Raw genomic sequence first — 113,194 nt, 5'->3', positions numbered from 1 at the left:
CCTGGTCGCGACCCGCCGCGCGATGGGCGCCAAGCCCGGCACCGGCGGCTCGGCCGGCGTGGCCTGGCTGGAGAAGCGCGCCCGCAAGAACGTCTTCCCGGAGCTGTGGACGGCGAGGTCCCATGTCTGAACTGTCTGAACCGTCTGAACTGGCCCTGGAGGCAGAGAAGCTGGACGCGGCCGACGAACTCGCCCCGCTCCGCGACCGCTTCGTCCTCGACGACGTGGTCTACCTGGACGGCAACTCCCTCGGCGCGCTTCCCGCCCACGTCCCCGACCGGGTGGCCGACGTGGTCCGCCGCCAGTGGGGCGAGCTGCGCATCCGCTCCTGGGAGGAGAGCGGCTGGTGGACCGCGCCCGAGCGGATCGGCGACCGGATCGCCCCGCTGGTCGGCGCGGCGGCCGGGCAGATCGTGGTCGGCGACTCCACGAGCGTCAACGTCCTCAAGGCGCTGGTGGCCGCCGTACGCATGGCGGGCGAGGACCGCACCGAGATCCTGGTGGACGCCACGACGTTCCCCACGGACGGCTACATCGCCGAGTCCGCGGCCCGCCTGACCGGCCGCACCCTGCGCGCCATGACCCCGGCCGAGGTGCCGGGGGCGCTGACCGGCCGTACGGCGGCGGTGCTGCTGAACCACGTCGACTACCGCACCGGCCGGTTGCACGACCTGCCCGGCCTGACCGCCGCGGTCCACGCCGCCGGCGCCCTCGCGGTCTGGGACCTGTGCCACAGCGCGGGCGCGCTGCCGGTGGGACTGGACGAGCACGGCGTCGACCTGGCGGTCGGCTGCACCTACAAGTACCTGAACGGCGGCCCGGGTTCACCGGCGTACCTGTACGTCCGCCGGGACCTGCAGCCCCGCTTCGACTCACCGCTGCCCGGCTGGAACTCGCACAGCGACCCGTTCGGCATGAGCCCGTCGTACGCCCCGGCGCCGGGCGCCCTGCGCGGCCGGGTCGGCACCCCGGACATCCTGTCCATGCTGGCCCTGGAGGCGGCCCTGGACGTCTGGGAGGGCGTGTCCGTCTCCGCCGTCCGCGCCAAGTCCCTCGCGCTGACGGACTTCTTCCTGCGCTGCGTACGGGCGTACACCGGGCCGGGGCGCGTGGAGTGCGTGACCCCGGAACGCCACGCGGAGCGCGGCAGCCAGGTCGCGCTGCGCTGCGAGGACGCGGGCGAGGTGATGAAGCGCCTGATCGCCAGGGGTGTCGTGGGTGACTTCCGGCATCCCGACGTCCTCCGCTTCGGCTTCACCCCGCTGTACGTCGGCTTCGCCGACACGGAGCGGGCGGCCCGTGTTCTGGGGGAGGAGCTGGCGTAGGGGGCGGGCCCGAGGGCCGGGTCCCGAGGATGGGACCTGAAGGCGCGGGGCCGTACGGAAACCGCGCCTTCAGGCCCCCGTACCGCGCCTTCAGGCCCCCGTACCGGGCCTTCAGCCCCCCGTACCGGGGCCTTCAGGACCCGTACCGCACCGTTTGTCCCTCACCGTGCGTGACATCCCCGTGTCCGCGCACGTCACCGGCCTGATACCGTCCCGCCCAACGGCGAACCGGTGACCAGACGCCCCACGGGTCCCCTCGCCGAACACGTTCCATCACTGAGAGGTTGGAGCATGCCGGACGACGCCGCAGCAGCCCGCGCCGCCGCCGAAGAGGAATCGGCCTTCTCGCACCCCCCGGTCGACCCCGACGTCAGCTCCGCTTACGGCAGCCACCCCGACCAGGTGATCGACTTCTACGCGCCCCGCACCGCCGCGGACTCCCCGGCGCCGCTGGTGGTGGTCCTGCACGGCGGCGCCTGGCGCGCCCGCTACGACCGCCGGCACATCACCCCGTTCGCGGACTTTCTGGCCCGCAGGGGCTTCGCGGTGGCCAACGTCGAGTACCGGCGCGGCGGCGAACCGCTGATCCCCGGGCAGAGCCCGGCGCCGGAAGCGGGGAGCGTCCCGCCGCCGGCCGGCCGCTGGCCCGACACCTTCGACGACGTGGCCGCCGCCCTGGACGCGCTGCCCGCCCTGGCCCGCGAGGCGCTCCCGCAGGCCGACGCGCGCCGCACGGTGCTGACGGGCCACTCGGCCGGCGGCCACCTCGCCCTGTGGGCCGCGGCCCGCCATCTCCTGCCCGCGGACGCCCCCTGGCGCACCGACCGGCCGGCCCCGCTGCGGGGTGTCGTCGCCCTCGCCCCGATCGCGGACTTCGAGGTGGCGGAGAAGCTGGAGGTGTGCGGCCACGCGAGCCTGCAACTCCTCGGCGGCCACGACACGTTCGCCGAGCGCCGCCCGTACGCCGACCCCGTCCTGCTCCTGCCGACGGGCATCGCGACGACGCTGGTCCAGGGGCGCAACGACCTGGAGGTGCCGCAGACGGTCGCCGAGTCCTATGTGGACGCGGCGGCGAAGGCCGGTGAGATGGTGGGCCTGACCCTCCTGGAGGACGTCGGCCACTTCCCCCTGATCGACCCGGCGGCGGACGCGTGCGCGGTGGTGGCGGAGGAGATCGCGCAACTGGCGTGGTAGCACGGCGACGCCGGCCGCTCGTACCCGTCCTGCCCGGCGGCAGGGCGCCCCGTAGTACCTGAGAGGGACCCGTGAGAACCCCTCTGCAAGGGGACGACCGCGGGCCGGCCGCCGCCTACCGTTTTCCACGTGACCGAGACGACGCACACGCAGACGACACCGCCGGGCGCGGTCGGCGGGCCGCGCAGCCCGGAGTTCCGGCTGGCCGCGGATGCCCTGCGGGGCCTCAAGGAGGACCTGTTCCAGGACGCCTTCGCCTACCGCCCCCTGCCCCGGGCGAGCGCCGAGGGCCCACTCGCCCGCCGGCTGTCCGGCGGGGGCTGGGCACCGCACGCGGTGGTGGCCGTCCTCGGCGTGATGGCGATGTTCCTGGCCGTGTCGAGCGCCTTCGACTCCGGGCCGGCCGTCCTGCTGTGCGGGCTGCTGGCACTGGCGCCGGTCCTGCTGACGCTGGCCCGGCCGGTGGGGGCGTTCTGGTGCTCGCTGGGCGCGAGCACGGCCGCCGCCGTGATCGGCCGGGGCGGCTGGAGCGACTGGCCCTGGCTGCCGGGCAGTTTTCTGGCGCATCTCGTGGTGCTCACCGTCGTCGCGCTGCGCACCCGCCCCCGCACCGCGGCCTCGATGTGGGTGATCACCGCGGTCTACGGCTTCCTCGCCGGAGGCCTCGTCGGCTGGCGCCGCTACGACACGGACGTGACCCCGATGCTGGTCCTGTCCGCCCTGCTCCTGCTGGCGGTCACGGTCCGGCACATCCGCCGCCAGGCCGAGCAGGAGGTGACCGCGCAGCAGACGGTGACCGCGCACGAACGCTCCCGGCGCACCCTGCTGGAGGAGCGCACGACGATCGCCCGCGAGCTGCACGACGTGGTCGCCCATCACATGTCGGTGGTCGCCATCCAGGCGGAGGCCGCACCCTACCGGGTGGAGAACCCGCCGGAGGAGCTTCAGAAGGCGTTCGCCACCATCCGGGAGAACGCGGTGGCGGCCCTGGCCGAGCTGCGCCGGGTCCTCGGCGTCGTCCGCGCCGAGGACTACGAGGCGCCGGACGCCCCCCAGCCGACCCTGGCCGACCTGGACGGCCTGCTCGCCAACGTGCGGGAGGCCGGCCTGACGGTGGAGAAGGCGGTGACGGGCGCGGTGCGCGAACTGCCGCAGGGCGTCGAGCTGTCGGCGTACCGGATCGTGCAGGAGGCCCTCAGCAACACCCTGCGCCATGCGCCGGGAGCGAGCGCCCGCGTGGAGATCGGCTACGTCCTCGGCGGCCTGGGCCTGCGCATCGTGAACACCGCGCCGCCGGCCCCGCGGCTCGTCAAGCCGTCGCCCGGCGCCGGACACGGCATCACGGGCATGCGGGAGCGGGTCTCCATGCTGGACGGCGAGATGACGGCTGGCCCGACGCCGGACGGCGGCTATGAGGTGGCGGTGTTCCTGCCGGTGCCGGCGGCCACGGTGAGCGAAGGGGACGCATGACCATCCGCGTACTGGTCGCGGACGACCAGATGATGGTCCGCGAGGGCTTCTCGGTCCTGCTGAACGCGATGCCGGACATCGAGGTCGTCGGCGAGGCCGTCAACGGAAGGCAGGCGGTCGAACGGGTCCGTGAACTCGGCCCGGACGTCGTGCTGATGGACATCCGCATGCCCGAGCTGAACGGCATCGAGGCCACCCGGGAGATCGTGGCGGCCGACGCGTCGGCGAAGGTGCTCGTCCTGACCACCTTCGACCTGGACGAGTACGTGTACCAGGCCCTGCGGGCGGGCGCCTCCGGCTTCCTCCTCAAGGACGCCTCGGCCCGCCAACTGGCCGACGGCGTAAGGGTGGTGGCCGCCGGCGAGGCCCTGCTCGCCCCCTCGGTCACCAAGCGCCTGATCACGGAGTTCTCCCGCCTCGCGGACCCCCCGCGCCCGATCCCGTCGACGGCCCGGGCGGCCTACGGCGACCTCACGGAACGCGAGACGGAGGTCCTGGTCCTGATCGCCCAGGGCCTGTCCAACGCGGAGATCGCCGAACGCCTGGTGGTCGCCGAGTCCACCATCAAGACCCACGTAAGCCGCATCCTGGTCAAACTGGGCCTGCGCGACCGCACGCAGGCGGCGGTCTTCGCGTACGAGGCGCGCCTGGTGACACCCGGCTGACGGCCCTGGAGGCGGCCTTCGTCGAGCCCTGAAAGGGTGCCCCTGGTCAGACCGCGCCCCGCGCGTTAGCGTCCCGGCATGGCTGGCAGCTCCGACCCGACCTTCGATCCGTGGGACCCCGCGTTCGTCGCCGACCCGTACCCGGCGTACGCCGGGCTGCGGGCGCGCGGCAGGGTGGTGTACTTCGCGCCCACGAACCAGTGGCTGGTGCCGCATCACGCGGACGTGTCGGCGCTGCTGAGGGACCGGCGCCTCGGCCGCACCTACCTGCACCGGTTCTCGCACGAGGAGTTCGGCCGGACCCCGCCCCCGCCGGAGCACGAGCCGTTCCACACGCTCAACGACCACGGGATGCTGGACCTGGAGCCGCCGGACCACACCCGGATCCGGCGGCTGGTGTCGAAGGCGTTCACGCCGCGCACGGTGGAGCGGCTGCGGCCGTACGTCCACGCCCTGGCGGACGAGCTGGTGGCGGCGCTCGTCCGCAAGGGCGGCGGCGATCTGCTGAGCGAGGTCGCCGAGCCGCTGCCGGTGGCGGTGATCGCCGAGATGCTCGGCGTCCCCGAGGCCGACCGCGCCCTGCTGCGGCCGTGGTCGGCGGCCATCTGCGGGATGTACGAGCTGAACCCGTCGCAGGAGACCGCCGCGAAGGCGGTGCGGGCGTCGGTGGAGTTCTCCGAGTACCTGCGGGAGCTGATCGCCGCGCGCCGCAGGGAACCGGGCGAGGACCTCGTCTCCGGTCTGATCGCGGCGCACGACGAGGGCGACCGGCTCACCGAGCAGGAGATGATCTCCACGGCGGTGCTGCTGCTCAACGCGGGCCACGAGGCGACCGTCAACGCGACGGTGAACGGCTGGTGGGCCCTGTTCCGCAACCCCGCCCAGCTGGCCGCCCTGCGCGCCGACCACTCCCTGGTGCCGTCGGCGGTCGAGGAGCTGATGCGCTACGACACCCCGCTGCAGCTCTTCGAACGCTGGGTGCTGGACGACATCGAGATCGACGGCACGACGGTCCCGAGGGGCTCGGAGATCGCCATGCTCTTCGGTTCCGCCAACCACGACCCGGCCGTCTTCACCGACCCCGACCGCCTGGACCTCACCCGCGGGGACAACCCGCACATCAGCTTCAGCGCGGGCATCCACTACTGCATCGGCGCGCCCCTGGCCCGTATCGAGCTCGCGGCCTCCATGTCAGCCCTCCTGCGGCAGGCCCCGACCCTGGCCCTGGCGGAGGAACCGCGGCGGAAGCCGAACTTCGTCATCAGGGGACTGGAGGGGCTGAGCGTGGAGGTACGCTGAGCACGAGCAACCAGCACCGCCGTACCCGCCGTACCCTCAGGCCGTCAGGTCCCTGCGGCGCAGGCCCGCGAGGCCCGCCGCCACGAGCAGCGCGGCCAGAGCCAGCAGCACCAGTACCGGCCGCCACTCCATCTCCCCGCCCGGCAGCTTCGGCAGCTGTCCGAAGGGGGAGAGGTCCAGCACCGCCCGGGGCAGGTTCAGCGCCGGGCCGATCCAGCCGAGGAGCAGGGCCGCGCCGGCCACGCCCCACGCCGCGACCGCTCCCCGGGGCAGGAGGCCGTACAGCAGGACGGCGACCGCGCCGATCACCCAGACGGCGGCGACCTGGAGCAGGCACGCGCCCAGGACGGGGCCGGTCCGCCGGCCGTAGCCGACGGCGAAGCCGAGGCCGGCCAGCAGCATCAGCAGGGCCGAGCCGCCGAACGCGACGAGCAGATGACCGAGGGCCCAGCGCAGCCGGCCCACCGCTCCGGCCAGCACCGGTTCGGCGCGCCCGGAGGTCTCCTCGCCGCTCAGCCGCAGCACGGACGAGACGACGTACAGGGCGGCGACCAGGCCGAGCAGGCCGATCATCGCGGCGAGGAAGGCGTCGGTCAGGCCCGACTGGCCGCCCATCCGCTGGAAGATCTCCCGCGCCCTGGCGTTGTCGCCGACGAGCCTGGCCGCGCCGTCCGTCAGCCCGCCGTAGACGACCCCGGCGAGGAAGAAGCCGAGCGACCAGCCGAGGACGCTGCCGCGCTGCAGCCGCCAGGCCAGCGCGCCGGCGCCGGCGAGCCGGCCCTCGGCGGGTCCCGGCCGGGCCGGCAGGAAGCTCATGCCGAGGTCCCGGCGGCCCGCCAACCGGTAGGCGAGCGAGGTCTGGAGGGCGGTCGCCGCCGCGAACAGCAGCAGCACCCACCAGCGTTCGGCCGCGAAGGGCCGCAGGTTCTCCAGCCAGCCCAGCGGGGACAGCCAGGTCAGTACCGACGAGCCGTCGTCCGTCGCGGAGTCGCCCGCCGCGCGCAGCACGAACGCCGCGCCGAGAACCGCCGCCGTCAGCCCCCGGGCCAAGCGCGCGCTCTCGGTCAGCTGGGCGGCGATCGCCGCCGTCGACGCGAAGAGCAGGCCGACGCCCGCCACCCCGAGCCCGAAGGCCAGGGCGCCCGCCGCGCCCTGCCCGGCGAGGCCCGCCGCGATCAGCGCGCCCAGGGCCGCGTTCGCGACGGCCGCCGCCAGCAGGGCCGCCGTCAGCGGGGCACGGCGGCCCACCATGCCGGAGGACACCAGCTCCTGCCGGCCGCTCTCCTCCTCGTCGCGGGTGTGCCGTACGACGACGAGCAGGCTCGTCACCGCGGCGAGCCCGCCCGCGTACACCCCGACCCGCCAGGCCGTCAGCGCGCCCAGCGAGTCGCCGAACACCGGGCCGACCATGGCGCGCAGGGAGGCGTTGGCCGCCATCTGGTGCACCAGGCCGGCGCGGGCGGCCGGGGTGCCGTACAGGCCGCTGAGCGTCTTCGGCATGGTCAGGACCATCAGCGCGGTCACCGCGACCCACACCGGGACCAGCACGCGGTCGCGGCGCAGGGCGAACCTCAGCAGGGTTGCCGTGCCGGTCAGTTGCGGGGTCATACGGCCGCCTCGTCCGCGTAGTGCCGCAGGAACAGCTCCTCCAGCGTCGGCGGCGTCGAGGTCAGCGAGCGCACGCCGGACGCCGTCAGCGAGCGCAGTACGGCGTCGAGCCGGTCGGTGTCCACCTGGAACCGGACCCGGTGCCCCCGCACGTCCAGGCCGTGCACGCCGGGCAGGCGGGCCAGTCCGTCGGGCGGGCCGGCGAGTTCGGCGCTGACGCTGGTCCGGGTGAGGTGCCGCAGGTCGGCCAGTGAGCCGCTCTCCACGGTCCGGCCCTTGCGGACGATGCTCACCCGGTCGCAGAGTTCCTCGACCTCGCTGAGGATGTGCGAGGAGAGCAGGACCGTGCGGCCGCGGTCGCGCTCCTCCCTGACGCAGCGCTGGAAGACCTCCTCCATCAGCGGGTCGAGGCCCGAGGTCGGCTCGTCGAGGATCAGCAGGTCCACGTCCGAGGCGAAGGCCGCGACCAGGGCGACCTTCTGCCGGTTGCCCTTGGAGTAGGTGCGGCCCTTCTTGGTGGGGTCCAGCTCGAAGCGGTCGATCAGCTCGGCGCGGCGCCGGCGGTCCAGGCCTCCGCGCAGACGGCCGTAGAGGTCGATGACCTCGCCGCCGGAGAGGTTGCGCCACAGGGTGACGTCCCCCGGCACGTAGGCGATCCTGCGGTGCACCTCCACCGCGTCCCGCCAGGGGTCGCGGCCCAGCACCTGTGCGGCGCCCGCGTCGGCGCGCAGCAGGCCGAGCAGGACGCGGATGGCGGTGGACTTGCCGGCGCCGTTGGGGCCGAGGAAGCCGTGCACCTCACCGGTCTCGACGTCCAGGTCGAGGCCGTCCAGCGCGTGCGTACGGCCGAAGGACTTATGGAGTCCGCTGACCGTGATTGCCTTCGTCATGCCGACGAACGTACGCTTCTTTCAGAAATTTGTGAAGTTACCGAAGGTCTCTAAGGTTGGGTACGGTGGGCCCCATGACGGATGCGGTGCGGCGGGACCCGGAGGCGGTCTCCCGGTTCGTGGAGCACTTCGCGGCCCAGCTCGTCGAGGCGGGGGTGCCGCGCATGCCGGCCCGCGTCCTCGCGGCGCTGCTCGCCTCCGACACCGGCGCCCTCACCTCCGCCCAGCTCGGCGAACAGCTGAAGATCAGCCCCGCGGCGGTCTCCGGCGCGGTGCGCTACCTCGCGCAGGTCCACCTGGTGTCAAGGGAACGCGAGCCGGGCTCGCGCAGGGAGCGGTACCGGGTGCACAGCGACCAGTGGTACGAGGCCCTCACCAGCCGCGACGCCGTCATCAAGCGCTGGGAGGAGGCCCTGCGCGAGGGTGTGTCCTCCCTCGGCCCCGACACACCGGCCGGCCGGCGGCTGGCCGAGACCCTGGACTTCTTCGAGTTCATCGAGCGGGACGTCGCCGCGATGATGGAACGCTGGCGCGCCTACCGGGAGAGCAGGTACCAGCGCCCCGAAGAGGCGCGGGGAACCGGGAGCGCATCATGACACCGATGACGGGGCGACCGACGACGAGTGGCAGCGATCCCGTCGGTGTCGAGTGGCTTCTCGACGCCCTCGACGAGGTGGACGCGCCCGGGTGTGAGGCCGAGGTCATCAGGGGGGACGTCGTCACCCTCGACACCACCGGCTTCGAGGCCCCCGGCTCACGCTGAGGGCAGCACCAGCCCCCACGCCCCCTCCGCCACCCGCCACGTCCGCCGCCGCACCGGCCCCGTCACCCCCGCGTCCGCCCGGTAGCGGAAGTCCGCGCCGGTCACCGTCACCGTGCGGCCGGACGCCAGTACCGGCGTCGCCTCCGCGCCCACCGACAGCGGCCGCACCTCCACCTCCGCGAGGCCGCGCGGGCCCGGCGCCACCGACACCGCCTCGACCGGCTGGCCCAGGTCCACCACCGTCTCGCCGTCGACCTCCACCCGGAGCCGGGAGGGGCCGGGAGAGGGTACGGCCGCGAGCCGGGGCGGGCGGGGGGCGAGGGTGCGGACCAGGGAGCGGTACCAGGGGCGGCAGGCGACGGCGACCGGCTGTGCCGCGGCCGCCCGCGCCACCGGCTCCGGCGGTATGCCCAGCCCGCTCAGCACGACCCCGTCGCTGTCGTCGACCAGCAGGTCCAGGCGCCGCGCCTCCCCGTCCAGCACGGCCCGCGCCGCCGCCACCGTCCCGCCCGGCACCCCGAGCGACTCGGCCAGACGGGTGTCGCCCACCGGGACCACCGACAGCGCGCATCCGGCCAGCTCCCGCGCCCGGTGCAGCAGGGTCACGGCCCGCACCAGCGCGCGGCCGTCGCCGACCACCACCGGTCGCCGGGAACCCCTCCGGCTCAGCGCCCGGGCGAATTCCTCCGGCCCGTCCGGCAGGCACACCTTGGTCGCCGCACCCGCGCTGAGCACGTCTTTCGCGATGCGTACGGACTCCCCGTCCGCCTGCCGTGCCGCCGGATCGATGATCACCAGCAGCTGCTCGGACGTCGCGAAAGTCGCCACCTCGGTCCTGCCTCGCTTCCTCGGGTAGCATCTTTGTGCAAGAGCCCCTTGCGCTATTGCGCCAGGGGCTTCGTCTATTCCGGGGCATCCGGTCCGACGGTTGGGCGACCACCGGCGACCAACGACGGTCGCTGTGGCACGCGGCGGTGAACCTTACGCCCACGCCCCCGACCTTGGACATGCCCCGCCCGGAAGGGGTGTACGCGCGTGCCCGCACTTGTGCTGCTCGGTGCTCAGTGGGGTGACGAAGGCAAGGGAAAGGCGACCGACCTGCTCGGTGGCTCGGTGGACTATGTAGTGCGGTACCAGGGCGGCAACAACGCCGGCCACACGGTCGTCGTCGGCGACCAGAAGTACGCCCTCCACCTGCTCCCTTCCGGAATCCTGTCCCCCGGTTGTACGCCGGTCATCGGCAACGGCGTCGTCGTCGACCCGTCGGTCCTGCTCTCCGAGCTGAGCGGTCTGAACGAGCGTGGCGTCGACACGTCCAAGCTCCTGATCAGTGGTAACGCGCACATCATCACGCCGTACAACGTGACCGTCGACAAGGTGACGGAACGCTTCCTCGGCAAGCGCAAGATCGGCACCACCGGCCGCGGCATCGGACCGACCTACGCCGACAAGATCAACCGCGTCGGCATCCGGGTCCAGGACCTGTACGACGAGTCGATCCTGCAGCAGAAGGTCGAGGCGGCCCTCGACGTCAAGAACCAGATCCTCACCAAGCTCTACAACCGGCGCGCCATCGCCGCCGACCAGGTGGTCGAGGAGCTGCTGGGCTACGCCGAGCAGATCAAGCCGTACGTCGCCGACACCGTCCTGGTCCTCAACCAGGCGCTGGAGCAGGACAAGGTCGTGCTCTTCGAGGGCGGCCAGGGCACGCTGCTGGACATCGACCACGGGACCTATCCCTTCGTGACGTCCAGCAACCCCACCGCGGGCGGCGCCTGCACCGGCGCGGGCGTGGGCCCCACGAAGATCAGCCGGGTCATCGGCATCCTCAAGGCCTACACGACCCGCGTCGGCGCCGGCCCCTTCCCGACCGAGCTGTTCGACGAGGACGGCGAGGCGCTGCGCCGGATCGGCGGCGAGCGGGGCGTGACGACGGGCCGGGACCGCCGCTGCGGCTGGTTCGACGCGGTCATCGCCCGCTACGCCACCCGCGTCAACGGCCTGACCGACTTCTTCCTCACCAAGCTGGACGTGCTGACCGGCTGGGAGCAGATCCCGGTCTGCGTGGCGTACGAGATCGACGGCAGGCGGGTCGAGGAACTGCCGTACTCGCAGACCGACTTCCACCACGCGAAGCCCGTGTACGAGATGCTGCCGGGCTGGTCGGAGGACATCAGCAAGGCGAAGTCCTTCTCGGACCTGCCGAAGAACGCCCAGGCGTACGTCAAGGCGCTGGAGGAGATGTCCGGCGCCCCGATCTCCGCGATCGGCGTGGGCCCGGGCCGGGACGAGACGATCGAGATCAACTCGTTCCTGTGAGCCCGTAAGGCGGAACACGGCGGCCGGCGCAGCGGAAGAGCGCCGGCCGCCGTCTCTTCCGACGGCCGCCTGCCACACGGCGACGGCGAGCCCGACGAGGAGCAGGACCGCGAGGCAGGTCGGCAACGGGGAGCCGGACGGGCGCGGGGCGGGTGAGCGGAGGGTTCAAGTCCGCTTGCGTTTCCCATTTGTTGACCTGCCCGTGACCCACTTCTGGTTTCGCGCGGATGTGGCGTACGGCAAGCATCTACGCGGGTAGTCCCGCCGCCACGCCCGTACGATCCTGCCTCTCGAGCTCCAGGAGCCCTGCATGCCCGCCCATCCCATGAACCGCCGCGAGTTCGTGAAGAAGTCGGCCGTCACCGGTGCGGCGGTGGCCGCCGCCGGGGCCGTCGGCACCGGCACCGCGCAGGCCGCCGAGGCCGGGCACCGGCCCGGAAAGGCGCCGCGCACCTGGTCGTTCTCCATCCTGGGCACCACCGACCTGCACAGCCACGTCTTCGACTGGGACTACTACAAGGACGCCGCCTACACCGACAAGGCGGGCAACTCCGTGGGCGTGGCACGGGTCGCCACCCTCATCAAGCAGCAGCGCGAGGCCAAGGGCGAGCACCGCGTCCTGCTGGTCGACGCCGGCGACATCATCCAGGGCACCTCGCTCGCCTACTACTTCGCGCGCGTGCAGCCCATCACCGCCGAGGACGGCCCCAAGCACCCGATGGCCGTGGCCATGAACCACATGCGCTACGACGCCGCCGCCCTCGGCAACCACGAGTTCAACTACGGCATCGACACGCTGCGCAAGTTCGAGAGCCAGTGCCGCTTCCCGCTGCTCGGCGCGAACGCGCTCGACGCCAGGACGCTGCGGCCCGCCTTCAAGCCGTACACCGTCAAGCACATCCGGGTGCCCGGCGCCCCGGACATCAAGGTCGGCATCCTCGGCCTCACCAACCCCGGCATCGCGCTGTGGGACAAGGACAACGTCAGCGGGAAGATGGTGTTCCCGGGGCTGGTGGAGCAGGCGAAGAAGTACGTGCCGCGGCTGCGCGCCCTCGGCTGCGACGTCGTCTTCCTCACCGACCACTCCGGCCTCGACGGCTCCTCCTCCTACGGTGACGAACTGCCGTACGTGGAGAACGCGTCCAACCTGGTGGCCGAGCAGGTGCCGGGCATCGACGCCATCCTGGTGGGCCACACGCACGTCGAGGTGCCGTCCTACACGGTGAAGAACGAGCAGACCGGCGAGGAGGTCCTGCTCTCCGAGCCGTACTGCTGGGGCTACCGACTCAGCGTCTTCGACTTCGAGCTCGAACTCCACCACGGCCAGTGGAAGGTGACGGGCAAGACCGCGCAGACCCTCAACCCCAACACGGTGGACGAGGACCCGGAGATCAAGAAGCTCCTGGAGGCCGACCACGAACTGGTGGTCAAGTACGTCAACACGGCGGTCGGCACCTGCACGCAGGACCTCTCGGCGGCGGAGTCCTGCTGGAAGGACGTGCCGATCATGGACTTCATCCACAAGGTCCAGATGGACACGGTGAAGGCGGGCCTGTCGGCGTCGGACGCCGCGCTCCCGCTGATCTCCGTCGCGGCGCCCTTCTCCCGCACGGCCGACATCCCCCAGGGCAACGTCACCATCAAGGACATCGCCGGCCTGTACATCTACGACAACACCCTGTACGGCAAGAAGCTGACGGGCGCCCAGCTCAGGGACTACCTGGAGTACGCGGCGAAGTACTACCACCAGGTCCCGGCCGGCACGAAGGTCGACACCGCGACCCTCACCAACGCCAACAACTTCTGGGACTACATGTACGACACGGCGGCCGGCGTCGACTACGAGATCGACATCGCGCAGCCGGAGGGCTCCAGGATCAAGAACCTGACCTGCAACGGAGCCCCGGTCGCCGACGACCAGGTCTTCGTCGTGGCGGTGAACAACTACCGCGCGAACGGCGGTTCGGGATACCCGCACATCGCCGCGGCGCCCATCGCCTACAGTTCCACCAACGAGATCCGCCAGCTGATGATCGACTACGTGACCGCGAAGAAGACCCTCGACCCGGCCGACTTCGCCGTCACCAACTGGAAGCTGACGCAGGCGGGCACGCCGGTCTTCTGAGAACGGCGTCCAGGACACAGGGGGAGTGCATGAGCACGGTGGACGACGGCAAGAAGGTGGTCCAGGGCTTCTTCGAGGCGGTCAGCGAGGGCCGGCTCGAGGACCTGCCGCAGTACCTGGCGGCGGACGTCGTGGACCACAACAAGATCATTCACGGTGAGGCGGACGAGCCCGGGGCCGCCTTCGACGGGCTCCGTCAGCAGGCGGAGGCCCTGGCGCCGCTCACCGTGCAGGTGGACGAGCTGATCGGCGAGGGCGACCGCGTGGTGGCCCGGGTGACCCAGCGGGGCGTGCACAGCGCGGCCCACCCGCGGATGCCCGAGCCGACCGGCCGGTCCTTCGAGATCGAGGCCGTCTGGATCTTCACCCTGCGCGACGGCAGGATCGCGGAGATCCGCGCGGTCAGCGACCGGCTGGGGCTGTTCGCCCAGCTCGGCTGGCCGCTGCCGACCGCCGGCTGACGCGCACGGCCGCGTACGCACACGAGGGCCGCCGGGGTTCGCCCCCGGCGGCCCTCGTCCGTGCCGGCACAGTCCGCCCGGTCAGCCGGCCGAGCGGGTGGCGCCGAAGCCGCTCTCGTGGGTCCAGACGTGGTGGCACGCGGGGCACTGCAGGTGCAGCAGGCTGCCGGTGTTGGACAGCAGGTAGCGCCACCGGCCCCGGTCGTCGCAGCCCGGGCAGTCCACCCCCCAGGCGCGCCGGCCCGGGTCGGCCTGCGGATCAAGCGGCAGCATCGCCGGGTCCCGGCGGCAGCACACCGGCCGCCACCAGCTCGTCGTAGATCCGCTGCTGCTCGGCGTCCAGGCCGGAGTACAGCAGCGCCCGCGCCTCCTCCTCGCCGCGCAGCGCCGCCGCCGGGTCCCAGCCGGGGCCGAGGGCGGCCATGACGTGGGTACGCCGGAGCATCTCGTGCGCGCTCAGATCGACGCCGAAATCGAAGGTCGGACCGTGGGGGGACATGCCACCGAACGTAGGCGGGACATTTCCCCCACGGCAAGAACAGGTGGGTGAAGTCACACACCTCGGCCGGCCCGGACCCTCGCCCTGTCCACCACTCCCGCACCGTGCCAGGATGTGGCCCCGTCTTCGAATGCAGGAAGGAACCGGCGTTGGCCCTCGTCATCGGGGTGCTCGCCCTGCTCGTGAGCAGCGCCTTCATAGCCGTGGCATGCGGCTGGCGCGGTATCGACGTGTGGGTGTGGGACTGGGCGCCCCTGGTGGTCAGGCAGCGGACCCGCTACGGGACGCCCTGGCGGAGCCTCACGAGCATGCGGGTCCAGTTCGGGATCATCGGCCTGATGTTGCTGGGGGCCGGACTGCACTTCCTGGCACGCTGACCCGCCCGCCCCTCAGCTGAACACGATCATCGAGCCCTGGGCCAGGGAGCGGGTCGCCGCCGCGTGCAGGCCCAGCCACACGTGCCGCTCGCGGGCGAAGGGGCTGGGGTCGTACGGCGCGGGGACCGCCGGTTCCTCCAGTTCCGTGGGGGCCGTCGGCGGGGCCGGGGCCGCCGGGGGGTTGGCCGGGTCGATGCCGATGGACGCGGCCACGTACTCCAGCTCCCGCAGCAGCGTCTGCGAGCTGCCCAAGGGGCCGCCGCCCGCCAGGAGTTCGTCGTTGGACAGCGGGTGCGGGAAGTCGACCGGCACATAGGCGCCCGCGTGGTCGTAGTGCCACACCAGATGGGACTGCTGGGCCGTGGACTCGAACATCTCCAGCAACTGCTCGTAGTCGCCGCCCAGTTCGTCCACCGGCGTCACCGGCAGCCCGCAGACCTGGAGCAGATACGCCCGGCGCAGGAAGTGCAGGGCGTCGTAGTCGAAACCCGCCACCGGCGCGACCTCGCCGGACAGGCCCGGCATGTACTGGTACACCGGCACCGGCGGCAGCCCGGCCTCCCCCAGGGCCTTGTTGTACTGCGTGAGTTCCTCGGCGAACGGGTTGTCGGGGGTGTGGCACAACACGTCCACGAGCGGTACCAGCCACAGGTCACAGGCCAAAGAGGGCTCCTCGCAACAGAAGGGTCCAGCACGGACGTGGTCAGGGAAGCGTACTGGTCATCTACCCGCCGGTCAGGTCTTCCAGCAGCGCCAGCGAATGGGCGTTGGACTCGGCGACGATCGCGCGGGCGGTGTCGGCGTCACGCCGGGCCAGCGCGTCGACCAGCCGGGTGTGCCCGGACCAGAGCAGGCCGCGCAGGTCGGGCAGGCGCAGCAGGTGCTGCACCGCGCACACCCAGGACTGCACGCGCAGCCGGTTGAGGAAGTCGCCGAGGTAGGGATTGCCGAAGAGCGCGCTCAGCTCGCGCCAGAAACGCAGGTCGTAGCCGATGAGTACGGTCAGGTCACCGGCCGCGGCGGCCCGCGCCGCCTCCTCGCCGCGGCGCCGCACGGTGGTCAGCGCGGCCGTCGTACGGGCGTCCTCGGGCGGGGTGCGGAAGGCGGGGTGGCCGCTGCCGAGGGCCTGGAACATGCCGTCGGTGACCAGGCTGCGGGCCTGGATCATGTACCGGTAGTCGGTGACGGAGTACTCCGGCACCCGGAAGCCGCGGTGCTGGTCCGCCTCCAGGATGCCCTGCGCGGACAGGTCGACCAGCGCCTCCCGCACGGGGGTGGCGGAGACGCCGTACTGGTCGGCGATCTCCTTGACCGTGAACGCCCGGCCCGGACGCAGCCGCCCCGCCAGCACCTCGTCACGGAGCGCGTCCGCGATCTGCTGCCGCAGCGTGCTGCGGGTCACGGCGCCGGTGCCGGGCATGGGGGGTCTCTCCTCACGCGTCGGATGACGTGCTCGTCGATACTCGCCGTCTACGCGAGTATCTGTGCTTACGAGCACGTCACCTTACGCGTTCGCATCACCCCGGCGGCAGCCGTCGTACGGTCACACCGTGTACTCGTCGGCCACGCTCAGCGCGGCGTCCAGAGCGGCGAGCCCCTCCTTCAGCTCGGCCTCCGTCACGTTGCACGGCGGGACCACGTGCGTGCGGTTCATGTTCACGAAGGGCCAGATGCCGTACTGCCGGGCGGCGGCCGTGAAGGCGGCCATCGGGGCGTTCGCCTCGCCGGTCGCGTTGTACGGCACCAGCGGCTCGCGGGTCTCGCGGCTGCGGACCAGCTCCAGCGCCCAGAACATGCCGGTGCCGCGCACCTCGCCGACGCTGGGGTGCCGCTCGGCCAGCTCGGCCAGGGCGGGCCTCAGGACGCTCTCGCCGAGCCGCCGGGCGTTCTCCACGATCCCCTCCTCCGCCATCACGTTGATCGTGGCGACGGCGGCCGCGCAGGCCAGCGGGTGCCCGGAGTAGGTCAGACCGCCGGGGTAGGGCCGCTTGCCGAAGGTCGCGGCGATCTCCTGGGAGATGGCCACACCGCCGAGCGGCACGTAACCGGAGTTCACGCCCTTGGCGAAGGTCATCAGGTCGGGCACCACACCGAAGAGGTCGGCGGCGAACCACTCGCCGGTGCGCCCGAAGCCGGCCATGACCTCGTCCAGGATGAAGACGATGCCGTACTTGTCGCAGAGCTCGCGGACGCCGGCCAGATAGCCGGGCGGCGGGACCATGATCCCGGCCGTGCCCGGGATGGTCTCCAGGATGATCGCCGCGATCGTCGCCGGCCCCTCGAAGGCGATCGTCGTCTCCAGGTGCTCCAGGGCGCGCGCGGTCTCCTGCTCCTCGTTCTCGGCGTAGAAGCGGGAGCGGTACAGGAACGGCGCCCAGAAGTGGACGACCCCGTTCGTGGCGCTGTCGCTGGCCCAGCGGCGCGGGTCACCGGTGATGTTGACGGCCTGCTGGGTGCCGCCGTGATACGAGCGGTACGCCGAGAGCACCTTCGGGCGGCCCGTGTGCAGCCGGGCCATGCGCACCGCGTGCTCCACGGCGTCCGCGCCGCCGTTGGTGAAGAAGATCTTGTCCAGGTCGCCCGGGGTCCGCTCGGCGATCAGCCGGGCCGCCTCCGAGCGCGCCTCGACCGCGAAGGCGGGCGCGAAGGTCGCCAGCTTCGCCGCCTGCTCCTGGATGGCGGCGACGACCTTCGGGTGCTGGTAGCCGATGTTCGTGTAGACGAGCCCGCTGGTGAAGTCCAGGTACCGCTTGCCGTCGTAGTCCCAGAAGTACGACCCCTCGGCGCCGGCGACGGCGAGCGGGTCGATGAGGTCCTGGGCGGACCAGGAGTGGAAGACGTGCGCGCGGTCCGCCGCCTTCACTGCGGCGCCGGCGTCGGGGTTGGGCTGAGGGGTCATGCGCCCGAGGGTAGATGTCCGCGATGCGGAAGAGATATCGGCGTCCTGTTCTGTGGACGGGGGGAAACCGCGACAGGTTGTCCAGGCCGGGCCCGGCTCGAGCGGGCCCTTCCGCCGCAACCGCGGACGGCGACTGGCGCGACTCTCCCGTGGGGCCGGATTATTCTCGGCTCCGTCGTCCACGCGGGCGCCGTACGGCGCGCGTGTGCCGCGTGCACGGGGTGCGTGGGAGTACCGGGGGGAAGGCGGGGCGGGCATGGAGAAGCTGGGGCCGGGGGATCCACAGGTCATCGGGGGCTACCGGCTGCTCGCGCGGCTGGGCGCGGGCGGCATGGGCCACGTGTATCTGGCCCGCTCGGACCGGGGCCGTACGGTCGCCGTGAAACTGGTCCGCGAGGAACTGGCCGCCCAGGAGGAGTTCCGGGCCCGGTTCCGGCAGGAGGTGCAGGCCGCGCGCCGGGTCGGCGGGTACTGGACCGCGCCCGTGCTGGACGCGGACACCGAGGCGGCGGTGCCGTGGGTGGCCACCGGGTACGTCGCCGGTCCCAGCCTGCAGCAGGTGGTCGGGCACGATCACGGCGCGCTGCCGGAGCGGTCGGTACGGATCCTCGCGGCCGGACTCGCGCACGCGCTGAAGGACATCCACGCGGCGGGGATCGTGCACCGGGATCTGAAGCCGTCGAACGTGCTCGTGACCATCGACGGGCCGCGCGTCATCGACTTCGGGATCGCGCGGGCGCTGGAGACGACCTCGCTGGGCGGGGAGGGGCTGACCCGGACGGGGTCGCTCGTCGGCTCGCCCGGGTTCATGGCGCCCGAGCAGGTGCGGGGGGACCGGATCACCCCGGCCTGCGACGTGTTCTGCCTGGGGTCCGTGCTGGCGTACGCGGCGACCGGGGCGCTGCCGTTCGGGGGCGCGAACAGCGGGGTGCACGCGCTGATGTTCCGGATCGCCCAGGAGGAGCCCGATCTGACGGGGGTGCCGGAGGGGATCGCCGACCTCGTACGGGACTGCCTGCGCAAGGAGCCGGGGCGCCGGCCCTCGCTGGACGCGATCCTCGAGCGGACCGGGGCGGAGGACACGGTGACCGGGGGGAGGTCCCGGGATCCGTGGCTGCCGGGGGCGCTGGTCGCGCAGCTCGGGCGGCATGCCGTGCAGCTGCTGGAGGTGGAGGACCCGGAGGGGGAGGGCGCGGGTGCGCCGTCGGGTGCGGGTGCGGTGCAGGGCACCCGGCCTTCGGCCGGGTCCGGGCTCCCGCCCGCACCGGCCGTGCAGGCGTCGCCGTCGGATGCTGGCGGCCCCGGTGAGGCGGACTCGCCGTCGGCGGCTGCGGGGGGATCGGGTGGTGCGGACACGCCGTCGCCCGGTGCCGCGAGTGCCGGGCCGGTGAGCGGCGGTGGAGGGTCGCCCGAGCATGCCCCGGCCGGCGGGGTGGAGCATCTGCCGACCGTGGTGTCGGGGCAGGCGCCGCCACCGGCCGCTCCCGGGTTCGGGGCGGCGCCGGGGGCGTACGGGTACGGGCGGCAGCATCCGCAGCCGTACGCGCAGCCCCCGGCCGGCCCCGCCTACGGGTATCCGCAGCCGTCGTACGGGCCGTACGCCGGCGGGCCGGGGACGACGCCGCCGTACGGGCCGCCGCCCCTCGGCGCCGGGCCGGAGCAGCCGGAGCGGCGCAGTGGGCGGTCCACCGCGCTGCTCGTCGTGGTCGCCCTGGTGGTGGCGCTGGGCGCGGGCGGCTCGGTGTACGCGCTGATGCGGAACGGCGGCGGGAGCGACGACAAGGGCGCCGGGAAGGTGCGCCCCGCGCCCACCGCCGGCTCCACGGCGGGCGACGGGACCTCCGCCGCGCCGACGCCGGCCGGCTCCGCCTCCGCTTCCCCCTCCGCTTCCGCCTCCTCCGGCGGCGCGGTCCCGGACGCCTACCTGGGCACCTGGGAGGCCGGCATCGACAACGCCAACGGGACCAACACCCGCCGGCTGACCATCCGGCAGGGCGAGGTGGGCGACAGCGTGCTGACGCTGGTCGCGGACGGACCCACGGACGGCGGCGGCTCGTACCACTGCGTCTTCGAGGCGAAGCTCGCCCAGCAGCCTGCCGCCGACGGGCCGCTGGAGATCGGCCCGTCCACCGTCACCAGCGGTGAGCCCGCGTCCTCCTGCACGCCGGGCGCGGCCACCGAGGTCACCCTGCTGCCGGACGGCCGGCTGAAGCGGGCCCAGGCGGGCGGCGGGGAGAGCCTGACGTACACCAGGCAGTGAGGCGCCCGGGGCCGGCCTACCGCGGCTCCGGTGGCCGCTGGCGGGGCATGTTCGGGCGGGTGCCGTTGGCCGGGGGGAGCGGGAAGCGGCCGGCCGGGCCGCCGATCTCCTGGCGCGGCACGTACGCCACCGCCGCCTGCAGCCCCAGCGGCGCGGAACCGGTGCGGAACTCGACCATCCAGTCGGTCGTCTCGGTGCGGACCAGTTCCGTGATGTCCTCGCTGAAGCGCCGCAGCACCCCGAGGCAGCGCTCCGCCGCCTCGCTCGCCGTGCCCTCCGCCGGGCCCAGCACCTCCCGGATGCTCTCCGAGGCCCAGTCGAACTGCAGCGCCTGCAGCCGCCGGTGCACCGCCTGTGCCGTCGCCACGTCCCGCATCCAGCCCGAGGTGAGCCCGAAATACCGGTCCACGCCCACGCACGCGACCGCGACGAGCAGGGCGAGGCAGCTCCAGGAAGCCACCCCGCGCGTCGCCCCGGTCAGGTCCAGCAGCGGCAGGGCCGCCGCGGAGACCGCGCCGGCCGCCGCGCCCGCCCGCAGCAGCTGGGCGCCGCGCCGCTTCCACACGCGGTCCCGCAGATACCAGGACGCCGTCTGGAGCGCCCCGCGCTCCACCCACCGGTACAGCTCGTCCAGCCGTTCGGCGGGCTCGCCCCAGTCGCCGAGCGGGAACGCCCGCCCGGTCAGATCGCCCGGCCGCAGCCCGGCCGCACCCTCGCCCCGCCCGTCCTGAGGCGGGCCCTCGGGCTGCATCTCCGGCTGACCCACCGGGCACTCCCTACTGATCACGACTGGACTGGTCACGACTGATCACGACTGGTCACGTTCGGTGACATTCCATGATGGCGTGCGGCGTCCTTCCTACCGCCCAACGGGTGGCGGAGAGGACGCTTTCCCTGCTTTTCCGCCCGGAAGGGGGCCTTGATCAGGTATAGGGCTGTCGTACTTGTCACCCGAAAGAGTGGCGGGGCGACGGCGGCGGGGACCACGTAGGCTCATGCTCAGCGGAGAAGACGTAGAGGAGCTGATCGTGTTTCCCGGTGGTGGCCAGCCCAACATGCAGGAGTTGCTCCAGCAGGCCCAGAAGATGCAGCAGGATCTGCAGCGGGCGCAGGAGGAACTGGCGAACACGGAGGTCGACGGACAGGCGGGCGGCGGCCTGGTGAAGGCCACCGTGACCGGCGCCGGCGAGCTGCGCGCGCTGAAGATCGACCCGAAGGCGGTCGATCCCGAGGACACCGAGACCCTCGCCGACCTCGTCGTGGCCGCCGTGCAGGCGGCCAACGAGAACGCCCAGACCCTCCAGCAGCAGAAGCTCGGCCCGCTGGCCCAGGGCCTCGGCGGCGGCACCGGCATCCCCGGTCTGCCGTTCTGAGGGCCGGGCCACTAGCGTACGTACCGAAAGGTCTCAAGGAAGGTCAGTCCGTTGTACGAAGGCGTGGTCCAGGACCTCATCGACGAGCTGGGGCGGCTGCCCGGCGTCGGTCCCAAGAGCGCGCAGCGGATCGCCTTCCACATCCTGCAGGCCGAGCCGGCGGACGTGAAGCGGCTCGCGCAGGCGCTCCTGGAGGTCAAGGCGAAGGTCCGCTTCTGCGCGACCTGCGGCAACGTGGCGCAGGAGGAGCTGTGCAACATCTGCCGCGACCCGCGCCGCGACCCCTCGGTTATCTGCGTGGTCGAGGAACCCAAGGACGTGGTCGCCATCGAGCGCACCCGTGAGTTCCGTGGCCGCTACCACGTGCTCGGCGGCGCGATCAGCCCGATCGAGGGCGTGGGTCCCGACGACCTGCGTATACGAGAACTTCTCGCACGGTTGGCCGACGGGACGGTCACGGAACTGATCCTGGCCACGGACCCGAATCTGGAGGGCGAGGCCACAGCGACGTACCTCGCCCGCATGATCAAGCCCATGGGCCTGAAGGTCACCCGCCTGGCCAGCGGCCTCCCGGTGGGTGGCGACCTGGAATACGCGGACGAGGTCACCCTCGGCCGCGCCTTCGAGGGGAGACGACTCCTAGATGTCTGACGCCACACTGCACGCGACCGGTCAGAACCCGGACGATTTCGCGGTCCAGATCGCGGACCAGATCGAAAGCTTCCTGGTGGCCGTCACGGAGGTGGCGAGGGGCGACGAGCCGGGCTCGACCGTCCCCTTCCTCCTCCTGGAGGTCTCCCAGCTGCTGCTGGCGGGCGGCCGCCTGGGCGCGCACGAGGACTTCGTCCCCGAGGAGCGCTACGAGCCCGACGCGGGCCCGGACGCCGATGTCGACGAACTCCGTGAGAACCTGGCCCGCCTGCTGGAGCCGGTCGACGTCTACTCCGAGGTCTTCGACCCGTACGAGCCCCGCAAGGCGCCCGTCCCGGCCCGCATCTCGGACGACCTCGTCGACGTCATCGCCGACCTGCGCCACGGCATGGCCCACTACCGAGCGGGCCGCACCACGGAGGCCCTGTGGTGGTGGCAGTTCTCCTACTTCTCCAACTGGGGCGCCACCGCCTCCGCCGTGCTGCGCGCCCTGCAGTCGGTCCTCATCCACGTCCGCCTCAACCAGCCCCTGCAGGAACTCGACGGCCTCGACACCGACCAGTCCGACATCGGCGACGAGACCCTGGAGATCGAGGCGGGCCGCGTCATGGCGGAGGAGATCGGCGAACCGCTGGGGATCCGCCCCGGGCAGTGACCGAGAGCAGCGCCGCCGCGTCGACGTACGGCGCGGTCGGCGTGGGCTCGCTGTACCAGCGCAGCGGCCAGGTGTCTCCGTCCAGTGCGGGGATGCCGACGTACGTGACGGTCCGGTCCGCCCGCCGCCCGAAGTACTGCACGCCGAGCGGCCAGTCGTAGCGGTGCACGACACCGGGCCGCAGCAGGAAGTACACCCACCGCGCCCCGCTCCCGCCCGCGCACACGACGGGCCCCGCGTCCCCGTCGTGCCGCTCGATCAGCCAGTCGGCGACGGCCTCCCCCCATCTCCCCTCGATCCGCACGGCGTCGAAGTGCACCCCGGCCACGCGCAGCCGGTGGCCCCGGACGGGGACCCAGGCGGGCCGGTGAATCGCGTTCGTCATGGTCACAGGCTGCTGCCGCGGCGGATACCCTCGGTAGTGACCCAGGTGATACACAGCGCGGTGTACCGGTCGGAGGTGCGGTCCGTGACCCAGTCGCCCCCCATGTGGCGCTTCAGCGGCAACCAGTTGAAGCGCTGGCGCACGAAGGCGAACGTCTCGCGCGAGCAGTTGGCCGCCGCCTCCAACTACTCCCCGGACACCATCAAGGCGATGGAGCAGGGGGTACGCATGCCGACGCCCCGAGTCCTGGACGTGGCGGACGAGTTGTGCCGGGCGGAGGGGTTGCTGAGCGCGGCGAAGGACTACTTGAGCAGGGAGAAGTTCCCGCCCAGGGCGCAGGAGTTCATGGAGCGGGAGAGGGAGGCGATCGGTCGTTGGTCGTATGACGCCACGTACATTCCGGGGCTGTTGCAGACGAAGGGGTACACGCGGACGCTCATCGAGAACCGCTATCCACCTTTGGACGAGGAGACGGTGGAGCAGCGGATCACCGGTCGTATGGAGCGGCAGGCGATCCTCACTGAGCGGAAGCCGCCCGTGGCTTTGAGCTTCGTCATTTACGAGGCCGCACTGCACAGCCCCCTGGTTGACGTCGGACAACTGCGCCGTCTGCTTGAGGTCTCCCTCCTGCGGAATGTCGCTTTGCAGGTACTCCCCTTCGCGCGAGCCATTCCGGCGGCACTACTGGGTCCCATGGTGTTGCTGGAGACGCGTGACCACGAGCGGTTCGCCTACGCTGAAGGTCAGTTGGGGAGTCAACTGTCGGCCGATCCAGACGTCGTGAGCCGTACGATCGAGCGGCTCAGCATGATCCGCGCAGAGGCCCTCAGCCCGGCAGAGTCGGCCCGTTTCATCGAACGGATGGTGGATCAGCCATGAGTGACCAGCTGAACTGGTTCAAGTCGAGCTACAGCGATGACGAGGGCGGCGATTGCGTCGAAGTCGCCCCCACCCCCACCACCATCCACATCCGCGACTCCAAGACGGCCCCCGCCGGTCCCGAACTCCACGTCCCCGCCCCCGCCTGGTCGGCGTTCATCGCCGCACTTCGGCCCGGGGCTTGAGCCTCGGGCCTCGAGCCCTTCCCTTGGGTTTTGGGCTTGGTTGAACCTCCCAACCAACCAAGTCTGTACGTGAGTTGGGTGGGTCTAGCCCGAAAGGGTGACGTTCCGTGATCAGGTTGCGCCGGAACGTAAAGCGCCTCTAGGTTCGCGGCAATAGATCGGCCCCGGTCGGTGCGCCAACACCGGCTCCGGGGCCTGGACCTACTCATCGAACGGAACCTTCGATGGTGGCTTGCGCCTACCCTAGCCCTGCCCTGCCGTCCCCGTCCCACCCCATGGCCAAAACGGGGTACGGAAAGCGCTCCGCCGGTGACGAAGACCCGCACGCGGACGCGGACTTCGCACACTTGCACCCCCGCGACCGCGAGATCGCCGTCTTCGTCGACCGCCTCCAAGAGGGCCACGCGATGGGCTACAAGGCGATCGCGGCCGTACACCCCCTCTACGGCCAGCAGGCGGTACGCACCTCGCTCGGCCGCATCACCCTCGCCGGCCACCTGCGCTGGATCAGGGAGCACATCACCGCCGAGGACAACTCGATGCGGTGGGTGACGCGTACGTACTGGTCGCGTACGCGCAGGTCGGAGGAGTGGTGGGCGGACTTCGTACGGGAGCGCGACGGCAGGGACGTGACCGAGGACTACATGCCGGGGCTGGCGCGTGCCGAGCAGGCCGAGGAGCCGGTTGCGGAGCCCGAACCCGAGCGCGAGCCCGAGCCGGAAGAGCAGCCCAGCGCCGCCTACCAGACCCTCGCCGGCCTCCGTTCCGCCGACGCCCGGATGCCCCTGACCGACCGGGACTGCCGCTCGCTCGAATCCCTTGCCGCCGAGTGGCTGTCCCGTGGTGCGACGCCTCACGACATCACCAAGGCGCTCACGGACGGGTTGCCGCCCGCCGTCACCAACCCGGGCGGACTCGCCCGCAACCGATTGGAGAGCAAGATGCCGCCGAAGAAGGCGAAGGTCCGCCAGAAGGCCGCCCGTCGTGCCCGGGTGACCCGCGTGCTCATGGCCTGCGGTCTGTGTGACGCGGACGAACGGACCACGCAGATCGTGAGCGGCCTGTGCAGGGAGTGCCGGGCCGAGATCGAGGCGGAGGGGCCGGTGGTCGCGTACGGGGCTGTCCCGGAGACGTTCCTCCCAGGCCCCCGCGCCGGCGGCACCCTGCCCGGCGCCGACGAGGTCATCGACGTCACCGAGCGGGTCGAGGCCTTGCGTCGCGCGGCGGGGCTGCGGTGAGCGTGCAGGACGTGCCGGTCAGGGCACCATGGAGTCGAGGAGGCGACGCCATGACCCCCAGGACCGAGCACCGGCCGCAGATGACCGCCGAGGAGTTCGAGGAGCTGGAACGCCATGCCCCGGAGACCGTGCGGCTGGAGTTCATCCACGGGAAGGTCGTGGTCAAGCCCATGCCGGACGGCAACCACAGCGAGATCTACATGTGGCTCCTGGAACGCTGCATGCAGCTGCGGCCGGACCTGCGGCTCCATCCGGAGCGGGGACTCAAGACCGAGGCGTACCGCAAGGGGCGCGCTCGCGCCGACGGCGTTCTCGTGCCGAGGGGCAGCCTCAAGGGCAAGGGCGAGTGGTCGGAAGCCACCGGCGTGCTGATGGCCGTGGAGATCACCTCCTGGGATTCCGACACGGCACGTCGAGACCGCGTCGAAAAGCCCGACGGCTACGCCGCCGCCGGCATCCCCGTCTACCTCCTCATCGATCGTGACGACTGCTCGGTCGTGGTCTTCAACCAGCCCGAGAACGGCCGCTACCGCCACGAGGAGAAGGTGCCCTTCGGTGCCACCGTCCAGCTCCCCGCCCCCGTGAACATCACCTTGGACACCGAGCCGCTCAAGGAGTTCAGCGACTGAGCCACATCCCCATCGTCAACAGAAGGTCCGGCCACCGGAGTTGGCGGGTCGTCCAGGCGCCTGCGGGCACCCCGTCGGCGGGGCCGGGGAGCAGGGTCGGCGTCGGTACGGCGACCAGGGCGAAGCCCATGCCGGTCAGCCATGGGACGCATCCGCCGAGCAGGACGATCGCCGCCGGCCACATCTCCGTCACACGTCCACCCCCAGTGGTTGAAAGGTGCACATCCTGGCTGTGACCCGGGGCACTTTCCGAGTGGTGCGCCGAGGGCTGGGCAGGTGCCGGATGCGGACGCCGGATGTCTCACCATGCGGGAGCAGGGTGGTGGAATTCGGGCGCTCGTTAGACTGAGCCGACACAAACGAACCGAGCGAGGAGCGCACGTGGGCCTTGTCGTGCAGAAGTACGGAGGCTCCTCCGTAGCCGATGCCGAGGGCATCAAGCGCGTCGCCAAGCGGATCGTGGAAGCGAAGAAGAACGGCAACCAGGTTGTCGTCGTCGTTTCCGCGATGGGCGACACGACGGACGAGCTGATCGATCTCGCCGAGCAGGTTTCTCCGATGCCTGCCGGGCGTGAGTTCGACATGCTGCTGACCGCCGGAGAGCGTATCTCCATGGCCCTGCTGGCGATGGCGATCAAAAACCTGGGTCACGAGGCCCAGTCCTTCACCGGCAGCCAGGCCGGCGTCATCACCGACTCGGTCCACAACAAAGCCCGGATCATCGACGTCACTCCGGGCCGGATCCGCGAGTCGCTCGACAAGGGGAACATCGCGATCGTCGCCGGTTTCCAGGGCGTCAGCCAGGACAAGAAGGACATCACCACGCTGGGCCGCGGTGGGTCCGACACGACGGCCGTGGCGCTCGCCGCCGCGCTCGACGCCGAGGTCTGCGAGATCTACACCGACGTCGACGGCGTGTTCACCGCCGACCCGCGCGTGGTGAAGAAGGCGAAGAAGATCGACTGGATCTCCTTCGAGGACATGCTGGAGCTGGCCAGCTCCGGGTCCAAGGTGCTGCTCCACCGCTGTGTGGAGTACGCCCGCCGCTACAACATCCCGATCCATGTCCGGTCCAGCTTCAGCGGGCTGCAGGGCACGTGGGTCAGCAGTGAGCCGATTGGGGACAAGAAGGTGGAGCAGGCCATCATCTCCGGTGTCGCGCACGACACCTCCGAGGCCAAGATCACGGTCGTCGGCGTGCCGGACAAGCCGGGTGAGGCCGCCGCGATCTTCCGGGCCATCGCCGATGCCGAGATCAACATCGACATGGTCGTGCAGAACGTGTCCGCCGCCTCCACCGGCCTGACGGACATCTCCTTCACGCTGCCGAAGACCGAGGGCCGCAAGGCCATCGACGCCCTGGAGCGCAACAAGCCGGGCATCGGCTTCGAATCGCTGCGCTATGACGACCAGATCGGCAAGATCTCCCTGGTCGGCGCGGGTATGAAGACCAACCCGGGCGTCACCGCCTCCTTCTTCGAGGCGCTGTCCGACGCGGGCGTGAACATCGAGCTGATCTCGACCTCCGAGATCCGCATCTCGGTCGTCACCCGCAAGGACGACGTCCCGGAGGCCGTCCGCGCCGTGCACACCGCCTTCGGGCTCGACTCCGACTCGGACGAGGCCGTGGTCTACGGAGGCACCGGCCGATGACCGCCGTCACGACGTACGGAGGCGTACGACGATGACCGGCAAGCCGACGCTCGCGGTCGTGGGGGCGACCGGAGCCGTCGGCGCGGTCATGCTCCAGATCCTGTCCCAGCGCGCGGACATCTGGGGCGAGATCCGCCTGCTCGCCTCCCCGCGCTCGGCCGGCCGCAAGCTGGCCGTGCGGGGGGAGGAGGTGGAGGTGGCGGCCCTGAGCGAGGAGGCCTTCGACGGGGTCGACATCGCCCTGTTCGACGTCCCCGACGAGGTCGCCGCGCACTGGGCGCCGGTCGCCGCCGCGCGCGGCGCGGTCGTCGTCGACAACTCCGCCGCCTTCCGGCTGGACCCCGAGGTGCCGCTGGTGGTGCCCGAGGTCAACCCGCACGCCGTACGGTCCCGGCCGCGCGGCATCGTGGCCAACCCCAACTGCACGACCCTGACGATGATCGTCGCCCTGGGCGCGCTGCACGCCGAGTTCGGGCTGCGCGAGCTGGTGGTGTCGTCGTACCAGGCGGTGAGCGGGGCCGGGCGGGCCGGCGTGGACACGCTGCGGGCCCAGCTGTCCCTGGTGGCCGGCACCGAGCTGGGCACCAAGCCCGGCGACGTACGGCGGGCCGTCGGGGACGACACCGGGCCGTTCCCGGAGCCGGTCGCGCTGAACGTCGTCCCGTGGGCCGGGTCCCTGCGGGAGGACGGCTGGTCGTCGGAGGAGATGAAGGTCCGCGACGAGTCCCGCAAGATCCTCGGGCTGCCCCACCTGCCGGTCGCCGTGACCTGCGTCCGGGTGCCCGTGATCACCACCCACTCCCTCACCGTCCACGCCCGCTTCCAGGGCGAGGTCACGGTCGACGGCGCCCGGGAGATCCTCGCGACCGCGCCCGGCGTGGTGCTGTGCGACGACCCGGCCGCCGGGGAGTTCCCCACCCCCGCGGACGTCGTCGGCACCGACCCGACCTGGGTGGGCCGTGTCCGCCGGTCCCTGGACGACCCCACCGCGCTGGAGTTCTTCGTCTGCGGCGACAACCTCCGCAAGGGCGCCGCCCTGAACACGGCCCAGATCGCGGAACTGATCGCAGCGGAGCGCGCCGACCACTGAGACCGGCGACCGGGATCGGTCGCCGAGACCGGTCTGCCGACGGCCCCTGCCAAGATCAGGAAAGAGCTTTATAGGATCTGTGTAAGAAGTGTGGCCGGGATTTCCCTCCCCGTCCCCGCAACCGTGCGGCGGACGGGGAGCGTCTTTGCGGTCACTCTTCGGGCGTGGGGACGCCATGCGGGCCGGGTGTGGGGACACCCGCCCGAATCAGACACAGCGGAAGAGCGGGGCGCATGACGGCACTTGAGGCACAGCCGGTTGTCGCACATGTGACGTCCGGCACGTACAACCCTCTCGGGGGTAAACGTGTCCAACAGGCGTGGCAGAGGTACTCGAACTCAGCGCGGCCCGCGGCGCGGCGGCCCTTCGGCCCCCCCGTGCGGCGCTCCGGCCCCGCACGCCCGGCGGCATGCCGGTGATCGCGCCCATGCCCGCAGCGCGGCCCGCCCGCATACCCAGTCAGCGTGACGGCTCCGACGAGACCACGGTGGCCACGGCGACCGAGGCCGCCGGTACGACCGTCGACCACCTCACCGAGACCTACCGGGCGCACTACCGCTCCCTGCTCGGCCTCGCCGCGCTGCTCCTCGACGACACCGCCTCCTGCGAGGACGTCGTCCAGGAGGCCTTCATCCGGGTGCACTCCGCCCGCAAGCGCGTCCGCGACCCCGAGAAGACCCTCGCCTACCTGCGGCAGACCGTCGTCAACCTCTCCCGGTCGGCGCTGCGCCGCCGCATCCTCGGCCTGAAGCTGCTCTCCAAGCCGATGCCGGACATGGCGAGCGCGGAGGAGGGCGCGTACGACCAGCTGGAGCGCCGCGACCTCATCAAGGCGATGAAGGGCCTGCAGCGCCGCCAGCGCGAGGTGCTCGTGCTGCGCTACTTCGCGGACATGACCGAGGCCCAGGTCGCCGAGACCCTCGGGATCTCGCTGGGCTCGGTGAAGGCGTACGGCTCGCGGGGCATCGCCGCCCTGCGGGTGGCCATGGGGACGCCGTCATGAGCGGTCGCGGCCCAGGGGGTGAGTCCGCTGGACGCCATTCCCATGAACGTCACGAGCCCTTCGCCTGGCACGAGCCGACGGACCGGGCCGAGCAAGAGCACACGCCATCGCACGCTGGGAACGGAACTGTGAACCACGGCCCCGACCACCAGGGCCCCGAAGAGCGCGACCAGGAACTCGGGGCGCTTCCAGACGACGAGCTGGCGCTGCGGCGACTGCTGCACGCCGCGGTCGACGACCTCCAGCCGCGCACCGGCACACTGGAGCATCTGCGCAGGGCCGTGCCCGCGCGGCGGGCCCGCAAGCGGCAGGCCGCCGTCGGCATGGCCGCCGCGGCCCTGTTCATCGGCACCGCGATCCCCGCCCTCGTCCACGTCTCCGGCTCCGGCGGCACCGACCCCAACACCGCCATGGCCGGCCAGTCCTCCCAGGCCCAGGGCGGCACCGGGCAGGGCAAGAGCAAGGGGGGCGGCACGGGCGGCAGGAAGGACGGCGGCAGCACCGACGTCAAGCCCGGTAAGGACTCCGGCAAGCCGGGCACGAAGGGCCGGAGCAGCGGCAGCGGCGGCGCCGCCGGTGGTGCCGACCCGTCCTCCACGCTCTCCTCCACCGGGGTCCCGGTGTGCACGACGGCCCAGCTGGGCTCCGCCACCGGCACCGCCGACGCCCCCGACTCCGCGGGCGTGGTCTACGGCACGTTCCGCGTCGTCAACATCTCCTCCACGGCCTGCACCGTCGCCGGCGAGGGCACCATCACCCCGACCGCGGTGGGCGCCGCCGACCCGGCCAAGATCAGCGTGGCCCGGCATGCGGCGGGGGACGCGGCGACCGGTCTGCCCGACCCCTCCATGGAGGTCGCCGGGCTGGTCCTGCAACCGGGCGCGGCCTACGAGGAGAAGTTCGCCTTCGTACCGTCCGAGACCTGCCCCACGAGCGGCGGCGGCACCGGCACCCCCGGCGGCTCCGACACCGGCGGCCCCACGCCCGACCCGAGCCCGAGCCAGGACGCGAGCGGCGCCGGCGGCTCCTCCGACGCCGGCGGCACGGCGGGCACCACGACCCAGCTGATGACCGCGGACGGCACGGCCGACGGCAGCGTCCAGATCACCCACACCGCGCAGGGCGGTTCCCCTTCGGCCACGGCGACGGTGGCGGGCGAGTGCGCGGGGACGGTGTACTACACCGGGGTGCTGGCGGGGGCGTAGCGGGGAGCACCCCCAAGGGGCGCGGCGTCCGCTGTCAGGAACTCACCGGCGCCGGCGTCTCCTCCGGCACCAGGCCCAGCGCGGCGTCCCGCGCCGCCTCCACCTCGCGCCGCACCAGCCGGAACCACATGAACACCACGAACCCGGCGAAGACGAACCACTCGCCGGTGTAGCCGAGGTTCTGGAACGCCTTCAGGTCCAGCCCGGTGCCCTCGGGCGCGGTCGCCGGCACGGCCTTCATCCCGGAGTCTGCCTTGTCGAGGGTCACCCACGCGTCGTACAGCCGGTACGGCACCAGGTTGACCAGCGACGCCGAGCTGATCGCCGCGGTCTGCCCGGCGGGCAGCCCCCCGGCCGCGCCGACCCCGTTGTCCCCGGGCGTCTCGGACGCCTGCAGCGCACCGGTGACGGTGACCTCACCGCCCGGCGGCGCGGGCGCCTTCGCCGGGTCGGCCTTGCCCGGCAGCCAGCCCCGCACCACCGGCAGGGCCTTTCCGGAGCCGGTGCGCAGCAGGGTGAGGACGTAGAAGCCGTTCCTGCCGTCGAGCTGCCGGTCCGGCACCAGCAGCTGCGTGCCGTAGTGCCCGCTCGCGGTGACCCGGCGCCCGGAGGTCGCCTTGTCGACGGGCAGCATCGAGTCCAGCGGGCGTGCCGTCTCGTGCCGGTCCGACGCGGCCTGCCGGGTGGCGGCGCGGCTGTCGTGCACCCGCCCCTCGAACCGGCTCAGCTGCCAGGACCCCATGAAGATGCAGAACGGGATGGCGAGCAGCACGAAGACGTTGATGCCCCACCAGCGGGGTGTCAGCAGAAACCGGTACACGCCTTCCACGGTACGGCTCGCGCGCGGACGCCCCGCCCGCGGGTCGGCCTCAGCCCTCGGCGGCCCTGCTCGCCCGCAGCGAGTAGATCAGCGGGATGCGCGGATGGTCCGCGGGGAAGCGGTGGTAGCCGTCGCGCACCTCGAAGTTCGCGAAACGCGGGAAGAGCGACACGTCGTGCTCGTGCAGGAACTCGATCCGCAGCCCGGTCGCGGCGAGCGCGGAGACGACGTCGCCGAGGGTGTGCTGCCACTGCACGCTGCGGTTGTGGACGGTCGCGGCGGTCAGGTCGGCGTAGGTGCCGGGCTCGTCCCACACCTGGGCGTCGCGGTCGAAGTAGTCGCGGACGACGCGCGTGCCGGTCTCGTCGTCCAGGGCCTCGGTGATCGGGTGGAACTCGGCGAGGTACAGGAACCCGCCGGGCGCGACGAGCGAGGCGGCGGTCTCGGCCCAGCGGCGGATGTCCGGCAGCCAGCACAGGGCGCCGAGCCCGGTGTAGACGATGTCGTACGACGGCTCGGGCACGGCCTCGGCCGCGTCGTACACGTCGCCGGTGACGAACGCGGCGCGCTCGGGGCCGTGGCCGAGGTCGGCGGCGAGGGACCGGGCGGCCTCGACGGCCGGCGCGGAGAAGTCCAGGCCGACGACACGGGCGGCGCCGCGGTGGAGCCAGGAGAGGGTGTCGGTGCCGATGTGGCACTGCAGGTGCAGCAGCGTCCTGCCGGTGACGTCGCCGACCTCCTCCTTCTCGAAGTCGCGCAGCACGTCGGGGCGGGCCCGGAACCCATCGAGGTCGTAGTACTCACCGGCGACGTGCACGGGCACCCGCTCGTCCCACATGGCCCGGTTGTCCTCACGCCAGCCGTCGGGAGCGGGCTGATGGACGTCGGAGGCGGTCTGATGATCGGCCTGGGAACTCATGGGCGGGAAGTTATCCACAGGCTGCGCACACCCGCCACCCAATTGTCGGTGCGGCCAGGCAATATGGGCGCATGACTGGGGCGATGAGTGAGAGCAACGGGCCGGGCGTGCGGGACACGGACGGCATGCCGGACTGGGAGAAGCGCTTCCGCGCGCCGCGGGTGTCGCTGCCCGACTGGGCGGAGGACGCACCGGACCGCTGCCTGTTCGTGTCGAACGCGACGGGCACGTACGAGCTGTACGCATGGGACCGCGCGACGGGCGCCCAGCGCCAGGCCACCGACCGGCCGACCGGCACGACGGACGGCGTGCTCTCCCCGGACGGCGCGTGGATCTGGTGGTTCGACGACAAGGACGGCGACGAGTTCGGCATCTGGCGCCGCCAGCCCTTCGGCGGCGGCGCGGACGAGCCGGCCGTCCCCGGTCTCGCCCCCTCCTACCCGGCCGGTCTCGCCCTGGCCCGCGACGGCCGCACGGCGGTCGTCGGCCGCTCCACGGACGAGGACGGTACGACGATCCACCTCGCCCGCGAGGGCGAGGACCCGGTGGAGATCTACCGGCACCGGGAGTCGGCGGGCGTCGGCGACCTCTCGCACGACGGCTCCCTGATCGCCATCGAGCACACCGAGCACGGCGACGCCATGCACGCGGCACTGCGCGTGCTGCGCCCCGACGGCACCCCGGTCGCCGAGCTGGACGACACCAAGGGCGGCACCGAGGAGCTGGGCCTGGAGGTGCTGGGCTTCGCGCCGGTCGACGGCGACACCCGGCTGCTCATCGGCCACCAGCGCCGGGGCCGCTGGGAGCCGCTGGTGTGGGACGTGGCGACGGGCGAGGAGACCGACCTCGCCCTGGACCTGCCGGGCGACGTCAGCGCCGAGTGGTATCCGGACGGCTCGGCCCTGCTCGTCGAGCACGGCTTCGAGGCCCGCAGCGAGCTGTTCCGCTACGACCTGGCGACCCGCGAGCTGACCCGTATCCCCACCCCGCCCGGCTCGGTCTCGGGCGCCACCGCACGCCCCGACGGCAGCGTGGAGTACCTGTGGTCGTCGGCCGCCGAGCCGCCCGCGGTCCGCTCGACGTCGGGCGGTGTGGTGCTGGACCCTCCCGGCATGGCCTGCCCGCCGTCGGTGCCGGTGGAGGACGCGTGGGTGGAGGGCCCCGGCGGCCGCATCCACGCCCTCGTCCAGAAGCCGGCGGGCGCGACCGGCCCCCTCCCCACGGTCTTCGACCTGCACGGCGGCCCGACCTGGCACGACAGCGACGCCTTCGCCGCGGGCCCGGCCGCCTGGGTCGACCAGGGCTACGCGGTGATCCGCATCAACTACCGCGGCTCCACCGGTTACGGCCGCGCCTGGACCGACGCCCTGAAGCACCGGGTCGGCCTGATCGAGCTGGAGGACGTCGCCGCGGTGCGCGACTGGGCGGTCTCCACCGGCCTCGCCGACCCCGGCCGCCTGGTCCTCACCGGCGCCTCCTGGGGCGGCTATCTCACCCTGCTCGGCCTGGGCACGCAGCCCGACGCGTGGACGGTGGGCATCGCGGTCGTGCCCGTCGCGGACTACGTCACCGCGTACCACGACGAGATGGAAGCCCTGAAGGCCATGGACCGCACCCTGCTGGGCGGCACCCCCGAGGAGGTCCCCGAGCGCTTCGAGGCCTCCTCCCCGCTCACCTACGTCGACCAGGTCAAGGCCCCGGTCTACATCTCGGCCGGCGTCAACGACCCCCGCTGCCCGATCCGCCAGATCGACAACTACGTCAAGCGCCTGGAGGCCAGAGGCGCCGTCCACGAGGTCTACCGCTACGACGCCGGCCACGGCTCCCTGGTGGTGGACGAACGCATCAAGCAGGTGAGGCTCGAACTGGACTTCGCCAGACGCCACCTGCCCGCCTAGCGCACTCGCGCCCCACCCACCCGCACCCGCCCCCCGGGGGACCCGCCCCGGCGGGGCGCCCTCCAGCCGGCCGGGTCGGGTGAGGTGGGCGGGCGAAGGTCAGTGGAGGTCCGCCAGCCCGCGGCGGGTCGCGGCGACCACCACCCGGTCCCCCTTCTCCAGCACGTGGTCCGGCGCCGTGTCGGTGCGGCCCTCCAGCGCCAGCACCCGCCAGGACCCGGCGCGGAACGCCTGCCGTACCGTGCGGCCCTCCAGCTGCGGATGACCGGCGACGTCGACGGCGGCGAACAGCAGCACCCGGCGCTCGACCGCGACCGCGCCGAGCACCTGCCGCCCCAGCATCGCCCCGGCGAACGCGGGCGCGGCCAGATGCGTGACGCTCCGGCTCCGGGTCAGCGCATGCGGGTAGGCGGCGCGCAGGGTGCGGTACACCGCGGTGGCGAAGTCGTCGTCGTACAGCCGCAGCACCACCCGCAGATCGGGCCGTACGTTCCGCGCGTACAGCACCGCCTCCAGGTTCGTGGTGTCCGCGCTGGTCACCGCGAGCAGCGCGTACGCGCGGTGGATCTTGGCGGACTCCAGGACCCCCTCCTGGGTGACGTCCCCGAGCACCACCGGCACCCGCAGCCGCCGCGCGGTCGCGAGCCCTCGTGCTTCGGGGTCGGACTCGACGCACACGACGGGGATGTTCAGCTCGCGCAGCCGGGTCAGCACCCGGGTGCCGATCTTCCCCAGCCCGAGCAGCACCACATGCCCGCCGAGCCCGCGCGGCGGTTTCCGCAGGGCGGAGGCGGTGCGGAAGGTGCCCAGCGCCTCCAGCACCGCCGCCAGCAGCACCGGAAGCAGCAGCAACCCGACCAGACCGGAGAGGAGTTGGAGAATCTGCCGGCCCAGCGGAGCCCCCAGCGCGGGGTCGTCGATCGCGAACAGGTCCAGCAGGGTCAGATAGAAGGCCCGCAGCGGATGGATGCCGGGTGTGACCACCCACAGCGCGACGGCGAGCGCCATCACACACGCCACCATGCCCGCCAGCGACCACCGCAGCCGCCGCGAGAACAGCGAGGCGAGCGGCGGCACCCCGCCCCGGCCGGGCGCCGCCGACTCGCCGCCGCCCGCCGAGGACACCTGCTCCAGCACCACGGCCGTCCGCCCGGCGGCCTGCCGTACCTCGTCGTCGTCCGGCAGCAGCCGCGGCTCCTGCTCCCCGCCGTGCCCGGGGTCCGCACCGGCGGGGGAGAGCAGGGCGAGGGTGCACAGCCCGGTGCCGGCCTGCCGTTCCACGGCCCGCAGCAGCAGTCCCTCGGTCTGCACGACCTTGCTGGTGCCGGCGACGGCGGTGGCGGCGAGCGCGGGCGCCGCGGTGTCGGCGTCGGACAGCACGGTGGTGGACGCGTCCGCACCGGCGTCGCCCTCGCCGTCGCCCGCCGCCAACGCGGCCGCCTGGTCGAGGAGTTCCTCGATGTGCTGGCCCAGCCGCCGGTTGTAGAGGCGCAGGACGAGCCGCAGGCGCGGGTTGAGGCGGCGGGCGGTCAGCGCGGCCCGGATGTTGGTCTCGTCGTCGTCGTAGACGAGGGCGAGCGCGGCGGCCCGCTCCACTCCGGCCTCGGCGAGCACGGCCTCGGTGATCTCGGCGGCGGTCAACACCGCCGCGGTGTCGCCGCCGTTGGGGCCCGTGGCCGTCGCCGTGCCCGCGGTGCCGGTGCCGCCTGGGCCGCGCCCGACCGCGGCGCTGACCATCCGGTCGAACAGCGCCGCCGACGCGGACCTGGCCCGGCCGACCACCGGAGGGCGGGCGGTGCGCTCGTTCGGCGGCACCACCAGGGTGACCTGTTCGCCGTGGACCCCGCGCAGTTCGGCGGCCAGCCGGTGCGCGAGCCCGTCGTCCCCGGCCACCACCATGTGCGGGGCGCTGGGCCCACTTTGATACGGAACGCTCGCCACGAGGGAAAAGACTGCCCCAAGGAGAGGAGTGGTTCCAGCGCCGGTGTGAACACTCGGGGGACGATGCGCGTACCCAGGGGGAGGGAGCGACCAGGACAGTCAGCCGGAGGGAACCACCCGTGGCCATCACCGAAGACGCCCCGCCCGGCGCCGACGTCGGCTCCCCGCCCGGCCCCGGGAGCCCGCGGATCACCTCCCCGCTGGTGCTGACGCTGGTCCTGCTGCTGGCGGTGCTCGCCCAGTCCCCGATCCGCGGGCTCCTGGCCACCCCGCTGATGCAGAGCTGGATGACGGTCTTCGTCGCGGTGACGCTCCAGGCGCTGCCCTTCCTCGTCCTCGGGGTGCTGCTGTCGGCGGCGATCGCGGTGTTCGTGCCGCCGGCGTTCTTCGCCCGCGCCCTGCCGCGCCGCCCCGCGCTGGCGGTGCCGGTGGCCGGGATCGCGGGCGCGGTGCTGCCGGGCTGCGAGTGCGCGTCGGTGCCGGTGGCGGGCGCCCTCGTCCGGCGCGGAGTCACCCCGGCCGCCGCCCTGGCCTTCCTGCTGTCCGCCCCGGCGATCAACCCGGTCGTGCTGACCGCCACCGCCGTCGCCTTCCCGCGCGACCCGGAGATGGTGCTGGGCCGGTTCGCCGCGAGCCTGCTGGTGTCGTGCGCGATGGGCTGGCTGTGGCAGCGGCTGGGCCGCACCGACTGGCTGCGCCCGCCGGCCCACGGCGCGCACGAGGGCGCGACGAAGGGGGAGGCGTTCTGGAGTTCGGTACGGCACGACACCGTGCACGCCGGCGGCTTCCTGGTGCTGGGCGCCATGGCCGCGGCCACGCTGAAGGCGGCGACCCCGTCGGACTGGCTGCGCACGGCGGCCGGGAACCCGGTCTTCTCCGTGCTCGCCCTCGCCGTCCTCGCCGTACTGCTGTCCATCTGCTCGGAGGCGGACGCGTTCGTCGCGGCGTCCCTCACCCAGTTCTCGCTGACGGCCAAGCTGGTGTTCCTGGTGGTGGGCCCGATGATCGACCTCAAGCTGTTCGCGATGCAGGCCGGTACCTTCGGCCGTGGCTTCGCCCTCCGCTTCGCCCCCGCGACCTTCGCGCTGGCCGTCGCGGGCGGGCTGGTGACCGGGGCGGTGCTGCTGTGAACCGCCAGTCCCAGTCCGCCGTCATGTTCCTGCTCGGCGCCGCCCTGCTGCACGCCGGCAGCACCGGCCTGTATCTGCGGTACGTCAAGCCGGGCCTGCGTCCGCTGCTGCTGGCCTCCGGCGCGGTCCTGATCGCGGCGGCGCTGGCCACGGCCTGGTACGAGCGCCGGCGCGCCAAGGCGGCACCCGGCCACCCGGAACCGCACGCGCATCCCGAACCCCGGGTGTCCTGGCTGCTGTTGCTCCCCCTGCTCGGCCTCATCCTCGTCGCGCCGCCCGCCCTAGGCTCCTACAGCGCCCTGCGCTCCGGCACCGCCCTGCAGAAGACGTACGTGTACGGCAAGCTGCCCGCCGCCGACCCGGCCCCGCTCTCCGTGATCGACTACGCCTCCCGCGCGGCGTACGGCCACGGCCGCACCCTGAAGGGCCGCACGGTCCGCGTCACCGGCTTCCTCGCCCTGGACCACACGGGCGCGCCGTACCTGGTCCGCATGGCCCTCAACTGCTGTGCCGCGGACGCCCAGCCGGTGAAGATCGCCCTGACCGGCGACCTGCCCCCGGTGCTCCGCCCGGACGCCTGGATGGAGGTGACCGGCGCCTACACCCCCCGCCTCGCCCACGACCCGGTCAACAACGGCCCCATCCCCTACCTGAAGGTCATCTCCGCCCGCCCGGTCCCGGTGCCGCACGACCCGTACGACGAGACCTGGAACACCTGACCCCGCACCACGGCGCCGCCGCCCCGCCCGGCGCACCCCACGGCAGGCACATCGCCCGCCGTCACTCCGGGCCGAGCAGCAGGGCCATCACGCCCACGAGGGTCGCGCTGCTGACGATCTCCCGCCGGGCGATCATGCCGCGCAGGCCGGCCAGTGGAATCCACTCCACGCGGTCCGACTCGTTGCGTTCCGTGGGCGCGCCGACGCGCCGCGCCCCGTCCACGCGGAACACGAAGTGCCGGGAGTCGGTGATCCCCGCCGCGGGCTCGGCGTAGACCAGCTCCCGCATCGTGCCCGGACGCCGGCCGGTCTCCTCCCGTAGTTCCCGCGCGGCGGCGGCCTCGGGCGTCTCCCCGTCCTCCACCAGGCCCATGGGCAGCTCCCAGGCCCAGGTGCCGGTGACGAAGCGGTGCCGCCACAGCATCAGCACCCGCTGCCGGTCGTCGACGGCCGCGGCGACCGCCACATCCCGCAGCCGTACGACGTGGTAGTCGGTCCGGGTGCCGTCCGGCTGCTCCACGTCGAGCGAGCGCACCCGCAGCCACGGGGTGTCGTACAGGGCGCGCTCGCCGTGAATCGTCCAGCGCATGCCGGGCCCGCTACCGGGCGGCTTCGTCGAGGTCGAAGCGCTCCAGGTCCCGCAGCCAGGCCTGGGCCGTGCCGTCCGACGGGGCGCGCCAGTCGCCGCGCGGGGAGAGGGAGCCGCCCGCCGAGACCTTCGGGCCGTTCGGCATCGCCGAGCGCTTGAACTGGGAGAAGGCGAAGAAGCGGCGGATGAAGACCTCCAGCCAGTGCCGGACGGCCGCGAGGTCGTACGTGCCCCGCTTGTCCTCGGGGAAGCCGGGCGGCCAGGCGCCCGCCTCCTTGTCGTGCCAGGCGTGCCAGGCCAGGAAGGCGATCTTCGAGGGACGGAAGCCGTAGCGCAGGACGTGGAAGAGGGTGAAGTCGTGCAGCGCGTACGGGCCGATCTTCGACTCGGTGGACTGCAGCTCCTCGCCGGGCACGAGCTCCGGGCTGATCTCGGTGTCGAGGATCGCGGCCAGGATCCTGCCGGTCTCCTCGTCGAACTGGCCGCTGTTGATCACCCAGCGGATGAGGTGCTGGATCAGGGTCTTCGGCACGCCGGCGTTGACGTTGTAGTGGCTCATCTGGTCGCCGACGCCATACGTCGACCAGCCGAGCGCCAGCTCGGACAGGTCGCCGGTGCCGAGCACGATGCCGCCGCGCTGGTTGGCGAGCCGGAACAGGTAGTCGGTGCGCAGACCCGCCTGGACGTTCTCGAAGGTGACGTCGTACACCGGTTCCCCGGACGCGAAGGGGTGGCCGATCTCCTTCAGCATCAGCCGCGCGGTCGGCGTGATGTCCAGCTCGGCGGCGGTGACGCCGAGGGCCCGCATCAGCCGGTGCGCGTTGTCCTTGGTGTGGTCGCTGGTGGCGAAGCCGGGCAGGGTGAAGGCCAGGATGTCGCTGCGCGGGCGGCCGGCGCGGTCCATCGCGCGGGCGGCGACGATCAGCGCGTGCGTGGAGTCCAGGCCGCCGGAGACGCCGATGACGACCTTCGGGCCGCCGATCGAGGCCAGCCGCTGCTGCAGCCCCGCGACCTGGATGTTGTACGCCTCGTAGCAGTCCAGGGCGAGGCGGTCGGCGTCCGCGGGGACGAACGGGAAGCGCTCCAGGCGGCGGCGCAGGCCCAGGTCGGCGGTGGCCGGCGGGGCGAGTTCGAAGGACACCGTGCGGAAGTCGCCGGTGCGCGCGGCGTGGGTGCGGCCGTTCTCGCCGAACGTGCCCATCCGCTGCCGCTCCTGCCGCAGCAGGTCCAGGTCCACGTCGGCCACCGCGTACTGCTCGCCCAGCGGGAACCGCTCGGTCTCGGCCAGCAGCACCCCGTTCTCGTAGATCAGGGTCTGGCCGTCCCAGGACAGGTCGGTGGTCGACTCGCCGAGCCCGGCCGCCGCGTAGACGTACGCCGCGAGACAGCGCGAGGACGCCGAGCGGCACAGCAGCTTGCGGTCCTCGGCGCGCCCGACCGTGATGGGGCTGCCGGAGAGGTTGACGAGCACGGTCGCGCCGGCGAGGGCCGCCTCCGCGCTCGGCGGCACCGGCACCCACATGTCCTCGCAGATCTCCGCGTGCAGCACCAGGCCGGGCACGTCGGCCGCCGCGAAGAGCAGGTCCACGCCGAACGGCACCTCCGCGCCGCCCAGCCGGATCGTTCCGCCGCGCTCGGCGTCACCGCCCGCGATCTGCCGCCGCTCGTAGAACTCCCGGTAGTTCGGCGGGTACGACTTCGGTACGACGCCCAGGATCCGGCCGCGGTGCACGAGCACCGCGCAGTTGAAGATCCGGCCGCGGTGGCGCAGCGGCGCGCCGACCACCAGCACCGGCAGCAGTTCCGCCGACTCCGTCACGATCGTGGCGAGCGCCTGCTCGACGTCGTCGAGCAGGGCGTCCTGCAGCAGCAGGTCGTCGATCGCGTACCCGGACAGGCACAGCTCCGGGAACACGGCGACGGCGACGCCCTCGTCGGCGCAGCGGCGGGCATGGCGCAGGACCGCCTCGGCGTTGGCACGCGGGTCGGCGATGACGGTGTGGCCCGTACACGCGGCGACGCGCGCGAAGCCGTGCTGGTAGATCGACCAGAAGCTCAACGGGACCTCTTTCCGAAGCGACTCTCCTACAGGAGGAAGCCTAAGGGGAGCCCCGCGCGCACCGCCCACCTGCGGGTTCGTCCCGCCGACCCCACTCCGGCTCCACCCACGGGTGCAGGGCAGCGGAGGTTTCTCCATCGACCCCCGGGTGCTGGTGATCGCCCGCCCGCGCGGCGCAGTCTGGAGCCATGGGTTCCTCCCTTCATTCGGCGCTCATCGTCCTCACCGTCGCCTGCGTCTGGGTCTTCGTCGTGGCCTGGATCGCCGGCGCCGTCTACTTCGGCGTGAAGAGCCACGCCGGCCCGCACGGCTGGATACGCGGACTGCGCCGCACGCTGCCGCACCGGCTGACGCTGCTCGCGGGCGCGGTGCTCTTCTCCGTCCTGGTCCGGCACACCGGCGGCTTCTGGCGTCACCTGCGGTACTGGCAGCCGGAGCTGGCGCTGCTCGGCGGCCTGCTCGCCGTCGCCTCCACCGCCCTGCTGCTGTGGGCGCGCTGGGTGCTGGGCACCATGTGGTCCAGCGTCCCGACGGTCCGGGAACACCACGAGCTGCGCACGGACGGCCCGTACCGGCTGGTCCGCCACCCCATCTACACCGGGCTGCTCGGCCTGGTCGTCGGCGGCATGCTCGCCGACGGCTTCGGCGTCTGGATCGCGATCCTGGCGGTGGCCGTCCCCTGGCTGCTGAGACGGGTCCGGGTCGAGGACACCCTGATGGCCGGGCAGTTCGGAGCCGCCTACGACGCCTACCGCGCGCACGTCCCGGCCCTGATCCCCCGGATACGCCCGCCCCGCCGGCAGCCCCCTCCCGCACCGGCCGCCCGCGCCGGATCCGGAGCGCCCGAGGAGAGGTGACGCTCGCCGGACACGGCACGCCGGCGGAGCGGTGCGCCCTGCCCGCGACCACGGCCAGGGCGCACCACCGGATCAGCCGACGTGCAGGGTGAGGGCCGCGGTGTGCAGCCTGCCCCCGGTCTGGAACTGGAGGAACAGCCGCCAGTCACCGGACCGCGCGAACTCGGCGTGGAAGGAGAGCGTCGGTCCGCCGTGGCCGCCGTCGGCCTCCGTCTCCGGGTGGAGATGGGCGAAGGCGAGGTCGCCCTGGTGGAAGGCGGTCAGATGGGCGTAGGTGTCGAGGTACGGCTGGAGGTCGGTGACCGGCTTGCCGTCCTTGGTGACGGTGGCGGTCAGCTGGTGCGCCATGCCCGCCATCGGTTCGCCCTTCACCGTCACGGTGTAGCCGTCGACGGTGGCGGTGCCGGACGCCTTCGGCAGCGGCGAGGCCGTCGCCGTACCCGGCACCCGCACGGTGCGGCTGAGCACGAAGCTCTTGCCCTTGCCGGCGCCGCTGTCCGGGACGAAGGAGGCGTACAGCCGCCAGGTGCCCGGCCGCAGCGCCGCCAGCGGCGCGGTCCAGGTGCCGTCACCGGCCATGGTGGGGTGCAGGTGCTGGAACCCGGTGAGGTCGGAGCGGATGGCGTAGAAGTGCATCCGCTGCGTCTGGTCGACGGCGAAGCCGGTGACGGGCCGGCCGTCCGGGCCGGCGATGGTGAATCGGTAGTCGGCCGCCTTCCCGGCGGGGAGGCTGACGCTCTTGGCGGTCATCCGGTAACCGCTGCTCTCGGCGGACAGACCGTTGCCGGGTGCCGCCGGTTCCATGCCGGGCATCGAAGCCATCGAGTCGCCCGACGCCGAGGGGGACGGCGTGGCGCTGTGCTCCATGCCGGCCATACCGGAGCCGTGCCCTGCTCCGGAGCCGGAGCCGGAGCCGGAGCCGGAGTCGGAGCCGGAGCCGCAGGCGGCGAGGCTCAGGGTGAGGGCGGCGGTGACAGCGGCTGCCGCGAGGGCGTGACGGGTCTTCCGAAGTCGCTGGGACATGTGTGTGTCTTTCCAGGTGGGCGCCGAGGGACGGCGCGGTTGAACGGACGAGAGCCGTACGGGACCGCGGCACTGGGCCGGCCGGATCCCGGAGGTCTCGTCACGTCCGCGCGACGCACACCTGAAGCAACAGCTCACGCCCGCTCTCCGGCGGACCACGCCGCCGGGCACCGTCCGCCCCCGACCGCCCCCACGGCACCACCAGGACGACCGGCACCACGAGAACACCGGCCACGGCCGGCGGCACCGGCATCTCAGGCCGGCTGGTGGTCGCCTGACACAGCGCACCCCGCACACCCTCGCCCACCTGGACGGGAACCTTGACGGCCACGGGGGCGGCCGCTGGTCGCATCCGGTGCGGGAGGGAGGCAGGGGTGTCGGCTGCCGTCCTTGTGCCATGTGCGGGGGGCGCGGCCGTACCGGAGCGGGGGGCCGGGTCCGCGGCCATCCCGGAGTGACCGGCCGGGCGTTCGGCGGTCGCGGGTTGGCCGATCATGCCGGAGTGGTCGACCATGCCGGAGTGGTCGGCCGGGTGTTCGGCCGGTGCGGCGGGGGCCGGGTGCGGGACCGCGGGACCGGCGTCCGGCATGCCGCCGTGGCAGCCGCTCGCCGCCGCGGCCGGACCGCCGTGCATGAGGAACAGCCCGAGCAGCAGCGCGACGAGCACGGCCGGGTGCACCACTCGGTGGCGGACCCCGCGCGTGCCGGCGACGGGCTGTGTGGCAGTCACGGGTTCACCATACGAGGAGTCCGGCGCGCGGTGCCGGGTGGGAGGGCCGACCGGGGGAGGGGGCGAGTGCTATCCGGCCACCGCGCGCAGGGTGAACGCGGCGGCGTGGATCTGGCCCCTGTGCTTGCGCGGTGACCGGTGACCGATCGCCGCGCAAGGCCGAGGCCCCCCGACCGTGTCCGGTCCGGGGGCCTCGGGGCGCCGGTACCCGATGGCCTTGACGGGTGCCGGGTACGGCGCGGTGGGGACGGGGTGCGGCGTTACGGGGTCGGGGTCTTCCAGATGCCGCGGCCGTGCGTGGCCACGTACACCTGGCCGCCGTCCGGGCTCGGCGAGAGGTAGACCGCCGGCGCGGTGGGCAGGTTCGTGCCCAGGCGCGCCCAGTGGCCCGCCGAGGTGCTGGTGAACACGCCCAGGTCGGTGGCGACCACCAGGGTGCCGCTCTTGGTGATCAGCGCCGCGTTGGCCGGGGCGTCCGGGAAGGAGTCCGAGGCGGCGGGGTCACCGCTGACGTCCGTCCAGGTCGTGCCGCCGTCGGTGGTCTTCCAGACGTGGCCGTAGCCGGCGCCGGGGCCCTCGTTCCAGTGCCGCGAGAAGCCGTTGATCACCGCGTAGACCGTCTTGCCGGAGGCGTCGGACGGGTCGATGGCCAGACCGGAGATGTACCGGTTGGGGAAGGCGGCGGGCAGGCCCACCTGGTGCCAGGTGCCGCCGTAGTTGGTGGCGATACCGCGACCGAAGGTGCCGTCGACCTTGGAGCAGGGTCCGCACCAGGCCGCCCACGTCACATGGTCGCGGCTGGCGACCGCCGAGGCGGAGTGGCCGGCGCCCAGGTCGTACAGCTTGGTCCAGTCGGCGCCGGAGGTGCTCTGCCAGGTCTTGGTGTTGCCCCAGACGTACTGGCCGCCCGCGACCCACAGGCCGTTCGGGTCGGTCTCGTCCGCGCTGAACGGGGCGATGAAGCGGGCGCCCGGGTCGCCGGGCGCGATGTCGGTGATGACGTCCTCGGAGCCGTCGTCGCTCGCGGTGTAGCCGCAGTTGTTCGTGATCTGCAGCGCCAGGTCGACGTACTCGCCGACCGTCTGGCAGCCGTTGTCCGGGTTGACCAGCTGGTCGCCGCCGTCACCGCCGAACGGGGAGACCATCTCGCCGTTCGGGTTGAGCTGCTGCCCCTGGTAGGTGGCGCCCTTGGGGGCGAGCAGCGAGACGCCGTTGTCCTGCAGGCCACCCCAGACGGCGTCGCCGCTGCCGTCGGTCATCTTCCCCGCGCGCACCGAGTAGTACTGCAGGTCGCGCAGGGTGCCGGACTCGTTGAGGTTGCGCCAGCCGGCGGTGGTCTGCGTGGTCGGACGGGCGTAGGCGCCGCCGTCGTTGCCGACGAACACCTCCGGCGTGCTGCCCTTCCACTGCGAGAAGGCCAGGGCGTGCTGGTCGGAGTGCATCACGTCGCCGTCGCAGGTGTTCGCGGCGGGGTCGTACGAGAAGCACTTCATGCCGAAGTTCCAGTACCGGCCGATCGCCTTCCAGGTAGCGCCGCCGTCACGGGACTCGAACATCTCCTCGAGGCCCAGGTAGACGTGGTTCGGGTCGTTCGGGTCGACCGCGACGACCTGGTCGTACCAGGCCTGCGAGCCGGGCTGGTAGCCGGAGCCGATCTCGCTGACCTTCATCGCGGAACCGGACGCCGACAGCGACGACGAGGTCGCGATCTGCTTGAACGGGCCGTTGGCGTCGCCGCTCTGGCTGACGTACACGCCGGCGAGGACCGAGTACACGCCGGAACCGGACGCCTTGTTGAGCAGCTTCGGCGACTCCATCGAGACGTACAGCCTGCTGCCGTCGGCGGCGTAGGCGAAGGAGGCGTTGCCGATTTCGGCGGGGTTGATCGCACCGGTCGGGTTGGCGCGCTTCCAGGTGGTGCCGGCGTCGTCGGAGTAGTAGAAGCCGTTGTAGTCGGCGCCGCTGCGCCAGGCCACGTTGGCCAGCAGCTTCTTGCCGCCGCTGCCGGGCTGTACGGCGATGTCGTTGGCGATGTCCGCGTAGTGGCTGTCCACGCCGCAGCCGACGCCGCTGACGCCGATGCCCGCGCAGGGGGCGAGGACCTTCGTCCAGGCGGTCCCCTGCGCGGCCGGCAGCGGGCGCCGGAAGAGGCCGTGCGAGGAGGCCGCGAAGACGTACCCGGCGGCCTTGTCGAAGGCCAGGGTGTGGATGGAGCTGGAGTCCAGCTCGGTGCCGCCCACCTTGTCGCTCTCGGTGAAGGCGCCGGTGACCGGGTCCGCGAGCCGGTAGACGCCGCTGCCCAGGTAGTTGTCGGAGGCGGTGGTCGCCTCGCCGGTGGCCAGCCACAGCGAGCCGTCGGGCGCGACCGCGAGGGCGCCCACGGACAGGGCGGGCAGCCGGTCGGCGATCGGCGTCCAGGTCCTGCCGTCGTCGGTGGACCGGAACACACCTCCGCCCGCGGCGCCCGCGTACACGACCCCCTGGTGCGTCGGGTCGGTGGCCAGAGCGGCGATGCGGCCGGCCGAATGCCCGGCGCCGCCGCCGGAGTTGGAGGCCGACTGGTCACGGTAGTGCAGGGCGTCCTCGTTGTACGGCGAGGTCGTCACCTCGCTCCAACTCCCGGACGCGACCGGCATGTTCTTCACATGCGCCCAGGCGTCGGCGTACGCGCCCGGGGCGATCTGCCCGCTGGGCGAGAGCCTCGGCTCGTTGAACGAGTCGAGGGACTCCATCAGTTCGTGGGACTCCTCGCCCGCCACGTCATGGCGGCCGGTTCCCGAGTCACCGTCCACTCCGTAGGCGGCGACGGATCCCGTCCCCGCTATCAGCAGCGCGGCGGCCGCGAGGGCCAGCGCGGCCCGCCCACCGCCCTCCGCCCCGCGGCGCGGTCTGCGCCGTGCGGAATACACACGCATGGACTGTCTCCGGCTTCTTCGGCGTAAGTGGCGACCGCCCCTACGGCCACACTGATCTCCTACTGCCGAGCGCCGGAACCGTACTCCCGCGCCCTCCCTCAACCCCAGACCCTTACACCGACTTTATAGGCGAACAAACGTAACAATTGTGAAAAACAACCTCGTTCGCCATGTCACGCTCACTGGAGTGAGAGCAGACCTCACTCCATGCAGCGCGGCGGCCGGCTTGTCCGTTACCGGCCCTGCGAACCGGCGCGTGCCGGAGCGGCACCGATTCACCTCGGGGCAACCGGCGTGGATCCTCGCGGATCATTCCGTACGCGTGCTCGGACGCTTGGCCGTGGAAGAGGCCCAACCTGTAGCCCCTGCCGTCTTCGCGGACGACCTGGCCGTCATCGGCTCGGGCCCCTCCTGCACGAGGTCGACGACAATCGTCCGGCCGGGATGAGCCCCTGGCCCTTCACCAGCCCCGCAACCGGCGCCAAAGACCGAGGCCGCGGGCATATGGCCGACGGGAGCTGTACCTCGTCACATCCCCCGAGAATGGCTGGGTGGGTTCGCATCCCACACCCACCACGCGATGGACGGCCTCTGATCAGCCATCACGTTCAGAGGACGATGTGCTGGGCGATGACCGCTCACGACCGTGGTTCACCGTGGTTTCCCGCACGGTCGGGCGCGGCTGGGGCACAGGTGGGGACCCGGGCACCGTCTGCCCGTCACGGCTACCGAGAACGCTGCCCGCTGAGTGGCTTACGCGCCGGGAGCGCGGAAGGTGACCTGCCGACGGGCGGCCTCGTCGATCTCTTCGAGTGTGAGGAGGGGAGTGGCCCGGGTGTGGAGGGCGCCGCTGGCCTTGACGGTGAGGCTGATGGCGGCCATCGACACCGGGTCGGGGAGGTCGATGATGCACACGAGGTCATCCGTCCCGAAGGCGTAGTACATGGCCTCGACCGACCCGCCGAGGTTGGTGACGACCCGGTCGACGGCGTCGCGGCGACCGCTCGCGCCTTCCTTGAGCAGCCCCTTCGTGCCCTCTGGCGTGTAGGTGGCCTGGATGAGGAACTTCGGCATAGGGCTGCTCCGCGTCCGCTTCTTGTCCGACAGCACCATGGCCTACCCGTTGTCATGCCGGTCACCACTCACCGAACGGCTTGATTCACTCGGAAGCCGAGCATCTTTCCTTCTCGGCTGAGGCGCCATGGGCGGTTGGCCAAGGGCACCGGGAGTCCCGGGACTCCGCTGCTCACGCGGCACCACCGTGCTCTCACGGGCAAGCTGCCTGTCCGCAAGGGTGAGGTACTGGGCCTCGCTTGGCGCAACGGTCCTAGGCGTCCACGGTGGTCCGCCGCTGTTCGTCTCCGTTGGCAGGGTGCGGGAAATCATGCTGCGCGCGTGGCGCAACCTGCCGTATCCGCCACGCGACGCAACCTGAGATGTCTTCTTGCCCAAAGACGGCCCCGTACGGACACGAAGTCCGCCGGCCAGGCACTCACCGGGAGACGCCCCGTGTGGGCCGTCGCTAGCGCCCTGCCCACCGTCGCAGCTCCCTGAGGGCACGCGCCTTGTGGAGGCGAGTTGTCGAGAGTTCGCTCGGGTTCGTCATGAACGCCGTGACGGGGGTCCACCGCTTGCCCCCCTTGCGAGCCGTCCATCTGACGGCCGGGAAGTCCGTGATCTCTGTGATGCACTCGCGCGCAATCACGCGTGTGCGCAGGTAACCGCGGATCGAGAGTCTCCCGCGCTCACACGTCACGCCGAGCCGGTATCCCCTCACGGCGAGGATCGCGAACCCCATCACAGCGAAACAGGCCGCGAGCCGCGAGAAGCCCGAGCCGGCTTGCGATGCGTAGGCGCCAGCAGCGACCGCCGGGACAGCTCCGAGGCTGCTGTTCGCAAGACGGTTCAACATCGATGGCGACAGCTCCACGACGCTTCTCGTCCGTGCTGGTGCCTGCCGACGGCAGCGTACTGGGCCCTCCGCTTGGGGAGCTGAGGTGATCCAGCGCTCGCTGCAGGGCTGACCTGCTGCGGAAGGGCGTCGCCGACCGTCGGCGCGTCCGTTGCTTCTCCGGATGTTCCCCGTGGTTCCCGCTCGGTCCGGCACACCTGTGGCACGACCGCTTCGTCGTGGGCGGGCCCCCTGGGCACCATGCGCTTGGAAGGTGCGGACACCCTTGTACGACGCCTCCCATGCTGCTGACGTCGCGACCATGACACTGCCCAGGATCAGCCCCCCGGCAGTGCTGCCGGCGGCAAGCTGTCACTGCGCCTCAGGCGGTAGTCAGATCGAGTAGTTCCGTACGGGTCACGGGAAACGAGGCACGTGTAATGAATGCCGAGTAGCGAACCGGCGTCCACACCCAGGCTGGCAGCGAGCACCCGAGTAGGCAGCGGATGCTTGTCATTCGGGTCATGGACCGCGACCGAATCAGCCAGCACGCCGCGAACATTGACGATCGCGTACTCGACTCGGGTCCCGAGAGTCGCCTTCTCGTCCTCTCGGGCCCCGGATGCATCGCGGCTCTGTCGGAGGGGCCACCCGGCGGGTAGCTGTGCGTCTGGCATCCACGGATGGTCTCATCCGTCAGACGTGGACCACCGCTTCAGGAGACAGGAGAGACAGCTTGCCCGCTGGCCCAATGACCTGGAACTTCGATGGCTGGTGGGGGCTGCCTGCAATCTGCCCCGGCTGACCGGCCCAGCATGCATGACGCGCAGCAATATCTCCGGCCTCTGCCACATTAGCGGCTCGTTGTCGTCAGCCGGACGCCACGGCCGTCTGGGGTGGGGCAGCCGACCGTGTCCAAGGCCGAGACCGGGCGCACGGTCCCCAGCCTGGGCGTGCTCGACCGGCTCCGGCGGGCCCTCGCCGTGGCTGAGCCGCTTGATGCTGCCCACGTCCACCGTGCCTTCCGCCAGGCGCTCAAGGGCATCGACGCGATCAACGCGCACGAGTGGACTCTGAGGGAGCTTCGGCGCAGCTTCGTGTCTCTGCTGTCCGATCGACACGTGCGGCCAGCCATCAACTGCCGTCAGGATCCGCTAGCTCGTTCTCAGGGAGCCGATGAGGTCCTGGGTATGCGCGGACTAGGGGAGAGTTGTGAAGATCATTTACCACGCTTCGAGGTGCCTTGCGGCGGATCCGCGGCTGGCGAGGGGCGCTTCGATCCATAACCGAGGCTGACTGGCATGGGTCGAACTGCAGTACTACACGGCGAAGTTGCAGGCCGGAGGGCATGAGGTGGATCTCAGGAGAGGAACATCGGGGTTGGATTGGTGAAGACGGTTGCACATGGCAGACTCTTATTGAATGCTTAATCCCCACAGATGGGGGGGAAGTGTGAAGGTCTTCGAGGCCTGACGATGGCGCGGTGCGGCACTCGCTGTAACCCGAGGGGGGTTCAACTCGCCGCTGCCGGACCGTTTCAACGCAGTACCCGACGCCGCGGCTGCCTGCGTCAGGAACAGACAGCCGCATTTCAGGGGCGCCGTTTCCCGGCTTGCGAGCCGGATCAAGGGGAGGGAACCACCATGCGCATTGGCGTGCTTGGGCAGGGCTATGTCGGCCTGCCCTTGGCTCTGAGGGCTGCTGAGGCTGGACACACCGTGACTGGCTATGAGCCCGACCGGAAGCGCTTCGAGAGCCTGGCTGCCGGCTCTTCCTACGTTGAGGACATTGACTCCGACCGTCTGCAGAGCGCCTTGCGCTCTGGCGCCTACACGCCGACCTGCGACCCGGAAGACGTCAAGGGCTTCGACGTCGCAGTCATCACCGTGCCGACCCCGCTGACCGACCGTGCTCCGGACCTTAGTTGTGTGCGGGAGGCGGCCCGCGTGCTGGCTGCCCGCATAGAGCCGGGAGCCACCGTGGTGCTGGAGTCGACCACGCACCCCGGCACCACTCGCGACGTGCTCATTCCCGTGCTGGAAGAGGGATCGGGCCTCATCGCTGGCCGTGACTTTCACGTCGGTTTCAGCCCGGAGCGTATCGATCCGGGTAACGCCGAGTGGAGGCTGGAGAACACACCCAAGATCGTCTCTGGTCTCACTGACGCCTGTCTGCAGCGCGTGAAGGCCTTCTACGACTCCGTCACTGAGGTCACCGTGCCGGCCTCCGGCTTGGAAGAGGCTGAACTGGCCAAGGTGTTCGAGAACACCTACCGTCACGTCAACATCGCCCTGGTCAATGAGCTTTCGCGGATGGCTCATGTACTCGGCGTCGACGTGTGGAACACCCTCGACCTGGCGGCGACCAAGCCGTTCGGTTTCACGAAGTTTCTGCCCGGCCCCGGGGTTGGTGGACACTGCCTGCCGATTGACCCCGTCTACCTCAGCCATCACGTCAAGGCCCAGCACGGGCAGACCTTCCGGCTCATCGAACTGGCTCAGGACATCAACGAAAGCCAGCCCGACTACGTGGTGCGCCGCTTGCAGGACGCTCTCAGTCGCCGCTTCCGCCGCAGCGTGCACGGCGCCCGTATTCTCGCCCTCGGCGCCGCCTACAAGCCCGGTACCGCTGACGCTCGTCAGTCGCCGGCCGTACAGGTCATCGACCGGCTACGTGCCATGGGGGCGGATGTCACCGTCGTCGACCCCTACCTGCGAGACGGCGGCTGTCAAGCCATCCCCTTCGCCGCGGAAGAAAGCGGCATCGAGGTGTGCGACTTCGACGCTGTCGTCGTGCTGACACCGCACGGCCAATTCGACCTGGATCAGCTTGCCGCCGAGGCGGCATATGTCCTCGACACCCGGGGCGTCATGCCGACCGCGGAGCACATCGAGCGGCTGTAGAAGCCCGTCGCCCAGCCGGGTGTACGTGCTGGGCACCAGGGGCGTCATGCCTCTGGCATCTGACATCGAGAGGCTCCGAGAGCCATGGGAGGGGAAGCATGGGATACGACGAAGGGGCGCTTGCCAAAACGGGCGTCGGAGCGATCACGCTCTTCGGAACGACGATCACTCTCGGATGGATCGTCACGGCTGTGGTCGCGGCCGTCCTCATCGGTGCGTTCGCGTACCGCTGGGGCACCCGTGGCCGCCGGATGCATGGCTGAGGGTATGGGGAGCCACCGCAAACACTCCTGGGTCGTAGAGGGGCGCTCCAGGGCGCAGGTGATGCTGTCTGTGGCCGCTGTCGTGGCGGCCACGGCCTGGACCCTCGTCTACCACTTCGTGTGGAGCACCCAGGCCTGGGATGCCGTGCTGGGCTTCTACTGCGCGGTGACGGTGGTTCTCCTGTACTCGCTGGGAGCGGCCGTGAAGGGGCGTAGCTTCACCCACCTTCCGGTCGCCTCCGGGCGGGTCTTGGCCATCGTCCCGGCCTACAACGAGCCGCAGGAGGCCCTGTACGCCACCGTGTGGGGCCTGATCAACCAGGTGCGGCCCCCTGAGCAGATCCACGTGATTGACGACGGCTCTCGGCAGCCGGTGGTGCCGTTCGATCACCCGCTGGTCACCTGGCATCGGCAGGACAACGCGGGCAAGCGTGAGGCCCAGGCCAACGTGCTGCGACAGGTGGATCCGGAGTCCTACGACTTCATCCTCACCGTGGACTCCGACTCCGTGCTGCACAAGGACGCGCTCTGGCACTGCATGAAGGCCATGTCGGACCTGCGGGTGCAGGCGGCCACCGGGCTGACCCTGGTCCGCAACAGGACGGCCAACCTGCTCACCCGCGTGATCGACGTGGAGATCGTGACTTGGTGCCTGGTCACCCGCATGGCGCGCTCCCAGCTTGGCGCCGTGGCGCCCACCTCGGGCATCCTCGGCCTGTACCGCAAGGAGTTCGTGTTGGCCAATCTGGAGGACTACGTGACCTCCGGCACGGCCGGTGACGACCGTCGCCTGACGCACTACGCGCTCCAGCACGGCCAGGTCGTCGCGGTGAACGAGGCGTGGGTGTACAGCGCGATGCCGGAGGACCTGAGCGAGCTGTGGACCCAGCGGGTGCGGTGGTTCAAGTCGTACTGGAAGTACGTAGGCTGGGAGCTGACGAACTTCTCGGCGGCCCCGCTGTTCTTCCGGATGTACGGCCTGGTGCTCACCGCGCTCTCGCCGGTGTTCTACGCCTGGGTGCTGTTCGTGATCCCGCACTACACGGGCAGCAAGGTGATGTTCCTGTACGGCCTGGGCTACTGGATCATCCTGACCTACGCCCAGACGGGCATGTACGCCGCGCTGAGGCCCGAGCTCGGTGCCCGGCAGAAGCTCTTCGCGTGGCTCCTGCTGACGCCGCTGGTGTCGCTGGTGAACCTTCTGCTAATCAAGCCCGCGATGTACTGGGCGCTGACCCAGGCCCGGACGACGCACTGGGGCACGCGCAAGGTGGCAGAGACCAAGGACGCGGTGCCCGCATGAAAAAGATGACCAAGGTGGCCCTCCTGATCCTGGGAGCGGCCACCCTGGCCTCCTGCCACAACCGAGGTCTCCCCGGATACGGTCGCGCAGACGAGGCTGGAGGCCCTGAGTGACGGTCGCGCCGCGGTGGTGGAATGGACCGGAAACTGGCCCGGATCAGGGCCGCAAACGTCCTGGGCTAGCGGGCGGCGGGAGCTGATGAGAGCGCTGGGAGCGCGTCTTCGTGTGCTTCGTGCAGGGGCAGGCCTGACGGGTGCTGTGCTCGCGCAGCGTGCAGGAGTGGGGCAGCGGTCCGGCGGATCGTGACCGGGCCATCGCCAACCGGCTTGATGCCGTGATCCGGGGCGATGGGGGAGTAGCCGCCAACACGTCCGAGAAGGACCCTGCGGGCCCCATAGTGGCACGACTGTCGCACGACCCTCGAAACACCGAAGGGCTAGCCTGGGAGGAAACGCCTCCTGAGCTGGCCCTTCTCTCTGCGCCCGGCAGGATTCGAACCTGCAACACCCGCTTCAGGAGTTCGATGGGCCTTCCACCTTGATCGTGGACACCTCGACACTGGATCTTGAGTCCAGGGAGAGGAGTCCCAGGTGGGGACCTACAAGTACCCGGTGGAGTTCCGGGCCGACGCGGTGGCGCTGGCCCGTTCGTCGGGCCGGCCTGTCTCACGCATCGCCGCCGAGCTCGGCGTGAACCACGAGACGCTGCGGCAGTGGATCAAGGCCGCGGAGAAGGCCGAGAGGCCCGAGGCGATCGCGGAGTCCGCGAAGGACGCGGAGATCGCGGCCTTGCGCAAGCAGGTCCGCGAGCTGGAGATGGAACGTGACATCCTGCGTCGGGCGGCCAAGTATTTTGCGGGCGAGACGAACTGGTGAGCCGCTTCGAGTTCGTTGCCGACCATCGCGACGCCTTTGGCGTGAAGCGGCTGTGCACCGTGCTGAATCTGTCCCGGTCCGGGTTCTACCGGTGGCTGAAGACCGCCCCGGCGCGCGCAGCGAAGAAGGCCGACGACGCCGCGCTCACCCGGCGGATACGCAAGGTGCACACAGAGTCCGGGAAGACGTACGGGGCCAAGCGGATCACCGCCGAACTCCGCGCGGGCGGTGTGATGGTGAACCGCAAGCGCATCGAGCGACTCATGCGCCAACACGGCATCCAGGGGCGGAGGTTGAAGCGGCGGCACCGCACCACGATCCCGGACCCCGCCGCCCAGGCGGTGCCCGATCTGCTGCGGCGGAACTTCACCGCGTCCGCCCCCGACCGGGCCTGGGTCGGTGACATCACCTATCTGCCCGTCGCCGGCGGGAAATTCCTTTATCTGGCCACTGTCATCGACGTGTTCTCTCGTCGCCTGCTGGGCTGGTCGATGGCCGAGCACATGCGGGCCGAGCTCGTCATCGACGCGCTCAACGCGGCCGTCCGCACTCGCGGTGGACAGGGGGACGGCATCATTTTCCACAGCGATCACGGGGCTCAGTACGGGTCGAAGGCGTTCGCCGACGCCTGCCACCAGGCCGGGATTCTCCGATCCATGGGAGCGGTCGGCACCTCCGCGGACAACGCCGCCGCGGAGTCGTTCTTCGCCTCGCTCAAGCGGGAGATCCTTCCCGACCGGCGCGGCTGGCCGAGCGAACGAGCCGCCCGGCTCGCGGTCTTCCGCTGGCTCGGCTTCTACAACCACCGGCGCAGGCACTCCACAATCGGCTACCTCGCGCCGGTCGCCTTCGAACAGAGATCAACTACGCTGGCCATCGCTGCATGACAACCGGTGTCCGCGATCAAGGTGGAAGCCCCGATCTCCCCTCGGCCTGGTCGCGGCTCGCCTCATGAACTGGTTCCGTACGTGGCTGCTGTATGCCGCCGCCGTTCGGAGTGGTTGATGTCAGCGTTGGATGTCAGCGAAACATAGGCCAGGGCGCAGTGGCTGGCGACATCAGGAGAGCCGGCGGTCGTCGCCGGTTGGCACACCGCCAAACCGGCCGGGGCGACCGGCAGCTCCCCCTGCGGACAACGAAGCAGTTCGGCGGGTGACTGCACGGCCCGGCGGGACATAGCCGCATAAAAGGTGTGATAGCCGCAGAAATGGACATAGGTTCGTCTGTTCGATAGCGTAGATGCGTGCCAGAGCATCGGCCGTATCCAACCGTCTGAGGCGGGCGCTGGATGTCGCAGCTTTTCGACTCTGATGCACCTGATGCCTTGAGCCCCCGACAACGCTGCATGGTCCGTAACCGGCTCAGCGTGTCGGCAGTGGCTATGCATCAGTGCAAGCAACAGTCCCTGAGGAAGAGGGTAGCCATGCGTGCCAAGCGAACCACTGCACTTCTTGCGGGCACTATCGCCGCGGTTGCAGGTCTCACGCTTGCGCCGACGGTCGTACCGCAGGCAGCAGCCACCTCGGTGGCGCACGAAGCGTCGGACCACCCCATCCCCGCCCCCAAGCCGACGAAGACCCGTACTCCCTACAATCAGGGCCAGGTGGATGGACGGGTGGCCGGGAAGAGCGACGGCGCAGACTGCAACTACCGACAGTCCTATGCCCCGAAGTCGAGCAACTCGAAGTACGTCCAGGGCTACAGGGACGCTTACGAGAGGAACTACGACGCCACCTGCGACGAAGACTAGACAGCTCGTTCGCACAGTCGTTGAACTGAGGCGCCATCTGCTGCAACGGCTAGCAGGATGAGCCGCGCTGTCGGTGGGTGATGAGGCAGCAGGCGAGTATGAGGAGTCTCAGTGATCGAGCCAAGGCCAGGAGCGTCGGCCAACCGGCTCTGGGCCTTGGCTGATCGTCCGTTGGGGGTTCGCCGCCTATCGCCGCTGTTTGCGCCTGTTGGTGTAAGCCGCTGATGTCAGGCGGCAGTTGTCCTCTTGACAGATCAGCCCATCGCAGCCGTGTTCATGGGAGCCATGCCGCCTCCGACTGGCTGAAGAGTTCAGAGGGTGAGGTGAGCCGGACGGTGCGAAGCGCCGTGCTCATCCACTCGGGATCGATGGCCACGCCCATGGTGCGTTCCATGAGCGCGAAGGACTCGGCGCACAGGGTCTCCATGTGGAAGACGACCCCTTCTGCCCAGGCGGGGGTATCCGGTTCCGGATCCATCCAGGCCGCGTCCTCCAGCTCGAAGGGATCGAACATGCCGTCTACGCGGCCGTCGAAGGCGTGCATGACCTGGTACCTGGCGTTCACATTTCGGTAGACGCTGAAGAACTCGCCTCCGTCGGCGGACGTTCGTCTGGCGACCTCCGGGATGCTGCCGTGGCAGCCCCATTCGATGGCGATGACGTGCCGGTCGACGGTGAGCACACGAAGCAGCTCGTAGTCCTCATAGAGGTGAGCTGCTTGCTCTTCGACGCTCTCGGCGAATGTCATCAGCCGTGACGCTCCGGGATCGCCACCGAACGCCCGGATCACCTCGTCCTCCGTCCTCCCCGCGATTACGGAGAAGGTGTACGCATCGGGCTCATCGGCATCGGCCCGCGCGTATCGGGCGACGAGGTCCTCCCAGCTCGCAGCACCGCCGCGCTTCGGGTCCCGGGGGGCGTCAGGAGTCATGGTGCCGCACCCTACAGAGCCCCGCGCGTACGCCCCGTTCAGCCTCATGAGCTCCCCGTGGCTGCCCCGCTCGATCAGCGCCCCTTGTTCCAGAACCAGGATCTCGTCGGCCATCCGGACTGTGGAGAAACGGTGGGCGATCAGGACGGCGGTGGCGCCGGCGGCGATCTCCCGGAGCTTTCCGAAGATCTCGGCCTCCGCCTCGGCGTCGATCGACACGGTCGGCTCGTCGAGCACCACCAGCGGTGCCCTACGCGTGAACGCGCGAGCCAGGGCCAGCAGCACGCCCGCCACCGACGCCGGCTGGACGGTGCACAACGCGGCGGCCAAGATCGGTGCCATCAGCCCGGCGCTGTGCCGCCCCGTCGGCGACGAGGGCGGCACGTACGGCCTCAGCGTCGACAAGCTCGAGTCCATGCCCGACCTGCCGTGGGGCACTCCCGTTGCCCGCACCTACGACCGCTGGAGCCTGGACTGGTGGGGCCACGGCATCAAGAGCTGGGCGTGGGACGGCATCGTCAAAGACAGCATCTGGGGCGGCTTCGTCGGCCTGGGCACCTTCGAGGACAACCTCCTGGGCGTCAACGGCTCCGACGCACAGCACCAGACCTGGGACGGCCTCAAACGCATCGTCGCCGGCACCTACGCCTACGGCATGGACGCGGTCGGCGAGGGCGACCATCTCTCGGACTGGCAGCGGGACAGCAAGGCGTACGCCAAGGAGTTCGGCAAGCAGTTCATCGCCTACGACATGCAGGAAAAGGACCCGGCCCGCGCTCACGCCGTCACCAGCTTCAACATCCTCACCTTGTTCGCGGGTGCCGGTGGGGCGCTCGCCAGGCTGGGCAAGGCCGGCAGATTCGCAGAAGCCGCCAGCGCGGTGGCCAAGGTCGGAGACGCCCTCGACCCGATCTCCGGCGCAGCGAGGGCAGCGAGAACCCTGTCCGACCTGCCCAAGGTCTCCGAGGTGCTGACCAACGTCAGCGAACACCTGAAGCTGCCGAAGACGAGGTTCCCCGACGGCGCCCTGGACGACCTCAGCAACCGCTACAGGGTCGACAAGAACGGCCGGCTCATTCCGATCAACGCCGACGGCACGCCCAACCTTGCCGAGGCCCCGCACGAGCCTGCCGCCGGTGACCGCGTGGTGCCTGCCCGGCCCGATGATCGCGGCCTTGTAGGTGTCGGAGGCCGAGCGCCCGAGGCCACCCTCCGAGGGAGTGATCGCCTTCCGCCACATGCCAGCCATGAGACCGGGGGCGGCGGAGGCGACAGACTGCATGGGTCAGGAGGCGGCTCGGCGGGCGAAGCCGGAAGTGCAGGCGGTGGCGCGGACCATCCTGGCGCGGCCAGCCATGGATCCGGTGAGGGGCCTTCTCACGGTGGAAGCGGCCATCACGGTGAGGTGTCATCGGGCCACATGCCGCCGGAGTCAGCACACGGCGATCCACATCACGGTGAAGCGCCGGGCGCTGACGGCCACAGCACGCCCGATAACGGGGGATCAGCACACGGTGACATACCGGGTATCGATCGCGCACGGTATGGCACCAGGGAGGGGGAGTATGCACAGGCGCATACGGGGCCGATCAGGCCGGAACAAGAAGCGGGAGTTCTCGACGAGCTAAAGCGCGCGAAAATGGATTCCCGCGACCAGGAGGCAGTGATCCGCTCCCTGCGGAAGGACCCTTATGGGGCAGGCGTCGCTGAGCTCATCAATCGCGGCCATCTCCGCGGTTCGGAAAATTACAAGGGAATCCTGGACATGTGCAAGAAAGGCCCCACCAAGAGGGACCCGAAGGAAAGCATGGTTCCCGCGGCCTACATGGCATTGAGGTACGCCACGGAGCTTCAAGACCGTGGGTTCACTCACTTGGGGTTCGAGCTCGGTGACCACACCACTACGTATGACATCGACGTCTACACGCGACACCCTGATGGCACGATGGATTACGGATATCAACTCAAGGACGTCGACACCATCGACGGCATCAAGAAGGCTGCCCGGAAGTCAGCAAGTCAACTGGATTACCCCATGAGCCATCGAGTCGCTATTCTTGACGTACACGCCTCGATGGCGGACCTTACGCCGCGAATGTTCGAGGAAGTGGTACGTTTTTCACGCAGGTCCAACGCAACGTACCTCCTCCGTTTTGAAGACGGCGCTATCACGTACCCGCCCGACGGCCCTGTCTTCCCGTAAGGAATAGTCATGTCGACCCTGATGCGCGCACCGCGCCCCTGCGGCTCTTGGTTCTGGGATCTCAGCGACGTCGATGAGCCGGGACTCACCTCAGCACTGAGCATTGCGGCTCGCATGGCCGAGGTGCTGAAGAAATTCGACCTGCTCACCCCCGTAAGGCTCGAATACGGCTGGTATGTACTCGACGCTGGGTCGACAGGTGTGACCAGCAGCCTACTCGTCGCCACAACGCCATTGAATGACCCGAAGCTGCCCGAACGGGTCCTGGGAAGCCGACCCTTTGCGTTCCCCGATGCCGAAGTGGACGACTTGAAGGTTATTGGTTCCGGCTCATGGATCACTGCGGAGGGGGCAGCCCGCACGGAGCCGCGGCTGATTGAACTGGCTGTCTCGCCGGACCCTCTTGGCCCGACAGCCGAAGTCGCCGTGCACCATGACGTCTGGAGCTGGTTCGACTTCTCGGGCCATCCGCATCCCGAGGTCTACAACCGAAATGCTCCGCGGCTTGCCGACGCATTGCGTGAGCTGACCGCCGTACTCGGCGTGCGACCTGAATCGGGTGATCCAACGTATTTCGGCCATGCGGTCGAATACGGAATCTCGACACCAGATGTCTATGAAGACGGCCTCGGCCCCGATCTGACAGACAAGCTCTGACCGCTTGAGAACACCACATCCACCCGAAACCTGATCGACGCAGTAACCGCGGTCCGGCAGGACAACGCTTCAGAGAGCAGCACATGCCCCAGGACGTCATCGCCCTCACCCCGCAGATGCCGGACATCAAGACGCTGCTGGCCGCACTGCACGCCGGCGGCCCGGACCTGCGCGTGAACCGGGCAGGTGGGGGATCCGTTGCCCAGTTGTGCACGGACGACGGGAAGCTCCTGGTCTCCGTGGAAGCCCCCCGCTACCTGCAAGTGCCGGGCGAGACGGAGCGGCTGCTGGGACCTGGCGTTCAGACAGAGGGACCGGTGTGGTGGACCGAGGTACGGGCGTCCACTGCCATCGCAGAAGCCAGGCTGCTCGCCGGCTCGGTCGCGGGACGGCTGACAACGCTGCTCGGCGGCATCACATGGCCACCGGAAGCCGCCCATACCGACGTCGTAACCGTCCCGGCCACGGGTGAGGCGACGGTCCCGCCCGCTGACGTGGACGTACTGACCGATGCGGATGTGCTGACCGACAAGAGCGTCATCGTCATCTACGACCGCCCGGTCGTTGCCGCGACGACATGGCTGACCGAGGCGGTGCGAACGGTGGCACAGGGCCGACGGGAGCTGTATCTCGTCACGTCCCCCAATACCCGGCTGAGCCTGCCCACCCGCACCGTGCTGGAGCGCATGCCCGCACGCTGGGTCGTACGCCACCCCGAGAACGGCTACTACGACGGCCTCTCTGGAGCCGTACTGCGCTGGCACGACGGACGTTTCACCCCGGCTGCCGACAACGGCCTCAAGATCGCTGACGTCTTCCAACCCCCGCCAGGCAAGGCCGGTGAACGACAGCTGCTGCTGTCCATCCGCACCATCCATCCCGCCCAGGAGCACCTGATACTCGGTGGCGCTCTGGAGGACGCCTGGCAGACCCTCACCGGACTGCCGCCGGCCGGATGGGCCACCGCCGAGCCCGTCAACGTCCCCTGGTCCCCAAGGCAACTGACCGACCTGGCCCGCAGCCGCGCCCGACAAGCCCAGCCCACCTGGGCTGTCGCCGTCGGAACCGCCGACCGCCCCGCGATCGCCACCTTGCGCATCGCTCACACGCGAGAGGGCGTAGAGGAGCACATCACCCTGGCTCTCGGCTACGCCGCCGACGAGCGAGCACCGATCGAGCTGCTGCCCCAGCTCGCCGAATCCCTTGCGGCCAGGCACAACCTCGCCACGATGATCAGCGAACTCCGAGCGGCGCGCGCGGACCTGGCCACTCCGGCCCACTACGAACCACCGCCGATCCCGGTCTCCCTCACCCTCGGCCCGGATGCCGTGGCCGACCTCGGCATCAGCCATGCCCGCAACGCCCTGCCGGCCTGCATCCCGACCCAACTCGGCCCGGCCGGTCGCCCCGCCCTGCACTACCCGCTCGGCGACGGCACCGACCCCGCCGCCTGGCAACGCCTGCGACGCATAGACGAACACCTGAAAGGTGGAAGCGGGGCAGCCACCCGACCGTCCTGACGGCCACCGCCATCGGCTCCAGCAAAGACGCCTGCCCCGTCTTCCCCGGCAAGCGGTGCCTGGACTGGCAGCTCGACGGCCCTGCTGGTCAGGGTGTCGAAGCCGTCCGACCGATCCGGGACGCTATCGAGCGACACGTACGCGGCCTGCTCGCCGACCGTGGCATTCCGGCGGCGACATGATGGCCGTGAGCCCCGCCAGTCAGTCACCGAACAGGCTCTCCTGAACGTACCGGACCACATTCGCCTTCGGGCGGAAGAGTCCCAGCAGCATGAAGGTCTTGGGGTGGGCCGCGATGTTGCCGATGAAGAAGTGGACGGCGCGGTCAGGGGTGAACATCGACACGTACCAGCGCTCCCGCAGGTTGTCCTGCACGGCGTGCTCGCCGTACTTGCGCAGGAACTTGCGGTACGACGCGCCGGCCTCCCAGTCCTTCAGTGCCATGTCGTGCGTGGGGCAGTCGTCGTCCGCGCAGCGGAACTTGTAGCGGAATTCCAGAGGTACCCACTCAAGCCGGGCCAGGTCCTGTTCGAAGAGGTCGAGTTGGTCGGCCAGCGCGGCCTTGGACTCGGGCCAGGGCTCTGCCGCTGTCAGCCGGAAGCTGACCTCGGTGGGTCGGAACACGCCGAGTGAGGTCCCGTGCTCCTCCTGATTCCTCTTGATCGCGCACAGGGACGGCGAGACGAGTGGCTCGACGTACTTGTACCGCTGCTTCCAGTCGCCGTCCGCCGGTACCTCGCCCACGATCTTGAGGGCGTCGAGGTCCGGCCGTAGGCTCTCGGGCCGCGAGTCAGAGCGTGGTCGTGAGAACGCACTGAGTGATGGCCTGCCATGTGTCGTGATCCTAATGGCGGTTGAGGCGGGCGGGCATGGTGTTCCTGGCCAGTTGCAGGGCCAGATTCGCGAACGCGCAGGTCCGAGTGGCCTCAGCTGCCGTACCCGAACGCAGGCTCGCCGGGCGCCCTCTGGGAGAAGCCGACCAAGATCTTCTCCCAGATTTCTCCCAAGGATCTTCGGGAACGAGTCAGGGGCCCGACCCGCTAAGCGGATCAGGCCCCTGTGGTACTTCACTGTCGGGGTGGCGGGATTTGAACCCACGACCTCTTCGTCCCGAAGCAACTCGCTGATGCACTCTGCCATGGAGCGGCGTACCTTTCACCTGCTGCAATGGTCCGCAGACGTCCACGCTCGTCCGCCGCTGTCTGTCGGCGTTGTCACGCAGTTAGACACTCACCCTGAGGTGACGAAGGCGTTCCTCAAGTTCTGCTCAGAAGATAGATCACTTAGTTGTCGCGCACATGCCATACACATAGTGTTCTCGCATTCGATCGCCACGGGGGCGGTCCACCGGAAGGTGTCACATGGGCATCGGTTCACGGCGCGCTTCGACCGGCGCTGCCACTGCTGCACTGCTTTTGTGCTTCGCTACTGCGGGCACTGCTGTCGCCGACGAAGCACCAACCGACGACACGACCGCTTCTTCCGACCAGACGACGGACATCAACGACAGACAGGGCTGGGAAGACGAAACGGACCAGCCGGTGGAGAACGGGCCCCAATATTGTGATGGCCCGCAAACCTGGTACGAATTCTCATCGAAAAAGGCGTCTTTCGTTCCTTCATGGTGGAATGGCACGAAGTACAAGGATGGGCCGGGCGGCACCATGTCGGTGTCCGTAACCAAGAGCGGTACTATTTCGGCCGAAATCTCAGGTAGTGGCGAGTGGTCGGCCGGAGCGATCCTCGCAAAAGCCAAGACCACGATCTCCGTCAAGGTCGCTGGCAGCGTGTCGATCACCACAGGTCACAACTACTCGCACGACATCAGCAGGAACAAGTACGGTCACCTGCAGTACGGCTCATGGGGCTATTACGCGACCTGGAAGAGGTACCGGCGTGTCGGGGACGGCTGCCATGCCCCCGCAGAGATCGCCCACGGTACGACTACGCTGCCCACGCAAGAGACCGGCTGGAAGTACTGGGAAACTTCGACATGACCTACATGAACCTGCGGGCCTGGCTCGCTGGGTGTGCAGTGACGGCATCCGCGATCCTGCTCACGTCCTGCACCTCTGACAACGGCGAGGGCAAGGCCGGGGGGCCGTCCCACTCGGCTATACCAAGCAACTCGGCAACGACAACCGGTCCGTCCGAGCAGAAGGTCACCCAACAGGCCCAGGCGGCGCTTTCCGCAGTACACAGCGGCAGGATGGTGGAAGCCGGTGCGGAGCGTGTAACTGACGGCATCCACACCGAGCCCAACCTGAGCAAAGCCAAGACCTACAAGCTCAATCTAGTGTGCATCGGCACGGGCAACGCGCAGTTGTCGTTCATACCGGCGAGCGCCGGCCAGAAGACCACGGTCCCGTGCGATCAGTCGGTGGTCCAGCAGCGAATTACAGGGAGCGGACCAGTCCGGATCAACGTCGACGCCGGTAAGGGGGCGACCGGAATGATCGCCTGGCAAATCGATTCCGTGTAACCTAACGTGATGCGCATCACGCTAAGGGTTGTCCCGTAAATGAATCGGCTGGGCAAGTGCAGTCTGCCGTCAAAACGGCCCGGACCATGATCGGTCCGGGCCGTTTCGCTTAGGGCCCCGGCAGAGTTCAAACCTGCGACACCCGCTTTAGGGGTTCGATCACTCCTCGGTCCTGCCGAGGAACCACATGGCCACGCTGGCCATGCCAGATCGCCCAGGAGTGCTGGCGTCCGGCGCCGTTGATGTCACTTATGGATGTCAGAGCGGCCCAACTGCGCGCGCTGGCACGATGGTCCCGTGGTTGACCTGGAGCGAATCGCGGCAGAGATCATGGCGTACCTACGAGCACTCGACGAGAGTGCCACCCTGCGGCACCACTTCCGCCACGCTGACGAAGCAGGCGGCCTCTGGTACATCGAGGCCGTACCCGACCGCGGCGAGTTGATCGTCATCAAGCAGGCCGAGCTGACCTCGGCCGGCCAGCTCCACCGGTACAGCTGGGAGCACCTGGAAGACGAGCACGGTGGCTTGACAGATCAAGCGATCGATCCTGAAGAAGATCCGCTGGAAGCCATCCCGGCCGAAGAGTTCCACAGAGTGTGGACTCGGTGAGCGCGCTGGACAACCACTTTAGGAGAGCGGCTGGGGCCTCGGTGCGGTGACCTGCCGTTTCATCGGTTGAGCTAGCGGGCACAGATGTGCCCCTGGCCACCCTTGCTGACCGCAGCTGACCCCTGCGTCTGGCACGACTGTGGCACGGGGAGTGTTCAGGTGGCGCTCTGTTCGGGGTTCGGCTGCTGGGCTGGGATGCCTCGTTGCACGGATCCGCTTGATACATCGGGCAGCGTGGCATCGGCGAACTTCAAGATCAGGGCTGCTTGCAGCCGGGCACTCACCACCGCCCCGAAGGCGGCCGGGAGCCAGTCGGAGAGTGAACCCATGCATCGATCTTGCCACCAACGCATTGATAGCACTGGGGTTTCGGCGTTGCCCGACGGTGCTCGCAGGCCCTGCAGGCCTGCGGCCGACCCAGGGGTCCGACGCGTCGGGAGCGGGGGCGGAGTCTCAATGGTCTGTCGCGCCGGTGTCGATCTCGAAAACCGTCGTGGCGCGAGTCACCGTGGGTTCAAATCCCACACCCACCGCACAGTTCAACGGCCCCTGACCAGGTGAATCGGTCGGGGGCCGTTGCGTTGCTCGGTGCCCGCTCGGCACCGTGGTTGTCCGTGGCTTCCCGCACGATCGGGCACGGGTGGGGCACGGGCACCTTCTGATCCGTAGCTCTACTGAGATCGGTCAGTGACGGTCATACAGGTCGCGCATCGGCCCCAGGGGGACGCTACGGGCCGGGGCCGGTTGCTGTGCTTGCTGTATCCGGCTGCTGTACAGCAGGATCCTGGCGGGGGTGGCGGCATGGAGCGGGAACTACTCGAACGTCTACTGCTTGGCAACGACGAGGCGTCCGTGGCCGCTCTGGCTGCGCTCCGCTGCGGCGGTAGCCACGTGGTCTGGGAGGGGACTACGCCTGCTGAGCCGCTCGCCCTTATCTATAGACGTCGGCTGCGGCACACGCGCCGCCGGGGCATCGAGACCACGAACCTGGCACGCGCCGTGGAGTTGTTCGGTCGGCAGCAGCAGCCGGTTCGCCTGGGGGGAGATCAGAGCTGCCGATGGCTCCTGGACGTTCAGGCTGTTTCTGACCGAAGACGGCAGCAGGCTGATCGCGTGCACCGGCGTGCGGCGGACCCACGTCTGAACCTCAGCCGACGAAAGTCAGCGACGACGGCGGGGCCGTCGAACGATCAGGCGCGCGTATGTCCTGCCGTACCCCCACCGGGCTTAGCCACGCTACTGATGCCGTCGACCAGAGCAAGCCGCGGCGGCCGGCGCGTGACCACCGCGGTGTGCCCTCAGCTTGGGAAGCCCGGACCTCGACCCGCCGCAGCCTCCGCACATCGCCGTCTGGCGCTCGGTACGGCGGAGCGGAGACACCAAGACCAAGAAGTCCCGGCGCACGCTCGCTCTGCCGGCGCGCTGTGTCGAGGCCCTCTGGCAGCAGTTCGAAGATCAGGGATGGGATCGGCTCGCTGCCGGGGATGCCTGGGAGGAACACGGCCTCGTCTTCTCCTCGGCCGTGGGTAAGCCGCTCGACGCTGCCAACGTCCGCCGTGCCTTCCGCCAGGCGCTCAAGGGCATCGACGGGATCAACCCGGACGAGTGGACTCCGAGGGAGCTTCGGCACAGCTTCGTCTCTCTGCTGTCCGATCGTGGTGTCCCGCTGGAGGAGATCTCCCGGCTGGTGGGGCACTCCGGGACCGCCGTGACCGAGGAGGTCTACCGGAAGCAGATCCGGCCCGTGATCCAGACAGGGGCTGTGGTCATGGACGGGATCTTCGGCACCGACCCACGACGCTCGTAGACACTCGGAAGTCGGTAGTCACGCAGATAGACACGCACAACGAATCAGCGGCCGGTAGTAAATTTACTACCGGCCGCTGACCTGGTGTTTCTCTGTCGGGGTGGCGGGATTTGAACCCACGACCTCTTCGTCCCGAACGAAGCGCGCTGCCAAGCTGCGCTACACCCCGATGTCGCTGCTCTCGCGGCGACGACGTTTACTTTAGCCCACCGGTGGCTGTAGACGAAATCCGGTTTAGACGCGGCGGCGGACCGGGGTCGGGCGGGCGTGGTCCAGGGCGACGAGGAGGACGGCCAGGGCGTACATCGCGAGGCCGAGGAGGAGGGCGTTCGCCAGGGTGCTGCGGTAGCCGTGGGTGGCGGCGTCCAGGAAGGGATAGAGGTAGCGGGCGGGGTTCGCCGGGGCCAGGGCGGCCCCTCGGATCAGGTAGAAGGCCAGGTAGGCCAGGGGGTACAGGAGCCAGGCGGCTGCCTGGCGCAGGTGCAGGCGGGCCGCGGGGGTCAGCAGCAGCCAGTCCGCTACGGCCGCCGCCGGCACCAGCGTGTGCAGGATGTGCAGGGTCGCCCACGAGCCGTGCCAGCGCTCCGGAACCGTCGTCGCGCCGGTCATGGAGAACGGCGGCGTCGTGTGGGCCAGGAGCTGGTGGTAGACGAGCGCCGAGATCACGGCGTAGAGGAGTGTGGCGCCTGTCACGGACGAGGGGAGGGGGCGGCGGGCGCGCCAGGTCCTCGATGCCGACATGAGCATGGCGATGGCCAGCAGGATGGCGGTCTGGATGCCGAAGTAGCTCAGGACGCGGGACGGGGCGCCCAGCAGGAGTTCCAGGGCCACGCCGGCCGCGGCCGCCAGGGCCGTCAGGAGGCGGAACAGCGCCACCATGGGGCGGCGAACAGGCGCCACCACCGCCGTGGCCGGGACGGGGGAAGGCACCAGGACGGGCGGGCTCGGGACCGCGGGCAGGTCCGGGATTTCCCTGGGTATCGGGGGTATCGGCGGCATCGAGGCGGTCATGCCCTCACGCTAGGAGCGGCGGGAGGGGGCGGCTATCGGGCCTAGCCCGGGCGGGTTACGGCCCCGGTCCCTCGCGGCCCGCCACCGTGACTCCGCCCGTCGGCTCCTGCCCTGTCCCGGCCTCGATCTCCCCGGGCTCCGGCGGACCCCGGGCTCGCGCTTCCGCCTCGGCGCCTGCTCCCTACGGCCCTACTCCCGCCCGACCAACGTCAGCAACGTGGCCTCCGGCGGGCAGGCGAAGCGGACCGGTGTGTAGCGGTTCGTGCCGCAGCCCGCCGAGACGTGGAGGTAGGAGGTGTGGCCGGCCGACGTGTGGGTGGACAGGCCCTTCACGCGGTCCGTGTCCAGGTCGCAGTTGGTGACCAGCGCGCCGTAGAAGGGTATGCACAGCTGGCCGCCGTGGGTGTGGCCGGCCAGGATCAGGGGGTAGCCGTCCGCCGTGTACGCGTCCAGCACCCGCAGGTACGGCGCGTGCACCACGCCCATCGAGAAGTCGTACGTCTGCGACGGGCCGCCCGCCACCCTGGCGTAGCGGTCCCGCTTGATGTGCGGGTCGTCCAGGCCCGTCAGCTCGATCGAGACGCCCTCGACCTTCAGGACACCCCTCGTGTTGGTCAGGTTCAGCCAGCCGGCCGTGTCGAAGCCGTCGCGCAGGTCCTCCCACGGGTTGTGGACGACGCCGACGGCCGGCGGGTTGCCGTTCAGCCCGTGGCGGCCGCTCGCCTTCTCCAGCAAGTAGCGGGCGGGGTTGCGCAGTCGGGGGCCGTAGTAGTCGTTGGAGCCGAAGACGTACGCGCCCGGGAACTCCATCAGGGGGCCGAGCGCGTCCAGGACCTCGGGGACGCCCTCCGGGTCCGAGAGGTTGTCGCCCGTGTTGATCACGAAGTCCGGGCGCAGGCCCGCCAGCGACTGCAGCCACCGCTGCTTCTTGCGCTGGCCGCTCACCATGTGGATGTCGGAGACCTGGAGCACGCGCAGCGGATGCATGCCCGGCGGCAGGACCGGGACCGTCACCCGCCGGAGGCGGAAGGAGCGGGCCTCGAAGCCCGCCGCGTACGCCAGACCGGCGGCGCCTGCCGCCATGATTCCCAGGGGTACTCCGTATCGCGCGCGCATGCCTCCATCGTGTCAGACCCCGGCGGCACGACGGGACCGGCCGGTCCCCCTCCGGACGCCGCAGTCCCTTAAATCAGCGGGCGTTCACGCCGGTACACCTGCGACAATCGACGGCATGACCACCACGCTCAAGTCGAAGCTGCAGGACGACCTCAACGCCGCGATCAAGGAGCGCGACGAGCTCCGCTCCTCGACGCTGCGGCTGACGCTCGCCGCGATCACCAAGGAGGAGGTCGCGGGCAAGGAGAAGCGGGAGCTCTCCGACGACGAGGTCCTCAAGGTGATCACCCGCGAGGCGAAGAAGCGCCGGGAGGCGGCCGAGGCCTTCGCGCAGGGCGGTCGCGCCGAGCAGGCCGAGCGGGAGAAGGCGGAGGGCGAGGTGCTCGCCCACTACCTGCCCAAGCAGCTGTCCGACGACGAGCTGAACGCGATCGTCGCGCAGGCCGTGGAAGAGGCGAAGGCAGCCGGCGCCGAGGGGCCGAGGGCCATGGGCGCCGTCATGAAGATCGTGAACCCGAAGGTGGCGGGCCAGGCGGAGGGCGGCCGCGTCGCCGCCGCGGTGAAGAGGCTCCTCCAGGGCTGAGCCGGGGCGCGGCAGAGACGGACACGGCGGCGGGGCCGCACCCTTGCAACCATGGGTGCGGCCCCGCCGCCGTACTCGCACCAGGCGGTTATCCCCAGCGTCCCCCGCTCCCCTTGTTCCCGCCGTTGCCCTGCCCCTGGATGAAGTTGCCCGGCAGGGAGATGGTCGGGCTCGGGAAGGCGCCGCCGGTCGTGTCACCCGTTGTGCCGCCGACTGTCGTTCCCCCGTCCGTCAGTCCGCCGATCAGTCCCCCGATCCCGCCCGTGCCCGCGTTCGTCCCCCCGTTGGCCCCCCCTCGGCCTTTTCCCCGACCATCCCCCTTGTGGTTGTCCTTGGTGTCGTCGGGGATGTCGACCAGGTGGAAGTCCTCCACGGGCTTGCCGCTCAGCGCGCCGGTCATCATGTCGCGCCAGATGGGGCCGGGGACCTCGCCGCCGTAGACCTTGGCGTGCGGGACGCCGCCGATGGTGATGTCGACCATGTGCCGCTTGTGCTGCGGGTCGCCGACCCAGACCGCGCCGGCCATGTTCGGGGTGAAGCCGACGAACCAGGCCGCGAAGCGCTCGTCGGTCGTGCCCGTCTTGCCCGCGCTCGGGCGGTCGGCGAGGCCGGCCTGCTTGCCCGTGCCGTCCTCGACCACGCCCTTGAGCAGGGTGGTGACGGTGTCCGCCGTCTTCTGCGACATCGCGCGCGAGCAGCTCGACCGCGGCACGTCCAGGGACTTCTCCTCGGTGCCGGTCCTCTGGGTGATCGACTCAATGGCGATCGGGGTGCAGTACATGCCGCGCGAGGCGAAGGTGGCGTACGCGTTCGCCATCGTCAGCGGCGACATCTCCTGGGCGCCGAGCGCGAGGGAGGGGCTCTGGGCGATCGCCCGGCCGTCCGCGCGCTGCACGCCCATCTTCTTGGCCATGTCGATGACCGGGCAGATGCCGATGTCGCTGATGAGCTGCACGTAGTAGGTGTTGACCGACTTGGCGGTCGCCTCCTTCATGCCCATGGGGCCGCGCTCGGACTCGTTCTCGTTCGTCACCTTGGCCGGGTTGTTCGGGTCGTTGCGCCAGACCTTGCCGTCACACGCCTGCACGGGGCTCGGGTACGTCATCTCGTACGGCGACGGGTACTTCTGCGTCGCGGGCTTGCCGCCCTCGATCGCGGCCGCGGCGACGATCGGCTTGAACGTCGAACCGGGCTGGTAGCCCGCACCGCCGCCCATGTCCGAGTTGACGGAGAGGTTTATCTGCGTCTCGTTCTTGCCGAAGCCGTAGGGGCGGGACTGGCCCATGGCGAGGATCTTGCCGGTGCCGGGCTCGACGATGGTCGCGGCCGTCGCCACGGCGTCGGACTGGTAGACGTGCTGCTTGATGGACGCTTCCACCGAGTCCTGCGCCTGCGGGTCCAGTGTCGTGCGGATCGTCAGGCCGCCCTGGTTCCACAGCTTGGCCCGGGCCTGCCTGGTCTTGCCGAAGGCCGGGTCGCTGAGGACCACGTCGCGGACGTAGTCGCAGAAGAAGCCGGCGCCCTTGACCGCGGCGATGCAGCCGTTCTTGGGCTGGCTCGGGTGCAGCCCGAGGGGCTGCTCCTTGGCCTGGTCGGCCTCCTGCTGGGAGATGTCGCCGACGTCCGCCATCCGCTGCAGCACGACGTTGCGCCGCTTGGTGGCCTCCGCCTCGTCGTTGACCGGGTCGTAACGGCTCGGGGACTGCACTATGCCGGCCAGCAGCGCCGCTTCCTGGAGGTTCAGGTCCTTGGCGTGCTTGGAGAAGTAGCGCTGGGAGGCGGCCTCGACGCCGTAGGCCTGCTCGCCGAAGAAGGTGATGTTCAGGTAGTTCTCGAGGATCCTCTTCTTGCCGAGCTTCTCCTCGAGCTGGATCGCGTACTTCAGTTCCTTGATCTTGCGGCCCAGGGTCTGCTGGGTGGCCTCGGCGACCTTCGTCGGGTCGTCGCCGGCCTCCTCGACGAAGTAGTTCTTCACCAGCTGCTGGGTGAGCGTGGAGGCGCCCTGCGCGACGCCGCCCTCCTGCGCGTTCTTGTTCAGGGCGCGCAGCACGCCCTTGAGGTCGATCGCGCCGTGCTGGTAGTAGCGCGCGTCCTCGATCGCGACGATCGCCTTCTGCATATAGGGCGATATGTCCTTGAGTTCCACCACCGTACGGTTGCGGGAGTAGACGCTCGCGATCTGGTTGCCCTGGCTGTCCAGGATCGTCGTGCGCTGACTGAGCCGGGGACTCTTGAGGTTGGCCGGGATCTCGTCGAAGCTCTGGACCGAGCCCTTGGCGGCAAGGCCCAGCGCGCCCGCCGCGGGCAGCGCGATGCCCGCCATCACGGCTCCGGCGAGCACACTGACACCGAGGAACTTGGCGGCCTGCTGCATTGGCGACAGACCACCGCCCGAGCGCTTCTTTGCCATGGGGGCAGCCTAATCCGTACGTCTGAGCGTTCCGAAGGGCGACCGCGTCACGGCACGGCAAAGCGGGACGCCCGCGTTCCCATTCGCCGGACACGCGCCCAGGCCTTGGCCTAAGCTGCTCTCAACTGTCACAGCAGTGCGGTCACGTATCAATACGTCCGGCGACCCCGAATCGTTCCGGGTGTACCCCGTTTTCTCGCACGGGGCGTGGCCGGCATCTGAGGGTGGCGTGTCCGAATCCGCCTCGTGTGTCACCCGGCGCCCGTTGTGGCGCACCACAGCTGTCCCGGTTTGCCGGGATGGTCGCGTATGTCGTCAGCTCACTCCCGCGGGTGATCTGCCGCTAACCCATAGTCCGTTCGGACCATTCAAGATTGGGCCCGAAGGGGGTGTTGCGCTGTGCCCACCTTCCGTAACGTCCTCAACTGGCGGCGGTGAATATGCCGCTGCCGCCGTGGGGGAGCCTCGATTCGGGAGAGGACGGCGCCGGTATGGGCTGGGTTACCGACTGGAGTGCGCAGGCTGCCTGCCGCACTACCGATCCGGATGAACTGTTCGTTCAGGGAGCAGCGCAGAACAGGGCCAAGGCGGTGTGCACCGGTTGCCCGGTACGCACCGAGTGCCTCGCCGACGCGCTGGACAACCGCGTCGAGTTCGGCGTGTGGGGAGGCATGACGGAGCGGGAACGCCGCGCACTGCTGCGCCGCCGGCCCACCGTGACCTCCTGGCGCAGGCTGCTGGAGACCGCCCGCTCGGAGTACGAGCGCGGAGCGGGCATCGTGTCGCTCGACAACGACGAGGTGTACGAGAACTACGCGGCCGTGAGCTGAGGGAAACCGAGGGCGTTCCCTGCGGCACATACCCGGGGCACAGGGCCCCCGACCCGGCACGCGCCATCGGAATATCTTCCGGGCGTGGGCCGCGGACAGCGGGGCCGGGCAGACCCGGGTCCGGGTACGCCGCGCGGTATCCGCCCGGAACACGGCAAGCGGTGAGGTGCGAGAAGCGCCGGTCCGGCCTACGCCTGGGGAAGCCATGACCGGCCTTGCGGTACCCGGTTGTCCGGACAGCGCCACGCGCGGTTCCGGCCTGCGCCCGCTGCCCGCACACGGCTCCTGCTCGCGCACGTGCCGTCGACGCCGTCCGCGCATGCCACCCCCCACGCAGGACCGTCAGCGCGCGTGCACGACGACCGCCGCGCGTACGGCTTCACCCGCGCCCGGCCGCTCCGCAGCGGTCGGCCGATGCCGCGCTACGGCAGCTCCGTCGGCTCTCTCGCGCCCGCTGCCAGTCGGGCGCCGATGTCGCGCAGGCCCGCGAGGTCGTGGACGTCGCCGGGCAGCGCGGGCACTTCCACGACCGCCACCTCGGGGTGCCGGGCGATGAAACGGTCACGCGTGCGCCGCTCGCGCGCGAGCAGGTGCATGCGGTCGGCGTGCAGGCGCAGCAGTCCCGCGGTGAGCCGGTCGACGGAGCGCTCCGTGTCGGCGGGGGAGCCTTCCTCGGAAGCAGGGGCGCCGGCTGCGGCCTCGGATGCGGGAGATCGCGAACTGCCGTATGCGTCGGGAGAGTTACGAAGTCCAGCTTTCCCGCCGCCCTGATCCACAATGCGGCGGTCCTCAAGATTTTCGGCGGCGGCGAGCGCCCGCTCCGCCGACAGCCGCCCGGCGCCGGTGCCATGGACGCGGTTCAGCACCAGGCCCACCAGCGGCATCTTCTCCGCGGCCAGCCGCTCCACGAAGTACGCCGCCTCCCGCAACGCGTCCCGCTCCGGCGCCGCGACCACCACGAAGGCCGTGCCGGGCGCCTGGAGCAGCTTGTAGGTGGCGTCCGCGCGCGTGCGGAAACCGCCGAAGGTGGTGTCCATCGCGGCCACGAACGTCTGGACGTCCTTCAGCAGCTGGCCGCCGAGCAGCTTGCCGAGCGTGCCGGTCATCATCGACATGCCGACGTTGAGGAAGGCCATGCCCGCGCGCCCGCCGAGCTTGGCCGGCGCGGTCAGCAGGCGGATCAGCCGGCCGTCCAGGAAGGAGCCCAGCCGCTTGGGCGCGTCCAGGAAGTCCAGCGCCGAGCGGGACGGCGGGGTGTCGACGACGATCAGGTCCCACTCGTCCCGCGCCCGCAGCTGGCCGAGCTTCTCCATCGCCATGTACTCCTGCGTGCCCGCGAAGCCCGCCGAGAGCGACTGGTAGAAGGGGTTCGCCAGGATCGCGGCCGCCCGCTCCGGATCCGCGTGCGCCTCCACGACCTCGTCGAAGGTGCGCTTCATGTCGAGCATCATGGCGTGCAGTTCGCCCTCGCCCTCGGTGCCCTTCACCCGGCGCGGGACGTTGTCGAGGGAGTCGATGCCCATCGACTGGGCCAGCCGCCGGGCCGGGTCGATGGTCAGCACGACCACCTTGCGGCCCCGCTCGGCCGCCCGCAGTCCGAGGGCCGCGGCGGTCGTCGTCTTGCCGACCCCGCCCGAGCCGCAGCACACCACGATCCGGGTCTTCGGGTCGTCCAGCAGCGGGTCGACGTCCAGCACGCGCGCGGGGGAGAGACCGTGGGGCTTGTCCCACCCCTCGGCCGTCGCGGGGCCCTGGGCCGTCTCCAGCCCGTCGGCCGTCACTGCCGTCTCGGATGCCTCGGCCGGGTCCGGACTCATGTCAACCCCTGCTTCCGCAGCTCGGTGGCGAGTTCGTACAGGCCCGCCAGGTCCATGCCCTCGGCGAGCAGCGGCAGTTCGCCCAGCGGCAGGCCCAGCTCGCCGAGGACCGCGCGCTGCTCCTGCTCCAGCGCGTACCGCTCGGCGTACTCCGCCGCCTGCTCCAGCAGCGGGTCCACCAGCTTCTCCGCGTTCCCGCCCCGCCGGGCCCCGCCGAGCCCCGCGGCCGAGAGCGCCTGTGCGACGGAGGAACGCTCCACGGTCCGTACGAGTTCCAGGTCGGCCGCGTCCAACACCTCCGGGCGGACCATGTTCACGATGACCCGGCCCACCGGCAGGCGCGCCGCGCGGAGTTCGGCGATGCCGTCGGCGGTCTCCTGGACCGGCATCTCCTCCAGCAGCGTCACCAGGTGCACCGCCGTCTCCGGCGACTTCAGCACCCGCATCACGGCCTGCGCCTGGTTGTGTATCGGGCCGATCTTCGCCAGGCCCGCCACCTCGTCGTTCACGTTCAGGAACCGGGTGATGCGGCCCGTCGGCGGGGCGTCCATGACGACGTAGTCGTACACGAACCTCCCGGAGCGGTCCTTGCGGCGCACCGCCTCGCAGGCCTTGCCGGTCAGCAGGACGTCCCGGATGCCCGGCGCGACGGTGGTGGCGAAGTCGATCGCGCCCAGCTTCTTCAGGGCCCGGCCCGCGCCCCCGAGCTTGTAGAACATCTGCAGGTAGTCCAGAAGGGCCAGTTCGGCGTCTATGGCCAGGGCGTACACCTCACCGCCGCCCGGAGCCACCGCGATCTTCCGCTCCTCGTACGGCAACGCCTCCGTCTCGAAAAGCTGGGCGATGCCCTGCCGGCCCTCGACCTCGACGAGAAGCGTCCGCTTCCCCTCGGTGGCGAGGGCCAGCGCCAGTGCGGCGGCGACCGTCGTCTTTCCGGTCCCGCCCTTGCCGCTGACGACCTGGAGCCTGCTCACGTCTTCGAGACTAACCAGTCCGCCCGACACTCACGCGGGAGGCTGTGGATAACGAAGGTCACAGCCGGCTGCCCGGCCTGTGGACGACGCCGCCGCCGGTCGGCCGCCGGCCCCGCCGGCCACAGCGGATACAGTCGGCCCCATGACCAAGAAGTGGGAATACGCCACCGTGCCGCTGCTCGTCCACGCCACGAAGCAGATCCTGGACACCTGGGGCGAGGACGGCTGGGAGCTCGTCCAGGTCGTGCCCGGGCCCAACAACCCCGAGCAGCTCGTCGCCTACCTGAAGCGGGAGAAGCAGGCATGAGCGGGGTCGAGGCCAAGCTGGCCGAACTGGGGCTGACCCTGCCGGAGGTCGTGCCGCCGCTGGCCGCGTACCAGCCGGCCGTGCAGTCCGGCGCGTACGTCTACACCGCCGGCCAGCTGCCGATGGTCGAGGGCAAGCTGCCGGTCACCGGCAAGGTGGGCGCCGAGGTCACCGCCGAGGAGGCCAAGGACCTGGCCCGGATCTGCGCGCTGAACGCGCTCGCCGCGGTGAAGTCCGTCACCGGCGACCTGGACCGCATCGCGCGCGTGGTGAAGGTCGTCGGCTTCGTCGCCTCCGCGGCCGACTTCACCGGGCAGCCCGGTGTCGTCAACGGCGCCAGCGAACTGCTCGGCGAGGTCCTCGGCGACAAGGGCGTGCACGCCCGCAGCGCCGTCGGCGTCGCGGTGCTGCCGCTGGACGCGCCGGTCGAGGTGGAGATCCAGGTCGAGCTGGCTCAGTAACCCCGCTGACCTCGGGCAGCTCTCGAACATTCGCCCTACACGGGATAGCCTCCGGCCATGGCGAACGGTCAGTGGTACCCCCCGGAGTGGCCCGACCGCATCCGCGCGCTCGCGGCCGGCACCCTCACCCCGGTGTCCCCCCGGCGCGCGGCCACGGTGCTGCTCCTGAAGGACACGCCGGACGGCCCCGCGGTCCACATGCTGCGCAGACGCGCCTCCATGGCCTTCGCCGGAGGCGCGTACGCGTATCCGGGCGGCGGCGTCGACCCGCGCGACGACGACCGCCTGGTGCGCTGGGCGGGCCCCACGCGCGCGTGGTGGGCCGAGCGGCTCGGCGTGGACGAGCCGGGCGCCCAGGCCATCGTCTGCGCGGCCGTGCGCGAGACGTACGAGGAGGCCGGCGTGCTGCTCGCCGGGCCCGACGCGGACTCGGTCGTCGGCGACACCACCGGGGAGGACTGGGAGGCCGACCGCGCCGCGCTGGTCGCGCGCGAGCTGTCCTTCGCCGAGTTCCTCGACCGGCGCGGTCTCGTGCTGCGCTCCGACCTGCTGGGCGCCTGGACCCGCTGGATCACCCCGGAGTTCGAGTCCCGCCGCTACGACACCTGGTTCTTCGTGGCGGCGCTGCCCGAGGGCCAGCGCACCCGGAACGCCTCCACGGAGGCCGACCGCACGGTGTGGATCCGCCCGGCCGAGGCCGCCGCCCGCTACGACAAGGGCGAACTGCTCATGATGCCGCCCACCATCGCCACCCTGCGCCAGCTGCTGCCGTACGCCTCCGCCGCCGAGACGCTCGCGGCCGCCCCCGGGCGCGACATGACCCCGGTGCTGGCCCGCGCCCGCCTCCAGGACGGCGAGATCGTCCTGTCCTGGCCCGGGCACGACGAGTTCACCAAGCACATCCCGACGGCTCCGACGGGCGCCGAGATCACGGGCGGAGGCCCCGCATGACCGAAGCAAGCACGCTGCCCGGCCAGCCGCGCGGCCAGGTGCGCTCCGGCCCGGCCACCGAACGGGCCGTGAACGTCCTCGCGCCCAACGCCTCCCCGATGACCCTGGACGGCACCAACACCTGGATCGTCGCCGAGCCCGACTCCGACCTCGCCGTGGTGATCGACCCGGGCCCCCTGGACGACGGCCATCTGCGCACCGTCGTCGACACCGCCGAGAAGGCCGGCCGGCGCATAGCCCTGACCCTGCTCACCCACGGCCACCCCGACCACGCCGAGGGCGCCGCCCGTTTCGCGGAACTGACCGGCACGCGCGTGCGTGCCCTCGATCCGGCGCTGCGCCTGGGCGACGAGGGCCTGGCCGCCGGGGACGTGATCGCCGTCGGCGGCCTGGAGCTGCGGGTCGTGCCGACGCCCGGGCACACCGCGGACTCGCTGTGCTTCCATCTCCCGGCCGACCGGGCCGTGCTGACCGGGGACACCATCCTCGGGCGCGGTACGACGGTCGTGGCGCACCCCGACGGCCGCCTGGGCGACTATCTGGACTCCCTGCGCCGTCTGCGGTCCCTCACCGTCGACGACGGCGTGCACACCGTCCTGCCGGGCCACGGGCCGGTCCTGGAGGACGCGCAGGGCGCCGTCGAGTTCTACCTCGCCCACCGCGCCCACCGGCTCGCCCAGGTGGAGACAGCGGTCGAGGACGGGCACCGCACCCCCGCCGAGGTCGTCGCCCACGTCTACGCCGACGTGGACCGCTCCCTGTGGCCGGCGGCGGAGCTGTCGGTACGGGCCCAGCTGGACTATCTGAGCGAGCACGGGCTCATCTAGGGGCCGTCCGGCCGGGGCGCCTTCACGCCGTGCACGCGCGCGTACTCGCCGGCGAGCCAGGGCCCCAGGTCGTCCACGTACGACCGCAGGACCCCGGCGTCGCCGACGGGCTCGCGGCCGTACCGCGCCGCCGTCCGCAGCTGTGCGGCCCGCTCGGGGTAGTACGCCCCGCACACCTCGGCCATCTCGTGCAGATCGCTCGTCCAGCCCTTCCAGCGGGGCATGACGAGCGTGAAGCCGGTGCGGACGAGGTGCCGGGACATGAAGCGCACGAGGGGCCGCCGGGCCGCCTCGGTGTCCTCGGCGTCCGCGATCCGCTGCCGCCAGCGGGGCAGCCACAGCGCCAGGTCGCCGTTGGTCTCGCGGGCGAGCAGGGAGTCCGGGCGGTAGCGCGGCAGGTACTCGGCGAGGTCCTCGCCGAGCAGCGGGGTGCACAGGCAGGCCACGAACCACCCCATGTCGTACCGCTCCCGCTCGCTCAGCAGCCGGTCCCGGCCGTACAGCAGCGTGCCGACGCCGTCGATCTGCGGGAACTCGCCGTCGACGGCCTCGCCGAGCGCCCGTACGGCGTCCCGGTCGGCGTCGGCCGGCTCGTCCCGGAGCGCGACCAGCAGGTCCAGGTCGCTGCGGCCCACGCGCGCGGTGCCGCGCGGGATGGAGCCGTAGAGGTAGGCGCTGTGCAGCCGCGGCCCGAAGGCGGCCGTCAGCCGGTCGCGCGCCGCGGCCACGACGGGACGGAAGACGCCGGGCACGCGCGCGAGGGAGCCTTCGCGCGCGATGAAGCCCTGCTCGTCCAGCCCGGGCCGGAGGATCGTTTCAGCCATGGGGCAACTGTGACCCCTGCGAGGCGGACGTGCGGCGCATTTACGGCGCGCGCCCCGGCCCGCCGAGCGGGCCGGTGACGACAGCGGGGCCCGCTCGCGAGAAGCGGACCCCGGGGTCGTACGCCGTCGTACGGCAGCCGCGGGCGTCAGCGCGACCGCTTGGCCAGCCTCTCCACGTCCAGCAGGATGACGGCCCGCGCCTCCAGGCGGAGCCAGCCGCGCTGCGCGAAGTCCGCCAGCGCCTTGTTCACGGTCTCGCGCGAGGCGCCGACCAGCTGGGCCAGCTCCTCCTGGGTGAGGTCGTGGACGACGTGGATGCCCTCCTCGGACTGCACGCCGAAGCGGCGCGACAGGTCCAGCAGGGCGCGCGCCACGCGGCCGGGGACGTCGGAGAAGACCAGGTCCGACATGGCGTCGTTGGTCTTGCGCAGACGGCGGGCGACGGCGCGCAGCAGGGCGCCGGCCACCTCGGGCCGGGCGTTCAGCCAGGGCTGGAGGTCGCCGTGGCCGAGACCGAGCAGCTTGACCTCGGTCAGCGCGGTCGCGGTCGCCGTACGCGGGCCCGGGTCGAACAGCGACAGCTCACCGATCAGCTCGCCGGGGCCGACGACGGCGAGCATGTTCTCGCGGCCGTCGGGGGAGGTGCGGTGCAGCTTGACCTTGCCCTCGGTGACGACGTACAGCCGGTCGCCGGGGTCGCCCTCGTGGAAGAGGGAGTCGCCGCGTGCGAGGGTCACCTCGCTCATGGAGGCGCGAAGCTCCGCGGCCTGCTCGTCGTCGAGAGCCGCGAAGAGCGGGTTGCGCCGCAGAACGTCGTCCACTGAGTTCTCTCCTTGTCGACCTGCTCAGAGGATCTTGCTCCCCCGAGTGTCAGGGGACCGTGTTCCCCATTTTGCCGGACGGTCCAAACAGTGTGATCTGTCACAAGGATGCCGCACAGGTGTCCCGAGGTAAGCGTCAGGGGTCCAATCGGGGGCCGGTCCTCGGGGTCCGGGGCGGATGTCGGTGCCGGGCTCTAGGCTGGCCGGGTGTCCAAATCGCCGGTGAGAGCACAGGCCAAGGGGGCTTAGCGGGTGGTTGTACGTCGCGATTCCGCTGTGGGCGAACAGAGCCCCGGCGGTGATAAGAAAACCGGAAAAACGGCAAAAAAGGTCACTCGGGGCTCCGTCGAGAAGACGGCGGCGGGCAAGGAGACGGCGCCCGAGGAGACGACGGCGGGGGAGACCACGGCGGGCAGGACCGCTGCGGGCAGGAAGACGGCGGCGGGCAAGACCACGGCGGCCAAGAAGACCGCCGCCAAGAAGACCGCCCCGGCCAAGTCCGCTCAGGCCAAGAAGGCCGCCCCCGCCAAGAAGGCCCCCGCGAAGACGGCCAAGAAGGCCCCCGCGAAGACGGGCTCCGCCAAGAAGGCCTCCGCCAGGAAGGTCTCTCCGGTCGAGAAGGTCGTGGCGACCGGGAAGCCCGTCGCCGTGAAGAAGGCGGCGGCCGTCAAGAAGGTCGCGGTCCGGCCGCCGGGGGACGAGTCCCGTACCGCCCTGGTCCGCCGCGCCCGCCGTATCAACCGCGAGCTGGCCGAGGTGTACCCGTACGCCCACCCCGAGCTGGACTTCGACAACCCCTTCCAGCTGCTCGTCGCCACCGTGCTGTCGGCCCAGACCACGGACCTGCGCGTCAACCAGACGACCCCGGCGCTCTTCGCGAAGTACCCGTCCCCCGAGGACCTGGCCGCCGCCAACCCGGAGGAGGTCGAGGAGATCCTGCGCCCCTGCGGGTTCTTCCGGGCCAAGACCAAGTCGGTCATAGGGCTCTCCAAGGCCCTGGTGGAGGACTTCGGCGGCGAGGTGCCCGGCAGGCTCGAGGACCTGGTCAAGCTGCCCGGCGTCGGCCGCAAGACCGCGTTCGTCGTGCTCGGCAACGCCTTCGGCCGGCCCGGGATCACCGTGGACACCCACTTCCAGCGGCTGGTCAGGCGCTGGCGGTGGACCGACGAGACCGACCCGGACAAGATCGAGGCCGCCGTCGGCGCGCTGTTCCCGAAGAGCGAGTGGACCGACCTGTCCCACCACGTGATCTGGCACGGCCGCCGTATCTGCCACGCCCGCAAGCCCGCCTGCGGAGCCTGCCCGATCGCCCCGCTGTGCCCGGCCTACGGCGAGGGCGAGACCGACCCGGAGAAGGCGAAGAAGCTGCTGAAGTACGAGAAGGGCGGCTTCCCCGGCCAGCGGCTGAAGCCCCCGCAGGCCTATCTCGACGCGGGCGGCAGGCCGGCCCCGCCCCTGGGGGCCGCGTGACGGAACGATCTCGGGGTCCTCGGACGTTGGACAGGCGGAGCGAGGGGGGCGGCGATGGCGAGGACCGGTGAGACACGGGGCGGTGCGGTGACGCGTGGTGCGGTGCGCGGACAGGTGACGCTGAGCAAGGAGGGGCTGCCGGAGTGGCTGGCGCCGGTGGTGCGCGCCGCTGAGACGGTCGAGCCGCTCCAGCTGAGCCGCTTCCTGCCGCCGGAGAACGGCTCGGGCCGCAAGTCGGCCGTGCTGATCCTGTTCGGCGAGGGCGAGCGCGGCCCGGAGCTGCTGCTGATCGAGCGCGCCGGCTCGCTGCGCTCGCACGCGGGGCAGCCGTCCTTCCCGGGCGGCGCGCTCGACCCCGAGGACGGCGATCCGCACGCCGACGGCCCGCTCAGAGCCGCGCTGCGCGAGGCCCAGGAGGAGACCGGCCTCGACCCGTCCGGCGTCCAGCTCTTCGGCGTGCTGCCCGCGCTGTACATCCCGGTCAGCGGTTTCGTCGTCACGCCCGTGCTCGGCTGGTGGCGCGAGCCCAGCCCGGTCGGCGTCGTCGATCCGAACGAGACGGCGCGGGTGTTCACGGTCCCCGTGGCGGATCTCACGGACCCCGCCAACCGCGCCACCGCCGTCCACCCCAGCGGGCACCGCGGCCCGGCATTCCTGGTCGAATCGGCTCTGGTCTGGGGTTTCACGGCCGGAGTGATCGACCGCCTGCTGCACTACGCGGGCTGGGAGCGCCCCTGGGACAGGGAGAAGCAGGTCCCGCTGGACTGGCGCGCATGACAGGGTGTCCTCCGTGAATGTGCTGGACATCCTGTTGCTGGTCGCGGCCGTGTGGTTCGCGGTCGTCGGCTACCGCCAGGGCTTCGTCGTGGGCATCCTGTCGGTGATCGGGTTCCTGGGCGGCGGTCTCGTCGCCGTGTACGCGCTGCCCGTGGTCTGGGACGCCGTGACTGACAACGCGGACGTGGGCACCACCGCCGCCGTGGTCGCCGTGGTCGTCGTCATCGTCTGCGCCTCCGTCGGCCAGGCCCTGACCACCCATCTCGGCAACAAGCTGCGCCGGTACATCACCTGGTCCCCGGCCCGCGCCCTGGACGCCACCGGCGGCGCCCTGGTCAACGTCGTCGCCATGCTGCTGGTGGCCTGGCTGATCGGCTCCGCCCTCGCCGGCACCACCCTGCCGACGCTCGGCAGGGAGGTCCGCGGCTCCAAGGTGCTGCTCGGCGTCTCCCGGGCGCTCCCCGCGCAGGCCGACACCTGGTTCGCGGACTTCTCCTCCGTCCTCGCGCAGAACGGCTTCCCGCAGGTCTTCAGCCCGTTCGCCAACGAGCCGATCAAGGACGTCCGGCCGCCCGACCCGGCGCTCGCGAACAGCCAGGTCGCGGTGCGCGCCCAGCGCTCCATCGTCAAGGTCACCGGCACCGCGCAGAGCTGCGGCAAGGTGCTGGAGGGCACCGGCTTCGTGTTCGCCGACCGCAGGGTCATGACCAACGCGCACGTCGTCGGCGGCGTCGACGCGCCCACGGTGCAGATAGGCGGCGAGGGCCGCACGTACGACGCCAAGGTCGTCCTGTACGACTGGAAGCGCGACATCGCCGTACTGGACGTACCCGACCTGAAGGCGACCGCCCTGCGGTTCTCCGCCCAGGACGCGGCCGGCGGCGACGGCGCGATCGTCGCGGGCTTCCCGGAGAACGGCTCGTACGACGTGCGCGCCGCGCGTGTGCGCGGGCGCATCGCGGCCAACGGCCCGGACATCTACCACCGCGGCACCGTCCGCCGCGACGTCTACTCGCTGTACACGACCGTCCGCCAGGGCAACTCGGGCGGCCCGCTGCTCACCCCCGACGGCCGGGTGTACGGCGTCGTGTTCGCCAAGTCCCTCGACGACGCCGAGACCGGCTACGCCCTCACGGCGGACGAGATCCGGCCCGACATCGCCCAGGGGCGTGCGGCGAACGAGCAGGTGGGTACGGACAGCTGCGCCCTGTGACCGGTACGCCCGGCGGCCTGGGGAGGCCTCTCCTCAGGAAGGGCGACGGTCGACGGCGGGCTCAGCCGCGCGGGTGACGCAGACGCACCGAGACCCAGCGCGCCCGGCGGCGCAGGATGCGCGGAATGCCCACCCGGAGGTCTCCTTCCGCGAGTTGCGCGTTGCCGCGCCGAGGCGTGCTCAGACCCGCGGCGGAGCGGCGGGTGCGGGGTGCGTCACTGTAGTCGTGCGTCCAGCCCATACCCGGACGTGTGCCCCTGCCCGAAGGTCGATAACCGCCTGAGCGCCGTCCAATTGGCCTATGCGGCAGGCATGTGGCCGTTCGGGGGACACCTGTTCAGGAACCGGATACTCCGCGCATCGAACCGTCACCGCACGGTCACCGGCACACGTCACCGGTACGGGTGAACTTCGCCGGTTCCGGGTGTCGCTCACCGGCGGGCGTCGCCACCCGTGTTGGTCACCGGTCCGGCTCGGGGTCCTTCAGCCAGTTGACCAGTTCCGCGGAGAACGCCGCCGGGTCCTCCTCGTGCGGGAAGTGACCGAGGCCGTCGAACAGCCGCCAGCGGTACGGCGCTTCGACGTACTCGCCCGAACCGGCCGCGCTGCGCGTGCGCGTCACCGGGTCCAGCGAGCCGTGCAGATGCAGCGTGGGCACCCGGACCGGGCGTTTCATCCGTCGGTTGAACTGGATGCCGTCGGGCCGGGCCAGCGAGCGCACCAGCCAGCGGTACGGCTCGATCGCGCAGTGGGCGGTCGACGGGATGCACATGGCGCGCTGGTAGGTCTCCAGCGTCTTGTCCTCCGGCTGCCGCGGCCCGGACCAGTCCCGGATCAGCCGGCCCACCAGTGCGCCGCCGTCCGCGGTGAGTTGACGCTCCGGGAGCCACGGCCGCTGGAAGCCCCAGATGTAGGAGTTGGCGGCCGTCTGCCGGGCGTCCCGCAGCATCGCCGCCCGCCAGCGCCGGGGATGCGGCATGGACACCACGGCGAGCCGCCGGACGAGCTTGGGCCGCATCGCCGCGGCCGTCCACGCCAGATAGCCGCCCAGGTCGTGGCCGACCACCGCCGCGTCCGGCTCGCCGAGCGAGCGGATCACGCCGGTGACGTCGAGCGCGAGGTTCGCCGGGTCGTATCCGCGGGGCGTGCGGTCGCTGCCGCCGACGCCCCGCAGGTCCATCGCCACCGCCCGGTAGCCGGCGTCCGCGAGCGCGACCAGCTGGTGCCGCCAGGCCCACCAGAACTGCGGGAAGCCGTGCAGCAGCAGCACCAGCGGGCCGTCGCCGAGCTCGGCGATGTGGAAGCGGGCGCCGTTGGCGGCGACGTCCCTGTGCAGCCAGGGACCTTCGATCCGTACGGCCGAGGGAGCGGGTTCCGTCATGACTGTGAGCGTGCCACAGCCTCGATGGCCGCGGGGGCCCGGTCCTCGGGACGTTCCGCGCGCGGGTGCGGCTTGGCGTGCTGCAGGACGTTCGCCGTCTCCTTCATCGAGGCGGCCACCTTCTGCGGGCCCTTGCCCTTCTTGGCCTTCTTCGCGAACACCATGCCGGTCAGGGCGAGGAGGCCGGCGACGAGCACGTTCGCGGCGAAGGACAGCACGAAGCAGATCGCCAGGTTCCAGCCGCTCCAGGTCCGGATGCCGTAGGCGAGGGCGAAGTTGAGCATCGGGAGCGAGAAGACGAGCAGCACGAGGGCCGCCGTGAACGCGCCGCCGCTGGTCGCGCCGCGCTTGACGTCCTGCTTCAGCTGGGCCTTGGCCAGGGCGATCTCGTCGTGCACCAGCGCCGACAATTCGGTCGTAGCCGAGGCGAACAGCTGGCCGATGCTGCGTTCGGCGCCGACCGGGCTGCCGTCGGGTGCGCTCATCGCGTTCTCCCTCAGAGGTCTGTTGTGCCGCGGCGTGCCGGTGCCGTGCCGTCGTGACGTCGTGCGCGCGGCGTCGTGCGCATGACGTCGTACTGGCCGGCGGCCCGCCGGTGTGGCCGTCTTGTTTTGTACCGTCTCGTCAGATCATGCCGGACGGTCGTCCTCCTCGCCTGCCCCGCCCGGCACTTCCTGAAGCCCGTGGCGCGCCGGCGCGGCCTTCCCGGCGGCGATACGGCGGTGTTCGGCGGCCTTGCGCTCGTGGATCTCGGCCATCCGCAGGTGGTAGGCGGGGTCGTCCTGCTCGTAGACGTCCGGGATGCCGTCGCGGTCCTCGTCGCGCTCCTCCTCCTCGCACAGCCTGCGGTACTTGGCGTTGCGTATCTTCAGCAGCACCGTGGCGCACGTCGCCGCGACGAGCGAGCCGACGAGGACGGACGCCTTGACCTCGTCGGTGAGGACGGCGTCCCCGGCGAAGGCGAGTTCGCCGATGAGCAGGGAGACGGTGAAGCCGATGCCGGCGAGGCAGGCCACCGCGAAGACGTCCGCCCAGGCGAGGTCCTCGCTGAGGGAGGCGCGGGTGAAGCGGACGGCCAGCCAGGCGCCGCCGAAGATGCCGATCGTCTTGCCGAGCACGAGCCCCAGCACCACACCCAGCGTCTGCGGCCTGCCGAACACGTCCCCGAGCGTCCCGCCCGTGACGGCGACCCCCGCGCTGAACAGCGCGAACACGGGCACGGCGAACCCGGCGGAGAAGGGCCGCACCAGGTGCTCGACGTGCTCGCCGGGCGAGCGCCGCTCACCCTCCCGGGTGGTGCAGCGCAGCATCAGGCCCATCGCCACGCCGGCGATGGTGGCGTGCACGCCGCTGTGGTGCATCAGCGCCCAGATCACCACGGCGAGCGGAAGGTACACGTACCAGCCGCGGACGCCCTTGCGCAGCAGCAGCCAGAACACGACCAGCCCGGCGACGGCCCCGCCGAGCGCGGTGTAGTCCAGACCGCCGGTGAAGAAGACCGCGATGATCAGGATCGCGAAGAGGTCGTCGACCACAGCGAGGGTGAGCAGGAAGGCCCGCAGCGAGCTGGGCAGGGAGGTGCCGATCACCGCGAGGACGGCGAGGGCGAACGCGATGTCGGTGGCGGTGGGCACCGCCCAGCCCTGTGCCGAGCCGTTTCCGGTGAGGTTGGTGACCGTGTAGACGAGCGCCGGTACGGCCATCCCGCACAGCGCGGCCACCACGGGCAGGGCGGCTGCCGCGGGGTCGCGCAGGTCGCCGGCGACCAGTTCGCGCTTGAGCTCGATGCCGGCGACGAAGAAGAACACCGTGAGCAGGCCGTCGGCGGCCCAGTGCGCCAGGGACAGGTGCAGGCCGAGCGTGCCCGGGCCGAGGCGGAAGTGGCTGACGGACTCGTAGCTGTCGTGCAGGCCCGGGATGTTCGCCCAGATCAGCGCCGCCACGGCGGCGAGGAGCAGCAGGACGCCGCCGACGGTCTCGGTCCGCAGCGCGTCCGCGACGAAGGCGCGCTCGGGCAGCGACAGGCGTCCGAAGGCCTTGCGGGGGGTGCGGGTGCGGGGTGCGGCCACGGCGGGGACCTCCGGGTCGTACGGCGATGATCACGCCGTCGCGCACGGTCGCCGACGGCGTCGCCGACCAGACTTCCCGGCACACCCTGAGCCCGCCACTTTACCAGTCTTTGACACAGAACGTTAGGGATGCGAACGAAAAGGGGCGCCCGGTGGTGGCACCGGGCGCCCTCGTGCCGCCGTCGCGCCTAGTCCTCGCTCGGCGCCGCGGGCAGCTTGGCCTGGATGAGGTCCATGACCGTGCTGTCCGTCAGCGTGGTGACGTCACCGAGCTGGCGGTTCTCGGCCACGTCCCGCAGCAGGCGGCGCATGATCTTGCCGGAGCGGGTCTTGGGCAGCTCGGCCACCGGCAGGATCCGCTTGGGCTTGGCGATCGGGCCGAGCGTGGCGCCCACGTGGTCGCGCAGCTCGCCGACGAGCGCCTCGGTCTCCGCGGCCGTACCGCGCAGGATGACGAACGCGACGATCGCCTGGCCGGTGGTCTCGTCGGCGGCGCCGACGACGGCCGCCTCGGCGACCGCCGGGTGCGAGACGAGCGCCGACTCCACCTCGGTGGTGGAGATGTTGTGCCCGGACACGAGCATCACGTCGTCCACCCGGCCCAGCAGCCAGATGTCGCCGTCGTCGTCCTTCTTCGCGCCGTCACCGGCGAAGTACTTGCCCTCGAAACGGGACCAGTAGGTGTCGATGAACCGCTGGTCGTCGCCCCAGATGGTGCGCAGCATCGACGGCCAGGGCTCGGTCAGGACCAGGTAGCCACCGCCGCCCTTGGGCACCTCGTTCGCCTCGTCGTCGACGACGGTCGCGCTGATGCCGGGCAGCGGGGTCTGCGCGGAGCCCGGCTTGGCCTCGGTGACGCCGGGCAGCGGCGAGATCATGATCGCGCCGGTCTCGGTCTGCCACCAGGTGTCCACCACCGGCGTGCGGTCCGCGCCGATGTTCTTCCGGTACCAGACCCAGGCCTCGGGGTTGATGGGCTCGCCCACCGAGCCGAGGATGCGCAGGGAGGAGAGGTCGAACTTGGCGGGGATGTCGTCGCCCCACTTCATGAACGTCCGGATCGCCGTCGGCGCCGTGTAGAGGATCGTGACCTTGTACTTCTGCACGATCTCCCAGAACCGGCCCTGGTGCGGGGTGTCCGGCGTGCCCTCGTACATCACCTGCGTCGCGCCGTTGGCCAGCGGGCCGTACACGATGTACGAGTGCCCGGTGACCCAGCCGACATCGGCCGTGCACCAGTACACGTCCGTCTCCGGCTTGAGGTCGAAGACCGCCCAGTGCGTGTACGCCGCCTGGGTGAGGTAGCCGCCGGAGGTGTGCAGGATGCCCTTCGGCTTCCCCGTGGTGCCCGAGGTGTAGAGGATGAACAGCGGGTGCTCCGCCTCGAACGCCTCCGGGGTGTGCTCGGCCGGCTGCCGCTCGACCAGCTCGTGCCACCACACGTCCCGGCCCTCGGTCCACGCCACGTCCTGGCCGGTGCGGCGCACCACCAGCACGTGCTCGACGTTGTCGACCTTGGTGATCGCCTCGTCCACGGCGGGCTTGAGCGCGGACGGCTTGCCGCGCCGGTAGCCGCCGTCGGCGGTGACGACCACCTTGGCGTCCGCGTCCTGGATGCGAGTCGCGAGCGCGTCCGCCGAGAAGCCGCCGAAGACCACCGAGTGCGTGGCGCCGATCCGGGCCGAGGCCAGCATCGCGATCGCGGTCTCCGGGATCATCGGCATGTAGATGGCGACCCGGTCGCCCTTGCGGACACCCAGCTCCAGCAGGGCGTTGGCCGCCTTGGAGACCTCGTCCTTCAACTCGGCGTAGGTGAGGGAGCGGCTGTCGCCCGGCTCGCCCTCGAAGTGGATGGCGACACGGTCCCCGTGCCCGGCCTCCACGTGCCGGTCCACGCAGTTGTAGGCGACGTTCAGCTCGCCGTCCTTGAACCACTTCGCGAACGGCGGGTTCGACCAGTCCAGCGTCTCGGTCGGTTCCTTGGCCCAGGCCAGCCGGCGGGCCTGCTCGGCCCAGAAGCCGAGCCTGTCAGCCTTGGCCTGTGCATACGCCTCCGCGGTGACGTTGGCGTGCGCTGCCAGGTCGGCGGGGGGCGCGAACCTGCGTTCTTCCTTGAGCAGGTTGGCCAGGCTCTCGTTGCTCACGACATCTCCCTCTCGAAGGGTGTCCGTTGTGTCCCGGGCCACAGCTCATCAGACGCGGGGGTCCGATGACAAGGGTCGCCGGAAAATTGGTTTAGACCTATTGGTGGGGCTGGTCGGCCCCCTGGCGGCGGCAGTCGGGCACGGCGTTCCGCGGTGGACAGCCCAGCCGATCCCTCGCATGAGTGAAGTAATCGTTTGATCGGCTTGTCGTACTAATTCCTTCTCGGTCTCGTGCGACCTTGGCGGCGCTGTCGGTGCAAGCCCGGCACATCACCAGAAAACGGCACACGTCAGCGATTGCCAGAGAGAAGGAAGAAGGTGGTGAGAAGATGGCCGCCACCCAGAGGATCGCCGTCGGCGTCTTGGCCGCCGCGGCCTGTGCCTCGCCGCTCGCCGGTTGCGCGACCGGCTCCCACACCTCGCCCTCCCACGGTTCTCATGGTGCGAAGCAGGCCGCGCCCGGCCCGCAGCAGGGGGCGCCGGCGCCGGGCAGCGTGCTTCGGCTGATCGGCGACGGATCCACCGCGTACACCGGCTCGCAGCCCCATCTGCCCAGGCCCGAGCGGCTGAGGCCGGGTCAGAAGCCGCCGCAGTTCGTGGTGTTCTCCTGGGACGGCGCGGGCGAGGACAGCCAGAAGCTGTTCTCGCGCTTTCGTCAGGTCGCCAGGGAGAACCACGCGACCATGACGTACTTCCTCAGCGGCGTGTACCTGCTGCCGAAGGAGAAGCGCGACCTGTACAAGCCGCCCCGGCACTCGCCCGGCAGCTCCGACATCGGCTTCAACGACGAGAAGGGGATCGCCGACACCGTCGAGCAGGCGCGGCTGGCCTGGCTGGAGGGCAACGAGATCGGCACCCACTTCAACGGCCACTTCTGCGGGCCCGACGGCGGAGTGGGCACCTGGTCGGTGGACGAGTGGAAGAGCGAGATCGCCCAGGCCAAGCAGTTCGTGAAGTCCTGGAAGACCAACACCGGCATGACGAAGTCGGCACCGCTGCCCTTCGATTACGACAAGGAGCTGATCGGCGCCCGCACCCCCTGCCTGGAGGGACGGAAGAACTTCGTCAAAGCGGCCCGCGAGCTGGGCTTCCGGTACGACTCCAGCGGGGTGAACAAGCAGGTCTGGCCCGGGAAGAAGCAAGGCCTGTGGGACCTGTCGATGCAGCTCGTGCCGTTCCCCGGGCACATCTACGAGCAGGTGACCATGGACTACAACTTCATGGTCAACCAGTCCGGCACCCGGACCCAGGGCGACCCGGACAGGTTCCGCTACTGGGGCGACCAGATGCGCGACGGCCTCGTCAAGGGCTTCTACCGGGCCTACGACGGCAACCGCGCGCCGCTGATCATCGGCAACCGCTTCGAGTCCTGGAACGGCGGCACGTACATGCGCGCCGTCGAGGAGACGGTGAAGGAGGTCTGCTACAAGCCCGACGTGCGCTGTGTCTCCTTCCATCAGCTGGTCGACTGGCTGGACGCCCAGGATCCACGGGTGCTGGAGAAACTGCGCACCCTCCAGGTGGGCGAGGCCCCCAGGCAGGGCTGGGCGTCCTTCCTCTCCGGCCGCCCGGCCCCTGCGCCGAAGGGCGTGCCCGGGGCGCCGGCGGTCAGGCCGTAGACGCCCGCACGAGCCGGCCCGTGAGCCGTGGGGGCACGCGCCGGCCGCAGATGACGTCAAACGGCGGCCGTCACACCGTCGTTGTGGCGTGTGCACCGAGGGTTTCGCCGAGTACGAACCCGGGGTCGACCTGGGCCGCCAGGTCGGCCCCGGTGCGTTCGTTGCCCCACGCCTCGGCGTTCTTCAGGTGGAAGTGCACCATCTGCCGGGTGTAGCGCTCCCAGTCGCGGTGTTCGTACGTGGCGTCCGCGGCGGCCCGCAGGGAGTGCAGAGCGCGGGCGTTGGCCTCCTCCAGAAGGTCGAACCGGGGCGGCCTGCCCTTCTCCATGGCGCGCACCCAGTCCGAGCGGCCGACGGTCACCAGCAGGTCGTCCCCGACCTCCGCGCGCAGGAAGTCGATGTCGTCCTGTTCCTGGACCTTGTTGCCGACGACCTTCAGGGCGACGCCGAAGTCGCGGGCGTACTCCTTGTACTGGCGGTAGACGGAGACCCCCTTCCGGGTCGGTTCGGCGACGAGGAACGTCATGTCGAAGCGGGTGAACATGCCGGAGGCGAAGGAGTCCGAACCGGCCGTCATGTCGACCACGACGTACTCGTCGGGGCCGTCGACGAGGTGGTTCAGGAACAGCTCCACCGCTCCCGTCTTGGAGTGGTAGCAGGCGACCCCCAGGTCGGCGTCCGTGAAGGGGCCGGTGACCATCAAACGGACGGCGCCGCCGTCGAGTTCCACCGGCCGCGCACAGGCGTCGTAGACCGGATTCGGCTCCCGCACCCGGACCAGCCGCGACCCCTCGCCGGGCGGAGTCGTCTTGATCATCTGGGCGGGGGAGGGAATGCGCGGGTTGCTCCCGCGCAGGTACTCCTTGATCAGCCCCAGCCGCTCGCCCATGGCGGGCAGTGCGGCGGCCTCCGCCTCGTCGAGGCCGAGCGCGGGACCGAGGTGCTGGTTGATGTCCGCGTCGATGGCGACCACCGGGGCGCCGGCGGCCGCGAGATGGCGGATGAAGAGGGAGGAGAGCGTGGTCTTGCCGCTGCCGCCCTTCCCGACGAAAGCAATTTTCATGTTCACCAAGCGTAGTCACGTGATGGCTGTCCGTGCAGGAAGGGGGTGAAGAAGACCACTCCTTCGAGGGGTCGGCCCATGGGGTGCGTAGGGTCGTACTCATGAGTACGACTGGCGCGAACGCCGACCCGCTCGCGACCCTGGGCTCGCTGCCCGGAGTGGCCGAATCCGTGGAGTCCGTGCGCAAGGCCGTGGACCGGGTCTACGGGCACCGGATCATGCGGCGGCGCAGCCCCGAGATCACCTCCGAGGCGGCGTTGCGCGGCGCCCGCGGCTCCGCGGCGCTGTCCGGCGCCGACTGGGCCCTGGAGGAGGTGCGGCGGCGCACCGACTTCGGCGGCGACGCTCAGGCGCGCGTCATGGGCGCCGCGCTCAGGCTGTCGGCGGAGGCCGGACAGCTGCTGTCCATCTGGCGGCAGTCGCCCCTCAGGGTGCTGGCCCGGCTGCACGTGGTGGCCGCGGCGGTCCAGGGCGACGAGGTGGGCAGGCCGCGCCAGGCCGGCGAGCCGGTGGACGAGCCGCTGGTCGAACTGCCGCTGCCGGACGCCGGGGAGGTCTCCGGGCGGCTTGAGGGGCTCGCCGGCCTGATCATCGCCGGGACGTCGGCTCCGGCGCTGGTGACGGCGGCCGTGGTGCACGGCGAGCTGCTCGCGCTGCGGCCCTTCGTGTCCCACAACGGGCTGGTCGCGCGCGCTGCGGAGCGGATCGTGCTGATCGGCAGCGGCCTGGACCCGAAGGCGATCTGCCCAGCCGAGGTCGGCCACGCCGAGCTGGGCCGCGCCGCCTATCTGGCCGCGCTGGAGGGATACGTCTCCGGCACCCCCGAGGGCATGGCGGCCTGGATCGCGCACTGCGGCAGGGCGGTCGAACTGGGCGCGCGCGAGTCGACGGCCGTGTGCGAGGCGCTGCAGCGCGGCGCGGCCTGAGGGGACGCCCGGAACGGCCCCGGACATGGGTTGCGGCGGTACGAGTTCTCGTACCGCCGCTGGCATGTTCACCGAGTTACCATGCGTCCTCGATATACGCCCATCAGGTCGGGGACTTTGCCCGTCACCTGGTGCGGCTGGCCCGTAATCGACGGGTCGACGTCGCGTGGGTGCCCGGTGTCCATGCGGGGTCCGTGGGGCCACTGCGTAGTGGTAGGGGATCCTCTCGGATGTCCTGTGGTCTCGCGGGCCTAAGGCTTTTGTACCGCGAGCCGGGAAGAAGCGGAAGCCCTGTCTGCCGTTCTTTACTTTCAGGTTCAAACGGGGGTGAATCGGGCGTCCTTCCAGGGAGTGCGCCCGCTCAGGCGGTGCTCCGGCGCCGGCTGGCGTACCAGACGAGGCCCGCGGTCGCGGCCGCCGCCGTTATGGCCGCCGCGACCAGCGCGGGGCGGGGCGGCACGGAGAACGCGGGCAGCCGCTTCTTCAGCGGGACCGGCCGGCGGAACTCCAGAACCGGCCACCCGCGCGCGAGTGCCTCGCGGCGCAGCGTGCGGTCCGGGTTCACCGCGTGCGGGTGCCCGACGGTCTGGAGCATGGGCAGATCGGTCGCCGAGTCGCTGTAGGCGTAGCAGCGGTCGAGGTCGTAGCCCTCGGACACGGCCAGTTCCCGGATCGCCTCGGCCTTGGTCGGTCCGTAGGCGTAGTACTCCACCTCCCCGGTGAAGCAGCCGTCCGCGCCGACGACCATGCGCGTGGCCACGACCCGGTCCGCGCCCAGCAGTTCGCCGATCGGTTCGACCACCTCGGCGCCCGAGGTGGACACGATCACCACGTCCCGGCCGGCCGCGTGGTGCTCCTCGATGAGGGAGGCGGCCTCGTCGTAGATGATCGGGTCGATCAGGTCGTGCAGGGTCTCGGCGACGATCTGCCGCACCTGCTGCACGTTCCAGCCGCGGACCAGCGTCGACAGGTACTCGCGCATGCGCTCCATCTGGTCGTGGTCCAGGCCGCCGACCAGGAAGACGAACTGGGCGTATGCGGTGCGCAGCGCGGCCCTGCGGCTGATCAGGCCGCCTTGGTAGAAGGACTTGCCGAAGGTGAGCGTGCTGGACTTCGCAATGACCGTCTTGTCCAGATCGAAGAAGGCTGCCGCGCGGGGCAAGGAGTGGTTTTCCACGCCCCTGAGCATAGGTGCAGCCCATTCGGCGTAAGGTGGGCGCGTGGGTTTGCCTGAGAGGGCTCTCGGGTACACCATGGAAGTCACGGATCGTTCGCGACCGTGCTAACCCGGTCCGACTCCTCCCCCCCCCGAGTCGGCCGTGGAGACGACCCCCGCTCTCCCCCCCGGCGGGGGTCGTCGCATGTCCGGACGGGTTTTCTCCCTCCTCCCCTTTTCTCGCCCGGCCGCGGCGCCGGTACGGCTGTGCCGCGGCCGCCGCTTCCGCACACCCATGATCCGTTACTGCGGGTAATCATCACGCTGCTCTGTGGAACTCGCACAGGGATCGGTGCACAGGTCACCGGTATGGGTGACGGCGATATTCACAGGCCGCGAGTTGTCCACAGATTTCGACCAAGATCCACATGATTTCGCGGATCGCTGCACCGTGATTCCAGCGCGCTCGGCCGAGGCGAGTTCATGGCCGGTTCCGATTGCCGCAGCGCCTATGACCGGTTTCCGCCGGCCGCTCATATGGGAGGCCGCTTGCCGGTTCTTCACACCTTTGGGAATCGCGTGGCCGCGGGGGCCACGCGGACCACGCAGCGAAGGGGGAACACCCGTGACCGCAGCCGTCACCCACGACCCGCCGCCCGGCGCCTCCGATCCGCCGGGCCGGCCCCTCATCCTCACCGAGGACGCCGAGCTCCTGGACGACCTGCTGCGCCTGTGCGCGGCCGCCGGCGCCACCCCCGAGGTCCACCACGGCATCCCCGAACACGGCGACGGCTGGGACACGGCCCCGCTGGTGCTCGTCGGCGACGACGCCGTCCGCCGGGTCGGCGGGGCCACGCGCCGGCGCGGCGTGGTGCTCGTCGGCCGTGACCAGGACGACCCGGGGGTGTGGCAGCGCGCGGTCGAGATCGGCGCCGACCACGTCCTCATGCTTCCCGACGGCGAGCAGTGGCTCGTCGACCGGATCGCCGACGTCGCCGAGGGAGCCGGCCGCCCGGCCCTCACCGTCGGAGTGATCGGCGGCCGGGGCGGCGCCGGCGCCTCCACGCTCGCGTGCGCGCTCGCCGTCACCTCCGCGCGCCAGGGACTGCGCACCCTCCTCGTGGACGCCGATCCGCTCGGCGGCGGACTCGACGTACTCCTCGGCGGGGAGAGCGCCGACGGCCTGCGCTGGCCCGCCTTCGCCGCCTCCCGCGGCCGGGTCGGCGGCGGCGCCCTGGAGGAGTCGCTGCCCGAGCTGCACTCCCTGCGCGTGCTCAGCTGGGACCGCGGCGACTGCGTCGCCGTCCCGCCGCAGGCGGTGCGCGCGGTGCTCGCCGCCGCCCGGCGGCGCGGCGGCACGGTCGTGGTGGACCTGCCCCGTCGCCTCGACGACGGAGTCGCCGAAGTCCTCGCCCAGCTCGACCTCGCGCTGCTCGTCGTCCCCGCCGAACTGCGCGCGCTCGCCGCCGCCGGGCGGGTCGCCTCCGCCGTGGGCATGGTCGTGCGCGATCTGCGCGTGGCGGTGCGCGGGCCGTACGCACCCGGGCTGGACGACCAGGAGGTGGCCCGGCTGCTCGGCCTGCCGCTGGCCGGAGAGGTGCCGGTCGAACCGGCGCTGCAGCGCCCCCACGGCGACGCGGAACCGCCCGGCGCGACCGGACGCGGCCCCCTCGCCCGCTTCTGCGCGACCTTCTGGGAGCGTGCGCTGGCCGAGTCCGGAGGCGCCCGATGACCCTCCCCGGACTCGACCGCGCGGACGGCGCCGCCCTGCTCGACGGCGTCCGGCGCCGGCTGGCCGAGAGCGGCGCCGAGCCCACCCCCGCGCGCGTGGCCCAGGCCCTGCGCGAACAGGGCCGGGTGCTCGGCGACGCCGAAGTCCTCGGCGCCGCCCGTCAGCTGAGGTCCGAACTCGTCGGCACCGGCCCGCTGGAGCCGCTGCTCGCCGACCCGGACGTCACCGACGTCCTGGTGTCCGCCGCGGACCGGGTGTGGGTCGACCGCGGCGGCGGCCTGGAGCTGACCCCGGTGACCTTCCCCGACGCGGCGGCCGTACGCCGCCTCGCCCAGCGGCTCGCCGCGGTGGCCGGACGCCGGCTGGACGACGCCCGGCCGTGGGCGGACGCCCGGCTGCCCGACGGCACCCGGCTGCACGCGGTGCTGCCCCCGGTCGCCGTCGGCTGCACCTGCCTGGCCCTGCGGGTCGTACGGCCCCGGGCGTTCACGCTGGACGAACTCGTCGAGGCCGGCACCGTGCCGCCCGGCGGCGACCGCGTCCTCAGGGCACTGCTCGCGGCCCGGCTGTCCTTCCTCGTCAGCGGCGGCACGGGAAGCGGCAAGACGACCCTGCTCAGCGCCCTGCTGAGCCTGGCCGGACCGGGCGAGCGGATCGTGCTCGCCGAGGACTCGGCCGAGCTGCGGCCGGACCATCCGCACGTCGTACGGCTGGAGACCCGGCCCGCCAACCAGGAGGGCGCCGGCCTGGTCACCCTGGAGGACCTCGTCCGGCAGGCGCTGCGGATGCGGCCCGACCGGCTGGTCGTCGGAGAGGTCCGCGGACCGGAGGTCGTGCACCTGCTCGCGGCCCTCAACACGGGCCACGAAGGCGGCTGTTGCACGGTCCACGCCAACGCCGCCGCGGACGTCCCGGCACGGCTCGAGGCACTGGCCACGGCCGCCGGGCTGGACCGGGCCGCCCTGCACAGCCAGCTGGCCGCCGCGCTCTCCGTCGTCCTGCACCTCGTACGGGACCGGTCCGGGCGGCGCCGGATCGCCGAGGTGCACGTCCTGGAGCGGGACGCCTCCGGGCTGGTCCGGACCGTACCGGCCCTGCGCTGGGGCGAGCGGGCCTTCGCGCGGGAGCGGGGCTGGGAGCGGCTGCGGGACCTGCTCGGGGCCGCGGGCGGGTTCGAGGGCGGGGTCGAGGGCGAGTCCAGGGGCGGTTCGAGGGCGAGTTCAGGGGCGGGGGCGGGTTCGAATGGCGGGGAGTGGCGGAAGTGATCGGTGAGATGTCCCTGAGTGCCGCGCTGATCTGTCTCGGCGCGCTGGGCCGGCTGCTGGGCGAGCGGCACTACGGAATGCGGCGGGCGAGGCTGCTGCTCGCGGGCGGCGGCGCGGTGACGACCGGCTCTCCCCGCGTGGCGCGGGCCCTCGGCTGCCTGCGGCGGACGAGGGGCCGATGGGGGTTCGAGTGGTGGGCGCTCGCCGCCGGCCTGCTGCTCGGACTGCTGGGGGCCTCGTTGCTTCCGGTCGTCGCGGGGGTGGCCGGGGTGCCGGTGCTGCGCCGGGTACGACTGGCCCGCCAGGCCCGCCGCGTCCGGGAGCGCCAGGCGGACGCGGTGATCGCCCTGTGCGGGGCGCTCGCCGGGGAGGTGCGCGCCGGACGGCAGCCGGGCGAGGCGCTGCTGCGGGCGGCGCGGGACTCCGGCGGGCTCGGCGAGGCGCAGGCGGCCGTGGTCGCGGCGGCGCGGTTCGGCGGGGACGTGCCCGGTGCGCTCGCCGCGGCGGCCCGGCAACCGGGCGCCGAGGGCCTGCTCGGACTGGCCGCGTGCTGGCGGGTGGCCGTGGACCAGGGCGCCGGACTCGCGGCCGGCCTGGACCGGCTGGAAGCCGCCCTGCGCGCCGAGCGGGACCAACGGGCCGACCTGCGCGCCCAGTTGGCAGGCGCCCGAGCGACCACGGTCCTCCTCGCCGTGCTCCCCGCCCTCGGTCTCCTCCTCGGCTCGGCCATGGGCGCGGCCCCCCTCCACGTCCTGCTCCACACCGGCGCCGGGCTCGGCTGCCTGGCGATCGGGTCCGCCTTCGAGATCGCCGGCCTGTGGTGGGCCGTGCGGATCGTGCGGGGAGCGGGGGCCGGATGAGCGGGGGCTGTGCGGACTGCGTGAGGGGAGCGGGCGATATGAGCGGGGAAGTTGTCCACAGGCTGGGGATGGGCGGGGTTCTTGCGCCGGCCTTCGGCTGGGCGGTTCTGCGGCTGGACCTGGTCCGGCGGCGGCGCCGGACGCGGCGGCGGGTGGCCGAGCTGCTGGGGTCGGAAGCACCGGCGGACCCACCACGTTTCGCGCCCGCAGTCGCGGACGCGGTGCGGCGGTGGCCGGCCCCCGCCATGGCGGCGTGCGGAGTGTGGGTGCTGGTCGGCGGGGTGACCGGAGCCGTGCTGGGGCTGGGCGCCGGAGCCGTGCTGTGGCGGTGGCGGAGCCGGCAGCTGGCGTCCGGACGAGCCGAGCCGGTCGATACGGCCGAAGCGGTACGGCAACTCCCGCTGGCCGCCGATCTGGTGGCCGCCTGCGTCGCGGCCGGCGCCGGTCCGGTGATCGCCGCGCAGGCGGTGGGTGACGCGCTCGGCGGACCTGTCGGTCAGGCGCTGGCGCGCGGTGCGGCCGAGGTGCGGCTCGGCGGTGAACCGGCGGACGCCTGGCGGCGGTTGGCCGAGCTGCCCGGCGCCGGGGCGCTGGCGCGGCTGCTGGAGCGGGCCGACGAGTCCGGGCTTCCGGCGGCAGGGCCGGCCGCCCGTCTCGCCTCCGACGCGCGCGCCCAGTGGACCCGCACCGCGACGGCCCGTGCCCGGCGCGCGGCGGTGCTGATCTCCGCTCCGGTGGGTCTGTGCTTCCTGCCCGCCTTCATCGCGGTCGGTGTACTGCCGGTCGTGATCGGACTGGCGGGCGGGGTGATGGGAGGCAGATGAGACGGACGGGAGCCGACGAGCCCGAGCAGCCGACGGCATCGCGCGCGGCGAGCCGCGAAGGAACGAAAGACCGAAAGACCAGTGAGTCTCATGGGGGTTGGAATGCGCAAGCACAGGAAGATCGGGGAAATGGCGGCACGCCTGCGGCGGAAGGGCCGCGGGGACGCCGGAATGGTGACGTCCGAGTACGCGATGGGCATCATCGCGGCCGTCGGGTTCGCGGTGCTGCTCTACGAGGTCGTCACCAGCGGCCAGGTCCGGGGCGAACTGCAGGACATCGTGAAGAAGGCCCTCAGTGCGCGGATGTGAGCGAGGTGGGGACCGGGGGTTCGTGACCGCGGAGGCGGCCGTGGTGCTGTGCGTTCTGGTGGCCTTCACCATGGCGCTGGTCTGGGGGCTGCTCCTGGTGTCCGCCCAGATCCGGTGCGTGGACGCCGCCCGCATCGGCGCCCGGGCCGCCGCCCGGCAGGATCCCGCCGACGCGGTGATCACGGTGACCCGGGAGGCGGCACCGCGCGGGGCGCGGGTGGCGGTGGTACGCGAGGGCGACCAGGTCCGGGTGACGGTGGTGGCCAGGCCGCCGCTGCTGAGCGGACTGCCGTTCGAACTCCGGGAGGAGGCCGTCGCACCGGCCGAGGAGACGGCCCCGACGGGGGAGGCGGGGCAGTGAGGCGGGGGCGGGCACGCTGCAGACTCGCCCCGACGAGGAGCCGAGGGCCCGGCGACCAGGGTTCCGCCACCGTCTGGAGCCTGGGGGCGATGGCGGTGCTGTGCCTGGTGTTCGGCGCCGTGCTGGCGCTCGGGCAGGCCGTCGTCGTCCGGCACCGGGCGGCCAGCGGCGCGGACCTGGCGGCGCTCGCGGCGGCGGCCCACTGGGAAGAGGGCGGCACGGCGGCGTGCGCGCGGGCCGAGCGGGTGGCGGCGGCCCAGGGGGTACGGCTGGTGCGGTGCACGATCGCCGGCGAGACCTCCGACGTGACGGCAGCCTCGGGAAAGGGGCCGTTCAGAGCGGAGGCCAGGGCGAGGGCGGGCCCGGCGGGGCCGGTAACCGGGTGAGACCGGCGGGACCGGTACCGGTGAAACCGGCGGGGCCGGTGCTGGAGAGATCCGCGCCGACCGGCCCCGAGCGGGGAGGAGGACCGGCGCCGGCCGGACCGGTGCCGGCCGGCCCCGCCGGCCACGAGACGCCCTCGGCATGAGGCGCACGCTCACGCCCCGGCCGCCGGCCCCCGTGTCGGTTCCGGCGTCTGTGATGCGGCCGGCTTTTCCTCCGGCGCTCCTCGCAGCAGCACCGTGAGGAGCCGTACCGCCCCCCTCTTGTGCAGTGGGTCGTTGCCGTTGCCGCACTTGGGGGACTGGATGCAGGACGGGCAGCCGGCCTCGCACTCACAGGAGGCGATGGCCTCGCGGGTCGCGGTGAGCCAGGCGCGGGCGGTGCGGAAGGCGCGCTCGGCGAAGCCCGCGCCGCCCGGGTGGCCGTCGTACACGAAGACCGTGGGCAGCAGGGTGTCCGGGTGCAGCGGCACGGACACGCCGCCGATGTCCCAGCGGTCACAGGTCGCGAAGAGGGGGAGCATGCCGATCGAGGCGTGTTCGGCGGCGTGCAGGGAGCCGCCGAGGATCTCCGGGTTGATCCGGGCCTCGTCCAGCTGGTCGTCGGTGACCGTCCACCACACCGCGCGGGTGCGCAGCGTACGCGGAGGGAGGTCGAGTTTGGTCTCACCGAGCACTTCGCCGGTGATCAGGCGTCTGCGCAGGTAGGAGACGACCTGGTTGGTGACCTCGACCGAGCCGTAGCAGAGGCGGCCGGCGCCCCAGGGGATCTCGGTGTCGGTCTCCAGGATGGAGATGGAGGTGGTGTCGCGGGCGACCGTGGAGTACGGCGGGTCGGCCTGCTCGACCAGCGCGACCGATTCCTCCATGTCCAGCCGGCGTACCAGGTAGGTGCGGCCCTGGTGGAGGTGGACCGCGCCCTCGTGGACCGTGGAGTGCGCGGCGCCCGCGTCGACCGTGCCGAGCAGGCGGCCCGTGCCGCATTCGACGACCTGCACCGGGCGCCCGCCCGCGCCGCGGATGTCGGTCAGGTCGGCGGCCCGCTCCCGGCGCGTCCAGTGCCAGGCCTTCGTCCGCCGGCGCAGCAGCTTCGCGGCCTCCAGCTGCGGCAGCACGTCCGCGCAGGCGGGGCCGAACAGGTCCAGGTCCTCCTCGGTCAGCGGCAGTTCCGCGGCGGCGGCGCACAGGTGCGGGGCGAGGACGTACGGGTTGTCGGGGTCGAGGACCGTCGATTCCACCGGTTGGTCGAACAGGGCCTCGGGGTGGTGGACGAGGAAGGTGTCCAGCGGGTCGTCGCGGGCCACCAGCACCGCCAGCGCCCCCTGTCCGGAGCGGCCGGCACGGCCCGCCTGCTGCCACAGGGACGCCCGGGTGCCCGGGTAGCCGGCGATGACCACCGCGTCCAGACCGGAGACGTCCACGCCCAGCTCCAGGGCCGTCGTGGCGGCGAGTCCGAGGAGTTCGCCCGAGTGCAGGGCGCGCTCCAGGGCGCGGCGCTCCTCGGGGAGGTAGCCGCCCCGGTAGGCCGCGACACGCCGGGCCAGGGAGCGGTCGACCTCGGCGAGCTTCTCCTGGGCGATCACCGAGATCAGCTCGGCGCCGCGCCGGGACCGCACGAAGGCCACCGAGCGGATGCCCTGGACCGTGAGGTCGGTCAGCAGGTCGGCGGTCTCGGCGGTGGCCGTACGCCGTACGGGTGCGCCCTTCTCGCCGTGCAGCTCGGTGAGCGGGGGCTCCCAGAGGGCGAAGACGAGTTCCCCGCGCGGGGAGGCGTCGTCGGCGACCTCCGTCACCGGCAGGCCGGTCAGCCGGCGGGCGGCGACGGCGGGCTCGGCGGCGGTCGCCGAGGCCAGCAGGAAGACGGGCGAGGACCCGTAGCGGGCGCACAGGCGGCGCAGCCGGCGCAGCACCTGGGCGACGTGCGAGCCGAACACGCCCCGGTAGGTGTGGCACTCGTCGATGACGACGTACTTCAGCGCCTTCAGGAAGGAGGACCAGCGCGGGTGGGACGGGAGTATCCCGCGGTGCAGCATGTCGGGGTTGGTCAGGACGTAGTTGGCGTACTGGCGGATCCACTCCCGTTCCTCGAAGGGGGTGTCGCCGTCGTACACGGCCGGGCGTACCGCGGTGCCCAGCGGCTGTGAAAGTTCCTTCACCGACCGGCACTGGTCCGCCGCAAGCGCCTTGGTGGGGGCCAGGTACAGCGCGGTGGCCCCTCGGCCGTTCGGAGCCTCGGCGCCGTTCACAAGGGTGGACAGGACGGGCACGAGGTAGGCGAGGGACTTGCCGGAGGCGGTGCCGGTGGCGACGACCACCGAGTCGCCGTCCAGGGCGTGCTCGGCGGCCAGCGCCTGGTGCGCCCAGGGGTGTTCGATGCCGCACGCCTGGACGGCCGCGATCACTTCGGAGCGAATCCGGTGAGGCCAGACGGCATGGCGGCCCGCGCGCGGGGGCAAGTGCTCCGTATGGGTGATGCGCGCAGCCCGGCTCGGCCCGGAGGCGAGCCGGTCCAGGACCGCGCCCGGAGACGGGCGCGATGCCGGGTCCGCCGGGGATCGATCGGATCGGTGATTCTTGGCCATCGGCACCGAGTGTGTCACTGGCGTGACGGACAATGGAGCCAAGGCGTCGTGCACGCCTGCCGGTAAGTGATTGAATGCCATCGCGGCTGGCGATGCGTCCCGGGGGCCGCCGAGGTGTCCCGAGGGGCGACCGCTCGATAGCAAGGTGCTGGAGGATCCGTGGACCTGTCCCTGTCGACCCGTACCGTCGGCGATCGTACGGTCGTCGAGGTCGGTGGCGAAATCGATGTATACACCGCGCCAAAGCTGCGCGAGCAGCTGGTCGAGCTGGTGAACGACGGCAATTTCCACCTCGTCGTCGACATGGAGGGCGTGGACTTCCTCGACTCCACCGGGCTCGGCGTGCTGGTCGGCGGCCTGAAGCGGGTGCGTGCCCATGAGGGCTCGCTGCGCCTGGTCTGCAACCAGGAGCGCATTCTCAAGATCTTCCGCATCACCGGCCTCACCAAGGTGTTCCCGATCCACACCTCGGTCGAGGAAGCGGTGGCGGCCACCGACTGACCCCGGACCGGTCACCGGCGCCCGGCTCCTGCGGGGAGTCCGGACGTCGGCCGGTCCCGTCCGGCCCGCGGCGTTCGCGGCCGGCGCGTCGACCGATTCCGTCCCGGGCCCCCGAGCGGCCCGGGGCACAGAAGCACAGCAGGGGGTGCGGGCTCTCGGCGGCCCCGCCCCCGACCGCACGCCCGTAGTCGCGAGGGGGATGCATGGCCACCGTCGAACTCCGCTTCAGCGCGCTGCCGGAGCACGTCCGGACCGCCCGCTTGGTGGCGGCCGCGGTGGCACGCAGGGCCGGGGTGGACGAGGCCGTCCTCGACGAGGTCCGGCTCGCCGTCGGCGAGGCCTGCTCGCGTGCCGTCGGACTGCATCAGAGCAGCGGCATCACCGCGCCGGTGAAGGTGGCGCTGATCGAAGAGGAGAAACAGTTCTCCATCGAGGTCGGCGACGAGGCGCCGCACGCCGCTCCGGGCGGCGCGCCCGGTGGGCAGGACGGCGACGCGGAGGTCGAGGAGGACGAGATGGGCCTCGCGGTCATCAGCGGCCTCGTCGACGACGTCCAGGTCACCACCGGGCACGACGGTGGTCTGATCCGCATGACCTGGCCCACCGCACCACCGGCCACGACGCTCGTCTGAAGCGCCGTACCACGCTCGTCCGAAGCGTCGTACCACCACGTCACGAGGGCCCTGCCGAGCAGGGCCCTCGGTGTTTTCCGGCCGTCCTGCGGCACTGCCCTCAATTCGTGAAGGAATTCACGATCATTGTCAATGGCTTGAGGGCATTACTCCATTCGGGTTGTCCGGCGAGATCTCGATCATTTGCCGATGAGTCGCCGGAGGCTAATTCCGTTTACCGCGCCCTGTTTAGATCACACTGAGGTACCTAGAATCCCCACATCTTGAGCTCAGCCCAAGCGTCAAGGAGGACGAATGGCGGGGCTTTCTACCCCTCAATCGGGTCACCTCACATCCCTCGCAGCCGCAGTCCTGACCGACGACAACCGGATCATCGTGGCCGTCATCGCGGCGGTCGCCCTGGCCGCACTGGTCGTCGCGGGGATCCTGGTGCGCCAGGTGCTGGCGGCCGGCGAGGGCACCGACAGCATGAAGCGGATCGCCGAGGCGGTCCAGGAAGGCGCGAAGGCGTATCTCGCGCGGCAGTTGCGCACGCTCGGCGTATTCGCCGTCGTCGTGTTCTTCCTGCTCATGCTGCTGCCCGCGGACGACTGGAATCAGCGTGCCGGACGCTCGGTGTTCTTCCTGATCGGCGCCGCGTTCTCGGCGGCCACCGGCTATATCGGCATGTGGCTCGCCGTGCGCAGCAATGTGCGCGTCGCCGCGGCCGCCCGCGAAGCCACCCCGGCACCAGGCGAACCGCAAAAGGATCTCACCACCGTCTCGCACACCGCGATGAAGATCGCATTTCGCACGGGCGGCGTCGTCGGCATGTTCACGGTGGGGCTCGGCCTGCTGGGCGCCTCCTGCGTGGTGCTGGTGTACGCGGCCGACGCTCCGAAGGTGCTGGAGGGCTTCGGCCTCGGCGCCGCCCTGATCGCCATGTTCATGCGTGTGGGCGGCGGCATCTTCACCAAGGCCGCCGACGTCGGCGCCGACCTGGTCGGCAAGGTCGAGCAGGGCATTCCGGAGGACGATCCGCGCAATGCCGCGACCATCGCCGACAACGTGGGCGACAACGTCGGCGACTGCGCGGGCATGGCGGCCGACCTGTTCGAGTCGTACGCCGTGACCCTGGTGGCCGCCCTGATCCTCGGCAAGGCCGCCTTCGGCAACTCCGGCCTCGCCTTCCCGCTGCTGGTGCCCGCGATCGGCGTCGTCACGGCGATGATCGGCATCTTCGCGGTCGCCCCGCGGCGCGCCGACCGCAGCGGCATGACGGCGATCAACCGCGGCTTCTTCATCTCCGCGGTGATCTCCCTCGCGCTGGTGGCGATCGCGGTCTTCGTCTACCTGCCGTCGAAGTACTCGGCCCTCAAGGGCGTCTCCGACGCGGCGATCCGGGCCAAGGACGGCGATCCGCGGATCCTCGCCCTGGTCGCGGTGGCGATCGGCATCCTGCTCGCCGCCGTCATCCAGCAGCTGACCGGCTACTTCACCGAGACCAGCCGCCGCCCGGTCAGGGACATCGGCAAGACGTCCCTGACCGGCCCGGCCACCGTCGTGCTGTCCGGCATCTCGGTGGGCCTGGAATCCGCCGTCTACACCGCGCTGCTCATCGGGCTCGGCGTGTACGGCGCGTTCCTGCTCGGCGGTACGTCGATCATGCTGGCGCTGTTCGCGGTGGCGCTGGCCGGCACCGGCCTGCTCACCACGGTCGGCGTGATCGTCGCCATGGACACCTTCGGCCCCGTCTCCGACAACGCGCAGGGCATCGCCGAGATGTCCGGCGACGTCGAGGGCGCGGGCGCGCAGGTGCTGACCAACCTGGACGCGGTCGGCAACACGACCAAGGCCATCACCAAGGGCATCGCCATCGCCACCGCCGTACTCGCCGCGTCGGCGCTGTTCGGGTCGTACCGCGACGCGATCACCACCAACGTGCAGGACGTCGGGGAGAAGCTCACCGGGCCGGGGGCGCCGCTCAGCCTGTCCCTGGACATCTCGCAGCCCAACAACCTCGTCGGCCTCATCGCGGGCGCCGCGGTCGTCTTCCTCTTCTCCGGACTGGCCATCAACGCCGTGTCGAGATCGGCCGGTTCGGTGGTGTTCGAGGTGCGGCGGCAGTTCCGTGAGAAGCCCGGGATCATGGACTTCACAGAGAAGCCCGAGTACGGCAAGGTCGTCGACATCTGCACCAAGGACGCCCTGCGGGAGCTGGCCACGCCCGGTCTGCTCGCCGTGATGGCGCCGATCTTCGTCGGGTTCACGCTCGGCGTCGGCTCGCTGGGCTCCTATCTCGCCGGCGCGATCGGCGCGGGCACGCTGATGGCGGTGTTCCTGGCCAACTCCGGCGGCGCCTGGGACAACGCCAAGAAGCTGGTGGAGGACGGCCACCACGGCGGCAAGGGCAGCGAGGCCCATGCGGCCACGGTGATCGGCGACACCGTCGGCGATCCCTTCAAGGACACCGCGGGCCCGGCGATCAACCCGCTGCTGAAGGTCATGAACCTGGTGTCGCTGCTGATCGCTCCCGCGGTCATCAAGTTCTCCTACGGCAGCGACAAGAACCTCGGCGTACGGATCGGGGTCGCGATCCTCGCGCTGGCCGTGATCGTCGTCGCGGTGTACGTCTCCAAGCGGCGCGGCATCGCGGTCGGCGACGACGACAGCGCCGAACGGGTCTCCAACTCACCGAACACGGCGGTGGTTTCCTGACCCTTCCGGGAAGTGCCTGTTCAACGGCCGGGCGGGCGGCGCGTGCTGACGCGCCGCCCGCCCGCCGCCGTCCCGCGGTCCGTCCGGGGGCGCCTGTGGGCTCGCCCACGTGGTGAGCCTTCTCTCTCATGGTGTAAAGGATCACAAAGGGCGCCTTGGGGGGCGTACGGGGTGCGGAAGGTGTGCGTCCGCCGTGTAGGGTCCGTGGGCCGAGAGCCATGGAAGGGACCAATCCGGTGAACAAGAAGCTCACGGCCGCACTGTCCGGCGGTGCGGTACTGATGGTGGCGCTGACGGGATGCAGCAGCGGCGGCGACAAGGGGCCCGACCCCAAGCTGGTCGCCTGGGCCAAGTCGGTGTGCGACGCGGTGCCCGCACAGGACGCGAAGATCAAGGCGGCGAACGCGGCGATCAGCACGACGGCCGCGGACACCGCCAAGCCCGAGACGCTCCAGAAGACGGACTCGCAGGCCTTCCAGGACATGGCCGACGGCTACAAGGCGATAGCCACCGCCGTGAAGAGCGCGGGCGCGCCTCCCGGCGTCCAGGACGGCGCTCAGCGGCTGCAGGACGTCGTGAAGAGCTTCGACGGCCTGTCCGCCTCCTACGCCGACCTGAAGAAGCAGGTCGACGCGCTGGACACCAAGGACCAGGCCAAGTTCGCCTCCGGGCTGCACGACATCGCCGTGAAGATGACGGACCTGGAGAAGCAGCACCAGAGCGGCACCGCCGCGCTGGAGAAGCTCCAGCAGGGTGACGTCAAGAACGCCATCGCCCAGCAGGCCAGCTGCAAGAAGGTCGCCGCCACGGCCTCGCCGGCGTCCTCGGCGTCGCCGTCGGCGGGCTGACCGGACACCCCGCAGGGCCACTCGTACGGCAGGCGGAGGCGGGGTGCGCTCGGGCCGCCCGCGCAAGGTGCCGCGGGTCACAATGGGGACGTGACTGACTCCGGACTCGCTTCCCTGCCCGCTTCCGACCGGACCGACATCGCCGCGCGCCTGCGGGACGCGCTGCTGGCCGCCTCCTTCACCGCCGACGGGCTGCTCGACCTGCTCGGCGCCCCCGCGTACGCGGCGCTGGCCCGCAGCGAGACCGTGCCCGCCCTGAGGGCGACCCGTGGGGACACCCCGCTGGAGACGCTCGTACGGCTGTTCCTGCTCCAGCAGCCGGTGCCGTACGCGCGCGTGGCGGCCGTCCTCCCGGCCGAGGAGGCCCTGGAGGCCGGGTGGCTCACGCGCGTGGGCGGTGACGAGGTGGCCGCGACCGTGGACGTACGGCCTTACGGCGGCCCCGGCGGCGAGGACTGGTTCATCGTCTCCGACCTGGGCTGCGCGGTCGGCGGGGCGGGCGGCATCGGACAGCGCGACGAGGGCGTCGTCCTGGGCGTCGGCGGCGCCTCCACGACGCTCGCCGGCATCACCGTCCGCACGCCGGTCGCGTCCGCGCTGGACCTGGGCACCGGCTCCGGCATCCAGGCGCTGCACGCCGCCCAGCACGCCACGCGCGTGACGGCGACCGACCTCAACCCGCGCGCCCTGCACATCACCGCGCTCACGCTCGCGCTCTCCGGTGCGCCCGCCGCCGACCTGCGCGAGGGTTCGCTGTTCGAGCCGGTCCGGGACGACGAGACCTTCGACCTGATCATCTCCAACCCGCCCTTCGTCATCTCTCCCGGTGCCCGCCTCACGTACCGGGACGGCGGGATGGGCGGGGACGATCTGTGCCGCTCGCTCGTTCAGCAGGCGGGGGAACGGCTGAACGAGGGCGGGTTCGCGCAGTTCCTCGCCAACTGGCAGCACGTGGCAGGGGAGGACTGGCAGGACAGGCTCAGGTCGTGGGTGCCGCGCGGGTGCGATGCCTGGATCGTGCAGCGCGAGGTGCAGGACGTCACGCAGTACGCCGAGCTGTGGCTGAGGGACGCCGGTGACCACCGCGGGGACCCGGCGGAGTACCAGGCGCGGTACGACGCCTGGCTCGACGAGTTCGAGGCGCGCAAGGTCAAGGCGGTCGGCTTCGGCTGGATCACCCTGCGCCGGACGGATTCCGCCGAGCCCGTCGTCACGGTGGAGGAGTGGCCGCACCCGGTCGAGCAGCCCCTCGGGGACACGATCCGGGCGCACTTCGAGCGGCTCGACTATCTCCGGGACCACGACGACGCGGCGCTGCTCGACAGCCGCTTCAGGCTCGCCGCCGAGGTGGTCCAGGAGCAGGTCGGGCTGCCCGGCGCCGAGGACCCGGAGCATGTGGTGCTGCGCCAGCACCGGGGGATGCGCCGGGCCACGAAGGTGGACACGGTCGGCGCCGGGTTCGCGGGCGTCTGCGACGGCACGCTGAGCGCGGGCCGCATCCTGGACGCCATCGCCCAGCTCGTGGATGAGGACCCGGTCGTCCTCCGCGACCGGACGCCCGCCCAGATCCGCCTGCTGGTGGAGCAGGGCTTCCTGGAGCCGGTGCGCTGAGCAGGCCGGCCAGGGGCCGGGCCGCGGCGCCGTGCTGACTGCGCCCTGTGCCGTGCGGGCCCGTCCCCCGGGGTGTGTGCGCGGCCCGGCCCTGAGGTCTGCGAGGTCTGCGACGGCCCGCGCCGCCGGGGCAGGGCACATACCCGTGCCGTCGTAGCCGCTCCGGGACGACTTCATGGCCCGCGCCCGGCTAGTCGTCGTACACCGGTGCGACACCCTGGCGCGCACGGTGGCGCCCGGCGTGAGGCCGCCCGCGCGCGCCGGAGGCATGCGCCCCGAGACACCGGCGCACACCGCCGGTCCGCGCCCCCGAGACGGCGGCGCGGACCGGCGGCCTGCGCCCTGAGACGCCGGCGCCCGGAAAACGGCCGGAAAAATATGGCGCCGCGCCCACTCGGGGAGTTTTTCGCCTCTGTGTTCGATATCACGGTGGCTCTCCGTTCACCCTGATGTGGCCCGCGCGTCGCCCGCCCGTGCCAGTCTCGCGGAGCGGGCAGGGCCGGACGGCGAGGAAGGGCGGGCGGGGGATGGACAGCGGGCCGGCGATCTTCACGGGAACGGTGTTCGCCCTGTTCGGAGGCGCTTTGCTGGCCTGGACCGGCACCCGCCTCAGGCGCCGGGAGCCGGTGGCCCTCGGTGTGAACCACATCGCATCGGCGGCGCTCGCGAGCGTGGCCGGGGCCGGCGCGCTGGCCCTCGGCGTGTACTGCCTCACGCGGCTCTGACATCGGCGGGCGCATGATGGCGCCCGTGCGGCGAGAGTAAGGGGAGCGCCACGCTCCGGACATGCCGCGCGTGGGTACCCGGCAGTCCGGGCGGCAGGAATGCCGGTAGTCGGGTTACCGTTCGAGTGGCCGTTGTGGGCTTTTCCCGTTTGACACGGGGGCGGGATGTACCGTCACACTCCGCAGCGTCACACGTGCCAGCAGTACGCCGCGACCCCGGGACCAAGGCCTGGGGAGGCCCAAGCGTCGACCGGAGAGAAGAGCGAAGTTGTCCCCGACCAGCGAGACCGCACAGGGCGGCCGCCGACTCGTCATCGTCGAGTCGCCTGCCAAGGCGAAGACGATCAAGGGCTACCTCGGCCCCGGCTATGTAGTCGAGGCGAGCGTCGGGCACATCCGCGACCTTCCCAACGGCGCCGCGGAGGTGCCGGAGAAGTACACCGGCGACGTCCGCCGCCTCGGTGTGGACGTAGACCATGACTTCCAGCCGATCTATGTGATCAACGCTGACAAGAAGGCGCAGGTCAAGAAGCTCAAGGATCTGCTGAAGGACTCCGACGAGCTGTTCCTCGCCACCGATGAGGACCGGGAGGGCGAGGCGATCGCCTGGCACCTCCAGGAGGTCCTCAAGCCGAAGATCCCGGTCAAGCGGATGGTCTTCCACGAGATCACCAAGGACGCGATCCGCGAGGCCGTCGCCAACCCGCGCCAGCTCAACAAGAAGCTGGTCGACGCCCAGGAGACCCGCCGCATCCTCGACCGCCTCTACGGCTACGAGGTCTCGCCGGTCCTGTGGAAGAAGGTCATGCCCCGGCTGTCGGCCGGCCGTGTCCAGTCCGTCGCCACACGACTCGTGGTCGAGCGGGAACGCGAGCGCATCGCCTTCCGTTCCGCCGAGTACTGGGACCTGACGGGCACCTTCGCGACCGGCCGCGCGGGAGACCCGTCGGATCCGTCGTCGCTGGTCGCCCGCCTGCAGACCGTCGACGGCAGGCGGGTCGCGCAGGGCCGCGACTTCGACTCCCTGGGACAGCTGAAGAGCGAGAACACCCTCCACCTCGACGAGGCGACCGCCCGCGCCCTCGCCGCCGCGCTGGAGAACACCCGCTTCTCCGTGCGCTCCGTCGAGTCCAAGCCGTACCGCCGCTCGCCGTACGCCCCCTTCCGCACGACGACGCTGCAGCAGGAGGCCAGCCGCAAGCTCGGCTTCGGCGCGAAGGCGACCATGCAGATCGCGCAGAAGCTGTACGAGAACGGCTACATCACGTACATGCGTACGGACTCCACGACGCTGAGCGACACGGCGATCGCGGCGGCCCGCGCGCAGGTCACCCAGCTCTACGGCGCCGACTACCTCCCGCCGCAGCCGCGCACGTACGCCGCCAAGGTCAAGAACGCGCAGGAGGCCCACGAGGCGATCCGGCCCTCGGGCGATCGCTTCCGCACCCCCGCCGAGACCGGCCTGACCGGCGACCAGTTCAAGTTGTACGAGCTGATCTGGAAGCGGACCGTCGCCTCCCAGATGAAGGACGCGACCGGCAACAGCGTGACCGTGAGGATCGGCGGCACCGCCGCCGACGGCCGGGACGTCGAGTTCAGCGCGTCCGGCAAGACGATCACCTTCCACGGCTTCCTGAAGGCCTACGTCGAGGGCGCCGACGACCCGAACGCCGAGCTGGACGACCGCGAGCGCCGGCTGCCGCAGGTCGCCGAGGGCGACGCGCTGTCCGCCGAGGAGATCACGGCCGACGGCCACGCCACCAAGCCCCCGGCCCGCTACACCGAGGCCTCCCTGGTCAAGGAGCTGGAAGAGCGCGAGATCGGCCGCCCGTCGACGTACGCGTCGATCATCGGCACGATCCTCGACCGCGGCTACGTCTTCAAGAAGGGCACGGCCCTGGTGCCGTCCTTCCTGTCCTTCGCCGTGGTCAACCTCCTGGAGAAGCACTTCGGGCGGCTCGTCGACTACGACTTCACCGCCAAGATGGAGGACGACCTCGACCGCATCGCCGCCGGTCAGGCCCAGGCCGTGCCGTGGCTGAAGCGCTTCTACTTCGGTGAGGGGCACAACGGCGTCGGTGACGCCGCCGAGGCCGGCAACGGCGACGGGGACCACCTCGGCGGTCTCAAGGAGCTGGTGACCGACCTGGGCGCGATCGACGCCCGCGAGGTGTCGTCGTTCCCGGTGGGCAACGACATCGTGCTCCGGGTGGGCCGTTTCGGTCCCTACATCGAGCGCGGCGAGAAGGACACCGAGGAGCACCAGCGCGCCGACATCCCGGCCGACCTGGCGCCGGACGAGCTGACCGTCGAGCTGGCCGAGAAGCTGCTGGCCGAGCCCAGCGGCGACCGGGAGCTGGGCACCGACCCGGCCACCGGCCACACGATCGTCGCCAAGAAGGGCCGCTACGGCCCCTACGTCACCGAGGTCCTCCCCGAAGGCACCCCGAAGACCGGCAAGAACGCGGTCAAGCCGCGCACGGCGTCGCTGTTCAAGTCGATGTCGCTCGACACGGTGACGCTCGACGACGCCCTGAAGCTGATGTCGCTGCCGCGCGTCGTCGGTACCGACGCCGACGGGCAGGAGATCACCGCGCAGAACGGCCGCTACGGCCCCTACCTGAAGAAGGGCACGGACTCGCGCTCGCTGCAGTCCGAGGACCAGCTCTTCACGATCACGCTGGAGGAGGCGCAGGCGATCTACGCCCAGCCCAAGCAGCGCGGTCGGGCCGCCGCCAAGCCGCCGCTGAAGGAGCTGGGCGAGGACCCGGTCTCCGGCAAGCCGGTCGTGGTCAAGGACGGCCGCTTCGGTCCGTACGTCACCGACGGCGAGACCAACGCGACCCTGCGCTCCGGCGACAGCGTGGAGACGATCACCCCCGAGCGCGGCTTCGAACTGCTCGCCGAGAAGCGCGCGAAGGCCCCCGCCAAGAAGACGGCGAAGAAGGCCGCCACCAAGGCCACGGCCAAGAAGGCGGCCCCGGCCAAGAAGACCGCCGCCAAGAAGACGGCGGCGAAGAAGACGACGACGAGCGCTGCCGCGAAGAAGACGGCGGCCAAGAAGACGACCGCCAAGAAGGCGACGGCTGCCAAGGCCACGGCTTCCGGCTCCGAGGACTGACGCCGCCGAGCCGCCGACTCCTGGTTTCTCAGGGGTCGGCGGCCTCCTGCCACCGAGGGGGCGGACGAGGCCGGCTTCAGGGGGCGCACAAGGCCGGCACGCGCTCCGGACGGCGACAGGGGGCCGTGGTCGCACCACTTCCGCTTCGCAAGTGAACGCCTCGGCATCACTTTGGTGTCGGGGCGTGCGCATGCCAGGAGAGGCGGGTGTGGTGTCGGCGGCTGCGGATAGGCTGAACGCATGACGCGAGCCGAGCAGCCAACGGCCCCCACCACAGCTCCGGACGACGCCCTGGTCGCGGACTCCCGCGAGCGCGCCGTCCGTTCCCTGCTGCGCCGACCTCAGCTGAGGCGCTTGTGGAGCGCACAGCTGGTCAGCAGTGTCGGCGACACCCTCGCACTCCTCGTCCTGGTCCTCCTGGTCCTCCAGGCGGCGATCGCCCAGGGCGCCTTCGGAGGCGGATACCGGGGAGTCGCGTTCGCAGTGGCGACGGTCTTCGCGGCGCGCGTCCTCGCCGCACTGCTCTTCGGCGCGGTCCTCCTCGGCCCCCTGAGCTCGCTCACCGCCCAGGAGGGCCCGCTCGACCGCCGCTGGACCATGGTCGGCGCCGACGGCGTGCGCGCCGCCCTGCTGATCGTCGCCCCCCTGTGGATCGACTGGACCCGGGACAACGCACCGGCCGTCCTCCTCGTCACCGCCTTCGTCACCGGCGTCGCCGAGCGCCTGTGGACGGTGTGCCGGGAGAGCGCGGCCCCGGCCCTGCTGCCCGGCCCGCCCCCGGAGGGGGCCACCGTACGGCCGCTTCCCGACCACATGGACGCCCTGCGCCGCCTCTCGCTGCGCACCGGATTCGCCGCCGTCCCGCTGGCCGCCGCCGCGCTCGTCGTCGCCGGCCTGCTGAACAATCTCCTGGGCACCGGGGTGGCCTGGTTCGACCAGCACCACGCGGCCCTCGGGTCGTATGTGGCGGCCGGACTGTTCGCGGCCTCCCTGTCCCTGCTGACCTTCCTCGAACTGCCCGCGGTGCGCACCCCCCGCGCGCGGTCCCCGCTGGAGGGCCTGCGCCGCCCGCGCACCGGCACCGGCGTGGACAAGGGCCGCACGGGCGCGATCCCGCTGCTCGTCCCGGCCTGCGCCGCCGTGGCCGGGGCCATCGCGGCGGCCGTCTCGGTGTGCGTGCTGCACGCCACCGACCTGGGCGGCGGCCCGGTCCTGTACGGCCTGCTGGTGCTGGGCCTGACCGGCGGCGTCGCCGTCGGCATCCGCACCGCCCCCGCCGTGCTGCCCTCGCTCTCGCGCCGCCGGCTGCTCGCCCTGGCCATCGCCTTCACCGGCATCGCCCTGCTGGCCGCCGGGCTGGTCCCGGACGTCACCACGGTCCTGCTGATCGTCGCCCTGGCCGGCGTCGGCGCGGGCGTGGCCGCCAACACCGGGCACGCCCTGCTCGACCAGGAGACCGAGGACTACCGCCGGGCCCGTGTCACCGAGCACCTGCACGCGGTCGTCCGGGTCTTCATAGCGCTCGGCGCCCTGATCGCGCCCGTCGTCGCCGGGCTCATCGGCCGGCACCGGCTGCAGGACGGCAGGTTCGTCTTCGCGCACGGCGGCGCCTCCTTCACCCTGATGCTCGTCGGCGCGCTGCTGCTGCCCGTGGCCGTGCTGGTGCTCGCCAAGGTCGACGACCGCTCCGGCATCCCGCTGCGCCAGGACCTGAAGGACGCGCTGCTCGGCGGCGACGACCCGGTCGAGGCACCGGCGACGAACGGTTTCTTCATCGCCCTGGAGGGCGGCGACGGCGCCGGCAAGTCCACCCAGGCCGAGGCACTCGCCGAGTGGATCCGCGCCAAGGGCCACGAGGTCGTGCTCACCCGCGAGCCGGGGGCCACCCCCGTCGGCAAGCGGCTGCGCTCGATCCTGCTGGACGTGTCCTCGGCGGGCTTGTCCCACCGCGCGGAGGCACTGCTGTACGCCGCCGACCGCGCCGAGCACGTCGACACCGTCGTACGGCCCGCCCTGGAGCGCGGCGCGGTGGTGATCTCGGACCGCTACATCGACTCGTCCGTCGCCTACCAGGGCGCTGGCCGCGACCTGTCCCC

The 113,194-nt window shown here is 71.3% G+C and carries 102 protein-coding genes, 1 tRNA gene and 4 pseudogenes (2 of these 107 only partly in view); 68 read left to right on the top strand and 39 right to left on the bottom strand.

Annotated elements, in window-relative coordinates:
- The 6 genes from OG956_RS16405 to OG956_RS16380 all read left to right on the top strand — a co-directional run.
- A protein-coding gene (locus OG956_RS16405) for a tryptophan 2,3-dioxygenase family protein (protein WP_330338716.1) crosses the window boundary here: on the top strand, positions 1 to 130 show its 3' end. It extends 719 nt beyond the left edge of the window; the window shows 130 of its 849 coding nt (coding positions 720–849); its start codon lies beyond the left edge, outside the window; the stop codon is at positions 128 to 130.
- 1 nt (position 131) lies between these two features.
- Positions 132 to 1,325 (top strand): kynureninase, encoded by a 1,194-nt coding sequence (kynU, locus tag OG956_RS16400; RefSeq protein WP_443065680.1) that lies wholly within the window; start codon positions 132 to 134, stop codon positions 1,323 to 1,325.
- 291 nt (positions 1,326 to 1,616) lie between these two features.
- Positions 1,617 to 2,519 carry an alpha/beta hydrolase gene (locus tag OG956_RS16395; protein ID WP_330338714.1) on the top strand — a complete coding sequence of 301 codons (903 nt, stop codon included), beginning with the start codon at positions 1,617 to 1,619 and terminating at the stop codon, positions 2,517 to 2,519.
- Positions 2,520 to 2,648: 129 nt separating this feature from the next.
- Positions 2,649 to 3,989, top strand: a complete 1,341-nt coding sequence (locus OG956_RS16390; protein WP_330338713.1) for a sensor histidine kinase — start codon at positions 2,649 to 2,651, stop codon at positions 3,987 to 3,989.
- Positions 3,986 to 4,654 carry a response regulator transcription factor gene (locus OG956_RS16385; protein WP_330338712.1) on the top strand — a complete coding sequence of 223 codons (669 nt, stop codon included), beginning with the start codon at positions 3,986 to 3,988 and terminating at the stop codon, positions 4,652 to 4,654. Before OG956_RS16390 ends, OG956_RS16385 begins: the two co-directional genes overlap by 4 nt.
- A gap of 78 nt (positions 4,655 to 4,732) precedes the next feature.
- Complete coding sequence (locus OG956_RS16380; protein WP_330338711.1) at positions 4,733 to 5,953, top strand: cytochrome P450; 1,221 nt, start codon at positions 4,733 to 4,735, stop codon at positions 5,951 to 5,953.
- A 36-nt stretch (positions 5,954 to 5,989) separates the two neighbouring features.
- Here the strand turns inward: OG956_RS16380 and OG956_RS16375 are convergent, their stop codons facing one another.
- Complete coding sequence (locus OG956_RS16375) at positions 5,990 to 7,561, bottom strand: ABC transporter permease (RefSeq protein WP_330338710.1); 1,572 nt, start codon at positions 7,559 to 7,561, stop codon at positions 5,990 to 5,992.
- Positions 7,558 to 8,451, bottom strand: coding sequence for an ABC transporter ATP-binding protein (locus tag OG956_RS16370; protein ID WP_330338709.1), 894 nt, complete (start codon positions 8,449 to 8,451; stop codon positions 7,558 to 7,560). Before OG956_RS16370 ends, OG956_RS16375 begins: the two co-directional genes overlap by 4 nt.
- 74 nt (positions 8,452 to 8,525) lie before the next feature.
- On the opposite strand from OG956_RS16370, the gene OG956_RS16365 reads away from it, so the two are divergent.
- The gene (locus tag OG956_RS16365; RefSeq protein ID WP_330338708.1) at positions 8,526 to 9,047 is read left to right on the top strand and encodes a GbsR/MarR family transcriptional regulator; all 522 of its coding nucleotides are present in this window, start codon (positions 8,526 to 8,528) and stop codon (positions 9,045 to 9,047) included.
- Between the two features lie 5 nt (positions 9,048 to 9,052).
- A complete protein-coding gene (locus OG956_RS16360; protein WP_330338707.1) occupies positions 9,053 to 9,214 on the top strand; it encodes a hypothetical protein in 162 nt (53 codons plus the stop codon).
- Here OG956_RS16360 and OG956_RS16355 read toward each other — a convergent pair.
- On the bottom strand, positions 9,206 to 10,042 hold the full coding sequence (locus OG956_RS16355; RefSeq protein ID WP_330338706.1) for a diacylglycerol kinase: 837 nt from the start codon (positions 10,040 to 10,042) through the stop codon (positions 9,206 to 9,208). The two genes, OG956_RS16360 and OG956_RS16355, sit on opposite strands and share 9 nt — an antisense overlap.
- Positions 10,043 to 10,249: 207 nt before the next feature.
- Between OG956_RS16355 and OG956_RS16350 the strand changes: the two genes are divergently transcribed.
- The 3 genes from OG956_RS16350 to OG956_RS16340 all read left to right on the top strand — a co-directional run bounded on the left by OG956_RS16350 (position 10,250) and on the right by OG956_RS16340 (position 14,119).
- A complete protein-coding gene (locus OG956_RS16350; protein ID WP_330338705.1) occupies positions 10,250 to 11,533 on the top strand; it encodes an adenylosuccinate synthase in 1,284 nt (427 codons plus the stop codon).
- A gap of 310 nt (positions 11,534 to 11,843) precedes the next feature.
- Positions 11,844 to 13,658, top strand: a complete 1,815-nt coding sequence (locus tag OG956_RS16345; RefSeq protein WP_330338704.1) for a bifunctional metallophosphatase/5'-nucleotidase — start codon at positions 11,844 to 11,846, stop codon at positions 13,656 to 13,658.
- A 29-nt stretch (positions 13,659 to 13,687) separates the two neighbouring features.
- Positions 13,688 to 14,119: an ester cyclase gene (locus OG956_RS16340; protein ID WP_330338703.1), complete on the top strand. Its 432-nt coding sequence runs from the start codon at positions 13,688 to 13,690 to the stop codon at positions 14,117 to 14,119.
- 81 nt (positions 14,120 to 14,200) lie between these two features.
- On the opposite strand, the gene OG956_RS16335 is transcribed toward OG956_RS16340, so the two are convergent.
- The gene (locus OG956_RS16335; protein ID WP_330338702.1) at positions 14,201 to 14,392 is read right to left on the bottom strand and encodes a hypothetical protein; all 192 of its coding nucleotides are present in this window, start codon (positions 14,390 to 14,392) and stop codon (positions 14,201 to 14,203) included.
- Complete coding sequence (locus OG956_RS16330) at positions 14,379 to 14,618, bottom strand: DUF6400 family protein (protein WP_330338701.1); 240 nt, start codon at positions 14,616 to 14,618, stop codon at positions 14,379 to 14,381. The genes OG956_RS16335 and OG956_RS16330 overlap by 14 nt, the downstream gene beginning before the upstream one ends.
- A 149-nt stretch (positions 14,619 to 14,767) precedes the next feature.
- Between OG956_RS16330 and OG956_RS16325 the strand changes: the two genes are divergently transcribed.
- Entirely contained in the window at positions 14,768 to 14,995 is a 228-nt protein-coding gene (locus OG956_RS16325) for a hypothetical protein (RefSeq protein ID WP_330338700.1), read from the top strand.
- 12 nt (positions 14,996 to 15,007) lie between these two features.
- On the opposite strand, the gene OG956_RS16320 is transcribed toward OG956_RS16325, so the two are convergent.
- The 3 genes from OG956_RS16320 to OG956_RS16310 form a co-directional block, all read right to left on the bottom strand.
- A complete protein-coding gene (locus OG956_RS16320) occupies positions 15,008 to 15,658 on the bottom strand; it encodes a hypothetical protein (protein ID WP_330338699.1) in 651 nt (216 codons plus the stop codon).
- A 61-nt stretch (positions 15,659 to 15,719) separates the two neighbouring features.
- Positions 15,720 to 16,415, bottom strand: coding sequence for a GntR family transcriptional regulator (locus tag OG956_RS16315; RefSeq protein ID WP_330338698.1), 696 nt, complete (start codon positions 16,413 to 16,415; stop codon positions 15,720 to 15,722).
- A gap of 123 nt (positions 16,416 to 16,538) precedes the next feature.
- On the bottom strand, positions 16,539 to 17,894 hold the full coding sequence (locus OG956_RS16310; RefSeq protein WP_330338697.1) for an aspartate aminotransferase family protein: 1,356 nt from the start codon (positions 17,892 to 17,894) through the stop codon (positions 16,539 to 16,541).
- Between the two features lie 256 nt (positions 17,895 to 18,150).
- Between OG956_RS16310 and OG956_RS16305 the strand changes: the two genes are divergently transcribed.
- Positions 18,151 to 20,154: a serine/threonine-protein kinase gene (locus OG956_RS16305; protein WP_330338696.1), complete on the top strand. Its 2,004-nt coding sequence runs from the start codon at positions 18,151 to 18,153 to the stop codon at positions 20,152 to 20,154.
- Positions 20,155 to 20,170: 16 nt separating this feature from the next.
- On the opposite strand, the gene OG956_RS16300 is transcribed toward OG956_RS16305, so the two are convergent.
- Complete coding sequence (locus OG956_RS16300) at positions 20,171 to 20,920, bottom strand: SLATT domain-containing protein (RefSeq protein WP_330338695.1); 750 nt, start codon at positions 20,918 to 20,920, stop codon at positions 20,171 to 20,173.
- A gap of 262 nt (positions 20,921 to 21,182) precedes the next feature.
- Between OG956_RS16300 and OG956_RS16295 the strand changes: the two genes are divergently transcribed.
- The 3 genes from OG956_RS16295 to OG956_RS16285 are packed head-to-tail and all read left to right on the top strand — an operon-like array spanning position 21,183 to position 22,833.
- Complete coding sequence (locus OG956_RS16295) at positions 21,183 to 21,527, top strand: YbaB/EbfC family nucleoid-associated protein (protein ID WP_330342859.1); 345 nt, start codon at positions 21,183 to 21,185, stop codon at positions 21,525 to 21,527.
- Positions 21,528 to 21,578: 51 nt separating this feature from the next.
- On the top strand, positions 21,579 to 22,178 hold the full coding sequence (recR, locus tag OG956_RS16290) for a recombination mediator RecR (protein WP_199211360.1): 600 nt from the start codon (positions 21,579 to 21,581) through the stop codon (positions 22,176 to 22,178).
- On the top strand, positions 22,171 to 22,833 hold the full coding sequence (locus tag OG956_RS16285) for a DUF5063 domain-containing protein (RefSeq protein ID WP_330338694.1): 663 nt from the start codon (positions 22,171 to 22,173) through the stop codon (positions 22,831 to 22,833). Before recR ends, OG956_RS16285 begins: the two co-directional genes overlap by 8 nt.
- Here the strand turns inward: OG956_RS16285 and OG956_RS16280 are convergent.
- On the bottom strand, positions 22,784 to 23,218 hold the full coding sequence (locus OG956_RS16280) for a hypothetical protein (RefSeq protein ID WP_330338693.1): 435 nt from the start codon (positions 23,216 to 23,218) through the stop codon (positions 22,784 to 22,786). The genes OG956_RS16285 and OG956_RS16280 overlap by 50 nt on opposite strands.
- Positions 23,219 to 23,320: 102 nt before the next feature.
- Between OG956_RS16280 and OG956_RS16275 the strand changes: the two genes are divergently transcribed.
- The 4 genes from OG956_RS16275 to OG956_RS16260 all read left to right on the top strand — a co-directional run bounded on the left by OG956_RS16275 (position 23,321) and on the right by OG956_RS16260 (position 26,149).
- Positions 23,321 to 24,097: a helix-turn-helix domain-containing protein gene (locus tag OG956_RS16275; protein WP_330342858.1), complete on the top strand. Its 777-nt coding sequence runs from the start codon at positions 23,321 to 23,323 to the stop codon at positions 24,095 to 24,097.
- Positions 24,094 to 24,282 (top strand): DUF397 domain-containing protein, encoded by a 189-nt coding sequence (locus OG956_RS16270; protein WP_330338692.1) that lies wholly within the window; start codon positions 24,094 to 24,096, stop codon positions 24,280 to 24,282. The genes OG956_RS16275 and OG956_RS16270 overlap by 4 nt, the downstream gene beginning before the upstream one ends.
- A 275-nt stretch (positions 24,283 to 24,557) precedes the next feature.
- Complete coding sequence (locus tag OG956_RS16265) at positions 24,558 to 25,520, top strand: hypothetical protein (protein WP_330338691.1); 963 nt, start codon at positions 24,558 to 24,560, stop codon at positions 25,518 to 25,520.
- 50 nt (positions 25,521 to 25,570) lie between these two features.
- Positions 25,571 to 26,149 carry a Uma2 family endonuclease gene (locus OG956_RS16260; protein ID WP_330338690.1) on the top strand — a complete coding sequence of 193 codons (579 nt, stop codon included), beginning with the start codon at positions 25,571 to 25,573 and terminating at the stop codon, positions 26,147 to 26,149.
- Positions 26,150 to 26,156: 7 nt separating this feature from the next.
- Here the strand turns inward: OG956_RS16260 and OG956_RS16255 are convergent.
- A pseudogene (locus OG956_RS16255) lies at positions 26,157 to 26,333 on the bottom strand (sulfite exporter TauE/SafE family protein); the annotation flags it as partial.
- 197 nt (positions 26,334 to 26,530) lie between these two features.
- On the opposite strand from OG956_RS16255, the gene OG956_RS16250 reads away from it, so the two are divergent.
- The 4 genes from OG956_RS16250 (at position 26,531) to OG956_RS16235 (ending at position 31,100) form a co-directional block, all read left to right on the top strand.
- Positions 26,531 to 27,802, top strand: coding sequence for an aspartate kinase (locus tag OG956_RS16250; RefSeq protein WP_330338688.1), 1,272 nt, complete (start codon positions 26,531 to 26,533; stop codon positions 27,800 to 27,802).
- A gap of 31 nt (positions 27,803 to 27,833) precedes the next feature.
- Positions 27,834 to 28,892 (top strand): aspartate-semialdehyde dehydrogenase, encoded by a 1,059-nt coding sequence (locus OG956_RS16245; RefSeq protein ID WP_330338687.1) that lies wholly within the window; start codon positions 27,834 to 27,836, stop codon positions 28,890 to 28,892.
- A 319-nt stretch (positions 28,893 to 29,211) separates the two neighbouring features.
- Positions 29,212 to 29,895 (top strand): SigE family RNA polymerase sigma factor, encoded by a 684-nt coding sequence (locus tag OG956_RS16240; RefSeq protein ID WP_330338686.1) that lies wholly within the window; start codon positions 29,212 to 29,214, stop codon positions 29,893 to 29,895.
- 128 nt (positions 29,896 to 30,023) lie between these two features.
- Positions 30,024 to 31,100 (top strand): hypothetical protein, encoded by a 1,077-nt coding sequence (locus tag OG956_RS16235; protein ID WP_330338685.1) that lies wholly within the window; start codon positions 30,024 to 30,026, stop codon positions 31,098 to 31,100.
- Between the two features lie 34 nt (positions 31,101 to 31,134).
- On the opposite strand, the gene OG956_RS16230 is transcribed toward OG956_RS16235, so the two are convergent.
- Both OG956_RS16230 and OG956_RS16225 read right to left on the bottom strand, forming a co-directional pair.
- Positions 31,135 to 31,920 carry an SURF1 family protein gene (locus OG956_RS16230; RefSeq protein WP_330338684.1) on the bottom strand — a complete coding sequence of 262 codons (786 nt, stop codon included), beginning with the start codon at positions 31,918 to 31,920 and terminating at the stop codon, positions 31,135 to 31,137.
- A gap of 49 nt (positions 31,921 to 31,969) precedes the next feature.
- Complete coding sequence (locus OG956_RS16225) at positions 31,970 to 32,758, bottom strand: class I SAM-dependent methyltransferase (RefSeq protein WP_330342857.1); 789 nt, start codon at positions 32,756 to 32,758, stop codon at positions 31,970 to 31,972.
- Between the two features lie 164 nt (positions 32,759 to 32,922).
- Here OG956_RS16225 and OG956_RS16220 point away from each other — a divergent pair, with 164 nt between their 5' ends.
- Positions 32,923 to 34,737, top strand: a complete 1,815-nt coding sequence (locus OG956_RS16220) for a S9 family peptidase (protein ID WP_330338683.1) — start codon at positions 32,923 to 32,925, stop codon at positions 34,735 to 34,737.
- Between the two features lie 99 nt (positions 34,738 to 34,836).
- Here OG956_RS16220 and OG956_RS16215 read toward each other — a convergent pair whose 3' ends face one another.
- Entirely contained in the window at positions 34,837 to 36,636 is a 1,800-nt protein-coding gene (locus OG956_RS16215) for an NAD-binding protein (RefSeq protein ID WP_330338682.1), read from the bottom strand.
- Positions 36,637 to 36,797: 161 nt separating this feature from the next.
- Between OG956_RS16215 and OG956_RS16210 the strand changes: the two genes are divergently transcribed.
- Both OG956_RS16210 and OG956_RS16205 read left to right on the top strand, forming a co-directional pair.
- Positions 36,798 to 37,808, top strand: coding sequence for a permease (locus OG956_RS16210; RefSeq protein WP_330338681.1), 1,011 nt, complete (start codon positions 36,798 to 36,800; stop codon positions 37,806 to 37,808).
- Positions 37,805 to 38,527 (top strand): TIGR03943 family putative permease subunit, encoded by a 723-nt coding sequence (locus OG956_RS16205; protein ID WP_330338680.1) that lies wholly within the window; start codon positions 37,805 to 37,807, stop codon positions 38,525 to 38,527. Before OG956_RS16210 ends, OG956_RS16205 begins: the two co-directional genes overlap by 4 nt.
- 61 nt (positions 38,528 to 38,588) lie before the next feature.
- Here OG956_RS16205 and OG956_RS16200 read toward each other — a convergent pair whose 3' ends face one another.
- Both OG956_RS16200 and OG956_RS16195 read right to left on the bottom strand, forming a co-directional pair.
- A complete protein-coding gene (locus tag OG956_RS16200) occupies positions 38,589 to 39,116 on the bottom strand; it encodes an NUDIX hydrolase (protein ID WP_330338679.1) in 528 nt (175 codons plus the stop codon).
- A gap of 10 nt (positions 39,117 to 39,126) precedes the next feature.
- The gene (locus OG956_RS16195) at positions 39,127 to 41,175 is read right to left on the bottom strand and encodes an NAD(+) synthase (protein WP_330338678.1); all 2,049 of its coding nucleotides are present in this window, start codon (positions 41,173 to 41,175) and stop codon (positions 39,127 to 39,129) included.
- 188 nt (positions 41,176 to 41,363) lie between these two features.
- On the opposite strand from OG956_RS16195, the gene OG956_RS16190 reads away from it, so the two are divergent.
- On the top strand, positions 41,364 to 42,032 hold the full coding sequence (locus tag OG956_RS16190) for a methyltransferase family protein (protein ID WP_330338677.1): 669 nt from the start codon (positions 41,364 to 41,366) through the stop codon (positions 42,030 to 42,032).
- A 72-nt stretch (positions 42,033 to 42,104) separates the two neighbouring features.
- Here the strand turns inward: OG956_RS16190 and OG956_RS16185 are convergent, their stop codons facing one another.
- From OG956_RS16185 to OG956_RS16170, 4 genes are all read right to left on the bottom strand, one after another.
- Complete coding sequence (locus OG956_RS16185; RefSeq protein ID WP_330338676.1) at positions 42,105 to 43,055, bottom strand: hypothetical protein; 951 nt, start codon at positions 43,053 to 43,055, stop codon at positions 42,105 to 42,107.
- A gap of 100 nt (positions 43,056 to 43,155) precedes the next feature.
- The gene (locus tag OG956_RS16180; protein WP_330338675.1) at positions 43,156 to 43,785 is read right to left on the bottom strand and encodes a hypothetical protein; all 630 of its coding nucleotides are present in this window, start codon (positions 43,783 to 43,785) and stop codon (positions 43,156 to 43,158) included.
- A gap of 260 nt (positions 43,786 to 44,045) precedes the next feature.
- On the bottom strand, positions 44,046 to 46,700 hold the full coding sequence (locus OG956_RS16175) for a WD40/YVTN/BNR-like repeat-containing protein (RefSeq protein ID WP_330338674.1): 2,655 nt from the start codon (positions 46,698 to 46,700) through the stop codon (positions 44,046 to 44,048).
- A 753-nt stretch (positions 46,701 to 47,453) separates the two neighbouring features.
- On the bottom strand, positions 47,454 to 47,774 hold the full coding sequence (locus tag OG956_RS16170; protein WP_330338673.1) for a GYD domain-containing protein: 321 nt from the start codon (positions 47,772 to 47,774) through the stop codon (positions 47,454 to 47,456).
- Positions 47,775 to 49,571: 1,797 nt separating this feature from the next.
- On the opposite strand from OG956_RS16170, the pseudogene OG956_RS16165 reads away from it, so the two are divergent.
- From OG956_RS16165 to OG956_RS16140, 6 genes and pseudogenes are all read left to right on the top strand, one after another.
- Positions 49,572 to 49,715 (top strand): annotated as a pseudogene (locus OG956_RS16165) (site-specific integrase); the annotation flags it as partial.
- A 519-nt stretch (positions 49,716 to 50,234) separates the two neighbouring features.
- Complete coding sequence (locus OG956_RS16160) at positions 50,235 to 51,494, top strand: nucleotide sugar dehydrogenase (protein ID WP_330338672.1); 1,260 nt, start codon at positions 50,235 to 50,237, stop codon at positions 51,492 to 51,494.
- A 98-nt stretch (positions 51,495 to 51,592) separates the two neighbouring features.
- Entirely contained in the window at positions 51,593 to 51,757 is a 165-nt protein-coding gene (locus OG956_RS16155) for a hypothetical protein (RefSeq protein ID WP_330338671.1), read from the top strand.
- Positions 51,758 to 51,827: 70 nt separating this feature from the next.
- Positions 51,828 to 53,060, top strand: coding sequence for a glycosyltransferase family 2 protein (locus tag OG956_RS16150; protein ID WP_330338670.1), 1,233 nt, complete (start codon positions 51,828 to 51,830; stop codon positions 53,058 to 53,060).
- A 590-nt stretch (positions 53,061 to 53,650) separates the two neighbouring features.
- A protein-coding gene (locus OG956_RS16145) for an IS3 family transposase (RefSeq protein ID WP_443065564.1) occupies positions 53,651 to 54,822 on the top strand; the annotation gives its coding sequence in 2 pieces (ribosomal slippage) (positions 53,651 to 53,915 and positions 53,915 to 54,822; 1,173 coding nt in all).
- Positions 54,823 to 55,358: 536 nt separating this feature from the next.
- Positions 55,359 to 55,685, top strand: coding sequence for a hypothetical protein (locus OG956_RS16140; RefSeq protein ID WP_330338669.1), 327 nt, complete (start codon positions 55,359 to 55,361; stop codon positions 55,683 to 55,685).
- A 274-nt stretch (positions 55,686 to 55,959) separates the two neighbouring features.
- Here the strand turns inward: OG956_RS16140 and OG956_RS16135 are convergent, their stop codons facing one another.
- Positions 55,960 to 56,856, bottom strand: a complete 897-nt coding sequence (locus tag OG956_RS16135; protein WP_330338668.1) for a DUF6461 domain-containing protein — start codon at positions 56,854 to 56,856, stop codon at positions 55,960 to 55,962.
- Between the two features lie 16 nt (positions 56,857 to 56,872).
- Here OG956_RS16135 and OG956_RS16130 point away from each other — a divergent pair, with 16 nt between their 5' ends.
- The 4 genes and pseudogenes from OG956_RS16130 to OG956_RS16115 form a co-directional block, all read left to right on the top strand.
- The gene (locus OG956_RS16130) at positions 56,873 to 58,819 is read left to right on the top strand and encodes a hypothetical protein (protein ID WP_330338667.1); all 1,947 of its coding nucleotides are present in this window, start codon (positions 56,873 to 56,875) and stop codon (positions 58,817 to 58,819) included.
- Positions 58,820 to 58,828: 9 nt separating this feature from the next.
- Positions 58,829 to 59,476 (top strand): hypothetical protein, encoded by a 648-nt coding sequence (locus OG956_RS16125; RefSeq protein WP_330338666.1) that lies wholly within the window; start codon positions 58,829 to 58,831, stop codon positions 59,474 to 59,476.
- An 83-nt stretch (positions 59,477 to 59,559) separates the two neighbouring features.
- Entirely contained in the window at positions 59,560 to 60,996 is a 1,437-nt protein-coding gene (locus OG956_RS16120; protein WP_330338665.1) for a DUF6177 family protein, read from the top strand.
- Positions 60,984 to 61,178: pseudogene (locus OG956_RS16115) on the top strand (phosphotyrosine protein phosphatase); the annotation flags it as partial. The gene OG956_RS16120 and the pseudogene OG956_RS16115, both read left to right, overlap by 13 nt.
- A gap of 19 nt (positions 61,179 to 61,197) precedes the next feature.
- Here the strand turns inward: OG956_RS16115 and OG956_RS16110 are convergent.
- On the bottom strand, positions 61,198 to 61,740 hold the full coding sequence (locus OG956_RS16110; protein WP_330338664.1) for a hypothetical protein: 543 nt from the start codon (positions 61,738 to 61,740) through the stop codon (positions 61,198 to 61,200).
- Between the two features lie 617 nt (positions 61,741 to 62,357).
- On the opposite strand from OG956_RS16110, the gene OG956_RS16105 reads away from it, so the two are divergent.
- The 3 genes from OG956_RS16105 to OG956_RS16095 all read left to right on the top strand — a co-directional run bounded on the left by OG956_RS16105 (position 62,358) and on the right by OG956_RS16095 (position 64,090).
- Positions 62,358 to 62,993, top strand: a complete 636-nt coding sequence (locus tag OG956_RS16105; protein WP_330338663.1) for a hypothetical protein — start codon at positions 62,358 to 62,360, stop codon at positions 62,991 to 62,993.
- The gene (locus tag OG956_RS16100) at positions 62,990 to 63,478 is read left to right on the top strand and encodes a hypothetical protein (protein WP_330338662.1); all 489 of its coding nucleotides are present in this window, start codon (positions 62,990 to 62,992) and stop codon (positions 63,476 to 63,478) included. Before OG956_RS16105 ends, OG956_RS16100 begins: the two co-directional genes overlap by 4 nt.
- A gap of 297 nt (positions 63,479 to 63,775) precedes the next feature.
- Entirely contained in the window at positions 63,776 to 64,090 is a 315-nt protein-coding gene (locus tag OG956_RS16095) for a hypothetical protein (protein ID WP_330338661.1), read from the top strand.
- A gap of 155 nt (positions 64,091 to 64,245) precedes the next feature.
- Here OG956_RS16095 and OG956_RS16090 read toward each other — a convergent pair whose 3' ends face one another.
- Complete coding sequence (locus OG956_RS16090; protein ID WP_330338660.1) at positions 64,246 to 64,419, bottom strand: hypothetical protein; 174 nt, start codon at positions 64,417 to 64,419, stop codon at positions 64,246 to 64,248.
- Between the two features lie 977 nt (positions 64,420 to 65,396).
- Here OG956_RS16090 and OG956_RS16085 point away from each other — a divergent pair.
- A pseudogene (locus tag OG956_RS16085) lies at positions 65,397 to 65,897 on the top strand (tyrosine-type recombinase/integrase); the annotation flags it as partial.
- 95 nt (positions 65,898 to 65,992) lie between these two features.
- On the opposite strand, the gene OG956_RS16080 reads toward OG956_RS16085, so the two are convergent.
- From OG956_RS16080 to OG956_RS16070, 3 genes are all read right to left on the bottom strand, one after another.
- Positions 65,993 to 66,066 (bottom strand) — tRNA-Pro (locus tag OG956_RS16080).
- A 65-nt stretch (positions 66,067 to 66,131) separates the two neighbouring features.
- Positions 66,132 to 66,908, bottom strand: a complete 777-nt coding sequence (locus OG956_RS16075) for a Pr6Pr family membrane protein (protein WP_330338659.1) — start codon at positions 66,906 to 66,908, stop codon at positions 66,132 to 66,134.
- Positions 66,909 to 67,097: 189 nt separating this feature from the next.
- Positions 67,098 to 68,024, bottom strand: a complete 927-nt coding sequence (locus OG956_RS16070) for a metallophosphoesterase (RefSeq protein WP_330338658.1) — start codon at positions 68,022 to 68,024, stop codon at positions 67,098 to 67,100.
- Positions 68,025 to 68,139: 115 nt separating this feature from the next.
- Between OG956_RS16070 and OG956_RS16065 the strand changes: the two genes are divergently transcribed.
- Positions 68,140 to 68,607: a GatB/YqeY domain-containing protein gene (locus OG956_RS16065; protein ID WP_330338657.1), complete on the top strand. Its 468-nt coding sequence runs from the start codon at positions 68,140 to 68,142 to the stop codon at positions 68,605 to 68,607.
- Positions 68,608 to 68,695: 88 nt separating this feature from the next.
- On the opposite strand, the gene OG956_RS16060 is transcribed toward OG956_RS16065, so the two are convergent.
- The gene (locus OG956_RS16060; protein WP_330338656.1) at positions 68,696 to 71,017 is read right to left on the bottom strand and encodes a transglycosylase domain-containing protein; all 2,322 of its coding nucleotides are present in this window, start codon (positions 71,015 to 71,017) and stop codon (positions 68,696 to 68,698) included.
- A gap of 491 nt (positions 71,018 to 71,508) precedes the next feature.
- Between OG956_RS16060 and wblA the strand changes: the two genes are divergently transcribed.
- Positions 71,509 to 71,847 (top strand): transcriptional regulator WblA, encoded by a 339-nt coding sequence (gene wblA, locus OG956_RS16055; RefSeq protein WP_030606400.1) that lies wholly within the window; start codon positions 71,509 to 71,511, stop codon positions 71,845 to 71,847.
- Positions 71,848 to 72,269: 422 nt separating this feature from the next.
- Here wblA and OG956_RS16050 read toward each other — a convergent pair whose 3' ends face one another.
- Both OG956_RS16050 and OG956_RS16045 read right to left on the bottom strand, forming a co-directional pair.
- On the bottom strand, positions 72,270 to 73,664 hold the full coding sequence (locus OG956_RS16050) for an ArsA family ATPase (RefSeq protein ID WP_330338655.1): 1,395 nt from the start codon (positions 73,662 to 73,664) through the stop codon (positions 72,270 to 72,272).
- Positions 73,661 to 74,638 carry an ArsA-related P-loop ATPase gene (locus OG956_RS16045; RefSeq protein ID WP_330338654.1) on the bottom strand — a complete coding sequence of 326 codons (978 nt, stop codon included), beginning with the start codon at positions 74,636 to 74,638 and terminating at the stop codon, positions 73,661 to 73,663. The genes OG956_RS16050 and OG956_RS16045 overlap by 4 nt, the downstream gene beginning before the upstream one ends.
- Before the next feature lie 142 nt (positions 74,639 to 74,780).
- Here OG956_RS16045 and OG956_RS16040 point away from each other — a divergent pair, with 142 nt between their 5' ends.
- From OG956_RS16040 to OG956_RS16025, 4 genes are read left to right on the top strand one after another with little or no spacing between them, the layout of a single operon-like run.
- Positions 74,781 to 74,945 carry a DUF4177 domain-containing protein gene (locus tag OG956_RS16040; protein ID WP_136744038.1) on the top strand — a complete coding sequence of 55 codons (165 nt, stop codon included), beginning with the start codon at positions 74,781 to 74,783 and terminating at the stop codon, positions 74,943 to 74,945.
- Entirely contained in the window at positions 74,942 to 75,406 is a 465-nt protein-coding gene (locus OG956_RS16035) for a RidA family protein (RefSeq protein WP_330338653.1), read from the top strand. The genes OG956_RS16040 and OG956_RS16035 overlap by 4 nt, the downstream gene beginning before the upstream one ends.
- 57 nt (positions 75,407 to 75,463) lie before the next feature.
- The gene (locus tag OG956_RS16030; RefSeq protein WP_330338652.1) at positions 75,464 to 76,357 is read left to right on the top strand and encodes an NUDIX hydrolase; all 894 of its coding nucleotides are present in this window, start codon (positions 75,464 to 75,466) and stop codon (positions 76,355 to 76,357) included.
- Positions 76,354 to 77,184 (top strand): MBL fold metallo-hydrolase, encoded by an 831-nt coding sequence (locus tag OG956_RS16025; RefSeq protein ID WP_330338651.1) that lies wholly within the window; start codon positions 76,354 to 76,356, stop codon positions 77,182 to 77,184. The genes OG956_RS16030 and OG956_RS16025 overlap by 4 nt, the downstream gene beginning before the upstream one ends.
- On the opposite strand, the gene OG956_RS16020 is transcribed toward OG956_RS16025, so the two are convergent.
- Positions 77,181 to 78,008: a nucleotidyltransferase domain-containing protein gene (locus OG956_RS16020; RefSeq protein WP_330338650.1), complete on the bottom strand. Its 828-nt coding sequence runs from the start codon at positions 78,006 to 78,008 to the stop codon at positions 77,181 to 77,183. The two genes, OG956_RS16025 and OG956_RS16020, sit on opposite strands and share 4 nt — an antisense overlap.
- Before the next feature lie 146 nt (positions 78,009 to 78,154).
- Complete coding sequence (locus tag OG956_RS16015) at positions 78,155 to 78,829, bottom strand: Crp/Fnr family transcriptional regulator (RefSeq protein WP_014674022.1); 675 nt, start codon at positions 78,827 to 78,829, stop codon at positions 78,155 to 78,157.
- Positions 78,830 to 79,105: 276 nt separating this feature from the next.
- Here OG956_RS16015 and nth point away from each other — a divergent pair, with 276 nt between their 5' ends.
- The 3 genes from nth to OG956_RS16000 are packed head-to-tail and all read left to right on the top strand — an operon-like array spanning position 79,106 to position 82,289.
- Complete coding sequence (nth, locus tag OG956_RS16010; protein WP_330338649.1) at positions 79,106 to 80,299, top strand: endonuclease III; 1,194 nt, start codon at positions 79,106 to 79,108, stop codon at positions 80,297 to 80,299.
- A 54-nt stretch (positions 80,300 to 80,353) separates the two neighbouring features.
- The gene (locus OG956_RS16005) at positions 80,354 to 81,076 is read left to right on the top strand and encodes an NUDIX hydrolase (RefSeq protein WP_330338648.1); all 723 of its coding nucleotides are present in this window, start codon (positions 80,354 to 80,356) and stop codon (positions 81,074 to 81,076) included.
- Positions 81,077 to 81,089: 13 nt separating this feature from the next.
- The gene (locus OG956_RS16000; protein ID WP_330338647.1) at positions 81,090 to 82,289 is read left to right on the top strand and encodes a MarP family serine protease; all 1,200 of its coding nucleotides are present in this window, start codon (positions 81,090 to 81,092) and stop codon (positions 82,287 to 82,289) included.
- Between the two features lie 61 nt (positions 82,290 to 82,350).
- Here OG956_RS16000 and OG956_RS15995 read toward each other — a convergent pair whose 3' ends face one another.
- From OG956_RS15995 to acs, 5 genes are all read right to left on the bottom strand, one after another.
- Positions 82,351 to 82,530 carry a hypothetical protein gene (locus tag OG956_RS15995; protein WP_330338646.1) on the bottom strand — a complete coding sequence of 60 codons (180 nt, stop codon included), beginning with the start codon at positions 82,528 to 82,530 and terminating at the stop codon, positions 82,351 to 82,353.
- Positions 82,531 to 82,749: 219 nt separating this feature from the next.
- Entirely contained in the window at positions 82,750 to 83,670 is a 921-nt protein-coding gene (locus OG956_RS15990; protein ID WP_330338645.1) for an alpha/beta fold hydrolase, read from the bottom strand.
- Positions 83,667 to 84,155 carry a phage holin family protein gene (locus OG956_RS15985; protein ID WP_330338644.1) on the bottom strand — a complete coding sequence of 163 codons (489 nt, stop codon included), beginning with the start codon at positions 84,153 to 84,155 and terminating at the stop codon, positions 83,667 to 83,669. Before OG956_RS15985 ends, OG956_RS15990 begins: the two co-directional genes overlap by 4 nt.
- 144 nt (positions 84,156 to 84,299) lie before the next feature.
- A complete protein-coding gene (nhaA, locus tag OG956_RS15980) occupies positions 84,300 to 85,739 on the bottom strand; it encodes a Na+/H+ antiporter NhaA (protein ID WP_330338643.1) in 1,440 nt (479 codons plus the stop codon).
- 188 nt (positions 85,740 to 85,927) lie between these two features.
- On the bottom strand, positions 85,928 to 87,883 hold the full coding sequence (gene acs, locus OG956_RS15975; protein WP_330338642.1) for an acetate--CoA ligase: 1,956 nt from the start codon (positions 87,881 to 87,883) through the stop codon (positions 85,928 to 85,930).
- Between the two features lie 329 nt (positions 87,884 to 88,212).
- On the opposite strand from acs, the gene OG956_RS15970 reads away from it, so the two are divergent.
- Entirely contained in the window at positions 88,213 to 89,502 is a 1,290-nt protein-coding gene (locus OG956_RS15970; RefSeq protein ID WP_330338641.1) for a hypothetical protein, read from the top strand.
- Between the two features lie 70 nt (positions 89,503 to 89,572).
- On the opposite strand, the gene OG956_RS15965 is transcribed toward OG956_RS15970, so the two are convergent.
- Complete coding sequence (locus OG956_RS15965; protein WP_330338640.1) at positions 89,573 to 90,565, bottom strand: ATP-binding protein; 993 nt, start codon at positions 90,563 to 90,565, stop codon at positions 89,573 to 89,575.
- Positions 90,566 to 90,666: 101 nt separating this feature from the next.
- On the opposite strand from OG956_RS15965, the gene OG956_RS15960 reads away from it, so the two are divergent.
- Positions 90,667 to 91,491, top strand: a complete 825-nt coding sequence (locus OG956_RS15960) for an oxidoreductase (RefSeq protein WP_330338639.1) — start codon at positions 90,667 to 90,669, stop codon at positions 91,489 to 91,491.
- 361 nt (positions 91,492 to 91,852) lie between these two features.
- Here OG956_RS15960 and OG956_RS15955 read toward each other — a convergent pair whose 3' ends face one another.
- Positions 91,853 to 92,680, bottom strand: a complete 828-nt coding sequence (locus OG956_RS15955; protein WP_330338638.1) for an HAD family hydrolase — start codon at positions 92,678 to 92,680, stop codon at positions 91,853 to 91,855.
- A gap of 592 nt (positions 92,681 to 93,272) precedes the next feature.
- On the opposite strand from OG956_RS15955, the gene ssd reads away from it, so the two are divergent.
- From ssd to OG956_RS15920, 7 genes are all read left to right on the top strand, one after another.
- Positions 93,273 to 94,379 (top strand): septum site-determining protein Ssd, encoded by a 1,107-nt coding sequence (gene ssd, locus OG956_RS15950; protein WP_330338637.1) that lies wholly within the window; start codon positions 93,273 to 93,275, stop codon positions 94,377 to 94,379.
- Entirely contained in the window at positions 94,376 to 95,644 is a 1,269-nt protein-coding gene (locus OG956_RS15945) for a TadA family conjugal transfer-associated ATPase (protein WP_330338636.1), read from the top strand. Before ssd ends, OG956_RS15945 begins: the two co-directional genes overlap by 4 nt.
- Before the next feature lie 8 nt (positions 95,645 to 95,652).
- The gene (locus OG956_RS15940; RefSeq protein ID WP_330342855.1) at positions 95,653 to 96,504 is read left to right on the top strand and encodes a type II secretion system F family protein; all 852 of its coding nucleotides are present in this window, start codon (positions 95,653 to 95,655) and stop codon (positions 96,502 to 96,504) included.
- Positions 96,505 to 96,542: 38 nt separating this feature from the next.
- Complete coding sequence (locus OG956_RS15935) at positions 96,543 to 97,328, top strand: type II secretion system F family protein (RefSeq protein ID WP_330338635.1); 786 nt, start codon at positions 96,543 to 96,545, stop codon at positions 97,326 to 97,328.
- Between the two features lie 102 nt (positions 97,329 to 97,430).
- Entirely contained in the window at positions 97,431 to 97,637 is a 207-nt protein-coding gene (locus OG956_RS15930; protein ID WP_330338634.1) for a DUF4244 domain-containing protein, read from the top strand.
- 22 nt (positions 97,638 to 97,659) lie between these two features.
- Entirely contained in the window at positions 97,660 to 97,998 is a 339-nt protein-coding gene (locus tag OG956_RS15925; protein ID WP_330338633.1) for a TadE family type IV pilus minor pilin, read from the top strand.
- 89 nt (positions 97,999 to 98,087) lie between these two features.
- Positions 98,088 to 98,384, top strand: coding sequence for an Rv3654c family TadE-like protein (locus OG956_RS15920; RefSeq protein ID WP_330338632.1), 297 nt, complete (start codon positions 98,088 to 98,090; stop codon positions 98,382 to 98,384).
- A 152-nt stretch (positions 98,385 to 98,536) separates the two neighbouring features.
- Here the strand turns inward: OG956_RS15920 and OG956_RS15915 are convergent, their stop codons facing one another.
- Positions 98,537 to 101,044, bottom strand: a complete 2,508-nt coding sequence (locus OG956_RS15915) for a DEAD/DEAH box helicase (RefSeq protein WP_330338631.1) — start codon at positions 101,042 to 101,044, stop codon at positions 98,537 to 98,539.
- Between the two features lie 78 nt (positions 101,045 to 101,122).
- On the opposite strand from OG956_RS15915, the gene bldG reads away from it, so the two are divergent.
- The 8 genes from bldG to tmk all read left to right on the top strand — a co-directional run.
- On the top strand, positions 101,123 to 101,464 hold the full coding sequence (gene bldG, locus OG956_RS15910) for an anti-sigma factor antagonist BldG (RefSeq protein WP_010986038.1): 342 nt from the start codon (positions 101,123 to 101,125) through the stop codon (positions 101,462 to 101,464).
- Positions 101,465 to 101,667: 203 nt separating this feature from the next.
- The gene (locus tag OG956_RS15905; RefSeq protein ID WP_330338630.1) at positions 101,668 to 102,096 is read left to right on the top strand and encodes an ATP-binding protein; all 429 of its coding nucleotides are present in this window, start codon (positions 101,668 to 101,670) and stop codon (positions 102,094 to 102,096) included.
- A 294-nt stretch (positions 102,097 to 102,390) separates the two neighbouring features.
- Positions 102,391 to 104,793 carry a sodium-translocating pyrophosphatase gene (locus tag OG956_RS15900; RefSeq protein WP_330338629.1) on the top strand — a complete coding sequence of 801 codons (2,403 nt, stop codon included), beginning with the start codon at positions 102,391 to 102,393 and terminating at the stop codon, positions 104,791 to 104,793.
- Positions 104,794 to 105,011: 218 nt separating this feature from the next.
- Positions 105,012 to 105,641 carry a small secreted protein gene (locus OG956_RS15895; RefSeq protein WP_330338628.1) on the top strand — a complete coding sequence of 210 codons (630 nt, stop codon included), beginning with the start codon at positions 105,012 to 105,014 and terminating at the stop codon, positions 105,639 to 105,641.
- A gap of 90 nt (positions 105,642 to 105,731) precedes the next feature.
- The gene (locus tag OG956_RS15890; protein WP_330338627.1) at positions 105,732 to 107,252 is read left to right on the top strand and encodes a class I SAM-dependent methyltransferase; all 1,521 of its coding nucleotides are present in this window, start codon (positions 105,732 to 105,734) and stop codon (positions 107,250 to 107,252) included.
- Between the two features lie 527 nt (positions 107,253 to 107,779).
- A complete protein-coding gene (locus OG956_RS15885; protein ID WP_330338626.1) occupies positions 107,780 to 107,977 on the top strand; it encodes a hypothetical protein in 198 nt (65 codons plus the stop codon).
- Positions 107,978 to 108,245: 268 nt separating this feature from the next.
- A complete protein-coding gene (gene topA, locus OG956_RS15880) occupies positions 108,246 to 111,098 on the top strand; it encodes a type I DNA topoisomerase (RefSeq protein ID WP_330338625.1) in 2,853 nt (950 codons plus the stop codon).
- 240 nt (positions 111,099 to 111,338) lie between these two features.
- Positions 111,339 to 113,194, top strand: the 5' portion of a protein-coding gene (tmk, locus tag OG956_RS15875) for a dTMP kinase (RefSeq protein ID WP_330338624.1). It continues 1,498 nt past the right edge of the window; only the first 1,856 of its 3,354 coding nucleotides appear in the window; its start codon is at positions 111,339 to 111,341; its stop codon lies beyond the right edge, outside the window.

It is taken from the genome of Streptomyces sp. NBC_00557 (assembly GCF_036345995.1).
Classification (GTDB): domain Bacteria; phylum Actinomycetota; class Actinomycetes; order Streptomycetales; family Streptomycetaceae; genus Streptomyces.
This window is presented reverse-complemented; position numbering and strand designations above follow the sequence as displayed.

Bases quoted from the DNA above. Each gene is read 5' to 3' on its own strand.
- OG956_RS16395 (WP_330338714.1), top strand. From the start codon at position 1,617: ATGCCGGACGACGCCGCAGCAGCCCGCGCCGCCGCCGAAGAGGAATCG.
- OG956_RS16385 (WP_330338712.1), top strand. From the start codon at position 3,986: ATGACCATCCGCGTACTGGTCGCGGACGACCAGATGATGGTCCGCGAG.
- OG956_RS16380 (WP_330338711.1), top strand. From the start codon at position 4,733: ATGGCTGGCAGCTCCGACCCGACCTTCGATCCGTGGGACCCCGCGTTC.
- OG956_RS16375 (WP_330338710.1), bottom strand. From the start codon at position 7,561: ATGACCCCGCAACTGACCGGCACGGCAACCCTGCTGAGGTTCGCCCTG.
- OG956_RS16370 (WP_330338709.1), bottom strand. From the start codon at position 8,451: ATGACGAAGGCAATCACGGTCAGCGGACTCCATAAGTCCTTCGGCCGT.
- OG956_RS16365 (WP_330338708.1), top strand. From the start codon at position 8,526: ATGACGGATGCGGTGCGGCGGGACCCGGAGGCGGTCTCCCGGTTCGTG.
- OG956_RS16360 (WP_330338707.1), top strand. From the start codon at position 9,053: ATGACGGGGCGACCGACGACGAGTGGCAGCGATCCCGTCGGTGTCGAG.
- OG956_RS16345 (WP_330338704.1), top strand. From the start codon at position 11,844: ATGCCCGCCCATCCCATGAACCGCCGCGAGTTCGTGAAGAAGTCGGCC.
- OG956_RS16340 (WP_330338703.1), top strand. From the start codon at position 13,688: ATGAGCACGGTGGACGACGGCAAGAAGGTGGTCCAGGGCTTCTTCGAG.
- OG956_RS16335 (WP_330338702.1), bottom strand. From the start codon at position 14,392: ATGCTGCCGCTTGATCCGCAGGCCGACCCGGGCCGGCGCGCCTGGGGG.
- OG956_RS16330 (WP_330338701.1), bottom strand. From the start codon at position 14,618: ATGTCCCCCCACGGTCCGACCTTCGATTTCGGCGTCGATCTGAGCGCG.
- OG956_RS16315 (WP_330338698.1), bottom strand. From the start codon at position 16,415: ATGCCCGGCACCGGCGCCGTGACCCGCAGCACGCTGCGGCAGCAGATC.
- OG956_RS16310 (WP_330338697.1), bottom strand. From the start codon at position 17,894: ATGACCCCTCAGCCCAACCCCGACGCCGGCGCCGCAGTGAAGGCGGCG.
- OG956_RS16305 (WP_330338696.1), top strand. From the start codon at position 18,151: ATGGAGAAGCTGGGGCCGGGGGATCCACAGGTCATCGGGGGCTACCGG.
- OG956_RS16285 (WP_330338694.1), top strand. From the start codon at position 22,171: ATGTCTGACGCCACACTGCACGCGACCGGTCAGAACCCGGACGATTTC.
- OG956_RS16280 (WP_330338693.1), bottom strand. From the start codon at position 23,218: ATGACGAACGCGATTCACCGGCCCGCCTGGGTCCCCGTCCGGGGCCAC.
- OG956_RS16275 (WP_330342858.1), top strand. From the start codon at position 23,321: ATGTGGCGCTTCAGCGGCAACCAGTTGAAGCGCTGGCGCACGAAGGCG.
- OG956_RS16270 (WP_330338692.1), top strand. From the start codon at position 24,094: ATGAGTGACCAGCTGAACTGGTTCAAGTCGAGCTACAGCGATGACGAG.
- OG956_RS16265 (WP_330338691.1), top strand. From the start codon at position 24,558: ATGGCCAAAACGGGGTACGGAAAGCGCTCCGCCGGTGACGAAGACCCG.
- OG956_RS16260 (WP_330338690.1), top strand. From the start codon at position 25,571: ATGACCCCCAGGACCGAGCACCGGCCGCAGATGACCGCCGAGGAGTTC.
- OG956_RS16245 (WP_330338687.1), top strand. From the start codon at position 27,834: ATGACCGGCAAGCCGACGCTCGCGGTCGTGGGGGCGACCGGAGCCGTC.
- OG956_RS16225 (WP_330342857.1), bottom strand. From the start codon at position 32,758: ATGTGGGACGAGCGGGTGCCCGTGCACGTCGCCGGTGAGTACTACGAC.
- OG956_RS16220 (WP_330338683.1), top strand. From the start codon at position 32,923: ATGAGTGAGAGCAACGGGCCGGGCGTGCGGGACACGGACGGCATGCCG.
- OG956_RS16215 (WP_330338682.1), bottom strand. From the start codon at position 36,636: ATGGTGGTGGCCGGGGACGACGGGCTCGCGCACCGGCTGGCCGCCGAA.
- OG956_RS16200 (WP_330338679.1), bottom strand. From the start codon at position 39,116: ATGCGCTGGACGATTCACGGCGAGCGCGCCCTGTACGACACCCCGTGG.
- OG956_RS16190 (WP_330338677.1), top strand. From the start codon at position 41,364: ATGGGTTCCTCCCTTCATTCGGCGCTCATCGTCCTCACCGTCGCCTGC.
- OG956_RS16185 (WP_330338676.1), bottom strand. From the start codon at position 43,055: ATGTCCCAGCGACTTCGGAAGACCCGTCACGCCCTCGCGGCAGCCGCT.
- OG956_RS16175 (WP_330338674.1), bottom strand. From the start codon at position 46,700: ATGCGTGTGTATTCCGCACGGCGCAGACCGCGCCGCGGGGCGGAGGGC.
- OG956_RS16170 (WP_330338673.1), bottom strand. From the start codon at position 47,774: ATGCCGAAGTTCCTCATCCAGGCCACCTACACGCCAGAGGGCACGAAG.
- OG956_RS16160 (WP_330338672.1), top strand. From the start codon at position 50,235: ATGCGCATTGGCGTGCTTGGGCAGGGCTATGTCGGCCTGCCCTTGGCT.
- OG956_RS16155 (WP_330338671.1), top strand. From the start codon at position 51,593: ATGGGATACGACGAAGGGGCGCTTGCCAAAACGGGCGTCGGAGCGATC.
- OG956_RS16140 (WP_330338669.1), top strand. From the start codon at position 55,359: ATGCGTGCCAAGCGAACCACTGCACTTCTTGCGGGCACTATCGCCGCG.
- OG956_RS16125 (WP_330338666.1), top strand. From the start codon at position 58,829: ATGTCGACCCTGATGCGCGCACCGCGCCCCTGCGGCTCTTGGTTCTGG.
- OG956_RS16120 (WP_330338665.1), top strand. From the start codon at position 59,560: ATGCCCCAGGACGTCATCGCCCTCACCCCGCAGATGCCGGACATCAAG.
- OG956_RS16105 (WP_330338663.1), top strand. From the start codon at position 62,358: ATGGGCATCGGTTCACGGCGCGCTTCGACCGGCGCTGCCACTGCTGCA.
- OG956_RS16100 (WP_330338662.1), top strand. From the start codon at position 62,990: ATGACCTACATGAACCTGCGGGCCTGGCTCGCTGGGTGTGCAGTGACG.
- OG956_RS16090 (WP_330338660.1), bottom strand. From the start codon at position 64,419: ATGGGTTCACTCTCCGACTGGCTCCCGGCCGCCTTCGGGGCGGTGGTG.
- OG956_RS16075 (WP_330338659.1), bottom strand. From the start codon at position 66,908: ATGACCGCCTCGATGCCGCCGATACCCCCGATACCCAGGGAAATCCCG.
- OG956_RS16070 (WP_330338658.1), bottom strand. From the start codon at position 68,024: ATGCGCGCGCGATACGGAGTACCCCTGGGAATCATGGCGGCAGGCGCC.
- OG956_RS16065 (WP_330338657.1), top strand. From the start codon at position 68,140: ATGACCACCACGCTCAAGTCGAAGCTGCAGGACGACCTCAACGCCGCG.
- OG956_RS16060 (WP_330338656.1), bottom strand. From the start codon at position 71,017: ATGGCAAAGAAGCGCTCGGGCGGTGGTCTGTCGCCAATGCAGCAGGCC.
- wblA (WP_030606400.1), top strand. From the start codon at position 71,509: ATGGGCTGGGTTACCGACTGGAGTGCGCAGGCTGCCTGCCGCACTACC.
- OG956_RS16050 (WP_330338655.1), bottom strand. From the start codon at position 73,664: ATGAGTCCGGACCCGGCCGAGGCATCCGAGACGGCAGTGACGGCCGAC.
- OG956_RS16040 (WP_136744038.1), top strand. From the start codon at position 74,781: ATGACCAAGAAGTGGGAATACGCCACCGTGCCGCTGCTCGTCCACGCC.
- OG956_RS16035 (WP_330338653.1), top strand. From the start codon at position 74,942: ATGAGCGGGGTCGAGGCCAAGCTGGCCGAACTGGGGCTGACCCTGCCG.
- OG956_RS16030 (WP_330338652.1), top strand. From the start codon at position 75,464: ATGGCGAACGGTCAGTGGTACCCCCCGGAGTGGCCCGACCGCATCCGC.
- OG956_RS16025 (WP_330338651.1), top strand. From the start codon at position 76,354: ATGACCGAAGCAAGCACGCTGCCCGGCCAGCCGCGCGGCCAGGTGCGC.
- OG956_RS16020 (WP_330338650.1), bottom strand. From the start codon at position 78,008: ATGGCTGAAACGATCCTCCGGCCCGGGCTGGACGAGCAGGGCTTCATC.
- OG956_RS16005 (WP_330338648.1), top strand. From the start codon at position 80,354: ATGGCGAGGACCGGTGAGACACGGGGCGGTGCGGTGACGCGTGGTGCG.
- OG956_RS15995 (WP_330338646.1), bottom strand. From the start codon at position 82,530: ATGGGCTGGACGCACGACTACAGTGACGCACCCCGCACCCGCCGCTCC.
- OG956_RS15990 (WP_330338645.1), bottom strand. From the start codon at position 83,670: ATGACGGAACCCGCTCCCTCGGCCGTACGGATCGAAGGTCCCTGGCTG.
- OG956_RS15985 (WP_330338644.1), bottom strand. From the start codon at position 84,155: ATGAGCGCACCCGACGGCAGCCCGGTCGGCGCCGAACGCAGCATCGGC.
- OG956_RS15970 (WP_330338641.1), top strand. From the start codon at position 88,213: ATGGCCGCCACCCAGAGGATCGCCGTCGGCGTCTTGGCCGCCGCGGCC.
- OG956_RS15965 (WP_330338640.1), bottom strand. From the start codon at position 90,565: ATGAAAATTGCTTTCGTCGGGAAGGGCGGCAGCGGCAAGACCACGCTC.
- OG956_RS15960 (WP_330338639.1), top strand. From the start codon at position 90,667: ATGAGTACGACTGGCGCGAACGCCGACCCGCTCGCGACCCTGGGCTCG.
- OG956_RS15955 (WP_330338638.1), bottom strand. From the start codon at position 92,680: ATGCTCAGGGGCGTGGAAAACCACTCCTTGCCCCGCGCGGCAGCCTTC.
- OG956_RS15945 (WP_330338636.1), top strand. From the start codon at position 94,376: ATGACCCTCCCCGGACTCGACCGCGCGGACGGCGCCGCCCTGCTCGAC.
- OG956_RS15940 (WP_330342855.1), top strand. From the start codon at position 95,653: ATGTCCCTGAGTGCCGCGCTGATCTGTCTCGGCGCGCTGGGCCGGCTG.
- OG956_RS15935 (WP_330338635.1), top strand. From the start codon at position 96,543: ATGAGCGGGGAAGTTGTCCACAGGCTGGGGATGGGCGGGGTTCTTGCG.
- OG956_RS15930 (WP_330338634.1), top strand. From the start codon at position 97,431: ATGCGCAAGCACAGGAAGATCGGGGAAATGGCGGCACGCCTGCGGCGG.
- OG956_RS15920 (WP_330338632.1), top strand. From the start codon at position 98,088: ATGGCGGTGCTGTGCCTGGTGTTCGGCGCCGTGCTGGCGCTCGGGCAG.
- OG956_RS15915 (WP_330338631.1), bottom strand. From the start codon at position 101,044: ATGGCATTCAATCACTTACCGGCAGGCGTGCACGACGCCTTGGCTCCA.
- OG956_RS15905 (WP_330338630.1), top strand. From the start codon at position 101,668: ATGGCCACCGTCGAACTCCGCTTCAGCGCGCTGCCGGAGCACGTCCGG.
- OG956_RS15900 (WP_330338629.1), top strand. From the start codon at position 102,391: ATGGCGGGGCTTTCTACCCCTCAATCGGGTCACCTCACATCCCTCGCA.
- OG956_RS15895 (WP_330338628.1), top strand. From the start codon at position 105,012: ATGGAAGGGACCAATCCGGTGAACAAGAAGCTCACGGCCGCACTGTCC.
- OG956_RS15885 (WP_330338626.1), top strand. From the start codon at position 107,780: ATGGACAGCGGGCCGGCGATCTTCACGGGAACGGTGTTCGCCCTGTTC.